Origin of the sequence: Bacillus sp. FSL K6-0268 (assembly GCF_038005425.1) — a bacterium.
GTDB classification, from domain to species: domain Bacteria; phylum Bacillota; class Bacilli; order Bacillales; family Bacillaceae_G; genus Bacillus_A; species Bacillus_A thuringiensis_S.
Genome location: NZ_JBBOTF010000001.1, coordinates 5,812,508 through 5,924,337 on the forward strand (window position 1 = coordinate 5,812,508; position 111,830 = coordinate 5,924,337).

Sequence of the window (111,830 nt, forward strand, 5' to 3'; positions counted from 1 at the left end):
TAATCCCAGAAGAGATGAATGCTAATCCAACTAGTTTTTTCTTTTCAAACTTTGCAACTTTCATTCCTAATAAGCCGAAATGATCAATAACGATGGAAGCAATAGATTGACCGAGTAAACTTAATGCGATCGTAATAGAGGCACCGAGGACGGAGAAACTTATATTATTAAAAAGAACAGTGAATACTCCAATCGCTCCAGCGCTATATAAAAAAATCGGAATACCTTTATCGAAATGAATTTTATGTTTGTTTAAGATTAAAATGAAGATAACTGCAATTAAACCGACGAGGTGAATGACAACGCTTGCTGTATACTTCCCAATTAACTCGGATAAAATTCCATTCAATGGGAGCATAACGGCGATGAGCACACCAATAAAGACAGAAAGAAAGTTATACAATGTAATATCCCCTTTATATTTCATATTTGTAATGACTGTATCATGCTGAAATTGTGTATTGTTATGACATATGTCATAGTGGAAGAAGAAAATTTTAATTACAATGGGGATGAGTTGTAAAGGTGGGGGACTATGAAGAAAGTATGTAATTCTATTAAACTAGCAGAGTATATGAAGAAAAATAATATTGATTCATTTTTTAGTCATGATATGAAGCCATATATGGAACTTATATTTTTTAAAAAGAATGAGTTTATTTGTAGAGAAAATGAAGAAATAGAGTATTTATTTTTCTTCGTTGAAGGAAAAGCGAAAGCGTTTAATACATTAAGTAACGGGAAATCTGTATTGCTATGTTTCTATGATAGTTTGCAGCTGTTAGGAGATGTTGAGTTAATTCATTCTCAAAAGACTGCTTCAAACGTACAAGTAATGGCAGATTCATATTGTGTTGCTTTACCTTTAGGAAAAGTGAGAAATCAGCTATTTCATGATGCGAAATTTTTAAGATGTATTTGTGGATCGTTAGCACATAAGTTAAATCGACTTTCAAAAAATAGTACAATTAATTTACTATATCCACTTGAAAATAGACTTGCAAGTTACATGTTAGCAGCAGGGGAACGAGCGGTGCAGCACGGAAATCGAATTGTGTTTAGTGGGAATTTAACGGAAACAGCTGAATTGTTAGGAACGAGTTATCGGCACCTATTACGTACATTAAATATTTTTTGTGATAAAGAGATTATAAAGAAAAACAATGGTTGCTTTGAAGTAGTGAATGTGGATGTTTTGAGGGAATTGGCTGCGGATGTTTATAAATAGGAGATGAAGTTATAAATGATTACACCTATATTTAGAATTTTTGATATTGAAAAAGCAAAACTATTTTACATAGGTTTTTTAGGATTTAAACTGGATTGGGAACATCGGTATGAGGAAAATATGCCATTATATATACAAATTTCGTTAGATGATACTGTGATACATTTATCAGAACATCATGGTGATGCCTCACCAGGTGGTACGATTCGGATCAAAATAGATCATGTAAAGGATTATCATTCTGTATTATTAAGTAAAGAATATGCTTATTCGAAGCCGAATATAGAAAAAACACCTTGGGGTACAATTGAATTAACTGTGATTGATCCGTTTTTAAATAGAATTATATTTTATGAGGAAAAATTGTCGGAGTAGAAAGGATTCATATACAAATATTCATGGGTTAAGTAGTGTAGTTACGTGGTAAATGTAATGAAGAGTAGTTCATAAAGTAGTGAACTGCTCTTTTTCATGTTGTTAAACAGATTGAATTATTGAAAAATAAATCGTATGATAAAATACATGAACAAATGAGCATATATTCATTTGTTGTAAGGAGGAGGGAAAAGATGTTAGATGCAATCATTGTTGGAGCTGGTCAAGCGGGATTGACAATAGGATACTACTTGAAGCAGGCAGGATATAATTTTTTATTACTCGAGGCAGGAAACCGAATTGGTGATTCATGGAGAAATAGATATGATTCTTTGCGGCTCTTTACACCGAGTGAATATAGTAGTTTACCAGGTAGGATATTAAAAGGAGCAAGGAATGAATTTCCACATAAAGATGAAATTGCAACTTATTTAGAAGAATATGCAAGACATTTTCAATTACCGGTACAATTACAAACGGAAGTTCTAAAAATAAAGAAAGAAAAAGAAATATTTGAATTACATACTCCTACAGAAATTTTACAAACGAAAAAAGTTATTATTGCATCAGGTGGTTTTCAGCAACCATTTATTCCCTCAGTTTCAGAAAATCTTTCACCACATATTTTTCAAATACATTCATCACAATATAGATCATCATCGCAAATTCCACAGGGGAAGGTACTTGTAGTAGGTGGCGGAAATTCAGGAATGCAAATCGCAGTAGAACTTGCAAAAACGCATGAAGTTACGGTGTCTATTAGTCATCCCTTAACGTTTTTACCGTTACAACTTTTTGGAAAAAGTATTTTTAATCTGCTAGAAAAAGTGGGTTTATTGTACGCTGAAATAAATACAAAGAGGGGAAGATGGTTTCAGAAGAGAAAGGACCCTATTTTCGGTTTTGAAGGTAAGAAACTTATTCGTAATGGAGCAATCAAACTACAAGAAAAAGTAGTAAGTGCATCAGGAAATAACATTATGTTTCAGAATGGTGATATTTATAGTGCAGAAAGCGTTATATGGTCAACTGGTTTTGTTCAAAATTATAATTGGATTGAAATTGAACAGGCAGTGAATGAGAAAGGGTTTCCTAATCATATAAAGGGAGTTAGTCCAGTAAGAGGATTGTATTATATCGGATTGCCGTGGCAATCTCAAAGAGGCTCTGCGCTTATTTGTGGTGTAGGAAAGGATGCAGTATATTTGCTTTCTGAAATCAAAAAAATAGATCAGTAGCAATAACTACTGATCATCCATATGTACATGAATTAGGAGAGGTCAAACATTTATTAACTTTATTATAATAGATTTTCATAGAATTAAAAACTGAAAATTCAAATTTCATGTTGAGAAAGTTTTTTGTATCGAAATATATGAAAAAATAGGGATTTTCATCCCACATTAACGGACAGTAAGGCCTCCACTGATTAAAGTTTCACTTTATTAAAAGGAAAAATGATATTTATATTTTAGTAAATTATGATATAGTCTAAATAAGTGTGTTTTTCCATAAATGTAATTATTTTCATTGTAGTTTCGTTTATATAAGGGAAGGAGAAGTAATTATGAAGTTTGATGATCAACGCTTACTAGGAGTCCGATTAGGTTCTGTACTTGTGACAGAGGAAAATCAATATTTAGTAATTAAGAAAAAAGATCATTATGCACTATTAAATATACATAATTTAGAATGCACTCATGTTGAAGTGCAGTTAGAACATTTGGAAGAAATGTTACATGAAGATTTCCAGGAAAGTATAACGGAGATTATCGCACCAGAACATATAAAAATTGTTGCGAAAAATGTTATATAGATAAAGAAGCTGGAAGGAACAGCTTCTTTATTTTCATTATAAGGATAACGTTTTTACAACCTCACCAATGATCCCTTCCATTTGATGAACACCTAAATCGGAATTGGTCATAATAACAGCGCCATTCCCGCAGTATGGATAACAAACCATCATACATTGAAATCCGACGCCCCATCCGAGTGAATAAATCTGTAATTCTTCATTAGAATCATCTAGAAAAACACCTAATCCAGTCCATTTTGAGCAACCTTGAGGAGAAATCATGTCTAGTACTAATTTTTGAGAAAGTTTTAGTTTGCCCTTTCCTTGTAAGGAATGAATGATTTCAATGACTAAAGCTGATAAGTCAGTTGGTGTTGTCCAAATGCCTGAAGCAGCTGCGAATGGATAAAATGGAAATCTCTCATTTGTTACAGTTCTATCTTTATTATGGCCGCAAGCAAAAACATCGGTTTTATCTATGTCTTTTGGAGAGAAGAGTGTACTATTTTTCATTTGTAGTGGCTGAAAGATATATTCTTCAAGTAAAAGGTTAAATGGTTTTCCAGTTATATCTTCAAGTAGTAGTTCGATAATACAAAAGTTTGCATCAGAGTAGTGAAATTCACTTTCTGGTTTATAAGTTATTTCTATTGGTACTGAACAATATGATGTTTTACCAGCAAGGAGTTCAGATAAGTTTGGTCGCCCTTGTGCAAATGTAAAATGTTCAAAACTATTAGGAGGATCAATAATTCCAGATTGGTGACTTAATAAATTTCGCAGGGTGACTTTTTTCTGTGAGGTAAATAGATTGGTAGGTATGTTCCAAGATGTAAGTCTATCATTTACGTCTTCATCTAAATATACGATACCTTGCTCTGATAATGTTAGTACGAGCATTGTAGTGATGAATTTGCTGATAGAGCAAGAATTAAAGAGAGAATTTGTAGTAACAGCTCTAGTTGTTCCATCTTCAAGTGTTCCAAAGGCAGTCGCTTCATCTAGTTTGCCATTACGTATAACAGCGAGGCTTAAACCTGCAACGGAATATTGATTCATTTTTTCGTATATATTGCTACTTTTTAAGTTCATGGTGACTCCTTTCTTTAAAGACAGAATATTATTTTTATTATACAGTAGTAAAAAAAAGAAAACACTTCGTCATTCACCAATGAAGTGTTTTCTTTTTTAGTTAGTTTGAAGTGAACTTTTGAAAAAATTTGTCTCGGTACATGTACATAACCCATGAGGTTGTTATTAAAGAAATGATGATTTGTTTGTTTTTAATTGGTGCATTGAAAACAAGCCAACCCACTATATCAAATAATAAATGTAGCATGATTGAAAGAACTACAAATTGAAGTAACGTATTTAAAAATCTTTTCATAAAGTGTCCCCCTAAAATAATAGGTTTTATTAACAGTTTGATATAGTGGTATTATACAGTAAATGTTTCTTGTGGTAAAATTTACATAAGTTAGTGAAATAAAACAAATGAAAGTTAGTAAGGGGGAACATTCATGGAATTCTGGATGGTTATACTGATAGTAGCCTTTGGATTCATTTATATCGCTGAAAAATTAACTACAATTGAAAAGAAAAATGATGCGCGTTTAAAGAGAATTGAAGATAGATTACAATTAATTACGAAAGAATTGGGAATTGTAGAAAGAGAACCTGAAATTAATAAAGAACTACGCCAGCTTGTAGAAGAAGGCAAAAAAATTACAGCAGTTAAGAGAGTAAGAGAAGCTTTTGGTTTTTCCTTACTAGAAGCGAAGCAATATGTTGATAAATTATAAAAAAGATCACCCATTTGGGTGATCTTTTTCACTGCACCATGCGTGTATTTACATAAGCCGCGATTATAACGTGTCCAATTATAATGATAGGAAATAAGATTTTGGCATTAGGAGTAGTGAAGACACTACCGATTGTCGCAATGACACCAGCAATTAAATTATAAAGACCTACTATTTTTGATAGTGTCACTTTATCAAGCACGCGGCGTTCGTTGAATCCTGATAAGAGGCAAGTGTATTGTTTTACTCCGATGAAATAAGCTAGTGCAAATGAAATGATTGCTACTATGAATAATGATGGTGAAGCGAAGAGAGTCATTGCAAACACCTCCGTTAATGGGCTATAAATAAATTATAGTCTGAATGTTATAATTTAACAAAATACAATTTTGATTTTAAATGTAATAGAAAAATGGAGTATTTGTAATGAGGGGAGATTAAGTATGAATATTGTGGAGTTTCAGATTGGGATGACAAATTAACGAAGGAACTAATAGAAATGGTAGAAAAGAAATTTCAGAAGCGCGTAACGGATTTCATTATTACACATGCGCACGCTGATCGAATTGGCGGAATAAAAACGTTGAAAGAAAGAGGTATTAAAGCGCATAGTACAGCATTAACTGCAGAATTAGCAAAGAAAAATGGATATGAAGAGCCGCTTGGAGATTTACAAACAATTACGAGTTTGAAGTTTGGCAATACAAAAGTAGAAACGTTCCATCCAGGGAAAGGACGTACAGAAGATAATATTGTTGTTTGGTTGCCACAATATAAAATTTTAGCTGGAGGCTGTTTAGTGAAATCTGCGGAAGCAAAAGATTTAGGGAATGTTGCAGATGCATACGTAAATGAATGGTCTACATCGATTGAGAATGTGCTGAAGCGATATGGAAATATAGATTCGGTAGTACCTGGTCATGGAGAAGTAGGAGACAGAGGATTACTTTTAGATACATTGGATTTATTAAAATAAGAAATTGTAGAAATACAAAAGAGAGGAGAAATAATTTTCTCCTCTCTTTCTTCTAACTATATTTAAATGCTGAATCTGTCGATTACGCCAGCATGTATTACTGAGATTTTAATTCCAAGTATACAAATACTAGAACTGTCATAATTGCTATAACAACGTAAGTAGCATCAAGCATTATAAGTGTTTTTAAAGTTTCAGTCATTCTAATTCACCCCTGTTATAAAAATATAACATGATCTTTTTATTGATTAGATAAGAGATCATAAAGATAAAATGTATATGAAATTTCTTAAGTAGTTTCTATATAAATATATCATATAAATAATGTAAGTAATGTTAAGATAGTGTAAATGTATTGTAAATAAAAAGCTTTACAATAAAGGCTTTAATAAAAAATGATAGTTCCTTAAAATAAAAAATACGCTATTCTTTCTATTGAATGATAGAAAAGGATGGCGTTTTTGTATGTCTATTTTCATATGTGATGAATTGCAACTATTTGTATAAGGGTTCAAAAAATTTTCGTTGTATATATTTCTCCAAATTAATTATTTAGCTATTTAAAAGTATCGAAAGATGTGTGCACACTAATGTACATTTTTTAGTGTCAATAAAAATATTATGTCAACAATATGAACTGTCACAAATCTTTATATATTATTGTGATTGATATCACATCACTTTTTTTCAATGGGTATTATGCTTAAGGTGTAATAAATGATTGGGAGAGGGTGGGATGATATGTTTTGTTATCAATGTGAACAAACGCCAACAGGCGGATGTAAAGTGATGGGTGTTTGTGGTAAGAATGAAACGATTGCGAGTTTACAAGATACGATTGTGTTTGGGCTAAAAGGAATTGCAGCTTATCGCACACATGCTGCTCAGCTAGGGTATACGGATGCATTTGTAGATGCTACAACACAAGAAGCTTTATATATGACATTAACAAATTCTAATTTTAACGAACAAGAGCATATTGATATGGCTATGAAAGTTGGGAAATCAGCTTTACGGGTGATGGAGTTATTGGATGAGGCACATACGAATCATTTTGGTGTGCCAGAACCTGTACAAATTACACAAAATCGTGTAGAAGGTAAAGCAATTGTAGTTACGGGCCATAATTTATTTGCATTAGAAGAACTATTAAAGCAAACAGAAGGAAAAGACATTAATATTTATACGCATTCTGAAATGCTACCAGCACACGGATACCCGCAGCTGAAAAAATATAAACATTTAAAAGGAAACATCGGTAAGGCATGGTATGATCAAAGACGCCTTTTTGAAAAATTTACTGGTGCCATATTAGCTACAACGAACTGTGTTATGCCAATTAAAGGCTCGTACTCTGATCGATTCTTTTCATATGACATTGCAGGTTTAGAAGGTGTACAAAAAATTGAAAATGATGATTTTACAACGTTAATTCAAAAAACGCTAGAACTTCCAGAAGTACATATGGAGTCGGATGAACAGTTAGTGACAGGGTTTCATCATAATACAGTATTATGATTATTTGTATCTAAATCCCTGTGTTTCAAGCTGTTTGGCCGTTTTACTAACACCGCTTGCCCACAATTTGCCCACGTGATTTCAAAAATTCATCGTATTGATTTACTGAGGTTTCTTCCATAGATTTTGTTACATGTAGATAAACATCTGCTGTCATGTTAATAGTGGAATGTCCTAGACGTTCAGAAACATATTTTATGTTTGCTCCACTTTGTAGCAGATGCACAGCATGTGTATGCCTGAATCCATGTAATGTTATATATTCGAATCCGCCTTTTTTGCATGCTTCTTTTAAAAATACTAACGTTGAAGCTCGTAATATGCAAGAGTTATCTTCATTGGTAAATACAAAATTATAATTCTGATAATATTTACCGTTTCTTAAGATGTTTTTAGCTTGCTCTATTTTCACTTGCTTTAAAAGCGATAATGTAGAATCATCTAGAGTAAGTATTCTGATACTACTTTTATTTTTAGGTGGGCCGAATTTTATAAGGTCATTTCTTTGAGTAGTTATTAATGTTTTGTTGATATAGATTTGTTTTTTATTAAATTCAATATCATCCCATTGTAAAGCTAAACACTCTCCAATTCGTAAGCCGGTCCGCGATAAAAACATAAACAGGGAATAGTATTTAAAAGTAGCTTGTTCATTCAAAACATAATCTAAGAATGACTTTAATTCATCTATGTCAAAACATTTAATTTCTGATCGTTTGTCGATTATATTATGTTCTTTGATACAAATTTTGTTTGTCGGATTTTTAGTGAGAATTTCAAGTTCATTAACTGCTATTTCTAATGCATTGTGCATTGTAGCGTTGATCAGTGATACAGTTTGCTTACTACGTGTTTTTAGAAGGGAATTTATGAATTTTTGATATTTCACACGAGTTAAATCTTTTAATTTTAGGTTACCAAATGTAGGTAATATGAACAATCGAATGTTTTTTCTGTAAATGATATACGTTCGTTCAGAAACCGTTCCTTTTTTATAAGTATCTAACCATTCATACATATAATCATTAAATGTTATATTATGGTTATTTACGTCGACGCCATTAGCAAATTTCTCTTCAATCTTAGCAGCAGCTAATTGAGCTTCCTTTTTTGTTTTAAAACCACCTTTGGATGTTTCTTTGTATTTCCCCATTTCTTTATACCTAATCCGATATTCCCATTTATCGTTACGTTTTCTAAAACTAGCCAATTTAATCTCTCCATTCTAGTTTGAGATAGAAAAAACATTCGTTTGCTCCGCTCCCATTGTTTTTTGATATTTGAGTAGTAATAAATCTTTTGGTATGCCGGTGTAACTGGAAATTTCGTCTAAGGTTTGAAAATCCTTTGTATACGCATACCAATCTTCATCTGGCATTAACAGTTCAATAGCAAATAAATTCGCTTGTCTTTCTAATTTATCAACAGTTAGAAAGGTATTAACACGTAAAAAAGGGGTATTGATATGCTTATGTATTTTACAATGCCCTAATTCGTGTGAACAAGTTGCGGTTTGATCATTCGTGTCTAAGTTTTTGTTAATGCAAATATATTGGTTTTTTCTATCGTATTTATAAAAACCCATGATGTGAGGATGTAGGTTGTTATAAAATACGTGTATCTGTAATCGTTCAGCTATTTCAAAAGGATCTGTTGTCTGGAACCTTTTTACTAGTTTTAGCGCTTCCTTTTTTTCGTAATACCCCAAAGAGACTCTCTCCTTTTGTTTATTTACTGGCTGTCTTTTCGATATTTTTTAGGGATGTACTTTTTATTCATTTTTTTTGTATGTTTTACAATGTATTCCATAGCATCCATCAAGGAATCAAGAGCTTCTTCGGAAAGTGGTTCGCCAGAAAACATTAATCCGTCGGTGCTTGTTAAATCGTTGCGTATGTCTTCCATTCTTTTGCCAATGTCTTTACGATCCTTTTCTGTAAAATCTTCTGTGTTCTTCGTGTTATCTGTCATCACTTGATTGGTGTGTCCGATTAGGTAATCGATTGATACACCGAAATAGTTGGCTACTTTTTGGACTTTATCTATGCCTGGTGTTTGGTTCGACCATTTTCTAATCTGCCCATTAGATAATTGAATGCGACGTTCTAATTCAGCGATGGTTATTTTTTGATTGCTGCATAATTTTTTTATTCTCTCCACAATATTCATAACATTCATCCTTACACGAATGAACAAAAAATATCCAATATAATATTTTTGTTGACTGATATCTTTTTGGATAATATAATATTGTTCATAAGCTTCGTATTTAGCTAGGAAAGCACGACAAAGAAGGCCAATAAACACACGTTTTGCAACGTATAAAGGCTATATATGTAGGGCTAGTTAGCTATGACTTTATAATAGCTTATTAGATATTGTGAAGTCAATATAAAACGTAAAAATTAGCTTATTATCCAAAATAGAAAGAGGAGTGAATGAAATGGATACATCTTTTGGTAAAAAAATTAAAATGTGGTTGATTCTCAATGAGATGAAACAAAAAGACTTAGCGGATATGCTACATATCTCAAGCGCTTATTTATCCGATATTCTTTTAGGAAAACGAGAAGGAAAGAAAGTAAGAGAGAAAATCATCAAATTATTAGAAAACAAGGAGGCTTCTTAATGGCAGCGACAGTCCAGGTCATCATTGATGATCAGTATTTACAAAAAGAAGTTGCTCGTCAAGTAAATGAACGTTTGGTAGAAATGGGGATTGGAACTTGGTGGGATATGAAAAGACTTCAATACGAGACAAGTAGAAGTTATGACTGGTTAATGGAATATGTAGTTGCTGATTCGCGTGTCCAAGTATTTGCAAAACAAAAAAATAACCGTTGGTTATTTAAAGCGAAGGAAATGAAAGTATTTCTTAATCAGTATTTTGATGAATTATAGGGGGGGCACGTTACTAAACAACGGTAAAAAGCAAAACAAATGTGAAACAATTCATATGCACTCACACAGTTAAAATCCAGAAGATTGGCTGATTTATAAGAAAGTAAATGAGGGGATATCAAATGGTCGAAAATGCAATGGCAATCGGGAACTGTCAGGATTCCTCGTTCAATAACGTGATGGATTATTGTCAAAGTTGTAGTAAAGAGATCTACTTTGGTGAAGAGTACCGAGATATGGATGGTGATTTCATACACGATGCTACAGATTGTATCAAACAATATGTAGCGTCACATTTTACAAAAAAGATTGCAGGCGTTGATAGAAGCAAATGAAATGAGTAAACAAAAAGAGGTGCTGCCGTTTTGAATGGTGGAATTGAAGAACTAGAAAAGTCACTAAGTGTGGAAAAACGAAGGTTAAGTGAACACAAAAGAGAGTTAGAAAGGCTAATAGAAAAGAAACCGATTGTAGAACAAAATATTTGGAACACAGAAAGTAAAATTTTTGATTTGGAAGCTTCTATTTTTGTTTTGAAAAGCATGGCGAAGGAGTGAATCAATTGGAAATCACAAACGGTGCTGCCATTACTAAAAGTAAAAAAGCAAAAATCATTATCTATTCAAAGCCAGGTAACGGTAAAACAACGGTTGCTGGATTGTTACCAGGTAAAACATTAGTCTTGGATATTGATGGGACAAGCCAAGTTTTAGAAGGATATGAAAATGTAGATGTAGCTAAAATTGCTGGTGAAAATCCACATGATAGCATCCTACAATTTTATGCATTAGCAAAAGCAAATATCGCTAAATACGATAACATCTTTGTTGATAATTTAACGCATTACCAAAAGTTATGGTTACTTAAAAAAGGTGAAAATACGAAGAGCGGTATGCCTGAATTAAAGGATTATGCTTTACTAGATAACCATCTTCTAAAATTAGTAGAAACATTTAATTCATTAGATGCAAATGTTATTTTCACAGCTTGGGAGACAACAAGAAATATCACCCATGATGATGGACAGCAATACACACAGATGATTCCAGATATAAGAGACAAAATAGTGAATCATATAATGGGAATTGTGCATGTAGTCGGTAGGTTGGTAATAAAAGCAGATGGTACACGGGGGGTTATGTTTGAAGGAAATGAATCCATATTCGCTAAAAACCACTTAAGTCAATCAAAAGGATGCTTACAGGAAGAATTACTTTCTTCATTAAAAGGTGATAAAGGTGCCTAAATATCATGATTTAAGCGGAAGAACATGTAGTAGATGGACTGTTTTATCTATAACTGGAGATAGAGCTAAAAACGGAGGGGTTTATTGGTTATGTAAATGTGAATGTGGAAAAATAAAAAAAGTAGTATCAGAAACACTAAAAAGAGGAACTTCGAAAAGTTGTGGTTGTTATAAAAATGAAGTAGCAAAAAAAGAAGTGATAGAAAGAAATTATAAACACGGATTCACAAACAAAGAAAGATTATACACGATATTGGCAGGAATGAAGCAAAGATGTTATTACAAAAATAGCATTAGTTATAAATATTACGGAGCTAGAGGGATACGGATATGTGAAGAATGGAAAACGGATTATTTATCTTTTAGAAAATGGGCCTTATCTAATGGATACGAAGACAACTTGACTATCGATCGCATAAATGTAAATGGTGATTATTCTCCAGAAAATTGCAGATGGGTAACTCCATTGGAACAAGCAAACAACAAAAGAAACACACTAAAAAACAAAAAATAAATAATGAAAGAGGTTGAATGAATATGACAGCATTCTTTAAATTCGATGAAACAAATGTAAATACAGGGTATGAATTAGTAGCGGAGGGTAAGTATGAAGCAGTCATTGTAAATGCGGAAGCTGGCAAAACACAAGCTGGTAAAGATAAATTATCAGTAGATTTCGAAATTCGTAGTGATGTATCACAAAATCATCAAGGAGCAAAAGTACTTTATAACATGTTTACATTCGAACATGAGGTTTCAGTAAGAATCGTTAACTCATTATTAAAAGCATGTGGATTTGGGAATAATCATGTTTTCACTTCGGCAGACGATATGGCAAGACAACTTATCAATAAAAATTTAAAAATCACTGTAAAACATGAAGGATATGAAAAGGTTGTTGATGGTCAAAAACAAAAACGTACGGCTGCTAAAGCTAAATACTATGATTTATCAGAAGTAAGTCCAGTAACAATTGGTCCTGCAGTCACAATTGGAGACGATTTACCATTCTAAATAAAACTTAATAGAGAGGTTGGTTTTAACCGACTTCTCTTTTTTATACCCTAAAACAGCGAAATGAGGTAGAAAAGTGGTTCAGGAAATATCTTTACAAAACGGAATGGTTGCACTTGTTGATGATGAAGATTTTAAAGGTCTGAATGAATTCGTTTGGAATGCATGCCGAAATGGAGTTCACGTAATCGATGTGCATAGACGTATTTCAAAAAAAAGAACAATTACATTAGGAAGACAAATCCTAAATTGTAAAAGTGATGAAGTGGTAGTGCGTATTAATTCGGATGAATTAGATTTTCGTAAATGTAATTTGAAAGTAGTTACAAAGAAAGTTGCAGTAAATTTAACTAAAAGAAGCAGAAGGAATTCATCATCAAAATATCGGGGTGTTTGTTGGAATAAACAAAATGAAAAATGGGTAGCTCGTTTAAGTAATAAGCATTTAGGTTTATTTGTTAACGAGGACGAAGCGGCGATAGTTTGGAATAAAGCTGCATTAAAATTGTGGGGAGAAGGTTGTTACCAAAATGTTATCGGAATTGATACACGAGATAAAAGTTTGGAATTAGAAAAAAACTTAGTAACACAACCAAGATCCTCTAAAAATAAAAAAGTGAATTTTAGGGGTGTTTCAGAGAACAAGAATGGATATTCCGCCAGGATAAAAAAGAATAAAAAACAGTATTATCTAGGAACGTTTAATACCGAGCAAGAAGCAGCTTTAGCGTATGATAAAAAATCTTATGAACTTTATGGTGAAAAAGCACTTCTTAATTTTTCGAAATCAAAAGATAAGTACAAGGAGAGTAATTGTGAAAAATGAAAATTATAACTTCAATGAAATACCTACGGAACTAAAAAAATTACCTCAGTGGGTGCTTTGGCGCAAAGAGAAGAGGAATGGAAAACCGACAAAGATTCCGTATCAAGTCAACGGCGAAATGGCACAGGCGAATAATCGCAGGACATGGAGCACTTTTGCAACTGCAGTCAAATTTTATATAGAAGGTGACTACGACGGTATCGGGTTTGTTTTTAGCAGACAGGATAATTACGTGGGAATTGACTTGGATAAATGTGTTGTGGACGGAAAAACAAATGCATTCTCAACAGAAATTATCGATACATTAGATAGCTACACAGAATTTTCTCCATCAATGAAAGGCATCCACATCATCATCAAAGGTAGCCTTCCACAATCTGTTTTAAGTACTGGTCGAAAAAATACAAAACACGGTTTAGAAATTTACTCATACGGACGATTCTTCACATTCACTGGAAATCGAGAAAATTCTAATAATGTGTATGATCGTACGGATGAATTAGCAGAAGTGTTTGAACAGTATTTCGATGATAGTGACATACAAGGTCGCGTGAATTTAGCAGAATTTGAAAAAGATGAAATCAAAATTTCAAATGATGCTTTATGGGAGAAAATGTTCCGTAGTAAAAATGGCGATGAAATTCGCTCATTATACAATGGAAGCCTAATTAATAAAGATCATTCGGCAAGTGACCTTTCTCTATGTAACCATTTAGCATTTTGGACAGGGAAATCAGCAACACGAATGGATTCCATGTTTCGTGAGACGAGCTTAATACGTGATAAATGGGACGTTATCCATTTCAGAGATACAAACGAAACATATGGGGAAAGAACGATAGCAACGGCTATTTCATCTACTTCTTCCACAATTCTAGATTATAAGCAACCATTCGATGAATTTTCATTTGATTTTATAAGTGAAGATGTAGCTGAAGTTGTGGAAGACAAACCAAAAAGGAAATTTAAACTAACGGAACTTGGAAATGCGGAACGTATTGCTTATGAATACGGCCACGTAATTAAATTCGTTCATGATATCGGTTGGTATATATGGGATGGAAAACGATGGAGAGTGGATACGAAGAAAGAAATTGAAAGAATTACAGCAAAAGTTCTCCGTAGTCTTTCTAAATCAGAAGATGAATCAGAAATAAAATGGGCACGTATGTGTGAGCGTAGAAATGTAAGAATGAATAGTATCAAAGATCTTATGCCATTGGTCCCAGGAGCGCGTGAAGATTTTGATAGCCATAAATATTTATTCAATGTTGCAAATGGAATGGTAGACTTACAGACGGGTCAGCTTCGTCCACATAATCGGGAGGTATATCTATCAAAAATCACCAATGTTACATTTGATGAGCAAGCAAAATGCCCAGAGTGGCAGAAGTTTTTAGAACAAATTTTCCAAGGAAATCAAGAGTTGACGGATTATATGCAACGACTAATTGGTTATTCTCTTACTGGAGAAATTACAGAGCAAATCATGGTCTTCTTAATCGGTGGAGGTTCCAACGGAAAATCAACTTTTATCAATATCATTAAGGACCTTATGGGTGATTATGGAAGACAAGCGAAGTCCGATACTTTTATCAAGAAGAAAGAAACAGGAGCGAATAATGATATTGCTAGGTTGGCTGGGGCCCGGTTTGTATCCGCCATCGAAAGTGAAGATGGGGAGCAACTCTCAGAGACCTTTGTCAAGCAAATAACAGGTGGTGAGCCTGTATTAGCAAGGTTCTTAAGACAAGAGTTTTTCGAGTTCATACCTGAATTTAAAGTTTTCTTCACTACAAATCATAAGCCGGTTATAAAAGGTGTGGATGAAGGGATTTGGAGACGTATTCGTTTGATTCCATTCAATCTACAGCTACCTAAAGAAAAACGTGATAAGAAATTGCCAGAGAAAACTTAGCTTGGAAATGCCGGGTATTCTGAACTGGGCGATTGAAGGTTGTCTGAAGTGGCAGCAGTCAGGATTAAGCGATCCAGCGATTGTTAGGAAAGCAACAGGTGATTATAAAGAGGAAATGGATATTCTTGGTACGTTCATGTTCGAATGTTGTTTCAAAAGAGAAGATTATCAGATTGAAGCAAAAGAATTGTACGAAGTTTACGCTAATTGGTGTTTCAGAAATGGTGAGCATCAATTGAAAAACAGGGCGTTTTATCGAATTTTAGAAACGCAAGGTTTCAAGAGAGAACGTGGCAACCGAAATAAGTATTACATCAAAGGTGTTACTTTAGCAGACCGAAAAAATACTTTTAAGCAGTCAGAGTTACTGAAAAACGATGAAAATAGCGAAAGTGTTACTAAAAGTAACACATTTAAAATCTCTTAAAACCCTTATGTACCAATGGTTCAAGGTGCTTTTTATACTCTTTTTGTTACTTTTGTTACTAAGTACAACCATAAACAAAAAATAAATATATATATATTCTTTATTAGGAGCGCTAAAGGTCTCATACGGTAACATGGGTAACAAAATTCTCGAATCCCTTGGGGCTGTAAGGCTCGTGTTGATTTCAAAAAGTAACACATCGCTTATTTTAGGTGTTTTTCAGTAACACTTTAAAATAACTTTTGATAACAAGAATGGATGAATGAAAATGTTTGAAAAATTTATTGAGGAAAATATTGAACGAGATAGTAAGAGTTTTGAGCTATTAGAAAACTTATATAAGCGTTATTTAATATATTGCAAAGCTCATAATTTGAAACCTATTGGTAGGAATGGATTTACTTATAGATTTACTAAAAATCGAATTGGAGTATTGCATAAATCAAAAGGTAAATCAGCTAGGTGGGGAGTGAGATTACTTCCATGCAAGTATTAGAAATTATAAGTTTAATTTGGAAATCGGGTGCAAATATCTATCTTGATCCAAGTGATGGACGAATCGGAATAAAACGACAGAACTTAATTCCTGTGGAAGTAATGCAAGCTGCGGAGAAAAATTTCAATGGTATTGATACTTGGTTTAAGTCCTGGAAGGATGCAAACAACGAAAAGATTACAATCTTGAAGATTTTTTATGAATTTTCTGGTTGGAAACATACCCGAAAGTTACATGATTGGTTGCTTGCTGATACAGATTCATTACAAATGTTCTATGACTGGACGATTGTGCTTGCGAAGAATGGATGGACAGACGTGTATGAAGATTATCGACCATTTGAAAATGATGAATCGAATGCGATGGCAAGGAAGATATATGAACGTGCAGTTATGCATGCGAAGAAAGGAGTAGGAGCATGATCAGTTATCGTTATACCGATACGGAAATAAATAACATTCTTAAAACACTCACCATCGTGATGGATACGAGAGAGAAAGATAATACTCATATTCGAGATTATTTACATCAAAAGGGAATATCGATAAAAAATCAAAAATTAGATACTGGCGATTACGGCTGTATGATACCGAAAAATGAAGAGCTGGGCATATTTCGTGATATCTATTTAGATAGCCGAGTAGAACGGAAAGCCCATATGGATGAAATCACAGGAAATTTACAAAAAAATACGCAAACAGCATTTGAGAATGAATTAATTCGATCAAAAGAGATTCCCTTCACCTTAATTGTGGAGGACCTACATGGATATGAGAAGATGTTGCAAGGGAAGTATCATTCCAAATACAATCCACTAGCGTTACTGGGAAGGCTAAATACATTTAAAGCAAAATACGGTTTTGAAATCGTGTATTTGGATAAGAAATTCAGTGGGAATTGGATTTATCATCATTTTTATTATCAAGCGAAACATTACTTTAAATTGGGGGCTTTTTAGGAGATAAAAAAGAGGACTCTTATATGAGAGCCCTGAGAGGAAATTAGGTGAATCGCAAATTCAAAAAATTGGCGTATGAATAGTATATCCAAAGTATAAAAATATATACAACAAAGCAGCTAGCAAATGCTAACTGCCCAGTTGATAAGAGAAATTTCGTTAAATCAGGTCTCAGTTTTCAATAGATTCAGCTATTCACCAGCTTATGGATAGTATGAGCAGAAATTAGAATTTTATGCAGGAAGGAAAACATGAAAGCATATAGCAGGCTAGGTACATCATGTATACGAGTATAAAGTGAAACAAAAGTATGTTTTGAAGAAAAAAGACTGACAGAAACCTAGGAAATCGGGGGTTGAATTCTTTCTGAATACCATAGGTATCTAGAAGGGTAAAGTATCTGTAAATGGATGCTAAGTATGTTTAATGAGTTTTGAGAATGCAAGGTGTGTTTTTGAAGGGCTTATCTGTAACCTACCTTGTCATCATGAAAAATAGAGAAATTTGAGGAGTCCACACCATGAATGCAAAAGAAATAAGAATGTATATATTAGATTTGCAAGACAAGCATTGCGCAACGTGTGAATATCGGGCAAATCAGTCTCCGAAGTATTGTTTGAAGAATTGTAAGGTTGGAGAAGAATTGTATAGATTAGGAAAAAAATTAGCTCCTTGTGTAGGACAAGTCAGAGAAAATCCGAAACGGAAAAATTGGGAAGAATTGATGCCGAAAATTTTAGAAATGTTACAAAGAGAACTACCGATGTATGTAATTGCTATAGAAGTAAACTGTGAAGTGAACACGTTGCAGAAGCAACTCAAAAAAATGGGATTATGGCAGTCAACAAGCAGAAAACAAATACAAGAAAATGCTCATAAAAGATGGGATGAACGATGTAAACAAGCTGTCATGTTCGTGAAAAAGGACTTACTTATCAAGCAATCTGTCAGCAATTAGGGTGTAGTCGGAACAGTTTGTATCATCACCTTAAAAAAAGAGGGCTAAAGTAAACATGAAACCGATGTGTGTATAGAATTACAAAATTATAAAAGTGTAGATGTGGTGAGGTAGAAATAACAGGAACGAGAGTAGGTGTATCGTCATTGTTCAATTGGCTGAAAGAATATCAAAGGTTAGAAGAGGAGATTGCCTATTTAGAATATAATCTAGATAAAACAAAAACAGAATTAAAACGCTGGATTCATGGTGATTTACAAGACGTCCGTTTAACTGCTGAATCGGAAGGTGCAAAGGTAGAAGAACGTATTGAAGCAATTGAATATGAGTTAGCACATAAGATGAATGATATGTACAAACTGAAAAAATTAATTAGTAGGTTTAGCGGGTTGGATAATAAAATACTTAAAATGAAATATGTGGATGGTATGACGTTGGAACAAATAGCTGAAGAAATTAGTTATAGCTCTAGCCATATTAAAAAGAAACATGCTGAAATAGTTCGTTTGATTAAATTCGTAGAGCGCGAAGGTATCATTTAGATTCACTCCTAAAGTGAATCGAAACTCTTGAAAATATCGATTATAGTAATAACATAAGAAATTGACGAAAGGGTAACTGGTGCACGGTTGCTCTTTTATTATACAAAAATTATATAGGTGTTGTAGAGATGCCTTTAACGTTGCATAGTGGAGATTTGAATAAGTTGGCAAGAGATACTTCACAGGACAGTATCAATTTCATGGTGGGTGACAAAAGATTATATCTTTGAAAAGGAGAGTGCAAGTAAATGATTATTGAAAATAGAAAAACAATATCGGGTATAGAGTATTGGGATAACAAAGAAAAACGAAGTCTATTTGTACCAACTGGTGAAGAACAAGGATTCGAAGTAACTGTTAATCCAGAGAGTATGATCATTAAGCATGCTGATAATAAAGTAATTGGTGTGGAAGTAATTGATGCCAATACTGAAATTAACTTGAATGATATGAATGCTGAACAGTTACTATCCTTTGCTAAAGATAATGGCATCGATGTACCAGGCAAGTTAAAGAAAGAAGAAACAATTCGTAACTATGTCGTTGAGCAATTAACGAATGATACTGAATGAAATATTGTGACTTCAATGGCTGCCATAACAAGATAAGCAAAGGGCGTTACTGCGAAGAACATAAGCGTAACAAGCCGAGGAAGAAGAAGGATAAGAAGAACATCTACCATCATGAGAACAAACCATTCTATCGTACGGATGCATGGAAGCTTGTCAGGTCTCAAGTTTACGAAAGAGAGAATGGTTGCTGTCAACGATGTGGAAGGTTCGTCTTTGGTCGAAGTGCTCATGTTCACCACGTAATACCAATCAAAAAAGATCCAACTCTTAAATTAGAAGAGGATAACCTCAGATTACTTTGTCCAGTTTGTCATACAATCGAAGAAAATGAAGATAAACCGAAAAAAGTTTTTCCGAGTTATTTTGGAAGCCCCCCTATCAAAAATTAAAATTTCCTCTTTGGGGAGGATAGGTAGCTTGGGGGGCATATTAATAGTTGCGCCATTTTTTTAAAATGAAGGGGGGTGTGAAAATGGCTCGCATGTCAAAGAAGAAAAAGTTGGAAATGCTAGATGTTGCAAGGGATGAAGAACGAAATAGAATCATAAAATTATTGACTGAAGATGACAATTTCACACCTTCCTTAGAACCATTAATTGATAATTATTTAGATGCTTTTATCATTTATAAAACGATGTTTGAAGAATGGAAAGCTGATGGTTTTGCTCCTACAAAAACGCATAAAAACAAGGCTGGAGCAGTAAATGAAATGAAACATCCGCTCGCTCAACAAGTTGAAACTTGGAATGATAAGAAGAATAAAATGTTAGAAGCTCTCGGAATGACGAATAAGGGGAAAAGTTTACAAAAAACACCAAGAAACAATGAAAATATGCAATCTAATGAACCAAAAGATGAATTAGCAGTTCATCGAGCCAAATGGCGGAAATCTACATGATGATTAAACTAGGCGTGAACTATGCGGATCAGTATGCAAGTCACGTCATGGAGCATAAAAAGAAATACCCGAAATCGATCATTCTTGCGGTAGAGCGATATAAGAAGTGGAAAAAAAGAAAAGATATTTGGTTTGAAGTAGATCGAGCAAATGAAATGTTAGATTTCGTTCAATCTTTCATCCGCCATGTGAAAGGACCACTGGCCGGTCAATTGATGGAATTAGAATTGTGGGAAATGTTTGTCTTTGCTAATATGTATGGTTGGTATCGTAAAAATGAAAAAGGGAAAGATGTCCGTGTTGTTCGAGAGGCCTATGTGCAAGTGCCAAAAAAGAATGGGAAAACAATTATTGCCGCAGGTGCACTGCTCTATGCGATGTATGGAGAACTGGAACTGGGAGCGGATTGTTATTGTGCAGCATCTGATTATGAACAAGCACAAAATGCAGCGGAACCTATTGCGCAAGCAATAGAAAACTCGGAACCGTTGGCACGACATACACAGGTGTATAAAGGAATCAATGGTACAGTGAGTGGTGCCATGTACCGATATCATAAAAATGGTATTGCTTATCAGAATAAATTTAAGGTATTAACGAAAAACACGAAGGGTCTTGAGGGAAAGAACCCTTATTTTGTATTGAACGATGAATTACATGCACAAGAAAACATGGACATGTACGATAATTTAAAATCTGCCCAGGTATCTCGTGAACAGCCCATGATGCTGAATATTTCAACGGCAGGTAAAGGCTCATCGAGCGTCGGAATGCGTGTATATAAACTTGCAAAAGAAGCGTTGGAAAAAGATAATGATGATCCTTTATTTGTTGCAATTTGGGAGCCAAACAAAGGGTATGACTGGACGGATAGAACAGTATGGAAGATGGTGAATCCGAATATTGGTGTTTCTGTTACGATGGAGCAACTCGAGAATGAGTATAAAAAAGCGCAACAATCCGCACATTCAAAAGCGGAATTTCTTTCCAAGCATCTAAATGTCTTTGTAAATAGTGCAGACAATTATTTTGAACATGATCAAGTTCAACATGTGCTTGTGGAAGATTTGGATGATCTCACAGGAGAAATATGTTATGTAGGATTGGATTTATCGAAAACAACGGATTTAACTTGTGTAAGTTTGAATTTTCCTACTCATGATAAGGAAGGCAATTCAATTTTAAAAGTGAAACAAATGTACTTTATTCCCACTGATAATATTGAATTTAGAGAAAAAGAAGATAATGTTCCCTATACCGATATGGTTGAACGTGGTTTCGTTACATTTTGTGATGGCAAGATGATAAACCAAGACCAGGTTATGGACTACATTGTGGAATGTATGAATGTATATGACGTACGACAAATAAACTATGATCCAGCAATGTCACAAAAATTAATTGAAAAACTTGAGAACATGGGTCTTGAATGTATTGCTGTAAATCAATTCCCTAATGTTATGAATGCGATGATTGATGATTCAGAAATACTAATTTATGAAAAGCGTTTAATTACAGACAATCCTTTATTTGTTTATTGCGCCCTTAATGTTGTAGTAGTAACGAATATTAACGGAATGAAAGCCCCAAGTAAGCGACAGTCCAAAAAGAAGATTGATGGATTTGTGGCTTTTTTAGTTGCTCATAAAGAAACAATGATGGTTATGGATAGCATAACTGAAGAAGGTATGGATGAATTGATTGGTGATATTTATCGATAGAGAGGCGGTGAAAAATTGGGTTTAAGGGATAGATTTTCAAATTACTTATTTAAAAAGGCTGAAAAGCGTGGTTATCTTGATGATGTTTTAGGAAAGAGTATTCGTTATGGTGGTGTGTATGTTACAGATTCAAACATCTTACAATCTAGCGATGTTTACGAGTTGTTACAAGATATCAGTAATCAAATGGTATTGGCTGATATCGTTGTGGAAGATGAATTCGGGAATGAAACTAAAGATGATATTGCACTTCGTATTTTAAAGAATCCGAATGATTATCTTACACAATCTGAATTCATTAAATTAATGACGAATACTTATTTACTCGAGGGAGAAACGTTCCCTGTATTAAATGGTGCTCAAATACATGTAGCTTCAAATGTATTTACAGAGTTAGATGATAATTTAGTAGAGCATTTTAATATTGGTGGTCACGAAATTCCTCCGTTTATGATTCGTCATGTGAAAAATATTGGCGCAGATCATTTAAGAGGAAAAGGCCTTCTTGATTTGGGAAGAGATACACTTGAGGGTGTTATGTCAGCCGAGAAAACTTTAACTGACAAATATAAAAAGGGTGGACTATTAGCATTCTTGTTACATTTAGATGCCCATATCAATCCACAGAATGGAGCGCAGTCAAAATTAATCAATGCCATTTTAGATCAACTGGAATCAATCGATGAAGCAAGGTCTGTAAAAATGATTCCTCTTGGAAAAGGGTATTAATAGACACACTTAAAAGCCCGTTAGACGACGAAAAGACCCTAGCATACCTAAATGTATATAAAAAAGATTTAGGTAAGTATTTAGGCATAAATGTGGATACATACACAGAGCTAATCAAAGAAGATATTGAGAAAGCAATGATGTATATCCACAACAAGGCAGTTAGACCAATAATGAAAAATTTTGAAGACCATTTGAGTCTTCTTTTTTATGGTCAAAATTCGGGGAAACGAATTAAATTCAAGATTAATATTCTTGATTTTGTTACGTATAGCAACAAAACGAATATTGGTTACAACCTTGTGCGTACAGCTATTACTTCACCTGATAATGTCGCTGATATGCTTGGATTCCCTAAACAAAATACAAAGGAATCACAAGCTATTTATATTTCAAATGATGTAACTGAAATCGGTAAGAAAGAAGCGAACGATGGTTCATTGGGAGGAGGTGAAGAGAATGAAAATTGAGGTCCGAGGGAATCAAGTCATACTTGATGGTTATGTGAATGTTGTGGACAGAGAAAGTCGCATGTTGCCTTCTCCAAGGGGATATTTCAAAGAGAGAATTGTTCCTAAAACATTTGAAAGGGCATTAAAGAAAGCAAAGAATGTGGATTTACTTTTTAACCACGATAAAAATAGAAAGCTTGGCTCTATTGAAAACGGAAATCTGGAATTATATGAAGACAATATTGGTTTAAGAGCCATTGCTACGGTTACAGATGAACAAGTGATTAAGAAGGCAAGGAATAAAGAATTACGTGGTTGGTCATTTGGTTTTGTTTCTGAAAAAGATTCATGGGAAGAAGGTGAATCTGGTGTTCAAAAACGATCTATTGAAGAATTAGAGCTTTTAGAAGTTTCTATTTTGGACATGACGCCAGCTTATGTTGCAACTTCTATTGAAACTAGGGGCGAAAATACTGCCGTGATTGAAATGAGAAGTGAAGAAGCAGCTATAAAAACAGTTGTGGAAGATGATACAGAGGAAAGAAACAACATTATTAAACAAATAAAAAAAGTCCTGGAGGAAAATTAAAATGAACTTAAAAGAAATCTTAAAAGCATCTCAAGCACGAAATAAAGCTCGATTAGCAGAATTACAAGGAAAAGTAGAAAAAAATGAAGTTCGTTCGGAAGAATTAGCAGCAGTTAAGGCTGAAGTGGAAGCATTAACAGAAGAAGCGAAAACTCTTGCTGATGAATTAGCAAAATTAGAAGCAGACGAAAAGGAAGAAGATCCAGACAAAAAGAAAGATGACGATCCAGATAAAAAAGAAGATCCAGAAGTAAAAGAAGATCCAAATCAAACAAATGAAATTCCAAAAGAAGAACGTTCTGAAATCATGGCAGCTATTGCAACAGGTCTTTCTACTAAAGGTCATAAATCTACTAAAAACAAAGAAAAGGAAACTCGTTCAGCCTTTGCTAATTATATTGTGGGTAATATTGATGAAAGAGAAGCTCGTGCATTAGGATTAGTTACTGGAAATGGTTCTGTTACGATTCCAGATTTCTTAAGTAAAGAAATTATTACGTATGCTCAAGAAGAAAACTTCTTACGCCGATTAGGGACAGGGGTAAAAACAAAAGAGAACATTAAGTACCCTGTTTTAGTTAAAAAGGCAGAAGCTCAGGGTCATAAAAACGAGCGAACAAATAACGAAATTCCGGAAACGGATATTGAATTTGATGAAATCGAATTATCACCAACGGAGTTCGATGCACTTGCAACTGTAACGAAAAAATTATTAGCGCGTACAGGTTTACCAATTGAACAAATTGTTATGGACGAGTTGAAAAAAGCTTATGTTCGTAAGGAAACGCAATATATGGTGAATGGTGATGAAGCGAATAACATCAATGATGGTGCATTAGCAAAGAAAGCTGTCGAGTTTAAAACTGATGAAAAGAATCTTTATGATGCATTAGTGAAAATGAAAAATACACCTGTTAAAGAAGTACGTAAAAAAGCACGATGGGTATTAAATACAGCAGCACTAACAAAAATTGAAACAATGAAAACTGATGATGGTTTCCCATTACTTCGTCCATTTAATCAAGCAGAGGGCGGCATTGGTTATACATTGTTAGGCTTCCCTGTTGAGGAAGAAGATGCAATTGATATTCCTGATTCACCAGATACACCAGTACTCTATTTCGGTGACTTCTCTAAGTTCTATATTCAAGATGTCATTGGATCATTAGAAGTACAAAAATTAGTTGAGTTATTCTCGCGTACAAACCGAGTAGGTTTCCGCATCTGGAACTTACTAGATGCTCAATTAATTTATTCTCCATTTGAAGTACCAGTTTATAAGTACGTCTTGCAGGATGGTACGCCGACGAAACCCTGATGAACCGCTTCCGATTGGAGAAGCGGTAATTGAGAAGAGTTTGATACTTTCATAGGGGGGATGACAAAATGGGAAAAACAAAAGAAGAATTAAAAATGTTATTTGTGACGGGATATAAGCCGACGCAACAAGATTTTACAGATTTAATTGATGTAGCAGGAGTCCAAGGGCCTAAAGGAGATAAAGGCGAAACGGGAAGCCCAGGTCTGAAAGGAGACAAAGGTGATACTGGTGCGAAAGGCGCTGATGGAAAAAATGGAACGAACGGTGCCAATGGTGTTGGTGTGAAATCTATTTCTTTAACTGTTGATGGTGCTGGAAAATTAACAGGTGGAACATGGATTGGAACGGATGATAAATCGAATGCTATTGCTATAAATAACTAGTGTGGGCGCTTAATATGGGTGATTTAACTGAGAAATTAAAATCGCATATTCATTGGGAAGAGGGCATGGATGATTCTATGCTCTCTTTTTATATCAATCAAGCAAAGACTTATGTAAGAAATGCGACAGGCAAGCAGACCGAGTATTTAATTATTATGGTCGCCGGTATTTACTATGATTACAGGATTGCTGAAAAAGAATTAGAACAAGCTCTTGATGCTTTAACGCCGATGTTTGTCCAGGAGGTTTATGCTGATGAAGAGAAAGACGAATAAACTCAAATGGATGGGTGAGCTACTTAAATTAGGAGAAACCATTGATTCGGAAAATGACCGTGTTGTGATGGGATATCCGTTAGAACGTAACATTCGTTATAATAATATTGGGGTTACAGCCACTGATAAATTTACAACGAAAGATACGAATGAAATTGTAAAGAAAATTGAAGTCCGTATCGATCGTGACATTGAAAATAATCAAAAGGATTATCGTGTAAAAGTTGGTGGCCGTATCTATAATATTGAGCGTATTTATGTACGTGAAGAAGATCGATTAATGGAGGTGTCATTGTCCTATGCAAATTAGCTTTCAAGAGTTACGAGATATCATGAGGAAATCTGGTATACCAGTTTATCGTGATAGTGCACCTACAACAGCAAAATATCCTTACATTGTGTATGAATTTGTGAATGAACAGCATAAACGGGCTTCAAATAAGGTTCTAAAAGATATGCCACTTTATCAAATTTCTGTTATTACAAATGGAACTGAAAAAGATTATGAGCCGTTAAAGGCTGTTTTTAATGCAGTAGGCGTGTCTTATTCTCAGTTTGATGGAATGGGTTATGACGAGAATGACGACACTATCACGCAGTTTATCACGTATGTGAGGTGTATCCAGTAATGGCTTCCAATAACAATGGCTTTTCTGAAGCTTTAGAAGATATTAATACGCTATTACGTGTGAATAAAAAGGTCGAACTGGATGTATTGGACGAAGCAGCCAAGTATTTTGCGAGTAAATTAAAACCAAAAATCAAAGCATCCAATAAAAACAAGCGGACACATTTAAGTGATAGCCTAAAGGTTGTTGTGAAAGATGATCGTGTATCTGTGGAATTTAAAGAGGAAGCTTGGTATTGGTATTTAGTTGAACATGGTCATAAAAAAGCAAAAGGTAAGGGGCGTGTGAAAGGAAAACACTTTGTCCAGAATACCTTTGATGCAGAAGGTGACAAAATTGCTGATATGATGGCACAAAAAATAATTGATAGAATGTGAGGATGATAGACATGCCAATTGAAAATAAAGAAATTCAATACACGGTAGGTATCGAAGATTTATATCTATGTATGATGAAAGGTAATGAATCGACAAATGCCTTACCAACCTATGAGGACATAACTTATAAGCAAACAAACATTACAGATTTAACAATTTCGACGACATCTACCAACTTTACAAAATGGGCGTCTAATAAAAAAATCATAAATATTGTCAAAAATACAGCATTTGGATTAGCTTTTAATCTTGCTGGTCTAAATCGTGAAGTGAAAGATAAAATCTTTGCTAAAACACGTAAAAAAGGTGTGTCTTTTGAAACAGCGAAGGCGAAGGCGTATCCAAAGTTCGCAGTAGGTGTTGTATTCCCTTTAAATGATGGAACAAAAATAGTACGTTGGTATCCAAAATGTACGGTTGCTCCAGTAGAAGAATCTTGGAAAACACAAGGTGATGAAATGACTGTGGATGACATTGCTTACACAATTACAGCAGATCCATTGTTATGTAACGATGTAACACAAGCTGAATTGGATACTGGCGATCCAGAGGCAAAAGGAATGAAAGCTGAAGATTTCCTAAAACAAGTCATTTGTGATGAATCTCAATTAACGCAACTTGGTGGAACATCGACACCAGGGAAATAAGGAGTGATAGTATGTCACGTTTAAGTGATTTAGTTAACGTTAATATAACTAGAAACAGCATTAAAATACAGGGTGTTACAATCCCTGTTGTTTTTACTTTTGAATCTTTTCCTTATGTGGAAGAGGCGTATGGAACACCCTATCATGAATTTGAACAAGAAATGAATGATATGTTAGGAAAAGGTCAATTTAGCCTGGGAGAAAATGAAGCGAAATTGATGCGTGCATTAATTTATGCGATGGTACGTAGCGGCGGTACAGAATGTACATTAGATGAAATGAAAGGTGCCATTCCTATGAATGATTTACCTGATATCTTCATCGTTGTATACGAAATTTTCAGTGGACAAACTTTCCAAACTTCTGATATGGAGAAGCTGAAGCAAGAAAAAAAGTAAAAAACATACTGACTAAAAATGAGGAATCTCAGTCGGAACTCGACTGGGATTTTTATTTTTATGTCGGTAATACATTGCTTGGTTTAAGTATGGATGACTTTTGGAAAATCACACCTGCACATTTTCTAAAACAGTTCATTATGCATCTCAGATACAACAATCCGGATGCATTACATGAGCAGAAACCAAAACAAATCTACACGCTAGATCAAACGCCATTCCTATAAGAAATGAGATACAACAATCCGGATGCATTACATGAGCAGAAACCAAAACAAATCTACACGCTAGATCAAACGCCATTCCTATAAGAAATGAGATACAACAATCCGGATGCATTACATGAGCAGAAACCAAAACAAATCTACACGCTAGATCAAACGCCATTCCTATAAGAAATGAGATACAACAATCCGGATGCATTACATGAGCAGAAACCAAAACAAATCTACACGCTAGATCAAACGCCATTCCTATAAGAAATGAGATAATATGAAGTGACCTCCTAGATTATCAAGTCAGGGATTTTAACCCATAATAATGAATGAAAACATTATGAATGGGGTTATACCCTATGATAATAGGAGGCCACTATGGAAAATATAATATATATTGGGATGGATGTCCACAAGGAAAGTTTTAGCTTATGTGCACTACACGGAACAACTGGGGAAATTGTAAGAGAAGCACGATGTGCTTCAAATGTATCTCTCGTAAAAAAATTCGTTGAGAAACTGAAAACAAAATATGGTGAAGATATAAAAATTAAAGCTGGATATGAGGCTGGTTGTTTAGGGTATTCACTTCATAATCTTCTTGAACAAAATGGAATTGATTGTGATATTTTAGCTCCCACAACAATGTACAGTTCATCAAAAAACAAAATGGTGAAAAATGATAAATTCGATGCCAAAATGATTGCTCTTAATTTAGCAAATGGCACCTATAAAGAAGTATATGTTCCAGAAGAAGAGGATGTTGCCGTGAAAGAGTATATCCGCATGTTAGGTGATTTTAAAACATCTTTGAAAAAAATAAAACAACAGATAAAAGCATTCCTTTTAAGACATGGCTATGTGTATGAAGGGAAATCAAGCTGGACAATCGCTTATATGAAATGGTTAAAGAATCTTGATCTACAAGGATTATTCAAAGAAACGTTAGGCGAATACCTATTACAGTATGATGTTCTAGTCGATAAAATTGAGCGGTTCAGTTTGAGATTAGAAGAATTATCTCATCGTGAAAGGTACGAAGAACCAATCGCAAAGTTAAGATGCTTAAAAGGTATAGATACAACATCGGCAATGACTGTTCATGTGGAAATTGCAGACTTCACTCGTTTTCCCACGGCTAAAGCATTTATGGCTTATGTAGGATTGACGCCAAGCGAAAGCTCAAGTGGAGAGAAAATCAGTCGACGTTCGATTACAAAACAAGGAAATTCGACCGTTAGGTCTACTCTTGTAGAATGTGCAAATGCGTTGGTAAAAGGAGCAATCGGATTAAAATCGAAGCGAGTGAAAGCAAGACAAAAAGGGCAACGAAGCGAAGTGATTGCTTATGCGGATCAGGCTGTAGAAAGGTTACAAAGAAAATATTATCGCATGATATATCAAGGGAAGCCTAGAAATGTTGCCGTTACAGCTATCGCAAGAGAACTGGGGTGTTTTATATGGGGATTAGAAACAGGTAAAATTCACCGAAAATAAAGAGGGAAGGATATGAAGTTGATTGATTCATTCATTCATTCATAGTTAGAAATCAAAGGTATCAATTGATGGCATAGATGAGCTTCAGAGATAGTGAATTACAGGTCTGGCTATCTATGACTCACCTCTTCTGGCATGGCTGAAATTCTGATAAACAAGCTATTTATTAGAATTTGAAAAGGTGTGATCCACGCAGTGAGATTATAAGAGCCTAACGACGAACCATTAACCTGAGGTAACCAATCCACGAATAACAGAGTGGTTAACTGTCGATAGATCTTATTTCTGAAGCTTTTGTATGCCATCAAGAAAAATATTATGGGTGAAAAACTATTGACAAAGGTCACTTCATAACAGGTGAGAAAATGCCAGGGAATAGTAAAGAAAGAAACGTCGTCCTTAATTTTAAAATGGATGGCCAGGTTCAGTATGCCAATACATTGAAACAAATCAATATGGTGATGAATAATGCAGCGAAAGAATATAAAAATCATATTGCAGCAATGGGCCAAGATGTGACGATGACTGATAAACTTCTTGCTGAAAAGAAGAAGCTTGAAATTCAAATGGAAGCAGCCAAGAAACGTACAGCTATGTTACGTGCTGAATATCAAGCTATGTCTAAGGACACAAGTACAACCGCCGAACAACTCAATAAGATGTACGGGAAGTTGCTTGATGCAGAACGTGCTGAAACTTCTCTTGATCATGCAATGAAAAGAGTGAATGAAGGTCTTTCCGAGCAAGCAATTGAAGCCAGGGAAGCACGTGGAACTTTACTGGATTTACAAGAGAATTCTAAGAAACTTGAAGCAGAACAAAAGAAACTAACAAGCTCATTCAAACTTCAAAATGCTGAATTAGGTCAAAATGCTAGTGAAGCGGATAAGTTAGAATTAGCGCAGAAACAACTACGTCAGCAAATGGAAATGACTGATAGGGTCGTCCACAACTTAGAACAACAATTAAGTGCAGCAAAGCGTGTGTATGGTGAGAATTCTACCGAAGTGCAGCAACTTGAGGCTAAATTAAACCAAGCAAAAACGACATTAAAGCAATTTGAAAACTCATTACAGAGTGTTGGGCGGAGTGGTTCACAAGCGGCGGATGGTATGGCGGAAATCAATAAGAAACTTGATATGAACAATTTAATGGAAGCCGCTGAAGTTCTACAAGGAATATCCGAAAAATTGATTGAAATGGGAAAATCAATTGTAAATACAGCAATAGAGTTTGACGGATCACAGAGGAAAATTCAAGCTTCATTAGGATTGACTGGGAAAGGTGCCGAAAATCTTCAAAAGATTGCTGTTGATACTTGGAAAAAAGGTTTTGGGGAAAATCTTGAAGAGGTAGACAATGCGCTTATAAAGGTCTATCAAAATATGCGCGATGTTCCACATGAAGAATTACAAGGTGCATCAGAAAACGTTTTAACGCTAGCTAAAGTTTACGATGTTGATTTAAACGAAGCGACTCGTGGTGCAGGACAATTAATGAGTCAGTTTGGTTTATCGACACAAGAAACATTTGATTTACTTGCTGCCGGTGCTCAAGAAGGTCTAAATTATTCAGATGAGTTATTTGATAACCTCTCTGAATATGCGCCTTTATTTAAACAAGGTGGTTTTAGTGCGCAAGAAATGTTTACGATTTTAGCAAATGGAACAAAAAGTGGTTCGTATAACTTAGACTATATCAATGACCTAGTGAAAGAATTTGGTATCCGTGTACAAGATGGTTCGAAAGGTGTATCAGAAGGATTCGGCGATTTATCTGAAGAGACACAAAAAGTATGGAAGTCATTCAATGAAGGTAAGGGAACTGCAGCCGATGTTTTTAATGTTGTGTTAGGTGATCTTCAAAAGATGGATGACAAAGTAAAAGCAAACCAGATTGGTGTTGCTTTATTTGGCGTGAAATGGGAAGATATGGGCGCTGAAGCTGTACTTAGTCTAAATAATGTACATGGTGGTCTTGGTGATGTAACTGGACGTATGGGTGAAATGAAGAAACTTCAGGAAGAATCTTTGGGACAGCAATTTCAAAAAGCACTAAGAGAAACACAGGCGGCGTTAGAACCACTTGGAAAGAAATTTGCAGAATTAGCGAAAGATATTCTACCTCCAATTGTTGATGGAGTTAAAGCTGTAATGGATTGGTTTAGTAAGTTGTCTGAAGCTGATCAAACACTTTTAATGGTGATGAGTGCATTAAGTACAGCGTTTATTATTCTACCTCCAATTGTAGCAGCTCTCGCAGTTTCATTTGGTGCGTTGAATTTGGCGTTTTTACCTGTGATAGCTACCATTGCAGCAGTTTCCTTAGCGATAACGGGTATCATCATGTTGATAAGAAACTGGGGTGAAATAACGGATTGGCTATTTGAAAAGTGGTCACAATTTAAGGATTGGTTTGGTGGATTATGGTCCGGAATCGTTCAGGCTTGTAGTGATGGATGGTCTTCCACAGTTACGTACTTCTCAGGTGCCTGGGCTTCATTTACAGAAATGATGCATAGTTTCTTTGAACCAATCGGTCAATTTTTTAGTGATTTATGGTCTGGGATTGTTGAAACAGCATCTGCTTGGTGGTCAAATCTTGTCACGAAAGCATCTGAATTGTGGGGACAACTGAAACAAAGTTGGGAAGAAACTTGGAACTCCATACGTACATTCTTAGACCCGGTTATTTCGTTAATTTTTACGGTTTTAGAAGCGGGATGGCTGTTAATACAGGCAGGTGCGCAAATTGCTTGGGCTGCCATTAGTAAATATATTATTAATCCGATGGTGGAAGCGTATAATTGGTGTAAAAATCAGCTCGGTGAGCTAGTTTCTTGGCTTGGTTCACAGTGGGAAACAGCCAAATCTTATACACTGGCAGCATGGAATTTGGTAAAACAGTATGTGATGCAACCGGTTCAAGAATTGTGGGATGCTACGAAAGAAAAACTGAATGATTTAGCAAATTGGATATTACAAAACTGGGGAAAAATTAAATCCTATACACTTACAGCGTGGCAAGTGGTTTATAAATATATCATCGATCCGGTTATTTCAGCTTATAATGCTGCAAAAGAGAAATTCAATGATATGTACAACACAGCACGGGAGAAATTTGATTCTGTAAAAAATGCAGCGCAAGAAAAATTTGACGCAGCAAAGAGATTTATCGTTGACCCGATAAAAGATGCGGTAGATAAAGTAAAGGGATTCATTGATAAAATCAAAGGGTTTTTCAGTGATTTGAAATTAAAGATTCCGAAACCGGAAATGCCTAAAATGCCGCATTTTAGTTTAGAAACTAGCACGAAAAACATTTTAGGGAAAGACATTACGTATCCATCTGGCATTGGTGTACAATGGCGTGCAAAAGGCGGTATTTTTACTAGACCTACAATTTTCGGTATGAGTAATGGTCAGTTACAAGGTGCAGGAGAAGCTGGAAATGAAGCGGTTTTACCGTTGAATAAAAAAACATTAGGCGCGATTGGTGAAGGGATTGCAGCAACGATGTCTACTGAACCAACTGTAATTCATATTTATAATCCTTCAGTGAGGGATGATCGTGATGTTGACCGCATGGTCGGAAAAATAGATGATGCACTTGCTCAAAAAGGGCGTAATTCAAAAATAGGAATAGGGAGGACGACTTAATTGTTGGATATAGGAATCGATAATGAATTAGCAAGCAGTTACGGATTAGGTGTAGTAGGTCGTCCTGTGATTTCTACCGCAAAACAAAAGGTAGAACATATAGAAATACCAGGACGACATGGTTCACTTACAAAGAAAGGGACATATGAAAATGTTTCTTTTAAGGTGAAATTTAATATGTTGGAAAGAGAAAATATTAAACCTTTCATAAGACGTGCAAAACCTTGGTTATTACAAGGGAAAACACTCTTTTTCACAGATGAAGATGTGTATCGGAAGATTAAGCATGTTGAAATGGGAGACATCATAACTGAGATTGAGGAGCATGGTGAATTCGAGGTAGATTTTACGCTAGGCCCCTTTGAATATACAGAAGATGTAAACCTAAAGCTCACCGAACCTGGTGTCATTTATAATCCAGGTACAATTGAATCTGATCCTAAGTTTTGGATTGTGGGAAATGGTACTTTCCGTATAACAATCAATGACGTCTCTTTCCAAATAAAAGATGTGAATGGTTCTGTTGTTATAGACTCAGAAGTACTTGAAGCATATACCGATACCATATCAATGAATCATAAAATGGTTGGGCAGTTCCCTATATTGGGCGTGGGGGAAAATACAATAGAGTGGTCAGGAGCAATTCAATTTATGGAAATTAGGCCTAGGTGGAGATATGCATGATTACTTTATATAAACCAAATGAGACTGATTTTACACACAATGGTATAGGAGCTTTAGATAAAAATATGTATAACGCGACTGTTGAGGAAGAACTTAATGGTTTATTTTTATTTTCATTTCGTTATCCATTGTTTGCGCCGCACGGTCTGGAAATAGAGGGAATGAGCATCATTAAAGTTCCAACTCCTGATGGTGAACAACTATTTCGAGTAGCAGCTCCTAAAGTCAGCATGGGTGAGATTACAGCGCAATGTTATCACATCTTTTATGATTTAACAGAAAATCTGATTGAAGATATTTTTGCTGAAACAACAAATGGCAATGGAGCTATGAATCGTATGTCAGCAGGATGCCAATACAAGCATCCTTTTCAGTTTTATTCAGATGTACCAAAGATAGCCAGTGCACGTATTGTCCGTAAAAATCCTGTGGAAGCATTATTGGATTCTAGTCAAGACAATTCATTTGTTAATCGTTGGGGCGGCGAATTAAAACGAGATAATTTTGATGTGAAGATGCTACTAAATCGCGGTATGGATCGTGGAGTAGTGATTCGGCATAAAAAAGATTTGCTTGGATACGAGGGAAATGTTGATTGGAAAAGTCCCATAACTAGAATCATGCCACAAGGTTTTGAGGAATTATTTCTTCCTGAAAAGTATGTGGATAGCCCACTTATAAATAAGTATCCTCATCCGAAAATTAGAGTGATTGAGTTTAAACATATTAAAGCAGCTATTGGTGAAAATGCTGACGATGAAGATGCAGTTCCGTTAGAAGAAGCGTATAAATTATTACGTCAGGCCGCAAAAGATATGTTTACGATTCAAAAAATTGACCAGCCTAAAGCAACTTATAACGTTAAGTTTCAGGAGTTATCACAAACGGAAGAGTATAAGGATTATAAGCATTTACAAAGTGTTTATATGGCGGATACGGTTACGGTCGAACATCAAGAAGATGGTATTGATATAAAGGCGAAGGTAATTGCATATAAATATGATCCAATAAAAAAAGAGTATCTGGATATAACCATTGGTAACTTCAAAGAATCCTTTACAGACGTTTCCGGTAAGGTTGATTTGGTACAAGAAGAGTTGTCCAATATGCCAGGCTCTATTTTGGATGCAGCAAAAACAAATGCTACAAGCCTTATTAATTCTGGGTTCGGAGGGCATGTCCGTGTTTATCCAGATCGTATTTTAATTATGGATACGAAAGATGAAAAGAGTGCGAAAAAGGTTTGGCAATGGAACTTGAATGGATTAGGGTATTCTTCCACAGGTGTGAATGGCCCATATGGAACTGCCATTACAAGTGACGGAAGAATTGTTGCTGATTTTATTACTGCAGGTACGTTGAGTGGAAATCTTGTGCAAGGTGGAGAAATAACAGGTGCAACATTACGAACTTCAGATAGTGTCAACTATGTAAATATTTCAAAGCAATTCATACGCTTGTATGAGTCATCTAAAACAAGGGTGTTTGTAGGGTATTACAAAAATAGTAGAAATGAAATACAACCAACTCTTATTTTAGGCGGAGATTCAGATTCCACAGGGGCAAATGGTGCTATTATGGTGTACCAATTCTCAGATACGAGCGTTAAGTCTGGTGGAATCGGAATTACAAAAGGACTCGAGGGCAATGGATACTTGAATGCAGCATCTTTATACTTTTCACAAACAGGTAACGCAATGCTTGACGCTGATAAAATGATTGTCCTAGATGCCCAAAGTGAGATGAGATTTAAGGTTAAAGATCAATTCCGCTTTTATCGTAATGACAATTGGATTGCAAGTATCGGGGTTGCATCTGGAGGGGATACAGATATCATGCTCCCAAATGCGATAATACGAAATTCGAGTTGGGACAATGGGTATATCCAAGTGAAAACCGCTCTTGGGACATATTATCAAGGAGTAATTGCTTCAGACTTCAAAGTTTCTTCAAAAGAAACCTATAAAACCAATATCCGTCCTGTTGCATTCAGCGCACTGGAAAAGGTAATGGAATGGGAAATTAAACAATACAATTTGAAAACCGACATTCCAAAACTGTATGAAATGCGTATGAATCGTAAGGAAGGAGAGCCAACAATTACTACAGATGCAATTCCTACACATTATGGTTTAGTTATTCCAAAAGAATCAGAGGAAAATGGTGTAGGCTTATACGGAATGCTTTCACAATTAACAAGTGCATTTCAAGAGTATGTAACTAAAACTAGGGCTAAATTCGAGGAAATAGAGCCGATAAAGCCTAAAGGGAATATAAAACATAGGAACAAAGTAAAACGTCAAAGAAGACCGCCTAGACGTGTGAAAAGGAATAGTTAGAGAGAGGTGTAGTCATGCGAAATGAGGAAATTATTATAGATTTAGCAGATCCTGTGTTTACAAAAACAATTCGTTCTCGGCAGAATGACAAAAATGGGTTGAAGCTTACGGTGTACGTAAGAGAAAAAGGGGAGAAGGTGGATTTAACAGGATATGTGGTTAAATATGAGGCGACAAATCACACAGGAGTATTCATTCGAGATGATGCTCAAATAGTTGATGCAAAGAATGGTGTGTTTTCCTATACGTTTACATCTCAAGCTGTTTCCACATCGGATGATTGGACAGCTTATTTTGTGATGGAAAAAAGTACAGAACGAATGAGTACACCAGATATTCGTATTACATTAAGACGTGATGTGAAAGAAGGAAATATTAAAATCGAAAACTATATTTCTGAGTTTGAGATTATTAAGAAAACGTTAGACGAGCTGCAGAAGAAATTAAATGCTATGGATGTTGTTAAGAAAAGCGGAGACACCATGACAGGTGACCTAGGGATGGACCCAGGTAAATCAGTTCAGTTTAAATCAAGTGGAAGTACTAATAATAATTATGTTCTTAGAGGTCAAGCGGGACAGAATAAGCTAGTACTCTCAGATATCACGTCAAATAAGTTTATTTGGGATTACTTCAGTGACACGGATACTTTCACAGTTATATCTAACACGAACCTCTTAAAGAAAACAGGAGATATTATAACAGGGCTTTTAAAGTTCCATGCTCTGGGTCAAATGTTGATGACTCAACCTGATTCAGCGACAGGTCCTTCTGCTCGTGGGTTACACTACGCGGATAAAGACACAGACGGAAGCGTTAATCGTGGCGGAATGGGACGTTTCAAAGGGGCTAACAACGGTGAAGAATATCTGTACATGGGATTCGGTGCTACTCCCTGGGATTCTCAAAGTGGGTTAATAGTTCGACCTGATGGATCAGCAACCTTGAAAGGTAAAAAGATAGCAACCGCTGAAAATGATACAGGATGGATTAAGCTTGCTACAACTGGGGTGGAAAATGTTGCTAACAGAGATATGAAATACAAGAGAAGTGGTGAAAACATGAGTGTAATTGGTTCAGTTCGAAATCCTCAAAATGAGGCAGTATTCGCTACATTACCAGTTGGATTTAGACCGGTACAACACATTGCTTTTCCAGCGCTGGCATATGGATATACACCCGCAGCGTGTGAAGTGACAATAAAACCTGATGGGGGGATTTTCGTGAATGGTGTTCCGAGCGGGAGTACGGTTCATATTGCAATGAACTTTTTAATTTAAATCGTACAAGTTAAGCGTGCATAAGCAGGCTTATTTATTTTGCTCAAGGGGATGAGAACAGTGGAGGAACAAATCTTCAATTCAATGATTCAACAAGGAGCATTCGCAGCGTTATTTGTGTGGATGCTTTTTACTACGCAAAAAAAGAATGAACAGCGTGAAGAACAGTATCAAAAAGTAATCGAAAAAAACCAAGCAGTCATCGAAGAACAGGCAAAAGCATTTGGTTCACTTTCAAAGGATGTATCAGATATTAAACAAAAAATTATGGGGAATGGTGACGACAAATGAAAAAATCTATTAAATTATTAGCCTCAATTTCTACTGCAGCTATCATTGCATTTACTTCAATAGGTAGTGTCTTTGCTGATCGAGAAATGATTATTCCTGGGTTACCTAAAGTCGAATATCGCAATGGATATGGAGCATATGAAGGTGTAATAGCACATTCTACAGCAACTCCTGAAGCGCCTGCTATTAATATTCGAAACTATGAAGCAAGAACATGGCGTTCGGCATTTGTACATTATGTAACAGACTGGGATGAAACAGTTCAAATTGCTTCCACAAAATATCAAGCATGGGGAGCGGGCTTAGCAGCCAATAAACGATTTGTTCATGTAGAGCTCTCTGAAACGAGTGACTCTATTAAATTTAAAAAATCCTATGAGAGATATGTGAAGCTACTCGCTAAGATTTTACGTGATAGAAACATTGATCCATCCATTGGATTGTGGACGCATAAAGACATTACGTATAAGCTTGGTGGCACAGATCACGAAGATCCGATTGATTATCTTCTCAGTCATGGTGTATCAGAATCAAAGTTTCGTACTGATGTATTAAAAGCATATAATGGAAATTCTATTTCAGTTGAAGCGAAACCAAAGCAACCAAGTGAAGTACCTGGTGTTATGAATGAAGTGGGAGTAGCGTATATTGATGGATACAATATAAACCTTCGTTCTGGTCCATCCACAATAAATAGTGTTATTCGTAAATTACAAAAAGGTGAAGCATATAAAGTCTGCGGTAAAGTAGGCAACTGGTTGAATCTTGGAGGAAATCAGTGGATTTATAACGATTCCTCATACATTCGCTATAAAGAAGAATCGTCATCTGTGGAAGGTAAACGTGTAGTTTCTAAAGTGAATGACTTACGATTCTATTCAAAGCCTTCCTGGTTAGATAGAGATGTTGCGGGAACTGTGGATGAGGGGTTAGGATTTACAATTGAGGCGAAAGTAAATGTAAATAGTTCACCACAATATAAAGTACACAATAGCAAAGGAAAAACATACTATGTAACAGCAAGTGAAGCCTACGTGTATGTGAGGTAAGCAAAAGCAGAGCATTCCTCTGGCGAGTGTGAGGAACGCTCTTTTTTGACATTATAAAGATATATTATCTCCCATTGTTGGTTTACCAATAGTATTATATGTAACAGTAGAAATGAATATGAACGATAAAAATAAAAAAAGAGCATTCTTGACTGGAGTACGCTGTTTTGTGATAGAACCATCTATGTGAAGCGATGCTGAATCACTTTTCTTATATGTGACCAAATTGCAGATATGACACTTCCTTACAAATAAGAATAAGTGTACATGCTTACTTATATCTGGGCTCTCATCACCATAAAGATAAAACGGGAAGAAACAAGCCAGGATAGTGGTCTGGCTTGCTTTTTTTGTAAGGCATATCATAAACTGGGAGTGCTCTAAGATATGTAAGGTAGAAGCAACATGTGTTATTACATAAAAAATTTCCACAGTGGCCGTTATCACTGTTAGGAAATCTTGCAAGATAGGAAACTAGGATGGGTAGATGGAACGGAAAAGAAGAGATTCCTTTTGTAGGAAATGATGTGAAAACCATGGCGCAGTGGAGAGAACATGCGGCAATTTTTATTGTATGACAAGAAATAGGTCGGGAGGAAAACGTAGGTGGGGCAAGCATTGGCCGATGTAGAGGAATGCGTGAGAGGGGGAGTGGCTATGTACGGGGGGAAGGGGCAGGGTGTGTCTGTTTTGGTGGGTGAAGGAACTGAAAAATGGGAGAGTAGCAGAAGGGGAGTTTGTATGGTTTGAAAGCTAGGAAAGTAGGAATCTATCATGCGTTTTCTGGGTATATGTATCATGTATTTCTGCTGATATGAGGTGTAAAGTTCCCAATAGGGTGTACCCTAATGAATAAACTGTAAAACGTTAAGAATAGGGATATATTAGAATTATATAGAATATATTGGATATCTCTCTTGTTCGTTGCTCACACAACGCGTGATAAAACGAAATACCTATCTTGTTCCAAGAAAAGTAAAACCTCTCTATCTCGTTGCTTACTGTATTCTATACAACCCCCAAGCACTTCGTGCTAGTTTTTTTGATTATTTCACCAAAAAAATGTGGTAATATCCAGAGAATATAAGAAAAATCCCCGAATATATGGTGAATTAAGCCAATCGCTCTATTCCCCAGTCAATGGAAAAGGGACTACTTTATATTTACAAACAAAAATATTATGTATAATAAACATTATGATTATGTATCTCCCGTTTCGTTTTACGAGATGCACACGAATATACCGATACAAACCATTTTTTATGCTTCTCATTGAGGTACACCCTATTGGGAACTTTTTCGTAGAAATCCTTGTGTGTACTGGATTCTTTTTTGTTCGTTTGTTTCTATTTTGTAAAAAAGGAGGTTGGATCATGACGAAAAAGGTGATTGTGAAACAAATGGTGACAGATTTGGAATTGTTGGGGGTTATTCAGCAGTTTGGATGGACGACGACAGGACAACTCGTTGCTTATTTGGGATCGTATAGTAGGCGCAGTATTCTGCGTAAGCTGGAGCACCTGCGTCCGTATCTTCACAGTATTGTCGAACCGTCTCGTCATATTTTTGGAATCAATAGCAAAGGCGGGGCGTTACTTGGCACACCTCATGTCACGATGCTCAGTGATTTACATGACATCTACGATGTCCTCTACCGCAATGACATTTGGGAATGGTGCGGGTATCCGGAGTGGCGGTGGCACGAGGAATTATTACCTGCTGGTAAACAGGAAGCGCTTGTGCCGGCAGCCTATTGGTATAATCGGGAGCGACTACATGTCATGGAAATGGATACGGGGGAGAATTTGTATGAAACAATGTGCCACATGCGCCGCTATGAGGGGTTGGTTAAACAGGCGGAAAAACGCGGAACGCCCGTTCCGCAGATTTATTATTTCACACCTGACCGCCAGCGCCTAGCGTGGCTCGAGGAAGCACTGGGCGGGCATAAGTTGTGGCTGCGGTGTGTGCACGCACTTAAAAAAGGAGGACGTGTATGATGAATAACTTACGAGTTTCCTATCAGATGTATGGTACGTTACAACAAGGAGGATCATTTATATGAGTAAGAACGAAAATGTATTTAATAATCTCATCACCCCACAGCTAGTACCTACGGTTCCTATTACTCCAGTGCAACAAGCACAACTTTTAGCCTTAATCCAACAATTACAAATTGCTATTAATACGTATTTTAATAACCCAAATTTAGTAAATCGTATAGCTTTACAAAATAGTTTAATAAATCTATATGACTTTTTACTCAACGAATTTCCTACTGTAACTGAGAGGAACGCTACACGAAATAGTTTATATCTTCTCTTAGCTGTTAACAATCGTTTAGCCTCAGCTACTTCAGCAGAAGTTGGTCAAATTGCTACCATGTTACAATCTCTGTATACTACTTTATCATTTTTAATGGCAGAATTTATTATGGACGTTGCCACACGTAACCAAATCCTCAATATTTTATCTACTTTAGTGACAAGAACAGCCGCTGTTTCTAGTGGCGGTGCGGGAGCAACTGGACCGACGGGGCCAGCAGGGCCTCAGGGAGCGACAGGCGCCACGGGGCCAAGTACGGGTGTAACAGGACCAACGGGACCGCAAGGAATTCAAGGACCAGCAGGACCTCAAGGGCCCCAGGGTCTTCAAGGCGTACAAGGTCCAGAAGGGCCAGAAGGCGAGCAAGGCCCACAAGGGATTCAAGGATTGCAAGGGCCGCAGGGACCCCAAGGGATTCAAGGTGTGGAAGGGGATAATGGTGCTACGGGGCCGGCAGGGCCGACTGGAGTGACTGGTGCTACGGGACCAGCAGGGTCTTCAGCATCATCACCCGGAATTAATTCAGCTAATTTTGCTATAACAGCAGGACAATCACCAGGTGGAGGGGGACGATTTCTATTTAATGCATCAACGATCTATCCAACTCCGGGCACTTCCGAAATCTCGTATATTAATGGTTCTGGAGATGTTGAATTAGCTAGAGATTTTATCTATTTGGTTAGTTATACGGTATCAGCTCAGAAAGCATCTAATAATTACGCTCTTACATTAACTAATTCTGGAACTACCGTTGAAATTCCTGGGAGCCGAATAGGGTTTGCAGCTGGCCCTGGTAATGCTCAGACTGGTTCTCTCACTCTTGTGATTAATACTGTAATTGGTGATTCAGTGTTGCGATTAATCAGTCTTGATGCAGGTCTTACTACTAGTGCCACTATGTGTGTAGTAACACTAGGAGCATTTTCCGGCTAATTAATGACGAACTTATAAATGTGAACAATCTGCCTATGGCGTTAGTTGTACTCATTAAGTTTATAACGTTTTTCATCACTTGTAAATTTTTTGCAAGTGATGTTACATATTTTGGGGTCCAATCTAATATACAAACTCTGCACAAAGTATTTCAGAAAAATAAAGTCTAATTATTCTTATATTTTTATTAATAAATTACAAAGAGAATTAGAGCCACCACTCACTATTTTAGAAACAGATAAAAGATTCTATTTTCATTGCTCATCTATCCATCACGTAAAAAACAAAGATATACAGTAGAAAACGCCTGTGGCCACAATTGCACTTTCAGTGCTTTCGAAAGGCCAACTATGAAAAGTCAAGGATAAAATGCAGAAAAAATAATGAAAGTGTTCGTTGAAAAAAGGGCACACCAAATAAACCTTGAGAAAAGGTTAAAAAAATTAAGGGATGAACTTGATTTTTAGGCAATAGGTAAGGTATAGGGACTTTATAAGGTTTATTGTTTTTTTAGATAGCGTAAATGATATGACATAATTTTCTGGCTACTGCACAGGTATAGGCGTAATAATGCTTTCCTTGCTGTTTTTTCTTTTTATAAAAGACTTTTAAGGTCGGATCATATCTATAGCCAGTAACAGCAGCTTGAAATAATGCTCTACGTAGATGAGAAGAGCCACACTTTGATATTGACATGCTAGCTGAGTTATATTGGCCTGATTGGGATACAGAGGCATCAATGCTTGCATAAGCGACGAGCTTTGAAGGCGTATCAAATCGTTTTATATCTTCAATTTCACCTGGTATAATGGAATCAAAAATAGGTCCAATGCCAGGTACTGTAGTTATTGGTGTATCCAACTCAATAAGGAGTCAATCTATTTGTTCTTCACATTGTTTGAGTTGAATCTCAATAAAGTGGATTTGCGTCATTAACATTTTTAGCTGAAATGAGAAAGCTTCTTTACCGAAAGTAATATCAAATGAATGAGAGGCAGATTTAATGATTTGATGCGCTTTTTCTTTCCCAGTTGTTACGATTTGATTATTCGATTATTTAAGTTAAATCGTCAATCGATACTTGTTCATAGTCATTGGGAGAAGCGTACTCTAGTAAAAGTTGTGTGGAAGGACTGCTAGTTACTAACAATCAGGGGGAGAAACAAATGAGAAAAATGGGATATGTACGCGTGAGCAGTGCGGATCAAAATTTAGCGAGACAAATCGAGCAGTTACAGCAAATTGGAGTTGATATCCTGTATCAAGAAAAGGCGTCCGGGGCGGATCGCAATCGCCCCATATTGCAGCAGCTATTACAACATATACAGAAAGAAGATACGATCTGGGTAACAGACTTAACTCGCATTACAAGAAGTACGGCGGAATTGTTTGAGTTAGTCGCTTATATCCAAAAGAAGGGCGCCAACCTATAATCCGTAAAAGATACATGGTTGGATTTAACATCTTAAAATCCGTATAGTCAATTTTTGCTGGCCGTGATGGGCGGAGTCAATCAGTTAGAACGAGATCTCATTCGCATGCGCCAGCGGGAAGGCATTGAGCTGGCGAAACAAAACAGGAAATACAAGGGACGAGTAGAAAGGTACCATAAAAAGAATCCCAATTTGGAGCAAGCCATTGCTCTCTATGCACAGAAAAAGATGATGATTCATCAAATTTGTGAACAGACACAAATATCGAAATCCACATTGTATCGGAAGTTACAAATGTTGTCTGTAAAAAAAGAAACAGAAACAACATCCAACAAGTGGGCGATCCCATGTAGAGTGAATACGCACAGTGTGAGTTGTTTGACAAGCAGCACAATACAATTCATGGATAGTTTCAACATCGAAATGCCTAGTTCATGTAGCCAGGTGTTTTTTTATATGGCCATAAATTCTGTATCGAAGTAGAACTTATCCATTAAGTTGTTTACAATCCCGTTGAAATAAGCGAATTTACCCTTTTTCATTTTTATTCCAGATTTAATTTTCATTACAAACTCCTTGATAGCTCGTAAGCCAATAGTAAGTGCCTGGTCGTTAGTAAATGCTTTATCACCTGGTTGTATAGTTTACAACTCTGTTACACTGTCTTACGACCTTCCACAGTTCTTCAACGGTTTTGGATTCATGATAAAAAGAGCGAGTGAAAGAAATAAAACGTTCTGGTACCCAGTGCGCAACAAAATCAGCTTGGTCCATATTCTCTTTTGGAGTATTGCGATTCTCATTACTATTACGTTTGTTTATATCTTTTATATTTTGTTTTAAGGAAACAGGAGTTGTTTTAATGGTAGGACACTTTGTGGGACTTTCACCTTGTGTCTTGTTGGACACTTCTTCCACAATCGGTTGAATGATAATCGCATTCGAAGTTTGAAGCATATCCTTTTTACGTTTCATTGCTACTTGTTTAATCATCTCTAGATCCACAAGTTTCTTCATTAAACGTTGTACAGTTTTATAGGAAACTTCCATCATCTGAGCAATTGAATTTTTGTATAGGAAACTAACGCCTACATATTTGCAGCTGTGGCGTTTTAAAATTTCAAGTAACATAATAAGTTTAGATTGTACGTCAGTACGCTTAATAGACATACGGATAATATCTCTGTATGTACGTACAGTTTTATTTAGTTCTTCCACATCTTTGAATGATGATAAGTTGTGGAAGGATTCTTTCGTTGCGATAACATTGATTTTCTTTTTCATAGACTAAGAGCTCCTTTGTATAAACAAAAAGCAACAGAATGCCAAGTGTAAGCAAACTGTTGCGGAGGAACCCTTATGTACGGTAAAATGAGGTACATAAAGAGTTACAGCAAGTGTTTGCCTAGTTAGAGTAGGTGGACGGTATAAAGGGTGTTGGATGCACCTTTTATACGCGCTGTGCTCTTTTGTTGTAATTATTATTTTCGCCCACATTTCGCCCACAAATTGTCCTTTTTATAACGGTTGTTATCTATAAAGAAAAATTGTAGTTGGAGTGCAGGGCTTGGTGTATAAACATTTTTAACTTTTTATCGTATAGTATTTAATATCGAATTAAAATACAGTATTATCATTAGCTCCAGAAATTATTGACGCAGTAAAAAAAGGGAAAATAAAGCGTTTCTTTGTTATCGCCGGTTGTGATGCACCGGGAAAAGGCGGAGAATATTATCGTGAATTAGCAACGTCACTTCCGCCAGAAACGGTTATTTTAACAACTTCTTGCGGGAAATTCCGCTTTAATGATGTGGATTACGGTGTTGTACCTGGTACGGAAATTCCGCGTTACATTGATTTAGGACAGTGCAATAATTCAATTTCTACAGTGAAAATAGCGGCTGCTTTAGCTGATGCTTTTCAATGTGAAGTGAATGAATTGCCAGTAAGTATTGTCCTATCATGGTTTGAACAAAAAGCGGTTGCCATTTTACTAGGGCTATTTAGTCTTGGGATTCAAGATATTCGCATCGGTCCAAAGGCTCCTGAATTTATTTCAGCTGGCGTGCTTGATGTATTACAAGAAACATTTGGTTTAAAACTAATTACAAATGCAGCAGAAGATATGGCTATGATGTTATCGTAACGGAAAAGATGTTTTCACTTAATTGTGGCTTTATAAATCATTTGTATGTGTGTGAGTAAACGTACATACACACATACATACAAATGATTATTAATAAAGAAAATTTGCTATATCTATAAATTTTATAATTTTATAAAGCTTTTAAAGTGTAACACCACATGCCCATCACCTTAAGATTTTAAGTATCCCCAAAACGAAATTTTTACATGAATATCTATAATTTCACCTCTTTTTCATTTGATTTGAAAATAAGCTTTCTATTTTTAAAAACCAACGATACCACCTCAAATTATATGAATAAAATCCATTCATTTATTAGGAAAATGGATTAAAAATAATAAGGTAGACTAAAAAGTAAAATATTATTTATGATAATCATTCTTTTATAAAATTCAAATTGGAAATAGCCCTACTCATTTTCAAAATGGAGGGGCTTTTTTTACTGTAAAATCAATATCTGCAGCTTATTTTTGTTGAAAAAATTCTCATTCTTATTTTGATAGTGATATGGGTACATATACATGCACATCAATCTTTTATTATGAAGTAGCCCTTGAATATATTGTTTTTTATTGACAGACATAAAAATGATTTATTTGCTGTATTGATAATTTATAGACGTTATAATAAAATGTTTATGTATATGTAAACTTAATTTATTTTTGTTTGGTTTCATTGGGAGGTTAGGCAGTGTTAATAACAATAAAATAATGGATATATCACCTGCAAAAAGAATGAAACCAATACGGAGAAGATGATTTCGTTAAAAATTCGAAAAATAAGCGTTATTAGCTCTTGAAGAAAAATGACTAGAAAAATTACAAGCATATGGAAAATAGGGTTATACAAAAAGTCCTAAAGGGGGACGGAATTATGGAGAAAAGAAAGTATTCAGTAACACCACAAGATCGAATGAATTATGTATTAGGTCTTTATTCTGCAGATCAACAAATTAATGCAGTTCTTTATTTTCCTGTAGGTATATCCAAGGAAATACTTGAAGAATCAGTAAGGATAACGTTGCAATTGCAACCAGTTTTGAACAGCCGGTTTGTAGAAAATGATATTCCTTACTGGGAGGAACATTCATCTGACACTAACTCATCTATTTGCTTTTTTGCAGAAGGAAATAATCAAGAACTTGAAATAATGGCAATAGATTTTATTAAAGAACCTGGTGATCGTATACAGGGGCCTATGGTTCAAACGAAATTATTACGGGGCACTACAACAGATATGTTAGTTGTGAAATTATCTCATCTATGTTCAGATGGTGCAGGAGTCAAGGAATATATTAAATTGCTTGGAACAATATATACGCACCTTTCATTGGGACGGTCTAAGAAGCAAATTATAAAGGAATTTGATGAGGGAAATGAGAGTTGTCGAGATCAATCACATGTATTCAAATACGCTGGAATATCGGACATAAAAAGTGCGTATCGTCCTAACCAAGAACAACAGGCATCGTTATGGTCTTTTCCATCTCAACCTAACAAAAATAAATTTCCCCAAATGTCCGTACGGCGATTGAGCCATGAGCAAACTCTACGTTTAACCCAATGGACAAAAGCACAACAGGCTACCTTGAATGATGTAATCATGACTGCATACTTCCGAGCTTTATCACATTTCACTGTGTATGCAGAACCTCGCACTGCAGAAAAAATGATTGGCTTGACAATTGATTTACGTCGATATCTGCCTAATAATACAACTGGTGCTATTTGCAACTTATCCGGTATGGAAATGCCAGTGATTAAAATGGAAGACGATGAAACATTTAAGCAGACTCTTGTTCGAGTTAAACAATCAATGGATAAAATAAAGTCTCAAAATCCAGGTCTTTCTTCAGCAGCAGGAATGGAGCTACTGGCAGAAATGAAGCTATCTACAGTGAAGGAAATGTATAATCAGCAATATGAAGAGGCTGTACAGATGGGGATGGCGTTGCCATTACTGACAAATTTGGGAGTGATCGCTGAGGAACCTATTCAGTTTGGTCAAATTCAAGCTGAGGACGGGTATATGGCATCGCCTATTATGTATGCACCATTCTTTTCAATGGGAGTAAGCTCTTATAATGGAAGACTTACATTTACGATTGGTTATCATGCGCCGGATACATCAAAAGAAAAGGTAGAAAAATTTTTAGATAGTGTTGTGAATCAACTATCAGAAATAAAATAAAAGAGAATATAGAGAACAAATTTCTAACAGAATTGTATTTTAGGGGCTCGTATCATGTACGGATAATCTCTGGGAATTTTCTCTGACCGCACTTGCCTTTATGCTTTATATGCAATGGGAATGGTAGTGAGAAACAATTTGTATCGTGAAAAAACATGATATATCGGTATGAAAACAATAAAGCAGAGCTGATTTAAATTACACTTTGAATCAGCGCTGTTTTACTAGTTTGACGGCCCTTACAACAAAAAAAGGAGACTGTATCCGGTTAGGGTAAAGCGGATTTTTAATTTTTTTGAAAATAAAGTTGACATCCACAACTACTTAGTCATACAATGTAGTTGTAATAAGTAATACTGAATAGTGTAGTTTTACTCAAAAGCTATTCAGTAAAAATTCGCCTTAGTACTCTGTAGTACTGAATATAAGCCAGACAGAATAGGGGGTAAAGGAGGATCAGGACATGGAAAATTTAACTGAAATGCTGAAAGGTTCACTGGAAGGGTGTGTACTGGAAATCATTAGTCGCCGTGAAACGTATGGCTATGAGATTACCCGCCACCTGAATGATCTTGGGTTTACCGAAGTTGTAGAAGGTACGGTGTATACTATCCTCGTACGATTAGAGAAGAAAAAGCTTGTGAATATTGAAAAGAAACCATCAGATATGGGGCCTCCTCGTAAGTTTTATTCATTAAATGAAGAAGGCCGCCAGGAGCTTGAATTGTTTTGGGAAAAATGGGATTTTGTATCGTCAAAAATTAACGTCTTGAAGTCAAAATAGGTTCATAAGATAAAATGTTCTGGCCGATACTTTGAGAATTTCTTGTTCGGCTTTATAAAAAAGGAGGAAAATAAGATGTTAGAAATGTTCAAAAAGTTAATTGGTGATAAAAAAGAGTACAAAATGATGATGGCACGAGTTGAGGCTCTGCCAGAGGACTACCAATTTGTATTTAAGAAAATTCAAAACTACATGTGGAATTTCTCAGCGGGTAACGGGATGGATATGTTACACATACAGTATGAATTAATCGATTTGTTCGAAGCGGGTGCAGCGGAAGGAAGACAAGTGCTTGACATTACTGGGGATGACGTGGCTTCCTTTGCTGACGAACTAGTGGCAAACGCTAAAACGTATGTCTCCAAGTATCGTGAAGATTTGAATGAAAGTATTATGAAGAAATTGAGAAAAAAATAAATGCAATTAGTAATACCGACTGATTAGCTGGTTACAAATGTGAATTGCCGCCATCGCTATTCAGTTATATTTTTAAACCAGTACTAAGTAATACAGATTATCAGTGATACTAAATAGAGGGTGTATGTAATCTAATTTTATAAGGGGGAAAAAGTATGAGCAATGCAGCAATTTCTATAAAAGGGTTAAAAAAATCTTTTAAAGATAAAGAAGTCTTAGAGGGAGTGGATTTTGAGGTGCAGCGTGGCGAAATTTTTGCGCTGCTAGGCTCAAATGGAGCGGGAAAGACGACAACGGTCAATATCCTTTCGACGTTAATGAAACAAGATGATGGTGAAGTGAGTATTTGCGGTTTTGACGTCCAGCGACAACCAGATCATGTTCGTCAAAGCATCAGTTTGACAGGACAGTTCGCAGCTTTAGACGGCATGCTTACTGGAAGGGAAAACTTGATAATGATCGCTAAGTTACGTGGTGTTTCCAATCCCGCACAAGTTGCTGATAATCTACTTGCAAGATTTAGCCTGACTGATGCGGCCAACCAGAGGGCAGACCAGTATTCAGGCGGGATGAAGCGCCGACTTGATATCGCGATGAGTTTGATTGGGGCGCCAGCAGTTATTTTTCTTGACGAACCAACGACTGGACTTGATCCGGAAGCGCGGATCGAAGTGTGGGATACCGTCAAGGAACTTGCCGGCAGCGGCACAACGATCTTGCTCACTACTCAGTACTTGGAGGAAGCGGAACAACTGGCGGACCGTATCGCTATTTTGCATGGCGGAAAAATTATTACGACAGGTACTCTTACTGAACTGAAAGAGATGTTCCCGCCAGCAAAAGTAGAGTATATCGAGAAGCAGCCGACGTTGGAAGAAATTTTCCTTGCGATTATCGGTAAAAAGGAGGAGATGTAAATGAAAAGCAAAACAGGGGTATTACTAGGGCGCTTAATGCGCAATATTATGCGTAGTCCGGATACAATTATTACGGTAGCAATTACACCGATTATGATGATGCTATTATTTGTTTACGTATTTGGCGGGGCTATAAAGACAGGAACGGATAACTACGTTAATTATTTATTGCCGGGAATTTTGCTAATGGCTATCGCATCCGGTGTAGCTTACACTTCCGTGCGACTATTTACGGATGTAAAGAGTGGGCTGATGGCACGTTTCATTACGATGCCTATTAAGCGCTCATCGATATTGTGGGCTCACGTTTTAACCTCTTTTGTTGCTAATGTACTTACTATCGTGGTGGTTATTCTTGTTGCATTATTAATGGGTTTCCGTTCCAGTGCTAATATTCTAGAGTGGCTCGCGGTAGCTGGAATACTTGGGATGTTTACGCTGGCGCTAACATGGCTAGCTATCATTCCAGGATTGAAAGCGAAGTCTATGGAAGGGGCGACTGCTTACTCGTACCCGCTAGTTTTTCTTCCATTTATTAGTTCGGCCTTTGTGCCTACCGAAACGATGCCAAAAATTGTTCGTGCGTTTGCAGAGAATCAGCCTGTAACTTCAATCGTGAATGCGATTCGTGCTCTTTTATATGAAGGAACTGTGGGTAACGATATTTGGATTGCACTCGCTTGGTGCGTAGGTATAATGGTCATCTCTTACTTTTTCGCCAGTAAAGCATTTAAACGTCAGTTAGGGTAAGAAACGAGATAAACGAAACCTTCAGGAATAATATATATTTAGAAAAGCACGGGAGATTTTCCGTGCTTTTATTATTTATCATGCTCTCATTGTAGTAAATGAAATGGTATTTAAAAATAGGATAATTATCCAGTGATAAAGCTTAATATTTGAGGCTCACTGCTTATGGAATGTATAAGCACACTCGTTTTTGTAAATCTGCTAATACTTCATCGGGTATTTCTTTGATTTTAATATCCTTCCCTAGAAAAAGCAGCCAATTTATTATTTCCATCACTTCATCGGGATTGTTAACATTGATAAAAGTTTTTAAAATGGCTGTGGATTGGTAAGGATTAGTATAAGATATTGAAATTTTTAAAGGATGGTATTTTTTGAACTGGGCAATTGCTGTCGGACCAAGTTCAAATACAAGGTTAATTGCTTCGTCCTTCTTACTTAGTTTTTCTAAAATCTTTTTCTTATTTAGCCTTTTGTTCGTCGTGTATGGTTCGATATTAATGAGATCATCGACAGGAAACATCATCTTCTTTTCTTCTTTTAAGTCAAACCCTTCAATGATCCAATGGCTTTTTTCTTGATAAAGGTGCAATAGATAAATTGGATAAGACTTGATTTCTTCATCTTCTTTGATAGTAATCAATAAATGGTTATCTAAAAGAAGGATTTGAATGAGTTTTTCTAACATAGGATGGGGGAGATCAGAAAGCTCAAGTAGATCGGGATTATAAGGATTAGTCCCTTGGAAAAGCAAGAGTTGATTTAAAAGAACGAGATCATCTTGCTGGGTTTCTGAGATGAGTCCTAGTAGTTTTTCGGCTAAAGATTGACGACTCTTTAGGTAGGGAAGTTGTTGATTCCTCGTAGCCATAAAGGCAATAAAAAGAGCTTTCACTTCATTATCAGTAAAGCGAACAACGGGCAGGATAGAGTTGTGCATAACAAAATATCCCCCGGTCCTCCCAACTTCAGCGACAAGTGGCATTCCCATAGCTTCAATTTCTCTAATGTCTCTAATAGCTGTCGACCGTGATATGTTAAATTCTTGTATAATTTCAGATATTGTAAAGTGGGAGCGGTTGTTGATATACCGCATAATTGTATTAATCCGTTCAACTTTTTTCATTTTGGTCTCCTAAACAGTATCATTTTTTGACATGGTTTAAAGGTATTATAAACGTATCAGATGAAAAGATAAATCATTTGAATCATTTTAAAAGAAGGAAGGTTTTGAATATGAAAAATTATACGATTGAAGAAAAAGATAGCTTTATTGTGTTAGGTATTGGAACTGAAATTAAGAGTGACTATACAGACTTTGCTGGGATAAATAAAGAAAAGGAAGACTTTTGGTCGGCTGTTAAAGAAGATGGAAGGCTGGACACTTTAAAAGCTTTAGCTACAAATGAATACATTTTTTCCGTGAGCGAAGCGGTGAATAACAAAATGATGTATTATGCGGGTGTCATGACAGAAGCACAAATAGAAGAAGAATCTAGAGTGATTCAGTTTCCGAGGGGAGAATACTTAGTAGTGAAAGGGGAAGACAAAACGGCTAAAGAGCTAAGTAATAAGCTTACTGGCATCGCCTTCGGTCAAGCTTTACCAGAAGCAAAGGATTTTGCCTATGTTGGTGGACCGAATACAACGGTTGAGATGGGACAGAGAAATGGCCTAGTATTTGGTGAAATGTGGATTCCGGTTGTTAGGAAGTAAAGTGATAAAAGGTGCGAATATGGAAAGTAGAGGCTAATGATCTTGTATTGTTGGCCTTTTTGAAATGAATATAATATTCATATACTGCTACACAGTATGTTCTGATAAAATGGAATAAAAGGGAATTACTGTAAGGTGGTGGTGGGGAGAATAAAAAAGGCTATTTGAGCTATTCATAGTAACGTTTGTTTTTCTATTCCTTCATGTAAGTACATTTACTAATGAAAGATTTAACGATAAATTGGGATCCTTTACTTTCATTGTGCTACTTCTTATGCTTTCTATTTACACTGCATTTATAGAAAAGTATTTTGATGATATACAAAAGTGGATTCGAAATATTACATGTTGCTTTGCTTTATTCGTAGTGGTTTTAGTAGCTCTATGGATAGGTTATTTTTAGTCCTTACTTAAGAGAATGAGAAATATGTGATTACACTACATTCGATTCGATAATATGACTTAGCTGCATCGGTTTATATTAATCTTTTCTCTCCTCAATCATGATAAAATGTACAAAATGAGAATCCAATTTAATAGATATTATAAGAAAACCATCAATTTGATTATCCTTTTTCAAATTGATGGTTTTTATTTTTGAAATAAATATGTATTTTTTAAAAAAATATTTTTTGACCCCCATAAAACTATGTATTCCTCCGAATATGTATAGTGAAGAAAATAAATAGAAGAAAAATGACTATGAAAGAATATAGAAGCATTAATAAATTTACTAGATTAAGTGGGCATCCGAAATAAAAGGATGAAATTACCAATGATATAGAGAAGAGTTATTCAAGGATTGCAGATAAAATAGAAAAAGAATAAGCAAAACGAACGGTAGAAAATAAGAAAGTAGATAAAAATTAAAACTTAACTTTTGTGCCGAGAGAAAAGGAAAATCATTAAGAAAACGTTAGGAAAAGTTAGAATCGAAAAATATAACTAACAGCAAGAAGACAAGACCGAAGAAAAGTACCAAGAAAATCTGGTTAAATGGTCACTTGTGTAGTGGCCATTTTGCTATTTGAAGGAGGCTGGGAGATTACAAGTGTTGAGTTTAGTAATGAAGATCTTAAGAAAACCGAAAATAGAAGATATCGTATGTAACATACAAAACAACGAAGAAGACAAAGAAGCGTTTATCGTACAGTATCAGCCTTTTATTAGAAAATCAATCTCATCTGTCTGCCGCCGATATATTACAGAACAGGATGATGAATATAGCATTGGATTGTTTGCGTTTAACGAAGCAATTGAACAGTATTCATATACAAAAGGAAAATCCTTTTTAGCGTTTGCTGATCTTCTTATAAAAAGAGATGTAATTGACTATATACGTAAGGAGTCTAAACATAACTTTGTCTTTTTAAAAGAAGATGAGCAAGAGGAAATGTTAGAAATGCAAGTATCGCTTACGGAGTATATGAAAGAGATGGAAAATAGTAACCGTAAGGAGGAAATTCTTCATTTTCAAAGTGTGCTAGCTGAGTTTAAAATCACATTCTCAGAGCTTGCTAAAGAATCTCCTAAGCATCGTGATACACGTGAGCACTTAATAGAAATTGTAAAAATTATTATAAAAGAAGAGGAAATGATGGAAGAGCTGTTCCGAAAGAAAAAGTTACCGCTTAAACATATAGAACCACGTGTTAGGGTAAGTCGTAAAACGTTGGAACGACATAGAAAATACATTATTGCAATGTGTATTATTTTTGCAAACAACTATACATATATTCTGGATTACATAAGAGGGGAAAAGCATGATGAATAAAGGAATTGTGATGGATATAAAAAAGCATAGCGTAGTTGTTTTAACACCAAATGGAGAGTTTATTACGTGTAAAAGAAAAGGGGATTCTTGCATAATCGGGGAGGAAATCTTATTTGATGAGCAAGAACAAAAAGCATCGCATTTTTCGATCCCTTCCTTTTTAAAACCTGCATCAATACTTGTTGCTTGTTTTCTATTTGCAGTGCTGTTTTTCTACAACCAACCAGAAGAAAAAGTATTTGCTTACGTCTCAGTTGATATAAATCCAAGTTTAGAGGTGAGCGTAACAAAGGATTTTCGTGTTATAGATTTGCAGGCTTGTAATGATGATGGAAGGCGTATTTTAAAAGAATTGAAGCAATGGGAAAATAAACAATTGCAAGAAGTAATACGTAGGATTATAAAGCAAAGTCAAGAGGATAAGTATTTAACGAATGATAAGCAAGTTATGCTAACAGCTGTTGCAAAGGACAAGGCACTAGAACCACAGTTGGAAAAGGCGATGAAAGAATTAAAGAAAGAATATGAGCTAAAACATATTACAGTTGAATATCAAAGTAGCACAATGCAAGTACGAGAGAATGCTAGAAAAGCTGGAATTGGCACAGGTGTCTATATAAAGCAAGAGAGTGAGAAGAACAAATCGCTTACGCCTCCTGCCACGCCGTCTAATCCGGTGGAAAACGAAGAAGAGATACAATTGCAGCCGGAGTCATCTCCTGATGCATCACCGGATTTGTCTCCCGTACAAGAAAAAAAATATGAGAAGCCAGAGCATAAAGAACAAAAGAAAACAGAAGAACAGCCATCGAAGCAAATAAAAGAAAACAATGGAAGAGGATCCCAGCAAGAAAATAGAGGGAATCAACAGGAGAATAACAGTAGAGAATCTCAACAGGGAAATAATGGGGACCGACAAGGGAACAATGGAAGAGGATCTCAACAAGGAAATAATGGGAATCAGCAAGGGAACAACGGAAGAGGATCTCAACAAGGAAATAATGGGAATCAGCAAGGGAACAACGGAAGAGGATCCCAACAAGGAAATAATGGGAATCAGCAAGGGAACAACGGAAGAGGATCTCAACAAGGGGATAATGGAAATCAGCAAGGGAACAACGGAAGAGGATCTCAACAAGGAAATAATGGGAATCAGCAAGGAAACAATGGAAGAGGACCCCAGAAAGAAAATGATGGAAACGAGCAAGGGAACAATGGTAGGGGGTCTCAACAAGAAAATAGGGGCCACCAGCAAGGGAATGAAAAGAAGAATCAATAGAATATGGAAGTGAGAGATTCATTTCAAAGCTAAAAGGATTTCTCTCGCTATTGTGGGCAGTAAAACTCCCATCTCAAAATTTGGCTTGGGCAAAGAAGTTAGGTGGGGGTTGGGCTGCTTGTAAATGCCCAATTGGTGAGGGCTGATTAAAGTTGCACTTTATTATTCTATAGTTCTATTAAGAAGGAGTATGTGAAAAATATAATGGAGAAAAACATTCAACAAGAGAAAGATAAAGAAAAACCTGTTTTTTATGATCCGAAAGGAAGGAGAAACATAGCCTTTATTTGGTTTCTATGTATCTCAATAGTTAGTGTAGGTGTTGTATTTTATTTTTTCTTTCAAAGTATTTTTTCAACACCAGAAATTCCAAACATGAATCCTACTGTAAAACAAGATACGAAACTTGTACCAATTAATCAAAAACTTAGTGAGGAGCAGTTAAAGAACGAAGAATTCAAGCCAAATACCGAAATGAAGGATAATAAAAATTTGGTGAATTCGACAAACGATAGTAAACAACCTAAAGAAGTGTATGGTTTTTATGTAAACTGGGATGAAAATAGTACCGCTTCTTTAAAAGAAAATATCGATTCATTAACCACGTTAGTACCAGAATGGTATCATTTAAAAGAAGATTTAACGATTAGAAGTGAGATAAAACCTGAGATTGTAAAACTAGCAAAAAAAAATCATGTGAAAATTATGCCGTTACTTACTAACTATACAGAAAAAGCTTCTGGCCCTGATAGTGAGCTTATCCATAAGTTACTGAATTCGCCGAATGATGTGAAGACGAAATTTATTAATGATTTAGTAAGCCAAGTTAAAAAGAATCAGTTTTCAGGTATTAATATTGACTTTGAGGCCGTACCTGAAAGTGATAGAGAAAACTTAACAAATTTTATGAAAGAACTTACTACGGAATTTCATGAACATGATTTGCTCGTTACACAAGATGTTCCAGCTAATGATAAGGCTTTTGATTATAGTGCGTTAGCAAAAATAATAGATCGAATGATTGTAATGATGTACGATGAGCACTATGGAGCCGGGGAACCAGGACCAATTGCTTCAAATAAATGGTTCCAACATACATTAAAAGAACTGAATATTCCGTCTAATAAGCTTATAGTTGCTTTCGGTAACTATGGATATGATTGGGAAGTGAATAGTAAAGAAGCTGCGAAGTCTTTAACTTTCTCAGAAGTTATGGCAATGGCTCATGATTCAAATATGAAAATTCAATGGGATAACATGAGTGGAAATCCTTATTTTAGATATAAAACAGGAGAGAAAGAACATACTGCATGGTTCTTAGACGGTGTTACTCTCTATAATCAAGTGAAAATCGCAATGGACAACAATGCAAAGGGGGTTGCGTTATGGAGATTGGGAGCAGAAGATCCTACAATATGGAAAGTTTTAAAAAATCCTATTGAGGCACAAAAAAATCCTAATGTATTACATAAAATCAATAGTTTAGATGAAGTAAATTATTCTGGACAAGGTGAAATTTTACAGATTGAGAATGAAAGAAAAAATGGATTGAGAGATTTTAAAGTAGGCAAAGATGGTTATCTTACAGATGAAGTATATCAATCCTTACCATCTGCATACGAAGTGCAACGATATGGAAAACCGAAAGGGAAACAAGTAGTATTAACATTTGATGATGGACCAGACCCGAAATATACGCCAGAAATTTTAAATATATTAAAAGAGAATAAAATAAAAGCTGCTTTTTTTGTCCTTGGTGAAAACGCACAACTAAATCCTAGTATTGTAAAAAGAATATACGATGAAGGGCATGAAATTGGCAATCATACTTTCAAGCATCCTAACGTAGCTGATACGTCTTTACTACGAACAAAAGTAGAACTTAATACGACGCAACGTCTGATCCAGGAAATAACTGGGCATTCTACAGTTTTGTTTAGGCCACCATACGAAGCGGATGCTAACCCGGATTCCTCAAATGAAATAGTGCCTATTTTACGGGCACAAAATATGAACTATACAATGGTAGCAGAAAAAGTGGATCCCGAAGACTGGGCAACACCATCAACAAATGAATTAGTAAAGCGTGCTCTTAATCCCGTTTATAAGGGAGAGGGAAATATTATTCTTCTTCATGATGCGGGAGGGAATCGTACCCATACAGTAGAGGCGCTCCCAATCATTATTAAAGACCTAAGAAAGCATGGATATAGTTTTGTAACAATCTCGGATTTAATGAATAAAGAACGAGAGGAAATTATGCCTCCTGTTTCTTCAGAGGGGAAGCAATATTTACTTTACAATAAAGCTGTCTTTTCAGGGGCAGGATACTTTAAACATATATTAACAACTATTTTTTATGTTGCTATTGGATTAGGGATTTTTCGATTCTTATTCTTAATTTATTTTGCATGGAAGCAGAAAAGAAAAACGCTATCTCGCTATATTAATTCGTCATATCAACCTTTTGTTAGTGTTGTCATAGCGGCATATAATGAAGAAAAGGTGATAGCTAAGACGATTCGCTCAATTTTGGATAGTAATTATAGAGAATTTGAAGTTATTGTTGTGGATGACGGATCGACAGATGATACGTCAAAAGTAATGAAAGAAACATTTTATAAACACTCTAAAGTTCGTTTCATTCAGAAAGAAAACGGCGGGAAATCATCGGCAATGAACCTAGCGTTTCAACAATCGCGAGGAGAAATCATTGTTACTTTAGATGCGGACACTATTATTGCGCAAGACGCCATTTCTCTAATGATTAGACACTTTGAAGATCAGAATGTAGCAGCAGTTTCAGGTAATGTTAAAGTGGGGAATAGACGAAATTTGTTAACTACTTGGCAACATGTTGAGTATATTACAGGGTTTAATTTAGAACGTAGAGCTTTTGATGAGTTAAATTGTATTACAGTTGTTCCAGGAGCTATTGGGGCGTGGCGCAAGAAGAATGTAGTTGAATCTGGATATTTAAGCGAAGATACATTAGCAGAAGATACGGATCTTACTATTACATTTTTACGTCAAGGGCATAGAATTGTATATGAAGAAAAAGCGTATGCTTTTACGGAATCACCTGAAGATGTGAAAAGTCTTATTAAACAGCGGTATCGTTGGTCATATGGTACGCTCCAATGTCTTTGGAAACATCGAAAAGCTTTGTGTAATTCAAAACATAAAACATTAGGGTTTATTGCATTGCCTAACATGTGGTTATTCCAATATGTTCTGCAATTCATTGCTCCTTTAGCGGATATATTAATGATCATGGGGCTATTTGGTAGCGATCCGCTAAAAGTTTTAGGATTTTATTTTGTATTCTTTTTATTAGATCTGCTCGCATCTCTGTTTGCATTTAAATTAGAGGAAGAGAACCCTAAACCGTTAGTGTGGTTAATTTTACAACGCTTTATTTATCGTCAATTTATGACTTATGTTGTCATTAAATCTATATGTTCATCGCTTCGAGGAGTAGCGGTAGGATGGAATAAACTAAAGAGAATGGGGAGTGTTAAACATTCCACGGAACATAAGGAGGCATCATAAGAGAGCAGACTATCTGCTCTTTTTTTATTGATTTTAGTAAGTTGAATATAGAGTAGTGGTGAGACATTATGTTAAGATTCTCCTTTAGTTTCGGATTAAAGTTTTTTTATATTTTTTTAAAATGACGGACATAAAAACGCATATACCTTCGAATTATATATATGGATAACATAAATATGTATATAAAAGGGGAGAAATAAGATGAGAGAAAAAAAAGAAATGTTTCAAGAAATTGCTGAGGTGTTAAAGGTATTGGCGCATCCCGTTCGTCTATCTTTAGTAAAAATAATGCTTGCAAAAGGCCCTACTAATGTAACAACAATGTATGGGGATTTACAAATGCCTCAAAGTACAATTAGTCAACATTTATCTAAACTAAAAGCTGCTAAAATGGTTACAGGTACTCGGAAAGGATTAGAAATTTATTATGAGGTAACGGACAATCGCACAAAATCAATATTAGCATGTTTAGTTTAAATACTGATTGTCTAGACATTAAGAAGAGGATGCAAAAGTAATTCTTTGACTACATTAAGATTTTATACAAAAGTAATATGTATAAGTGCATGTGATTTTCTTACTAACATAAGTTGTATGTAGGGTGGTTATTAATTTGTTATACTTCTTAATTAGCTTATTTTATTAAAAATTAGTAAGGTGAAGGATTATTTATGTACACATGAAATATTTTATAAAGAGTACGACTTTACTCCAAAGTTACATTTTTAGTTTTTTATCTATAGATCTAATACTAAAGGGAAAATAACTGAAATATAAATGTAATTGAAAGGAGTGGAGTAACAATGGAGGTAAGCCTTTTTTTAGGATTTTTTTGGGGGTGGATAACGGTTATCATCTCAGGAATACTTTTTGTACGACCATCTATACTACGTGAACTGAAAAAATTAGTGGTAGAAGACAGAGGATTTGGAATTATGTATGGCTTTCTATCAATTTTCCTCGGGTTAGGTACTGTTATCTTACATAATGTTTGGACACTTAATTGGCAGGGACTCATTACACTTATTGCATGGCTCGCACTATTAAAAGGGATTTATGTAATTGCATATCCTGAACCATCCAAGAAAACCGATTTTGAAGTAAGAGTACTATCTACTCGTATAGTGCTTGCTATCCTTGGTGCTTTATCTTTATGGATGCTTTTCATACTTTATATGAAATAGAGACAAATATTTTTGATCATGGGAGTATATAGGTGAGGAGTTTTGGGTAGTCCTTTGGAACGGGATTTTATAGTTAACTGTAAATATAGTGTTTCTTCCCTTGTAGATATGTTTTTATAAATAGTGAGATGGGCAAAACGAAAAGAGTCCTAAATAAATAGGATTCTTTTCGTTTTATAAAAGTGAACTTATTTTGTATCACTAATACAATGGATGATTATTTTTTCGGACTATTCGCAGTTATCTATCTTGGTATACTCAATGGTGGCTATGTGACCATCCGGTCGAATCAAAACGGTATCTATATTTTTTAACTTGGAATCTTGTATTTCTCCTATTATCACCTTTATGTGTGAATCAATATTTATTTTATTTATCTTATCTATATAAGTAGGGTGTATTAATAAAATAAATTTACCATCCTGCATTAATTCAAAGAGTTTATAACTTTTCTTATTTAGAGAAGAAATAGTGAGGTTTGTACATCTTTTTCCTATCAATGGATGCCTTTCTATATCGTGCATCGACGAATACATTATCCCTAAGCCACTTACTCTTTCAGATAAATCTTGATTTATCTCGGGGTATGTAAGTAGGTACGAAAATAAATCCCTCAATTCCATTCCTGCGTTTGAAAAGTTTATCATTAATTGTTCTTGCGCTTGTACTTCCTTGAAAAATTGTTTTCCCACAGCATGTCTTTCAATATGATAACTTTCTAATAGGCTTTCATATTTTTTTTGTTTTATTGCGAGTCCTAATTTCCATCCTATATTAAAAGCATCTTGTAGACCTACATTCAAACCTTGTCCTCCAGCAGGGAAATGAATATGTGCTGCATCCCCAGCTAAGAATACACGCTTATGTTGATAAGTATTTGCTAGTTTGGTTGCATTGCCAAAACGAGAAAGCCATATTGTGCTCTTAATTTGAAGATGTTTACCTGTAATACTATAAATACTATCTATAAACTCTTTTTCTGTAACAGCAACATGAACAGGTATTGTCTGATTCTTAGGGTCAATAATTGCAAAACGAAATACATCAGGTGTAATAGGTACCATCATTAATATCCCATTTATATTAGAAGTAGATAAAAATGGATTATCTGGTATACCTTCTAAAATAACATCACCTAATATAGCGGTAGTTGTTGTGTTTGTTCCATTAAACGGTATATTTGATAATTCACGAACTATACTTCTTGCTCCATCAGCTCCTATTACATATGGAACTTCTATTTTATATATTGTTTCTCTTTGTTCTATTTCTAGTTGTACGAATGTTTCATATTGTTTTAAGTCTTTCAGAGTATGCCCGCGTTTAATGACTACGCCTAATTCTAATGCATGTTCTTCTAATATTTCTTCTGTAATAGATTGGGGAATAAAAAGTGTATACGGAAAATCAGTATTTAAATTTTTAAAGTTTAATCTTGTATCTAAGGCAGCAAAATGACTTGTATTTAATTTCTGTCCTCTAGCTAAAAATCTATCTGCAATACCTCTCATAGCCATCAATTCTAAGGAACGAGGGTGTAGTGTGAGTGCTCTAGAATTTCGTACCCGGTCTAATCTTCTCTCTAAAACAACAACTTTTACGCCTTGGATAGCTAATTCACATGCTGCCATAAGTCCAACTGGACCACCACCAACTACCGCTACATCATAATAATTGTCCATATCATGCCCTCCATTTATTTAATTGTTTAAGAGCTAATGTGAAAAATTGTAAATAGATTAATGATATCTATTGTACATATATAATTATACTTCATTTTAGTTTCTTCGGAAACTAAAATGAAGTTCCTAGGAGAAGTCTACATAGTAAGTGTGTAGTTAAAGCTATATATCGTTTCTGCAGCTTCTTCTGCTTGTGCTATTTTTGCTAAAAATGCTACTGCTGTAGTTCCATATGGGAGTTGTAAAGGTCTTTCCGCTATTCGTAGTTTTAATGAAGTAGTAGTGGTTTTAACTCGACTTCAAATAATTCGCTTTCAATTTCATTAAGTGCATACATTGATACAGGGTGTGGAGAGGTATTAGATAAGACTTGTGATGAAAGAAGTGCTCCTGATGAGGAGTAAAATGTAACAAACACTTGTGAAAATGGAGGGACCATAATGATTACACGGTCAGTTTTTTGTAACGTATTAACCAACTCCAAAATAATATAGTTTTATAAAAATCAAAAAAAAAAAATAGATAAATATAAAGATATTATTATGGGTACTTTTCCGATAGTGAATTAAGAAAATTAATAAACTCTTTATTTTATTGTAAATAATTTAAGAGCACACAAATATGCGCGCTCTTAGAATAGAAAGGTAGTTTTCTATGAGTAGGGAGTCCTCATATAATAAAATATGCTTGTCCAATTTAAATGTGAGAAGTTTTTTATAAAAATGCTATTTGGTAAGTCTATGTGAAAAATCACCTTGTACAGGAACTCTTTGCAAAGTATTTTGTCTGCAGTCATGATTATTAAAGTTGATGAGAGCTGTTATTCGACTAATAAAACCACATCTCAAATTGTTGACTATATGTCTAACAACTAGGATGCGGTTCAATTAATAAAAATTGTCCGAGCAAAATATAAGGTGAAAAGTATAAGATACTTTTGTTATAAAGAGTATTTATAGATGAATGTTATTGTTTTTTATTTCTGAAAGATTTGGGGTTCTAAATTACGAGTTGTTGGAGTCCCTCTAATATAAAATTTCAGTAGAAATATTGAACTACTAATATGAATGTAGAAGATTTAATAAAGACGGTAATGTTTTTTTAGTCATGTAATCTTTTCAATTGATGATCTTTTCCCCATTCACATAGTTCATCCATAATTTGCATTAAAGATTTCCCATATTCGCTTATTGTGTACTCAACCTTTGGTGGAACTTCTTGATATACAGTACGATGGATAATTCCATCAGCTTCAAGTTGCCGAAGTTGTTGAGTCAGAACTTTTTGCGTAATGTTTGGAATTTCTCGTCGGATTTCATTTGTTCGCATTTTTCCATCTATTAAGACACATAAAATATGAACTTTCCATTTTCCGCCGATTACATCGAGTGTCGTTGCAATTGGGCAGTCATCATTTTGATTCATATAACACCTCCACAGGTACTTTAAGGTTCCTATAGCACTTTAAAGTACGTACTTTTCAATTATATGTGACTCATTCATACTAATACGTAAAGGGTTGAATAATTTATAAAGGGGATGAAAAATGATGAAAACACTTGTAATTGTAGCACATCCTGATATTGAAAAATCAAAAATTAATAAAAGATGGATTGAAGAACTTGAGAAATATTCGGATGAAATTACGGTGCATGAATTGTATAAAGTGGCACCGAATTGGGAGTTTAATGTGGAAGAGGAACAAAAGCTGTTAGTAGAACATGACCGATATATATTTCAATTTCCTCTCTACTGGTACAGCTCACCACCTTTATTGAAAAAATGGTTCGATGATGTATTAACATATGGGTTTGCATACGGATCACAAGGAGATAAAGTGAAGGGAAAAGAATTTGGTGTAGCTATTTCTATAGGTGGATTAGAAAAAGACTATGAAAATAGTGGGATTACAATGGATGAGTTGACGAAACCATTCCAAGCTACATGCTTATATACAGGTATGGAATTTATACCTTCCTTTTATTTATATGGTGCAGAATATAAACTAAGTGATGAAGAGATTGATAAAAGTGCACCTGAATATGTGCAATATGTGATGAACAAGAAGTATTCTAATATATAATGAAAAATAGCCATTTACTTGTGAAGTAAATGGCTATTTTATATTCTTCTTATATTCACTAAGTGTAATCTTTAGTAAATTAATAGTTAATCTGGTAAAATAAAAAACCTAACATATATAAAGGGGAGTTTTACTTGAGAACGATGCAAAAATTATTACAAAAAAGAGCAATGCAATCACCAAATTTGGAAGCGCTTGTAGGCGGAGAGAAAAGGTATTCGTTTCAGCAGTATAATGAACGAGTAAATCAGCTTGCACATTATTTGTTACATAATGGTGTGCAAAGAGGAGACCGTATAGGAATACTATGCAAAAATAATCACCCGTTTCCAAGCGTTATGATGGCAAGTTTAAAAATTGGAGCGGTATGTATTCCGCTAAATCATCAGCTTACTGCTTATGAATTAGAAACGATTGTAAAAGAAGCGAAATTAAAAGTATTAGTTATTGATGAAGAATTTAGTGAAGTATTATTAAAGATTGATGCTGTTAAAGAAATCCCTTATGTAATTCAAACGACAAAAGAAGGCTTTGGTTCATTTGAATTAGAGTTGCAAAAACAGCCAACGTCAGAACCGAACGTAGAAGTTCATGAAGAAGACGATGCCATTTACTTATTTACTTCAGGAACGACTGGACAGGCGAAAGCATGTGTAATTGGACATAAAAACTTGCATCATTATTTTGCTGAAATTGCGGGCCAAAGAGAAATCCCAGCAGGTGAACGTTTTTTATCCGTGCATCCATTGTTCCATATGAGTGGCGTGCTTTCTATTTTAAATTGTATTTATCATGGCGTTACGATGATTTTCTTAGCTGATTCGAATCCTGCTATTATTTGGGATAAGATTGAAGAAGAGAAAATTACTACGATGCTTGCGTTCCCAGCTGTTTATAGTTACATGCTTGATGAATTAAATAAAAAAGAACGTAATATTTCAACCTTTAAAGTAGCACAAAGCGGTGGTACAAAAGTGCCAGAAACACTCATTCAAAAATATATGGAAAAAGGAATATATATGGTGCAAGGCTATGGTAGTACAGAAGGTTGGGTTGTAACCTCATGGCATCCAATGATGGGAAAAGAAAAGATGTCTTCAGTAGGAAAAACCTTGAAAAATGTAGAGGTGAAAATTGTTCATCCGGAAACAGGACATGAACTAACAACAAATGAAGTTGGAGAGATTCATGTGAAAAGTCCATACATGTTTAAAGGGTATTGGAATAATGAAAAGGCGACAAAGAAGGTAGTAAAAGATAACTGGTTTAACATGGGTGATGCTGGCATGATAGATGACGATGGATTCCTGCATATTATGGGAAGATATAAAGACGTTATTATACGCGGTGGTGACAATGTATATCCAGATCAAGTAGAAGATGTTATTCATGAAATACATGGTGTTTTAGAAGTTGCAGTAGTTGGAGTTCCAGATGACTTTTGGGGAGAAGTTCCAAGAGCTTACATTGTGAAGGATGGCGAAACAACATTAACAGAAGAAAGTATTACTCAGTATTGTAAGGAGAAATTAGCCAGTTACAAAATACCAGAAGTGGTATTCATAGAAGAATTACCGAAAAATGCTTTAGGAAAAGTGTTGAAGAGGGAATTACGAGATGTAGTTCTTATGAAATAGAAAATTATGAAACGATGGAGAACCCAGTTATGTATAAAGCATGACTGGGTTTTTATGTATCAAAAACATAATAATTTACTAGATTTTGTATTTCGTGTAAGATAATAAAGAATATTCAATTAATAATTCGAGGGATGAAATTAAATGAAGCTACCGTTATTAGAAGTAGAGACGGATAGACTCATTATCCGTCCATTTCAAAAAGATGATTACGAAAGTTGGTTAGATGGATTTAATAAGAGACTGCCATCGCAGTATAAATATGACGATGGCTATCAAGTTCTGGTATCATCAACAAAAGCATGGTTCACGGAATGGATAAGAGGTTTTGATGAAGCAGCACATAGAGATGAGATGTATGTATTAGGCATTTTTCGTAAAGAAGACGGAGCTAATATTGGAAAGTTAGAGCTGATAAAAATTTTACGAATGGATTACCAATGGGCGATGATGGGGTATTCCATACATAATCAATACTGGAAAAATGGATATGGCATAGAAAGCGTGAAAGCTGCGTTATCGTTATTTTATAATAGTCTTCATTTTCATAGAATTGAATTACATATACATGTTGATAATGAGCCATCTGTTCGTCTTGCGGAACGATCAGGTTTTTCTTTTGAATGCGAGAGAGAGGCGTTTTCTTTAGAGAATGGTAAGTGGATGGATTTTCTTATTTATTATAAAAATAAAGAAATGAACAAATAAGGAGAAAAGAAAATGAAGACTATAAACGTATTTCATTACGACGCATTTACGAATAAACCAAATAAGGGAAATCCAGCAGGTATTGTATTAGAAGCAGATGGATTAACGGAAGAGAAAATGCAAATTATTGCTGAAAAAGTTGGATATAACGAAACAACTTTTGTTCTTTCTTCAGAAGTAGGAGATATAAGAATGCGTTATTTTACACCTGGTTTTGAAATGGATTTATGTGGTCATGGGACAGTAGGGACGATATATGCTTTGCGCGAAAAAGGTTTATTAGAAGAGAAAAGTAACCTTACGATTGAAACGAAGGCTGGGATTTTACCGATACAAATAGGTGTAAATAAAAATGGAGAAACCTTTATTAAAATGAGACAGGCAGCACCTCAGTTTAAAGAATTTACAGGTTCAAAAGAAAAATTAGCTCATAGTATTGGTTTAGAAATAAATGATTTAGATGTAAGTTTACCGATTGTATATGGAAGTACTGGTAATTGGACTGTAATTGTACCGATTAAAAATCTTAATGCATGCGAGAGAATGAAACCTAATAATGCTGCATTTCCATCAGTATTAAAAGAAATACCTAATGCTTCTATTCACCCAATTTGTCTAGAAACTTATGATGAACTAGCACAAATGCACGGCCGTCATTTTTCATCAGCTTACGCTGGGACGATTGAAGATCCAGTGACAGGAACAGCTTCAGGTGTAATGGGAGCGTATTATGCGGAGTATTTAGAGAAAGATTTTGAACATGAAATGGATTTAATCGTTGAGCAAGGACAGGAAATAAATAAAGATGGTCGTGTAACTGTTTATGTAACGAAAGAGATAGAAAACGAGAAGTTACAAATAGATATTGCTGGAACAGCGGTGTATGTGAAAGAGTTTGAAGTTTCAATATAAAGTGAAACTTTAATCAGTGGGGGTTTTACTGCCCGGTGAATAGCAAGATAAAAAAGAAAGCCCGGAATACATCCGGACTTTCATTATCTGTTCAATACTTCAATGTACGAAGCATTTCCGGTTGTTCTTAAAGCGGAGCGGAAATTATTATTTTCTAACGCCACAGCAACTTGTTGTAACTGCTGTGCATCATCATGATGGATAAGTAAGCTGTCAGCACCGCTTTCTTCTATATGAATGTGTTCGACATTTCCGATAGCATCATGTACAGCTTTTAAAAATTCAGGTTTCATGGTGTCCTCCTATATGTATGTAACGTTGTTATTTAGTATTTCCTTATTTTTGAAATATAAAAGTAAATGAAAGGAGAAATAAAATGAATATAACGCAGTTTAACGAACAGATAACATCATTATTTGAAGAGCATCTTCACAAATATGGCGATGATGAATATGGTTTTACTCATATAAGTAAAGATGAATTTCACAAAATCGGTTACACAACAAATCTGACATTAGAGACAATTGAAGAAGCGTATAAAAATGGAGTCGATATGATAGTTACACATCATGCGCCGTGGAGTTTTTTATTTGGTATGGAAAAGGCTTGTATTGAGAAATTGAAGCAATATAAAATGAATCATTTTTGGATTCATTTGCCGTTAGATTTTGTAAAGTTTGGCACGTGTACGTCGTTATTTAACGGAATTGGGATAGATACAATACTAGAATATTCCACGTATGAGGAAGAAGAACTACCGGGAATAGGAGAATATAAAGAAGCGATTCCTTTTTCAAACTTAGTTGGAAAACTGGAAGAAAAAATGGAAGAGAAAGTGAAGAGCTGGAGAAATCATGATAAACCAGTAAAACGGATTGCGATTTTAACCGGTGCAGGAAACAATACAAATTTAATTGAACGTGCATTAGAAAAAGGATGTGACACGTACATAACAGGTGAAAAAACATTATATACAGTGCAACATGCGAAATTTAAAGGGATTAATTTAATTGTAGGCAGTCATACTTTTACAGAAGTGTTTGGTGTAGAAAGTTTGGCTCATAAATTACAAGACAGAGACCCGGCAATAGAAATTATTAGAGTATATGAAGAGCATTTAGAGTGATGAAATCACATCACATTACCATAAATGGAATGAACTATATGATGGAATATTGAAGAAAGCCATTGTAATAAAATAAAATTGTTGTTTGCTATATTAGGATGGTTGGCAGGATTCCCCTCACGTTTGTCAAATAATAGTAAAGTTGTCTTTTAAATTAAGGGAATATTCCGAATTAAAGGGTGAGAGAATGGAAATTTCAATAATCACTGCACAACTAATTAAGGAAAAAGTTATTTCACATTATCCAAATAGCGTAAAAGCATTAAACGGGGGAACGACAAGTACTGTATATTTGTTGGATGAACAATACGTTGTAAAGTTGAATGAATCGGATGTCATACGTGAAGAAGCTTATTTTCTTCAGTTTTATAAAAAGGACGAATTATTTCCAAAGCTTTTATATAAGGAACCTTTAAATCGCTATATTGTTTACTCATTCCTTGAGGGCACAACGTCTTGCAAACTAGGCCATAAACGGAGTGTTCTTTGTAAACTTGTAAAGGAAGTTATCAATAAGTATGAAGTGGTTACAGAGGTTGATGGCTGGGGATGGAAAGAAAATCTGCTTCAATCTTGGAGTGAATTTTTAACAACAAATGTGATAGAAGCTCATGAAAATGTAAGACGTTACATAAGTGAAGAAGAGTATAGAACGGTTCTTAATTTAGCAAATAGGGATGCTGGAATAAATCAGCCATTTTTATTGCATGGTGATCTTGGATTTCATAACTTTATATTTAAAGAGAATAAACTGCACGGTGTAATTGATCCTTTACCAGTGTTAGGAGATCCTATATACGATTTAATTTACGCGTTTTGTTCAACTCCGGAAAATTTAACAAAAGAAACAATTAATTATGCGATGAAACAGTGTGTATTTCATAAAAAAGACTGTGATTTATATGAAGAAATAGTCATAGGATTATATTTACGTATAGACACATGTTTAAGACACCACCCGAAAGATTTAGAAGATTATTTAATAGCTTGGCGTTATTGGATGGGTGAAATTAAGCCGGCTTTATAGCACAAATATTTTTGGGGGAGATAGTGAAATGAATGTTGCAGAAGCGAAAAAGGATTTAGCAATAAAAACGAAGAGAGGCTTACCGATTATATTAGCCGGCGTTTTATTTTGGATAGTTATGAGTATAACGGGATTTGTTCTTTCTGAAAAACAAGTGGTGTGGGTATATTTAATCGGTATGGGCTGTGTGTTTCCTTTTGGCTTAATGATAGCTGCTATATTGAAAATTGATATGTTTGCGAAAGGAAATCCGTTAGGGGTTTTGGCAGGCTTAATTGGTGGGATAAATGTATTGAATATTCCACTTGTATTACTTGCCTATTTTCAATTTCCAGAATGGTTACCTTTTGTAGTAGCGATGTTAATAGGTGTTCATTTTATTCCGTACGTATGGATTTATGAAAGTAAAAGTTATGGTTTATTGTCAGTAGGGACTGTATTTGTAACGTCAGTTTGTGGGATTCTTTTTGCAGAAAAAGGATTTATTGTAATTCCATTATCGGTTACAGTTATCTATTTACTTACTTTTATAAGTTTGTTAATTGAAAATAAAAAAGCAGATCATTATCAACAAAAGTCAGCTTAATAAAGAAATAGGGATAGGGGGAATTATTATGGAAAATTTCGTTTGTACAACGTGTGGTGTGCAGTATGCAGCGAGTGTAGAAGAACCGGTGAGTTGTCATATTTGTGATGAAGAGAGGCAATATGTTAACCAAAAAGGACAATCTTGGACGACACTAGAAAGCTTACAAACAGGTGATACATATAAAAATGAAATAATCGAAGAGGAAAATGGACTTTATAGTATTACGACAAAACCAGGATTTGCGATCGGTCAAACTGCATTTCTAGTGAAAACAGAGTCATATCGTTTACTATGGGACTGTATTACGTATTTAGATGAAACGACAATTGAGAAGATAAAAGAGCTTGGTGGATTAGATGCAATTGCATTGTCTCATCCGCATTATTATTCAACGCAGGTAGAATGGGCGGAGACATTTGATGTACCAATTTATATACATGAAGATGATAAAGAGTGGGTAATGCGCCCGAGTAGTCGTATTATTTACTGGTCTGGAGAGTCATTACAATTAGCTGATGGATTAGTCATTCATCGTTTAGGGGGACATTTTAAAGGTGGATCTGTCTTACATTGGGAAGAAGGTAATGATGGAAAAGGGATTTTGTTAACAGGTGATATTATTCAAGTTGTAGCGGATGAAAGGTGGGTAAGCTTCATGTACAGCTATCCAAACTTAATTCCACTACCAGCGAGAAAAGTGGAAGAAATGGTGAATCGAGTGAAGCCGTTACAGTTTAATCGTTTATACAACGCTTTTCATCGAGTAGTAAAAGAAAATGCAAATGAGGCAGTTGAACGTTCTGCTGAAAGATATATAAAAGCAATAGAAGGAAAGTTGTTTCATACGTAAAAGACCTGCGGTAGTATGTCAACTGAAAAATAATATATTTTGAAGTTATCAAAGGACAAATTGCTTAAAAAAGACATCACGAAACTAGACCAGCACCGCATGTAAAATACTGGAATTGATTGAAAGGTAGCGATGACAAGTTTTATGTCACACTTTCACACACCTTTCAGGCGTAAAGAGTTGGTGATTACGTAGTAGCGCATCCACCAATCGCACAAATTTTCTTGCGGTTAGAACGAGTGCACGTTTGTGTTGATGTTTTGGTACTTCATTATACTTTTTTGCGTAATATTCTTGGTATTCCAATACATGCTTTCTTACAGAGTTGGCGGCTTCAACTAAGTAATACCGCAAGTAATGATTCCCATTACGAGATAATGAAGTATTTTCAGCGGTGAACCGGCCAGACTGGTATGTACGCCAATATAACCCGGCATATTTTGCGATTTTGGTTTCATCGTCAAATCTTTCGATTTGGCCAATTTCAGCGATAATACCAGCGGCATATATAGGCCCGATTCCAGGAATGGATTCTAATGTTTGCGTTAATCCAGCCATGATCCGCTTAATAGATTTTTCTAGTTCTTTAATTTGTCTTTGATAGGTACGAATGATTTCGATTGATGTTCCTAAAAGAATATCGATTGAGTCTTCTACCACCTTATCTAAACGGTACGACGTGCGAACAGCCTTTTGAATGGTTGATGCGACACATTTCGGGTCACCAAATCGATTTTTACTCTTTTCCTGTAGGAACTCAGCGAGTTCCTCTAAAGGCATGTCAGCTAGCTCTTCTAGACTGAATTTTTCAAGGAACAATTCCATCATGGCGTTACCAAATATAGAAGAATCGACTTCTTGTGAGAACGTATTACATTTATAACTTAGGTGTTGTAGAAAATGTTGTTTCTCCTTTGTCAACATTCTAACGAGTTGATAACGAGCTCTTGTTAATTGCTGTAATGCCACGTATTGACTTTCTTTCACGATGGACATTTGATTTCGCCCAAATCGTAAATAATCAGCGATGACAAAGGCATCAATTTCGTCAGTCTTATTCATGTCTGAATAACTTTTCTTGAAGTTTGCGACTTGTTTTGGATTTAGAAGAAATACCTTTGTGCCAAATCTTTTTAAGTCTTCGTCATGATGGAGAAACATGGATGGGTGAAAACTGTAAACAGATGTAGATTCTAAGCCGATTTTTAAAGTTTCAACCTCTTGATTGGTTGTGCACTGTAATAATCGTTCTTTAAGTACCTGTGCACCTGGTAAGTCATTACTGACTGAAAAAGAATCTAGCTTTTCTCCTTCACCATTTAAAAAGCAAACTTTCATATCAAACGAACTTACATCTAGACCAACAAATAATCTCACGTAAGAGACCTCCTTTCGATTTAGAATCATTGCTTGGACGTCTCGAGATATCTCTAGTGTGTACGCCGACCAACAACCTCGTGTATAAGAGCTAGTCCTGAATCGAAAGCCGCCCTAGAGCTACTAACATCTAGGTTCGAGGATCAGGCTGCTCAGCCTGCGAGTAGGGAGCCCCGCGCGTTCACTGAGAAACACTCTTTTCGTGTGGTAAATCCACAGGGGAATACAGAATTGTCCCAAATGATCCTAAGACCATTATCTAGAAATATCTTGAGACGTCCAAGTATTTTCTTTATTACTGGACTCTTATTAGAGAGAAAAACTAAGCCTGAGATAGGGCTTAAATATTAATATACGAGGAGAATAGCTTAATGAAAACGTTAGTATGCTTTGGAGATAGTATTACAGCTGATGAAACATTTTTTAATGGAATGCCGAGATTAACACCACGTTTGCAAGAGGTGTTTCCGAACTGGAAAATAGTGAATGCAGGTATTCCAGGTGATAATACATTTGATGCGTTAAATAGAATTGAAGAAGATGTAATATCATATAAACCAGATTTCGTAACAGTTTTTCTTGGTACGAATGATGCAGTCCCTTTTTCTCAAGTGTCATTACAAGCATATAAAGAAAACTTAGAGAAGATTGTGAACCAAATTTCATCAAATAAAGTACTACTGATTAGTCCTGCACCAGTTGATGAAGAAAGACAGCATAACAGAACAAATAGAGTACTTGGTCAGTATGCAGACGTGGTGGAGGAAGTGGCGAGGGAAACAGGAAGTTATTTTCTAAACGTATTCGCTGAAATGATTCAAGAACGGGATTATAAAAGATTTGTAGAAAATGATGAAAAAGATGGATTACACTTTGGACCAGAAGGTTATGAGTATGTAGCGAAGTTAATTGGTGAAAAGTTAAAAGGGATTTTATAAGGAGCAAAGCACTTAGTGTTTTGCTTTTTCTTAAAAGATAAGAAAGTATAAGTTTTTAAGCACGAATTGCTTCCTTGGAAAGCTTGTTATGTAAGGGATTTTGAACAATATTTGGAATTTCCATAATGCGCTAGATTGTGATATTTTTTAGTTATGGAAGCAAATATATTAAAACGTATTTTCTTTGATGAACATAATCATTGGGAACGATTTAAAGATAAATATGGAGCGAGGATCCGTCCAGTTGTTTTGAAAGAAATTGAAAAATTTAGAGGGTGTGGAGACCCTGAAAATGGATTTAAATTGTTTGTATGTGAAGGGTGTCATCATGTTCGAAAAGTTCCTTATCGTTGTAAAGGACGATTTTGTACAACTTGTTCTGTAGGAGAAAGTGAAGAATGGAGTAGACTTCTTTCAGAAGACGTACTTCAGGTGAATCATCGTCATGTTATTTTTACCGTAGATGAAGGACTTCGAGATATTTTTCTTTTGCACCGCCATTTATTAAAGATTTTTATGGATGAGGCCGCCAGGCTGTTGGTGGATTATTTTCAAAAGAAAATTAAGGTAACACCCGGTATTATCGTAGGTCTTCACACCTTCGGCACTAGAATTAATTTTAATCCGCATGTTCATATACTTGTTACAATGGGTGGGATGACAAAGATTGGAGAGTGGAAAGGGTATGATTTTCTTCCGTTTGAGATGCTTCGGAAACAGTGGCAAACCATCGTGTTAAAACTGATTCGAAAAGAGCTCACGGTGGCAGAAAAAAAGCCAATTCAATCGAAACTTCAAAAAGCATTTTCTGATAATGGGAAAGGCTTCTATGTACATGCTCCGAAACAGAAAGGAAACGTAAAAAAACAACTTCGGTATATTGGCCGCTATATTCGTCGACCTGCTATTGGGTTGAACCGGATCGAGGAATATGATGGGCAATCTGTTTCTTTTACATATACGGACAAATTAGATGGGAGGAAAAAAGTAGAAACGATATCTGTAGAAGAGTTTATTTCTCGATTAATTCGTCATATTCCAGATGAGCAATTCAAAATGATTCGTCATTATGGCATGTATGCACGTCGAATTAAAACATTATGTAAAAAACTATTAAATGAATGGCAAAAGAAAGCCAGACGTTGGATAATAAAAGTGAAAAAAACACTACGTCGTCAGACGTGGAGGGAACGAGTTATCGCGAGTGGAAAAAAAGATCCTCTTCTTTGTCCAAAATGTGAATCATTTTATGAATACAAGGGGGAAGTCTGCCTAGAAAGCAGAGAATGGAAAATAAAAGTAGCTTTATGCCAAAATACGCGAAATTATTTAAAGAGGGTGATTGATTATTTCGCCAGTAAGCAAACATCGAAAAAAGAAAAAGAAGAAAAACACAGTTGGACATAAGCGAATTAGCTATGTACAGTATGTTTGTGTAGGCTGTGCTCAAACAGAAAATATTCCCGATTCTGTGGTAAGAAGATTTGATATCATGGATGTAGGAGATTCGATTGTTCCGCCTAGGTTTTCCTGTGAACGATGTGGTGAAGATATGTATCCGCAGGATTACACAGGGATTGATGGGATTATGTACAATTTATCGGATTTTCGCTAGACGAAAAAGGACCGGGTGGTTTTCCCGGTTTTTCTTATTTCTTTCGCAGTCCATAAACTTATTGATTGCTGTAATTTGGACAAACGTTTTGCATTTGTATGTGCGTAAAAGGCTAGTACTGTTTTAAAGTAATATAAATTTATTTTTTAAAATTTATATTTCGTAGTTGAAAATCAATAAAGGTGTAACTATAATAGTTACAATAAGTTCGTTGTTTTGAAATGTACACATTGAATTACAAGAATGAAGGGAGTTTTTATGTAAATCAAAAAGTTATAAAAATCTATTAATTTTTATAATGAGATAAAATGTTTTTTGTTCGTACAAATTATTAAATATGTTATTTCTAATAGAAAACTAGAGGTGGAAAAATGAAAAATTTTAAGGGTATGTTGATATCATCACTTGCAATTACAACTTTTGCTGGGGTAGGTACGACATTTGTAACAAATACAGTACATGCTGCTAATAACGATTCTAGTAAAATACAAGTTCGTTCTAATAAGAGTATAAACACAACAACTGGCTCGAGAGGGCCTGTATTATCAGTCAATCCTTATGATGAACCTAGATTTTCGAGACAGGGATATCTTGAAGAGGCACCTTTAGGAATTAATGCTCCTTATGCTTGGGGAATTAAAGGAGGAAATGGTCAGGGAGCAACTTTTGTAGATTTGGAAGAAGGCTGGTTATTAAATCATGAAGATTTAGTCGGTCAAAATATTGAATTTATGTCTGGAAAAATGAGTAATGATCTTTCTCACGGTACTTCAGTTCTAGGTGTTGTTTCTGCAGCTGACAATGGAATTGGGAACATTGGGATTGCACCAAAAGCAAAGGCAAAAGTAATTTCAGTGATCCGAGATAATGGGAGAATCGATGTAAGAGATGCTATTTTAAGTGCCGTAGATTCTTTACAGGCTGGAGATGTTTTATTAATTGAAGAATCCTTTAAATATGATGGATATGGAGATGACCCTTTACCAGTCGAAGTGTATCCTAGTATATTTAACGCAATTCGCAAAGGGACAGATAAAGGCATTATTATTGTAGAAGCAGCTGGTAATGGTGGGATTGATTTAGATGAATTTAAAGACCGTAATGGTAAACAGATTTTAAATCGAAATAGTCCAGACTTTAAAGATTCAGGATCTATTATAGTTGGAGCATCTACTGCAAGAGTTCCTCATAAACGTTTAGCTTTCTCTAACTATGGTAGTAGAATTGATGTATATGGTTGGGGAGAATATGTTGATACATTAGATACATATCAAAATCAAAATAGTAAAGGACAAAAAATTACAGATCAGAACATAATTAATCGTTATACTCCTAATTTCCGTGGTACTTCTAGCGCTTCGCCTATAATTGCTGGGGCTGCTGTATCGATTCAAGGGATTGCTAAAGAACATTTAGGTAAGGCATATTCACCAAAAGAATTGAGAGCAATTTTAAGTAATCCAAATACAGGCACAAAGTCTAATAACCCATCATCTGATAAAATAGGGGTTTTACCAGATTTAAGGGCGATTTTGTCTAACCTTGGATATAATAGTGATTTGACTACCAATGATCCTATGGTATTTCCAGATAACATAGAAAAAAATGAAGGAAAAGAAAATTCAACTTTCGTATTTCCAGGTGAAGAAACAAAAAGAACAGGTGATAAAAATTCAACTGTAACCTTCCCAGAAGAAGATTTAAAACAAGAGGAAAAAGAAGAGGGATTAATTGTTTTTCCTGATTAATAAAAAAATACTACCTTCCATTTGGAGGTAGTATTTTTTATTTCTTGTCATTAACAAGCAGGCATGAAAGTTGTATTTGTTTATCTTTCATAATGAATTTAACCACAAAGTCGAATATTTGACTGTTAATTAACTTTTTCTTCTCAATCAATTATATTAATTAATCTAGAAATGCTTGCTGCAATACTTTGAGCCCATCGCTGTATATACCATGGAACAGATTAATTGCCTCTTCATCACTAACTTCAACAGGAGTGAACGTACCAGACCACTCTACTAATGATGTGTTACTTTCAGCACCTTTTTTCACCCGGATTGTAGATAAATAATTAGTGACCGGGAACGGTGCATTCATGATTGAATACGTGTAGTAGCGTTCCTTATCATTGAATACTTCTAAGCGTTCTATAATTGTATCACCATCTGGATTAGCTAGATGACGTACACGACCGCCTTCAGTTAATTTACTACTAGGTATATAAGGTAACCAGTCTGGAAGGGAGTTGAAACCTCCGATTAATTGCCATACTTGTTCAGGTGATCCGAAAATTTCCATAGATATAGTAGTATATGCCATGTTCATTACGCTCCTTTTCATCCCGGTATTTACGGGTAAATAATCAGTAGGGGATAAACCGCCCCACTGATTAAAGTTTCACTTTATAGGTCCATAACTTATAGTGAGAATGAATTTTATCGTGGATTTTTTATTTGATATATAATTATAAAGTTAAAACTATATACTTTTAATGATTAAATTATATAATAAATATAGAAACGAAAATTTATGAGCAAGGAAGTTGAAAAATATGACATTAACAATGGGCTTTATTGGATTTGGAAAGTCAGCTAACCGCTATCACTTACCTTATGTAAACACACGTAATAATATAAAAATAAAAACGATTTTTGTACGTCAAATAAATGAAAAATTAGCGGCTCCATATAAGGAAAAAGGTGTTTACTTCACTACTGATTTGGATGAATTGTTGAATGACAAAGAAATTCAAGTGGTGACGGTCTGTACGCCAGCACATACGCATTACGAATTAGCGAAAAAAGTTATACTTGCTGGAAAGTCAGTTATCGTTGAAAAACCATTTTGCGATACAGTGGAACATGCGAAAGAATTATTAGCTTTAGGACGAGAAAAAGGTGTAGTAGTTATGCCTTATCAAAACCGCCGTTTTGATGGTGATTTTTTAGCTGTGAAGCAAGTAGTTGAACAAGGATTCCTTGGTGATATTATTGAGATTGAATCACATATTGATTATTTCCGTCCTGGTTCAATCACTCATGAAGCTCCAAAAGAAGAAGGTTCATTTTATAGTTTAGGTATTCATACGATGGACCGCATGATTTCACTATTCGGCCGTCCAGATACGGTGACATACGATATTCGTAATAATGAAATGGAAGGTGCGGTTGATAATTATTTCGATGTTGGTTTACATTACGGAAATCAGTTGAAGATTAAGCTGAAAACGAACCATGTCGTAGCAAAAGATTATCCACGCTTTATCGTCCATGGAACAAATGGATCATTTATTAAATATGGTGAAGATCAGCAGGAAAATGATTTGAAAGCGGGGATTATGCCTGAGAGTGCAGGGTTTGGTGAAGATTCACCGATGTACTATGGAGTTGCTAAATATCGTAATGCAAATGGTGACTGGATTGAAAAACAAATTAAAACGCCGCTTGGTGATTACGGTCGTTTCTATGATTCCGCGTATGAAACAATTATAAATGGTGCACCAAAACTTGTGAAAGACGAAGAAGCGGTAACGAATATTGAAATCTTAGAAAATGGATTTGCTGCCCCATCACCTTCAGTTTACAAACTTGAGGCTTTACATTTGAATGAATAGAAGAGAGTTTGCAGTATAAAGGAGGTATGAAAATGGCAAGCGGATCAACACAAGTAAAATACCTCGGCATTTATCAAAAGATTAAACAGCAAATTTTAGACGGTGAATATAAAATCAACGAAAAAATTCCGAGTAGCCCCGTCCTTGCTGAAGAATTTGGTGTTTCAGCCCTTACTATTAAGAAAGCGCTGGATCTATTAGTTAGAGATGGCTACATCATCCGCCGGCGCGGAAGCGGAACAGTGGTGCAAGATTGGCGTCAACAGGAAAAGGCACGAATGATTCAAACTTTAACGGGTACGAAAGCTGTATACGGCAGTGAGGTAGAAAGTAAAATTATCGAGTTTGCGATTGTTGGGGCTGATGAAGTAGTTGCTGAGAAATTGGGAGTTTCAATCGGTGATTTCGTCTATAAAATCATTCGCCTCCGCATCATTCACAGCATTCCGACGATTATGGAGCATACATGGATGCCAATTTCGGTTATCCCAGGTGTTGAGGCTTCTGTTTTAGAGGAGTCGATATACTCACATATTCAAAATAAACTTGGCCTTGAAGTAGGGACATCTGTTGTCAGGGTTAAAGGAATTCGCCCAGATGATAGGGAAAAGCAGTTTATGAACTTAACAAATCAGGATTTCCTAATGCGAGTTGAACAAGTAGCTTACTTAACGGATGGACGAACTTTTGAATATTCTTATGCAGATCATCTACCAGAAACCTTTGAGTTTGAAACAGTCATTACGGCAAAAAATTATAAAGAGACATAAAAAACGGTTGAGGCAAGTATTGTCTCAACCGTTTTTTTATCTTGGATAGAATTTACACATATAGTAGGAGCAGTTATTATTCATCGGCTGTAATCAGCATGGATGTGTTCCCGGTTTTTTCAAGATGAACTTCTCCCCAGGAACAGAGGGAATCGAGTATAGCTCCTAAAGACGAACCGTAATCGGTTAAAGAGTACTCTACTTTCGGTGGTACTTGGTCATATATTTTCCTTTGGATTACACCATCTTCTTCTAGTTCCCGTAATTGTTGCGTTAACATTTTTTGCGTAATACCAGGCATTAATCGTTTTAATTCACTCGTTCTTTTTGTCCCTTTTTTTAAATGACAAAGGATAACAACTTTCCACTTTCCGCCAATAACTTCTAAAGTCGCCTCTACAGGAATATTGTATGTTTTCATAAAAAAACTCCTTTGATGAATTTAGATTATAGTTTTGAGCCTAAATACGTTGTAATACTAAAATTATTTCTTTTTAGTGCCGATAACACTTTAAAGTACGTACTATTTATTGTGCGAAATGTCGTTCATAATAACTGATGTAAGAGAGAAGTAAGCAGAACTGCACTTTAAAGTGTATATATTACTTTTTAGTACCTATAACACTTTAAAGTACGTACTTTTTATTATGTTAAATATATTCCATAATAGCACTTGTAAGCAAGAAATGAATAAAATGTGCTTTGAAGTGCATTTGAGATTGGTTAGCTGTAATACTATGGGGACATTCATACAAAAGAAAACGATTTGTTGCGTTACAATAATTAATCCAAGACTTAACAGTTGATTAATCGAACTGTAAAGTTTAAAATTACAGTAAGATTTTTAGAAGTGAGTTGTCATCGTCTGTAAAATGTAGTTTCAACAATGTTATAGAAGAAGCATTTTGAAAAGAAATGAATAGTAGAGATAAACGAAACATTACGTGAATTTGATTCTAAACTGTAATTTTTTTTAATACATTTCAATAACCGATATGTAAAATGTACGTTTGATAAAAAACATTAAAGGAGTGAGTTAAATATGGTAATTCTGTATACAACAGCAAGCTGTGCTTCATGCCGAAAAGCGAAAGCATGGCTTGAAGAGCATCAAATTGATTATATTGAAAAAAACATCGTATCAAATTCTATGACAGTTGATGAGCTTAAAGCAATTCTTCGTTTAACTGAAGAGGGGGCTAATGAAATTATTTCAACTAGATCCAAAACTTTTCAGGACTTAAATATAAATATTGAGGAGCTTTCGCTTAATGAATTTTATAAATTAATAATCGAGTATCCACTAATGTTGCGTCGCCCAATTATGCTGGATGAGAAAAGATTACAGATTGGTTTTAATGATGAAGAAATTCGCAAGTTTTTACCACGTAGCGTTCGAACATTTTTAAACATTGAACTGCAAAAATTGGCCAATTAATAAGTAATATTTTTTAGAAAAAGTTTTTTGAAAGGAGGAAGCAGAAGATGATTGAAGTATGTGTTACAGTTAATTATAATGATAGAAATTATCAAACAAATGTTATTGTGAGTAAAGATACGATTTGGACAAAAATTAAACAACTGGCAGAAGAACAAGTGAAGAAACAGTGGAGTGTTTAATTTTATTTTCAACTTAAAAAGCTAAATGAAGTTATCGGATATAGGCCAGACCGGATAGAATATAAAGGAATTAATTTTTTATGGTAAGAAGTATTCTATATGTTTTAACGTTCTAACCTATCTGTAATATTTATGGCTACAGTATGTTAATATATGAGAAACAATATTTTTAATCGTAGGAGGAAAACAATGAACAGCGACTTTACCTTGGCCATTCACAGTTTAACTTATTTAGCTTTACAGCCAGACCGGATGTCAACAAGTAATGCTATTTCAGAAAGTGCAGGTGTACATCCAGTACGTATTCGTAAAGTACTAAGTTTGTTAAAAAAACATAAGTTTATACAATCAAAAGAGGGAACTGGTGGAGGCTTTATTTTCGCTCGCGATTTAGGTGAAGTTAATCTTTGGCATATTTATCAGATAACCTCTGAAGGTGCTTTGCAGCCGAAGTGTCCGGAATCAAACGATCAGTGTGTTGTAGGTTCGAACATGCGAAAAGTTCTTTTTGCTATTTTCTTAGGTGCTGAAGAACATCTAGGTGAATACTTAAAGAATTATACAATGAAAGAAGTTGTTGACCTTATTAATCAAGAGCGTTAAGCGGCTTAATTATTATATAGCCGTGAGTTCTTAACACATAAATGTAATGAAAAATATTACAGTTAAATTTATTTTTTTATGTTGTTTATCGTCACTAAAAATAATTTGTAGGAAGGTGAAAGAGTATGATGTCAAAGCATAATCCTGTTTTAAAAGTAGGCGATTGGGTTCGAGGAATATCAGTAGAGGGTGAATTAATACTTGGTTATATTGAATCATTTGATAATGTAGGGGAAGTAGTTAAGGTTAATGTTGTGAAATGTGACAACAGAGATACAATAAATAAAACAATGTCCTTTTTAAGTAAACATGTAAAAAAACTCCCTGAATCAAAGGCAATAAATAAGGAACAAATTCTTTACCTTATAGACCTTGCATTATTAACAGGAGACGAAGAATGGTTTATCGGACTTTCTTCAAAATTAAACTCGATAAACGAGCTAGTTAATGGGGGAGTTTAATTTTTTAGCTTATACCCTAATCAATAATATCCTTTCTTTTGTTGCATCTTAATAAAAGAGGGGATGGATGTTATGAAAATAAGATTAACAATGGTTAGCATCATATGTCTGTTTATTTTTTTATTACCCTGCATTTCTGCTCAAGCAATTGTAAAAAAGGAAAATGATATAAACAGAAATTTTGGCATAGATTTAACTGGTTATAAACTTTATTCGTTTGGTGAATTTAACCAATTAGATTATAAGATAACACCACTTACTCAGTTGTTTTTAGGAATAGTCCAAACAGAAGGTGAGTGGATTAATGAACCACGATTATATATTAAGGGAAATAAAGGTTATTTTCATCTTTTGAAAGCGGACGGTACGAATGTTCTTTATACCGTTGAAAAGAGCGGGGATTTTTGGAGAATTATAGATGTAAAAAGAAAGAAAATCAGCAGAATAACTGTATCAAAACAGCTTTTAAAAGAAGTAGTAATTGAGCTCTTATTGGAGCCAATAAGTAAAGAGGTTGAAAACTATTATAAGGAACCAAAACTTTGGTATCGAGGTTCTGAAAAAATACTTGAAATAAAAAAAGATACAACAAACTATACTTTTTATGTAACTGTTCAAATTCAAACTTTTGAGGGTGCACACAACCCGCCTTATGGAGAGGACACAATTACTTTTCGCATAAAAGGAAATGATCTAAAAACGATTCATTATAAACATAGAGATATTCCTGAAGAAGAGTCGAACAAACTACAATTAAGATAACATTGAAGTGATTTGTTTGTGCATCCTTGATAATGATAATTATGTAAATGAGCTGTCCATATGGGGCAGCTTTTTTGTTTTTTTACTCAGTGTATCTTTTTAAAATGTATATGAATTCAATATTAATAATATATATCCTAAAATTTGGTTTTTTTATTTTGGAATTTTTTCTTTTTACCTACATTAATTATTTATTAGAATATCTTTTATGTTTAAAATGAAATTTTTTGATAAAGGGGATATAAGTATCTTTATAATGAGTAACCTAGAAAAACAATGTATTATTGTATTTTTTTACTAACTAATTCAGCTTTAAGCGATAAAAACAATGGCTACATGCTAACTGTAAAATATTATCCATATAAAATTATTCCACTTTAATATTTCTGAAAATATAAAAATATTAATTTTATAAATATACACGTTATAATGAGGGCGTCGAGAGAAATTTTATTATCTCTGGAGAAAATATAAAAAATGCGATTACTAGTAAGAAAGGTGTGTGATTAGAGGCGAAATGTATGTAAAGTGCTTCAGTGGCTTGTGTAAGCAATATCATCAGTGCTGCCGAAGTTATTAAAGTAATGTATAGAATTGAGAAAGAAATGCCTCGCAAATTAAGAGAGGCCGGTTTAGCTAAAATTACTGTTAAAAGTAAAAAAAGAGAAACCATTAAAGTAATACACTGTTATTAGAAATGTTGCAACGTATTTATGAAGTCTATTCTATATTGTTCTCTTAAGGGGTCTTTATATAAAGAGCGGATATTATGAGTAAACTTTTTTGTGAACGCTAACAATTATATTAGGACGCTAACTAGCGAATGTTTCAATTTGGTTTCATTATGATGAAGGACATACAATGTGGGGCAACTTGTAAGGAATTCATTTTCCGAAAGGGAATATTTGTTAGCAGCAAAGAGAGATGTAGAAATAGATACAAGGGGGAGTTATTATATGAACGGGAATACTGCAAAGAAAATAGAAGTTCAAGCTGAAAATACCGCACTAAAAAATGAGCAATATGCAGATCCGAAAAAGTGGCATAAGCAGGATACTACATGGGCACTCAGTCTATTTGGAACTGCAATTGGAGCAGGGGTGCTCTTTTTACCGATTAATGCAGGTTCAGGTGGTTTATTATCTTTACTACTAATTACATTACTTGCATATCCAGTTATGTACTACTCACATAGGGCGCTTGCTAAAATGATATACGCTTCTAATTCTGCTGATGAGGGGATCACAGGTACAATTAGAGAGTATTTCGGAAATAAAGCGAGTATCATTTTTAACATCGTATATTTCAGTTCAATTTATACAATCGTACTAATGTATTCGGTTGCGCTTACAAATACTGCAAGTAGTTTTATCGTGCATCAATTGCACATGCCAGAGCCTCCAAGGGCTATTTTATCACTTGTATTAGTTCTTGGTCTTATCGCTATACTGAATTTTGGTCAAGATATCACTGTAAAGATCATGAGTATGCTAGTGTATCCTTTCATAGCTTCTCTACTGTTTATCGCAATATCTTTAATTCCACAGTGGAATACGTCAATGCTTAGCTTTTCAGCTGTTTCTACTGCTTCAACAGGAACAGGATATTTGGGAACGATACTGTTGATTCTACCAATCATCGTATTCTCATTTAATCATTCACCTATGATTTCATCATTTGTTGTGAAACAGAGAGCTACGTATGGAATCGAAGCCACTGATGCTAAATGTGCGCAAATACAAAAGGTTTGTTATATCATGACATTCGTTGTAGTTATGTTCTTCGTTTGGAGTAGTGCACTGAGCTTAACTCCAGAGGATTTAAAAATGGCAAAAGAGCAAAACTTATCAATCCTTTCATATCTTGCGAATGAACTTAATTCACCTGTAATCACGATTGCAGCTCCAATTATTGCTTTTGTGGCTATTACAAAGTCTTTCCTTGGCCATTATATCGGAGCATTTGAAGTAATGCGTGACATGATTATTAAGTTCGGTAAATCACGTGGAAAAGATATTGAAGAAAAAACAATTAAGACAATCGTCCTTACTTTTGTTGTATTATCATGTTGGTTTGTTGCTTATACAAATCCAAGTATTCTTGGACTTATTGATTCTCTAAGCGGTCCTTTAGTTGCTGCTATCTTATGTCTATTACCGATGTATGCGATTCAAAAAGTGCCAGTACTAGCTAAATACAAAGGGAAAATGAGCAACGTATTTGTTATTATTGTAGGTGTACTTACTGTCTTAGCAAGTATTAAGTCATTATTCTAATTCACTATTATTGGTATTAGTGTAAAAATAGTTAACATGAAAAACTTTTTGGACAAACTTCTCACATTGGAGAGTTTGTCCTTTTTTAGTCATTCTATCAACTTGCCGACAAACAAGCCACCTTCCAGGCAGAAGGTGGCTTGTTTCGGTATTAATTTATTTTAACTATTCATGTCTGAATGGCCCTTTTGGAGCAATTAGCTCTAAATTAGTACCATCTGGATCGGGGAAGTAGGCAACTCCTGTACCAAATCCAGATTTCTAGCCGTCTTCTTGAAAGATAATTGGTTCGTCATATGGTGCTATCCTATGCCCATCAAGCTAACAAAATGGATTGCCTCTGAAACAAAAAATGATTTTTATTACTATAAAAAACGTAAAGTATCTGTTTTTAGAAAAAAATAATTTTTATAAATTGATGGAGATATAACTCAATTCTTTTATATATTTAGTTAAATATGATTGTCAGAATGAACTTAAAGTAATTATGATTTCTAGAAATACGAACTGATGTTTTGAATTGGTTTAAAGTTGCTGGAACAAAATAAAACCAATTGAGCAAAAAAACTTGCAAAAATAAAAAGAGAGATGTATATTAATTGATGTATCAATAATTGATACATCAATTAATATTTTGACAAGAAAGAAAAGGAACATTTTATGAAGGAAATGTTCGTAAATATCAGTGGAGAAGAACGCAAAATACTTATTCATGTTCTATTACAGATACAAAAAAATGTAGAGAATATTAAAGAATAGAGAGTGTAGGGGGCAGAATAGTGTGGAAATAATCGCAGCTATTTTAGTCGGGATCGTAGCATTAGAACATTTGTTTATCATGATCCTTGAAATGTTTTTTATTGATTCAAAAGTAGCGAAACGTGCTTTCAAATTACCGAAGCATTTAGAAGGAGATCGAAACGTAGCCATTATGTTTGCAAACCAAGGTTTATATAATGGATTTTTAGCGGCTGGTCTCATTTGGGGACTTGTACTTGGGCTCAATCCAATTGGTTATATGGTCCAATTATTTTTCGTGATTTGTGTGGTGATAGCAGCTATTTTCGGAGGTTTCACATCTAATAAATCAATTATTGTGAAACAAGGACTTCCAGCTGTTTTAGCACTAGTTGCTCTTTTATGTATGATATAGAATCAAAGTTTCTCAATAAAAGAACTCATTTTTGAAAAAATACGCTATTCTTTCTTTAGAATTATAGGAAAGGATAGCGTTTTTGTATGTCTATTTCTATATGTAGTGAATTACAACTATTCCTTCAAGGGATTCAACTGCTTTTCAGCTTTTGGATATATTTTCATCCATCTTTGTTTCCTCCTATTGTTGGATAGTGTAATAATTGATAAAAATTTTGATGAAATTGGATTATAATGATTGATCAAAAAAGCTAGTGATTAAAAATATTATTCTTTAGTACATACATTTTTAAGATGTTAAATATATTTCATAATAGTCTCTGTAAGATAAGGGTAACTAGAATAGTACTTTTTATAACTTTGAATATCATTCATAATAGCACCAGTAAGAAGAAAACAAGCTTTACGGTACTAGTCACCAAAGATGTTACAGTAGTTTATTTAGAATCAGATTGATTGAAAGGTTGTACTATATGGCCTAATAATTTCGAAAAAATGTCGGTGTGGCATAAAACAATTATGGAGGTTAAAGATATGAGTACTTCAAATTTGAATGAAATAAGTAAACGAATTTTAATAGAGGAGGAAACACTTCAATTTTCCTCTTTTACAAATGAAGATGCACTGCAACTAGGTTTATTTATCGTTGAAACAGCGAAGAAAGAGGGGAAATTGATTGCTGTTGATATAACGAAAAACAGTGTGCAATTGTTTCATTTCAAAATGACAGGGACAAATGAGGAAAATACGAAATGGATTGAGCGTAAAAAACGAGTCGTTTCTCTGCATGATCATAGCTCGTATTATATGCAGATACAAAGTGAAATAACTGGAATCTCATATAATGAAAAATATCTTTTAGATACTTCGGAATATGCTGCGTTTGGTGGCTGCTTTCCTATCAGAATAAAAGACGTAGGGGTTATTGGAATGATAACAGTTTCGGGATTACCACCAGAAGAAGATCACGAATTGGTTATAAGAGCAGTTAAGAATCATCTGAAGCAATAATAAAAAGGCCAAAACGAACAAGAATATGTTCATTTTGGCCTTTTTATTATTCATTTCATGTAATGAACATAGATCTAATCTTTTTCTAATAAATACATGAGTACTAAAAGATATTAGGGAATGAAGAATCTTTAATCCGAGACACTTTTCTTGACTATGATAATTTATGTAGTTAATATGATAGATATAAAATAACTTAATTACTTTTAATAATTAAATTATTTTATATAAGTTATAGTAATTAAGTAGTATGTGGTAAAAATGCTTTGAATTGCCACTATTAATATTGGGGACAATGAGAAAGCGACAAATATAAAAAATTTGAAGTTAAGAAGCAAGAGTGAATCAACAATGATAGTAGCTTCTGTACAATGCATTTTTACTATAGTGACAATGACTATACATCACGAGGGGGACTGAACTTGGAATCAATGACCTTTGTTTTATTTGGAGCGACAGGGGACTTAGCAAAACGCAAAATTTACCCCGCGCTATATAACTTATATAGAGATCAAAAGCTTCCAAAGCAAATATCTGTTATCGGGCTTGGAAGACGTGAAGTGTCTCATATAGATTTTCAAAAAAGAATAAAAGAATCAATAGAGACGTTTTCTCGTCAGAGGGAAGAAGGTACTCCGGAACTCGAAGGTTTTTTAGATAATTTTCGCTATTGTCCATTAGATGTGAGTAAACCGGAAGACTATGAGAGGTTATTACAAGTCGTTCGTGAAAGGGAAGAGGAACTACATATAAAAGGTAATAGAATGTTCTATCTTTCAGTTGCTCCTGAATTTTTCGAGACCATTGCTTTAAATATTAAGGAAAGCGGACTTGATAAAACAGATGGATGGAAACGCCTGATGATTGAGAAACCGTTTGGGCACGACCTTACATCTGCTCGTGAGCTTAATGATAAGCTTAGTCGCACGTTTGAAGAAGACGAGATATACCGTATTGATCACTATTTAGGTAAACCGATGATTCAAAACCTTGAAGCACTAGAATTTGCAAATCCTGTTCTCCAATCGATTTGGAACAAAGAACATATAGCAAATGTACAAATTACAGCTAGTGAAACAGTTGGGGTTGAAGAAAGAGCCGGATATTATGATCATGCAGGAGCCATTCGAGATATGGTTCAAAATCATATGTTACAAATATTAATGATGACTGCTATGAATCTGCCGGAAAAGGTTAATGCGTGTGAAATTCGAGAGGAAAAACGAAAAGTAATGGAGACGCTTCGTAAAGTGAAAAAAGAAGACGTTCAAAGCCATATCATTCGCGGTCAATACTCTTCAGGAGAGATAAAAGGCGGGCAAGTTGTAGCGTATAAAGAGGAGCCAGGAGTAAATCCTTCTTCTAACATAGACACATTTGTTGCTGCTCGTTTGTGGATCGATAATCCATTTTGGACTGGCGTTCCCTTCTATATACGAACAGGAAAACGAATGAAAGAAAAGTCTACTCGTATTGTAATTGAATTTAAAAATACGTTAAAACAGCAATATCAAGATAATAATCCAAATGCAGCACCTAACTTATTAATAATTGAAATTAGCCCAGGTGAGAATGTTTCATTACAGTTAAATAGTAAAAATCCATTGAAAAATGGAGAGATTGAACCGATGCGTATTAACTTTACTTGCGAGCAAGTGGATGTGGGAGTACCTGAAGCGTATGAAAGACTCATTCATGATGCGGTGAGTGGAGACGCTACATTCTTTGCACATTGGAGAGAAGTTGAATTGTCATGGGAATGGGTACAACCAATTCTTGAAGCGTTCGAGGAAAACTTATTACCGCTTCATGAATATGAGTCTGGTTCATATGGTCCAGAAGCGTCTAATGAACTGTTGCAAGAAAGTGGATTTAAATGGTGGTTAGATCAAGAGACGGAAAAATAAGTACTTTCTTTCATGAAAGCATTTAGGGGGACGATTACTATGGCACAAAACATAAATCAATTAGCAGTGAATACACTTCGTACGTTATCGATTGATGCTATTAATGCGGCAAACTCAGGTCATCCAGGTCTTCCGATGGGAGCAGCACCAATGGCTTATGCATTATGGGCGAATCATTTAAATTACAATCCTAATCACCCAGAATGGCTTAACCGTGATCGTTTCGTTTTATCGGCAGGACATGGATCTAGTCTGTTATATAGCCTACTTCATTTAGCTGGATATGACGTTTCAATTGATGACTTGAAAAACTTCAGAAAGTTAAATAGTAAAACACCAGGACATCCTGAGTTTGGGCATACTCCTGGAGTTGAAGCGACTACAGGCCCGTTAGGACAAGGGATTGCTAATGCTGTCGGAATGGCAATGGCAGAAGCTCATTTAGCAGCGAAGTTTAATAAGGATGGTCACTCTATTATAGATCACAATACGTATGCTTTAGTCGGAGATGGTGACTTAATGGAGGGTGTCGCTTATGAAGCGATGTCAATGGCAGGACATATGAAACTTGGCAAGTTAATTGTACTGTATGATTCAAATGAAATTTCACTTGATGGTGAATTAGGCATTGCTTTCTCTGAAGATATTCAGAAAAGGGCAGAATCTGTACATTGGCAATATGTAAGAGTTGAAGATGGAACCGATGTCGATGCTATTACAAAAGCCATTACATTAGCGAAAGAAAATACGGATCAACCTACTCTTATAGAAATTAGAACCATTATAGGTTATGGAAGTCCAAAAGTTGCTGGAACGAATAAAGCACATGGTAATCCGCTTGGAGTAGAAGAAGCGACAGCGACAAAACAAGTGTATGGTTGGCACTATGAGGAAGACTTCTTTGTGCCTGAAGAAGTAACAGCTCATTTTAATGAACTGAAACAAAAAGGTATTGAAAAAGAGAACGAATGGAATGAGCAATTTAACGTATACAGAGAGTCAAACCCTGCACTAGCAGATGAATTAGAAAAAGCGATTACAGGTGAGGTTTTAATTGAAGCGAAAGACATTCTATCTTTTGATACTGAAAAAACAATTTCCACTCGTGTTGCAAGTGGGGAAGCTATTAATCATTATGTGAAATCGATTCCTTCTATTTTCGGTGGAAGTGCGGATCTTTCTCATTCTACGATGACAGATATAAAAGGTGAAGCAGTATATGCAGTAGAATCATATGCTGGACGAAATATATACTTCGGTGTACGTGAACATGCAATGGGCGCGGCAGCGAATGGACTGGCTCTCCATGGAGGAGTAAAACCTTTCGTAAGTACATTCTTTGTATTTAATGATTACCTTCGTCCATCGATTCGACTGGCTGCACTGCAAAAGTTACCTGTTACTTACGTATTTACACATGATTCGATTGCTGTAGGAGAAGATGGTCCAACGCATGAACCAATTGAACAATTGGCAGCGCTTCGAGCAATTCCTGGTCTAACAGTTATCCGTCCGTCAGATGCAAATGAAACAGCAAGTGCTTGGGCGTATGCTTTACAGCAAACGGATGGTCCAGTCGTTTTAGTACTGAGCCGTCAAAATTTACCGGTGTTTAATGAAACGAAAGCGAACATAGAGAATCTCTCTAAAGGAGCTTACGTATTAACACAAACAAATGAAAATCCGGATGTAATTTTAATTGCGACAGGTTCTGAAGTATCCTTAGCTGCTAGTGCGAAAGCAAAATTAGAAGAAGAACAAGTTTCTGTTCGCATCGTTGCAATGCCGAGCTGGGAGTTATTCGATCGCCAATCGAACGAATATAAAGAATCCGTTCTTCCGTCTTCTGTAACGAAACGAGTATCTCTTGAGATGGGTGTATCTCTAGGTTGGGAACGTTATGTAGGACAAGAAGGAAAAGTACTATCAATTGAAACATTTGGAGCTTCAGGAACTGGAGCTGAAGTCATGAATCTATTTGGATTTACGACAGAAAATGTTGTTCAAATTACAAAAAATGTGTTGAATTCTTAAGCTATGACTGTGAATACCTTTCTGTACATACTAACATTTCAGTGCTGAAAGGTATTCCAGATTGTAGTGATATGGATTTTTAATAAAAGATGATTTGAGGAGGAATTATATTATGCAAGTAGGATTAATTGGGTTAGGTAAAATGGGATTAAATTTAGGGAAAAATTTAATGGATCATAAACATGAAGTAGTAGCATTTGATTTAAATACGAGCGCAGTAGAAGAAATGAAAGAGTACGGGGCAACGGGTACATCTAGTTTAAGTGAACTTGTTCAGTCATTACAATCACCAAGAATTCTTTGGGTAATGGTACCACACGCTGTTGTTGATTCTGTTATTGATGAGGTTACACCACTTTTATCAAAAGGAGATATTTTAATTGAAGCTGGTAATTCACATTATAAAGAGTCTATCCGCCGATATGAGCAATTAAAGAAAGATGGCATTCACTTTATGGATGCAGGAACTTCTGGCGGAATGGAAGGCGCTCGTAATGGTGCTTGTTACATGATCGGAGGAGATCAAGAAGCTTGGGACATCGTTGAACCTATCTTCCGCGATACTGCTGTAGAAAATGGATTCTTATATGCTGGAAAAGCTGGTAGTGGTCACTTCTTAAAAATGGTTCATAACGGAATTGAATACGGTATGATGGCTGCTATTGGTGAAGGATTTGAGATTCTAGAGAAAAGTGAATTTGACTACGATTATGAAAAAGTATCAAGAGTATGGAACAACGGTTCAGTCATTCGTTCTTGGTTAATGGAATTAACAGAAAATGCATTTTCTAAAGATGCAAAATTGGATGAGATTAAGGGTGTTATGCATTCTTCTGGTGAAGGAAAATGGACAGTAGAAACAGCATTAGACCTTCAAACAGCAACTCCTGTTATCGCAATGTCTCTATTAATGCGCTACCGCTCATTAGACAATGATACATTTACAGGAAAAGTTGTAGCAGCTCTGCGCAATGAATTTGGCGGACATGCAGTAGAAAAGAAATAAAGTGAAACTTTAATAAGTAGGGGCTTCATTCCACACCAATCGGGCTTTTACGGGATAAGCATATTAAACATGTAACTCATCAACGTTTAAAAACTGGAGGGAATTAATCATGAAATTTTTTATTGATACTGCAAATCTTGAGGATATAAAAAAAGCATATAAACTTGGAGTTTTAGCTGGTGTTACAACGAATCCTTCTTTAGTAGCAAAAGAGGGCATTAAATTTGAAGACCGTATTGCAGAAATTTGTCAGGCAGTTCCTAAAGTTGAATCTGTTTCGGCAGAAGTAACGCCAGATGCTGTTACAGCTGAAGAGATGATCGCCCAAGCAGAAGAACTGATTAAAATTAACGGTGGCGATGAAAAAGTTACAATTAAACTTCCGATGACGTTAGCTGGATTAGAAGCTTGTCGCTACCTTACTGAAAAAGGTGTGAAAACGAATGTTACACTTATTTTCACGGTGAACCAAGCACTTTTAGCTGCTCGAGCAGGTGCAACGTACGTTTCTCCATTTTTAGGACGCTTAGATGATATTTCTGAAGATGGCGTATTATTAGTTGCTAAAATTGCTGAATTATTCGATGTTCATCAACTAGATACACAAATTATTGCGGCTTCTGTTAGACATCCAGATCATGTAACTCGTGTAGCGATGGCAGGTGCTCACATTGCAACAATTCCTTATAAAGTAATTGAACAACTTGCTATGCACCCATTAACAGACCAAGGTATTGAGAAATTTGCTGCTGATTGGGCGAAAGCGCCTAAATTATAATGAAGTGAAATGTTCACTAATTGCTTTTTTACGAGAGGGTCAATCTCTATGTGACTTCATCCTATAAACTTAATCTTGATTTTGACATCTTATTACGTGAAAACAGCAATATCATATAGAAACGATTCATTTTCAAATTAGTACAATAGATATGAAAAGGCCCCCTTATGAGAGTAAAGTTAGTTAGCACGTAATTCTCATAAGGGAGAGTCTTTTTTCGTATAAACCATGGTGCTCCCAAGTATGTATGCATAATTAGTAAAGAATTGAGAGTGTTCTTTTTTAATGGTATATTCTGAAAGGGGTTACATAGTGAGATCGAAATATATGATCGGTGTAGATATTGGGACAACTAGTACAAAATCGGTTTTGTTTTCAATTGATGGATCTGTTATTGCAAGTCATGGAATTGAATATCCTTTATATTCTCCTACGCCTGAAATAGCAGAACAAGATCCAGAAGAAATCTTTCAAGCGGTGATACATACGATTAAAGAAGTTGTGCAATCAAGTAATATACAAGCGGTTGATATTCTCTGTGTTTCTTTCAGTTCGGCAATGCATAGCGTTATCGCTGTAGACGAAGATGGAAATCCGTTAACGAAATGTATCACGTGGGCAGATAATAGAAGTGCAAGCTGGGCGGAGAAAATAAAGAATGATATGAATGGTCATGAAATTTATTTACGTACTGGGACACCTATTCATCCGATGTCACCACTTTCGAAATTAGTTTGGTTACAGAATGAGCGGGTAGAATTGTTCGCAAGAAGTTATAAATTCATTTCTATTAAAGAATATGTTTTCTACAAGTTATATAAAGAATATGTAATTGATTATTCTATAGCATCAGCGACAGGGATGTTTAATTTGAAATCTTTAAAATGGGATGAAGAGGCTTTACATGTTGCGGGAATTACAGATGACAAGCTTTCTAAACTTGTTCCAACAACGCACAGTTTAACAGGATTAGATGAAGAGCTTGCCAAAGAGATGAATGTACTTGTTTCTACGCCTTTTGTAGTAGGAGCGAGTGATGGAGTACTATCTAATTTAGGTGTAAATGCAATAGACCCTGGCGTTGTGGCTGTTACAATTGGTACAAGCGGTGCGATACGTGCTGTAACAAATCGTCCTGTAACAGATCCAAAAGGTAGAATTTTTTGTTATGCGTTAACTGAAGACCATTGGGTAATCGGTGGTCCAGTTAATAACGGTGGTATGATTTTCAGATGGGCTCGTGACCAATTGGGCACTTCAGAGATTGAACTTGCGAAGCGTTTAGGAAAAGATCCATATGAAGTACTTACTGAAATAGCAGCAAATGTGAATCCTGGATCTGACGGTTTATTGTTTCATCCGTATTTAGCAGGGGAAAGAGCTCCTTTATGGAATGCAAATGCACGGGGATCTTTCTTTGGACTCGGATTGCATCATAAGAAAGAACATCTTATCCGTGCTGTTTTAGAAGGAGTAATTTATAATTTATATACCGTTCTTCTCGCTTTAAAAGAGCTAATTGGCGAACCAAAAAAAATTCAAGCGACAGGCGGTTTTGCAAGATCGGAACTTTGGAGACAGATGATGGCAGATATTTTCCATCAAGACGTATATGTTCCTGAAAGTTTCGAAAGCTCTTGCTTAGGTGCTGCAATCCTCGGTTTATATAGTTTAGGTGAAATAGATACATTATGCGTAGTTTCTGAAATGGTAGGGGCAGATTTTCATCATGGGCCAAACATGGAAAGTGTGGAAAAATATAAAGATTTAACACCAATCTATATTCGTCTGTCTCGTCAATTGGAAGAAGAATATGAAAGTATAGCAGCGTACCAAAAAAAGTGGGTTTAAAAGCTATTTATCAAGAAAATATGGTAACGTATAAAGAGGTACTCCGATTTTTTAGGATACTCTTTCAACATAAAATATTTTAAGAAGTATGATGAACGAAAAATATAGGGAGAGAGGGTTATAAAAATGAAGGATAACAAAGAGTTTATTGGATATGTTGGAACTTACACAAAAGAAAATAGTGAAGGAATATATAAGATTACTTTAGACACAGAAGCAAAAAAAATTAGTAATGTAACACTTGCCGCTAAGCTGGATAACCCTACATATGTAACGATTAACCGAAATAATGAGTATCTCTATTCCGTTGTTAAGGAAGGAGAATCTGGTGGTGTAGCTGCCTATTCAATTGATAGTAAAACTGGAGAGTTAAAGGCAGAAAACAGACAAGTAGTAGAAGGGGCTTCTCCTTGTCATGTGAGCGTTGATAGTGGGAATCATACGGTAGTTACAGCAAATTACCATAAAGGAACGATTGAGTCTTTTGAAATAAATGAAGAAAATGGAACTGTAAATCCTGCTTCATCTATTATGGCGCATGAAGGTTCAGGTCCAAATAAAGAAAGACAAGAAAAACCACATGCACATTACGCGGGATATACTCCTGATGAAAAATATGTGATAGGTGTTGATTTAGGAATTGATAAGTTAATTACGTATGAAATAAAAGATAGTACATTAACAGAAGTGAATAGTTTATCTGTAAATCCAGGGAGTGGTCCAAGACACATTACTTTTCATCCAAATGGAAAATACGCTTATGTAATGACGGAGCTTAGTTCAGAGGTTATTGCGCTAACATATAACTCGGAAGAAGGATCCTTTACAGAAGTACAGTATATTTCTACTCTTCCAGAACACTTTGATGAAAATAGTCAAGGAAGTGCTATCCATATTTCTTCTGACGGCCGTTTTGTATATGCAGGTAATCGTGGTCATAATAGTATCGCTATTTATAGCGTAGATCAAAATTCAGGTCAGCTTACATTTGTTGAACATACATCTACAGAAGGAAATTGGCCGAGGGACTTTGTATTAGATCCCACTGAAAAGTTTCTTGTTGCTACAAATGAAAAGTCACATAATCTTGTGCTATTTTCAAGAGATGAATCTACAGGAAAGTTAACACTTTTACAATCTGATGTTGCTGTGCCAGAGCCTGTTTGTGTGAAGTTTTTAAATGTTTAAGTTGTGTTCGATATAATTTCATATACTCAGAAAACAATAAAAAGCAAAGCGATATCGCTTTGCTTTTTATTGTTTCTTTTTCGGTCTACGTACTAATTCGCCGCCGCAGTTTGGACAAACGTTGTGTCTTTCTTCTGTACATGGTGCGCAAAATGTACATTCATATACACAAATGTATGCTTCAGAATCTTGTTCGAGCGATTGATCGCAAATTTGACAGTTTGTTTTCATTTGTAGTGCCATAATAAGTCTCCTTTTAGTTAGAAAATTTATAATTTAATTATAATTCATTAAATAAAAATAGTCCTTTTCAATTGAAAGGAAATCGAATGATAAAGTTATGAATTGAAACGAAAGATGCCGGTTTATTTTAAAATTGATTATTTATTACAGTTGGAATATTATGAAATAGTCAAAAGACAACAGGGGGTATAGATTTTGACTAATCATAATGATCATTTAAAAGCAAACTGCGAAAAATGCTTCGGTCTATGTTGCGTTGCATTACCGTTCGCAGCATCGGTAGATTTTGCAGTGAATAAAGATGGTGGTAAACCATGTTCCAACTTACAATCAGATTTTAAATGTAATATACATAAAAATCTTAGAGGAAAAGGTTATAAAGGTTGTACAGTATTTGAATGTTTCGGCGCTGGGCAGAAGATTTCTCAAGTTACATTTAACGGGGTTGATTGGCGGAAAGATGCTAAGCATGCGAGAAAAATGTATGATGCTTTTCCAGTTATGCATCAACTTCATGAAATGCTTTGGTATTTGAATGAAGCGATTCTTTTAAAGGCAACACAGCCAATTCATAAAGAGCTGAAGACCGCAATTGAGGAGACAGAGCGACTTTCGAATTTAAATCCAGATAAGTTAATGAAAATAAATGTTCCAGTGCATAGGGCAGAGGTAAACATTCTTCTTTTAGAAACGAGCGAATTAGTATGGAAGGAAATGAATACTGCGCGTAAGAAACGAATCATACACCGCGGTGCAGACCTTATGGGAGCAAATCTGAAAAAGAAAGATTTACAAGGTGCAAATTTAAGAGGAGCATATTTAATTGCGGCAAACTTAAATGGAGCAGACTTACGAGGGGCAGATCTCATCGGAGCAGATTTACGAGATGCAGATATTCGCGGGACTGATTTTACAAATAGTATTTTCCTGACGCAAGTTCAAGTTAATGCGGCTAGAGGGGACAAACATACGAAATTACCGAAATTATTGTCTCGTCCATCGCATTGGAGTGCGTAAAGAGTGAGGAGTATTTAGTGTGGATATATTTCAGTATTTAGAAGAGGTGCAAGAGGATGCCTTTTCGTTAGCAGTAGAGCAAATAGAAGCGAAGTATTATGATATTTGTTGCATGTTGGCGTCTACAGAATATGCAGAACGAATTAAAGCAATTGATTTAGAGTCATATAAGGAAAGTATTAGAGTAGGTTTGGATGCAGCTGTAGAAATGGCTACTAATGAAGAAGCAAAGGCGATTTATTTAGAGTATGATCTTGATAACGAGTGGAATAGTCAGTTTTATCCCGCATTAACGGGCAGTAAGACCCCCACCTCAAAATTCAGCGAAAGCAAAGAAGTTACGTGGGAAGTCAACTGCCCGTAAAAGCCCGATTGGTTCAACTAATAATCAGTGGGGATGAAGAACGCCCCCACTGATTAAAGTTTCACTTTATATTTGTGAGGAATATGTTTCAATGGAAGAAGAGGACGATAATTGGGCTTCAGAATGGACATATAATATTGAGGGGGCGGGGTCTGTAGAATTAGCGGATATGTATAATGAAAATGGCTTTGATACAAGTGAAAAAGCAATCAGTATAACTTTATATTTAATTGCTAAAACGCTGTGTAGTTTTATAAGTGTACGTAGTGAAGTGCAAAGTAATATACCGATTTGTATTGGTTTTCACGACCAAGATCCAATTATGCGAACAGGCAGAGACTAAGAATCTCTGCCTGTTTTGTTATTTCTTTTCAAAAGTAGTAATGAAAACGCTACATATAATGAGCATACCACCAATGAAAAAGTTACTATTTAATGTCTCATTTAATAAGAGCCAACCAAGTAATGATCCAACGATAGGTTGGAAGAAGAAAAATAAGGAACCAATGCTTGCATCCATTAAGTCTAATCCTTTATTCCAAAGGAAAAAGGCACCTGCTGTTGAGACGATTCCTAAGTATAATACGCCTAATATTACGTACGTATTTACTGTTCCGATAGAGGATGTTTGTAGTTCCCATATCATAAAAGGTGTAATAAAAAAGAGTGAAAAGAATATGGCATACGTTGTAATAACTAAGGATGAAAATTGGATTGAAGCGATTTTTACATAAATAGATAGTAAAGCCCACGTAATAGCGGCTCCAACTAAAATGATTGTTCCGATAAAATAGGAGCCGATTTCAATATCCCATCCGATTACGATAATGACACCGATTGTCGCTATTATAGTAGATAAAAGTCTACGAGCAGTTAGTTTTTCTTTCAAAATGAGCGCTGCAAATATAACCATAAATGCAGGTGTAGCTGATGTAACTAACGAGCCTGTATGAGCGTCGGATAATTTTGTTCCGATAAATTGGCATGTGATTGAAATGAAATAGCCGATAAATCCAATCCAAGCGAATAATAGCCAATCTTTTTTGCGAATGGTTGCTTTTTTCTTTTGCTTTTTCTCAGCTATTTTCAAAATGAAATACAAAACAACAAAAGCGATAATAAAGCGTAACCAAACGAGTGTCAGTGGTGGGATAAAATCGAGTATGTATTTGCTAACAACATACATACCACCCCATATACTTGCTGTTAGTGATAAATATATAGCTCCTAAAATTGTTTGTTTCATGTAAAGTACCTCCGTCTATTTTTAGGGTAATATGAGTTCCCTAAGACGAGGCGTAGTGTATGTGCTAAATGAATGCCCGTCTTAGTTTATAGACGGCCTACAGGCTGATCGTTTTCGAATGAAGTGTTGTAGTACATGAGTGCATTCCTCCTTCATATTTTATAATGATATTATAACTTAATTTTCAGTTTATTGTATTGGGTTATTTTTTTAGAAATAGAACGGTATGTTCTAAAATAAGAAAATTTGAAAAGAACAGGTGATTTCATAAATATATTTGGCTAGCACGTAATTAATGAAATTTAATAATTTAATTATATAAGTAGAATCATATTCTATAAGTTTAAGAAAATATATGAAGTTGTGTATAAATTGTGAATAATAAACCGTCACGTTTGACTGTACAGTTTATGTGTTGTATGATGTAAGTAATATAAACAAGGGGGGAAGATCGTTGGGAAGGTGTATCGAATCGGACAGTTGGCTCTCATGGCTCACGTGTCGAAACGAACGATTGATTATTATACGAATCTAGGTATCTTAAAAGCGGAGCGATCTCAATCTAATTATCGCTATTACGACGAAACAGCATTTGAGACATTACAATTTATTGAGAAGTGCAAAGAAATGCATATGCCGCTTTGTGAGATTAAAGAGAAAATCGAGGAGAAGAAGAAGCTGCTCGGTATCAATGAACACGTTTCGAAACAAGTGAATGAAGTGACAGACCATATTCACCGATTAGAAGTGGAGCTTACTGAGTTAAAACCGCTTTTAGATGAATTGACTGATTCACAACGTGAAAAAATATCGAAATCTTTATCAGGTCAAACGACAGCTTTAATACAGACACTTGCTCTATTATTATAGAATAAGTGAAATCCGACCTCTTTAATTTTTGTATCGGGCTATGTTTTCTAACAAATAAATAAGAAAACATTATAGTATACAGGAGGTGGACACCTTAGTTTTTTAACTAAGGGGATTCATTGGAAATATTTAATTTAGTCATGGTTGCGATTTTAATCGCATTTACTGGATTTTTCGTAGCAGCAGAGTTTGCGATTGTAAAGATACGTTCAAGCCGTATCGATCAGCTTGTTGCGGAAGGAAAACGCGGTGCTTTAGCAGCGAAAAAGGTAACAACAAATTTAGATGAATATTTATCTGCTTGTCAATTAGGTATTACAGTTACAGCTATGGGATTAGGTTGGTTAGGTGAACCGACAATCGAAAAGTTATTACACCCGTTATTTGAGAAATGGAACTTAAATCCTTCTATTTCATCAGTATTAACATTTGGTCTTGCTTTTATGATTATGACGTATTTACACGTTGTAGTAGGGGAATTAGCTCCGAAAACGATGGCAATTCAAAAGGCTGAAAGGGTAACGTTATTATTGGCAGGTCCATTAATGATGTTCTATAAAGTAATGTATCCATTTATTTGGGTATTGAACGGTTCAGCTCGTGTGATAACTGGTTTATTCGGTTTAAAGCCAGCTTCAGAACATGAAGTAGCTCATACAGAAGAAGAATTACGTCTTATCCTTTCAGATAGCTATGAAAGCGGCGAAATTAATCAAGCTGAATACAAGTATGTAAATAACATTTTTGAATTTGATAATCGTATTGCGAAAGAGATTATGGTACCGCGAACAGAAATCATTGGTTTCTACCTGGAAGATTCAGTAGAAGAACACATGAAAGTAATCCAAAATGAGCGATACACACGTTATCCGATTTTTGGGGAAGATAAAGATGATATTATCGGTATGGTCAACGTAAAAGATTTCTTTATTCGATATATGACCGAGGATCAAAAAGATTTATCATTTATTCGCTCGTATATGCGTCCGATTATTGAAGTGATGGAAACGACTCCAATTCACGATTTATTACTTCAAATGCAGAAAAAGCGAATTCCGATGGCTGTTTTATATGATGAGTACGGAGGAACAGCCGGAATTGTAACGCTTGAAGATATCTTGGAGGAAATCGTCGGCGAAATTCGTGACGAATATGATGAAGATGAAGCACCACCAATTCAACATGTGAACGAGCAACATATCATTGTTGATGGAAAAGTGCTTATCTCAGAAGTGAAAGATTTATTTGGATTACACATCGAAGAAGATGATGTGGATACAATCGGTGGATGGATTATGATGCAAAATCATGAAATCGAAGAAGGACAACACGTTGAGGCGGAAGGTTATGAATTTAAAGTGTTAGAAAAAGACGCTTACCAAATTAAACGTGTTGAAATTCGTAAGATGGAACAAGAACAAGAAGAAGAGAAAGCAGCAACTGTGTAAGTTGCTGCTTTTCTTCTAAAGTACAAAAAATGAGAACTTAGGAGCGGATATTTTGATTCAAGAAGCCTTACGTGTATATCGATTACAATTGTATGTGATCTTTAGTGGTTTACTACTTATGTGGACGATTACTCCGTTTGGAAAACAAGTGACAGGGTTTGGTATTGGATTAGCAGTAAGCGCCTATTGTCTTTGGTTATTAGCTCGCAGGGTGGAGAAACTCGGAAAAAGTATCGTAATGAAGGAAAAGGCTCCTGGGTTAGGAGTTCTAAACCGATTTGCAGCTGCCATTTTAGGAGCAATCATCATGTATGAAATTGAGCATGAAATGGAAATGTGGGCATTTGGTACAGGCATTTTAGGTGGTCACTTTTTAATGATTGCAAATTTAGCTTATGCGAATATGCAGTTAGTGAAAGAGGAAGAGGAAGAGAAGCAAAGGGAACATGCTTCGAAAAACATAGAGCTATGATGAAAGGGGCCTAATGGGGTTCCTTTTTTGTGTTTAAGTGAGCTAATGAAAGGAATCAATTTTACGACAAATATAATACGCTTCTTTTTTTCGTTTTTCAATAGTATGAAAAATAATGTAAAAAAATTTAAAAACCCATCGATTTCTAAAGGTTATGTATGTTATTATGACAAAAGACTTTTTGAAAGAGGTGGATACCAATGTTACAAGCGTTACTTATTTTTGTGCTTCAAATTATTTATGTTCCAATTTTAACAATCCGTACGATTTTGCTTGTAAAGAATCAAACAAGATCCGCTACTGGTGTTGGATTGTTAGAAGGAGCTATTTACATTGTCAGTTTAGGTATTGTGTTTCAAGATTTATCAAATTGGATGAACATCGTTGCCTATGTCATTGGCTTTAGTACAGGACTTTTATTAGGCGGTTATATAGAGAATAAATTAGCAATTGGTTATATTACGTATCAAGTTAGTTTACTAGACCGTTGTAATGAATTAGTAGATGAACTACGTCACTCTGGATTTGGTGTTACGGTATTTGAAGGCGAAGGAATTAATTCTATACGTTATCGCTTAGATATCGTTGCAAAGCGCTCTAGAGAGAAAGAACTGTTAGAAATCATTAATAAAATTGCACCGAAAGCGTTTATGTCTTCTTATGAAATCCGTTCATTTAAAGGCGGATATTTAACGAAGGCGATGAAGAAGAGAGCGTTAATGAAGAAGAAAGATGAACATGCATCGTAAAGAAAAGGGGGTAGTGCAGCTTTAAAAGCATGGCATAATCCCAAAATAAAAAAGAGAGGAATCAAGTTTGAAAAAGATTCCTCTCTTTTTTATGTATTATTTTTTTCTACTCTTTCTTAAATTAACAAGTAACCATACAACTTGAATAATTATTGGTAATATAAATGCAATTAATAAAACGATAAAGGCTATTAATTTCAGCTCAGGTGTTTGAGTAACACCGGTCCCATCAACCTCTCTTAGCAAAATGATAGCTGTCAATATCCCGAAAGCTATAATCCAAAATATGTTACCAATCCACCAATAAATCCATCTTCTTTTCATGCTAGCACCCCTTATATTTACCCACTGTTAAAAGTAAATTTTCGTTCGTTACATTTATAATGAAATGCCTATAAAATTAATTTTTTTTAACTGTATACCTAACTTGTTTAAAGGTTACCATTTCTCCATCTTTATCATCATCTTTTGTTTGCAAAAGTTGAACTTTTGGCTTGTAGTCCGTCCTATGAGCGTGTTCGATATCTTTAATGTTAAGCTTGTAGGATTCACCATTATTAATTTTTTGTTCCAATACTTTTTTATTAGCAACATAAATAAAGGTCACTTTATTTTCATCAATGCCCTCGGTCTTAATTTCTAATTCATTATCTTTTGTTGTAATGGTTGGTGTTAATAATTCCATACTGCCGTTTCCAGTTTCTAAAGAATTTCCTGCAATAGCTGAACATCCGGATAATATGATTCCGGTGAATAGAAGAACAGCTAATTTCTGTTTCATAACATCCCTCAATTCCATGTGAATTTTGATTTTGGTATTGCTAGATTACTAGTGTGGAGCGTAAATGTTTAGTTAGTACCCTTTTAATTGTACCATAATATGTAAATTAAAACAGGATGTATATCCAATTTAAGGGAGATTAAAAAATTTACTGATTGTTGTAAATTCGTGTGTTTTAGCTTCTATTTCAATCGAAATGTAGACGAGAGAAAGAAATTTTTTTATAGAAATTATAATTTTTACATTTTACAATAATGATAGGGAATAGATGAATTCATTTACTTCGGAGGTAGTTATTTGAACATTAATGAGAAGGCAATTGAAATGTTTGAACAAAATAAATATGAGGAAGCAATGGAACTGTTTCAACAAGCAGTACATGAATCTAGAGACGTACAATCTCTCAATAATCTGGCTTGGATGTACTTTTATGAGGAAGAGAATGATGATAAAGCTCTTGAATTAATAAGAGAAGTTGTTAAGTTGAATCCTTCTTCATACTTTCCTTATAACATCTTAGGGGAAATTTACACGAAACAAGAAAAATGGGAAGAAGCGAAAGAAGTATTGCAAAAATCTATTTCGATGCAACCATCGGATGAAGCATTTCACAATGTAGCTGTAGCGCATTATAACCTTGGAGAGTTAGAAAAAGCTTCGGAATTTTTTTTGCGAGTTGCAGGGGATTCGGACTATATAATGTATAGCTATGTAAAATGCTTAATTGATTTAGGGCGAACGACAGAAGCGAAAGAGAAGTTAGATGCTTTTAACAGGAAATCTGATAATTTTTTAGGAGAAATTCATGTAGCAGATTTATATGTTGAGTTGAATTGCTATAACGAAGCAATTGAATGGTTCGAAAAGGGATACAAAGAAGTTTGGAAAAGTCCTAACTGGATTGGTAGGTTTGTATATGCTCTATATAAAGCTAATAATTTCTCCCGTATAAATGAAGTTATACAGGAATCTATCGAAGCGAAAACATCAGAAATAGAAGATGTTCAGAATGAAGAAGTAGAAGAAAACTGGACAGAAAAAGATAAGAAAGAGTTAATTGAGGAATATACAGAAGAGAATAATTGTTATAAAACAATGATAGAACGTATCAAATCTGGATATGTTCCAGGGTTAGAATTTGAAACTTATCATTTAGGGGGGTGCTATTTATTTGGTTGTAAAAGACATAATCATCTTGAATATGAAAAATAAAAAGATTCGACTGTCAAGTATGATGGTCGAATTTTTTTATTATAGGTTGCTTGTCTAAAGGTACCATTTCAATTGTAATGTGTTAAAGAGGTTTCGTCTCATTACATAGGTATATATCCTCTTTAGAGCTCCCTTTTTTAATATTTAAAATATGGAGTGAAATAAAACCAATAACTCCTATTCCGCCGAAAATAAGCCATGGTGTATACATTCCGTTTAAATTGGATGTAAACGATGTCCCGGTATAGTTACCGATGATAAAACCAAATGCGAGTGATAGTTGATAAAATCCGAAGAAAGTGGCTGTATATGATTCATTACTGTAATTTGCAATAGCGATATCAGCGTTAGGTAATACGAGTGTTTCACCGATTGTAAATAAAATTACACAAATAAAGAGCCAATATGGGTGTTGAAATAAAGGAATGAGTAAAAAGGAAATACTCATTAATAAAACACCGTATTTAATAATCGAAAGTGTGTTGTATTTGTGGAATAATTTTCGGAATAATACCATAAATATGACGCCTGTTATCGCATTTATCGTAATAACGAGTGTAGCAAGTTGATTGCTATTACTAATGTTTTTCATATGAAGTGGAAGTGCGACAGTAAGCTGAGTAAACATAATATAGAAGAAAATCATGATAAAGGAAAACAGAAGGAAAGACTTGTTTTGTAAGATGGCCTGTATTCCTAATGTAATAGACGTGTTTTCAGTAGTGACTTGGAAGTGATTTTTAAGTAAGTAAAAGATAAAAGCAAATAACAGCATAAGAGATCCTGTTAGAGAGAAAGCGTAGAGTGGATCGAGTAAGAGTAAGAACCCTCCTGCAATTGGTCCGATTATTGCACCGCAATTAAAGCTAAGGTTTAAATATGTAAATAAATTTTTTCTCAAATGAGCTGGCTGTGAGCCAAATATAGCGCGAGCGGCAGGTTCGTAAAATGCAGTTCCGAAGCCAATAAGTGCAGAAGAAATAGAAATTGTATAGAAATCAGAGCATATTCCTAAAGCGATAAATCCGATTCCTCTCAAAAATAAACCAGCTATCATCATAATGATATAGCCTATTTTGTCAGCAATTAACCCTGAGAATAATGGGATAACTCGTGATGTAATTGTCATAACCGTCAACACTGTTCCTACTTGGACAGCAGAAAAATGAAGAAAGGTTAATAGATAAATAGCTAAAAATGCGTATACTGCAAAATACCCAAAAGACATAAAAAATGAAGAAATAAGCATGAAACGTATCGGTGTTGAGAAACTTTTCATAGAAATCCCCCTAATTATGTAACCAGTAAAATTATTTGATGGTTAACTATTTTATACTATAATTATACATAAAGTCAGAAAAAAGTAAATTTTAAGAAGAAGGTGGATCGAATTGAATCAAAACGCTCCAAATGAACTAGAATATATTCGGGAATTTTTAAATACATGGAGAATACCAAACGATACGAGAGAGCCAATTGATTTGCTGCAAACAAAAGAAGATATAAAGCTCTTTATGAAAGAATATTTTGATGAAGAGTTTCCATTTCATACGATAGAGGAATTAAGAGGTTTTCGAGAAGATATTCGGATGACAATTGAAGGCGAAGAATCATTGCAAAAATGGTTAGAGAAATACCCATTTCATGTACATATAAAGGAAGATATGAAAGGTATTACATATGAACCAGTATATGAAGAGAATGTGTATACAAAAGTGCTAAGCATTGTGTTAATGTCAATTCAAGAAAATGTGTGGGGAAGGTTAAAAGCATGTCCAGATTGTCGCTGGGTATTTTATGATCATTCGCGAAATGGAAGTAAAAGATGGTGCGGTATGTATGCTGGAGAAGAAGGAGGAAGAGCATGCGGGACGATTGCAAAAGTGAAAAACTACCGGGCGAAGAGAAAAGGGCGATCTGGTTATGATATGTAAGTAATATTAGAGAAAGAAAAATGGATGGGGGGAATGCTATGGAAGGCACACAAATGTTAGCTTTAAACAAAAAGTGTTGGGATACAGTTGCACCATATTTCTTTCAAGTGGATTGTTTACCGAAATATGGTCCGTATACGGCGTCTGAAGATGAGATTCATTTGTTCGAGTCAATTAGAAATAAAAAAGTTCTTGATATTGGGTGTGGAAGTGGAAGTGGAAGTGGACATTCGTTGCAATATATGGCAGAGCATAGGGCAGAGGAAGTATGGGGTCTTGATCTTTCAAGTGAACAAATTAAAACAGCGAATAAAACGTAAAAGCGTTGGAATCCAAAGTTAATATGCGGAGCAATGGAAGAAGAAGGAGATATTCAGAAAGGGTATTTTGATATTATATATTCCATTTATGCATTAGGTTGGACTTCAAATTTAGGAAAAACAGTAGAGTTTATATATTCCTATTTAAAGCCAGGAGAAAGTTTTATTTTTAGTTGGGAGCACCCAGTATATTCAAACTTACAGTATGGTACAGAAGAAGTTGCTATAAAGTCTTCTTATCATGAGGAAACGTCCATTACGTTTGAAACATTTAAAGGAGAAAATGTACAAGCGATATTATATAAGAGAAAAATAAGTACATATATAAATGAGTTAAATAGAGCAGGCTTTATAATTGAGAGAATAGAAGAGCCTGAACCATCGAGCTCGTTTGATGGAGAACTAGCTGAGCCGTCTACGAAATATTATTCTTTATATAAAGCTAGGATGGTACCAACTACTTTTATTATTAAGGCGAGGAAATAAATTGTTTTATAAAAAGAAGCCTATCGTTTCAAATAGTTGAAATGATAGGCTTCTTTATTTTTAAAAAAATAAGGTCAGAGGTGTACTTTTTAAAAAAAAATGCATTTCATATAAAAGGTGTAATGATTTTAGGGAAGGGGGATTGTTGTGCGTCATCATAAAAATTGCAAAAAATTCGGAGTGGCACTGCCTCTTCCGCTTATAGGTGCAACTGGTCCAACAGGTAATAGTGGCCCTGTAGGTCCAACTGGAGGGCATGAAGGTCCTGTTGGTCCAACAGGGATGACTGGACCGACGGGAGCAACTGGTCCCCAAGGTCCTCAAGGTATCAGGGGAATACAAGGTTCGCGAGGGACAACAGGAGCGCAGGGAATACAAGGAGCTGTTGGTGATACCGGAGAGCAAGGTATAACTGGTTCAACTGGCCTCCAAGGTGCTCAAGGATTAATCGGAAACCAAGGTCCAATTGGTGATATTGGAGTACAAGGATTAGAAGGAACACAGGGAGCTACGGGTCCTGCTGGTAGTCAAGGAATACAGGGCATACAAGGAATACAAGGGGAAGTAGGTGAGCGAGGACAAACGGGGGCACAAGGAATACAAGGAGAGAGAGGGGGAACTGGAGTTCCAGGGGTAACTGGTTCCCAAGGTCCTCAAGGTGTTCAAGGGATACAAGGAGAGCAAGGGGCTACTGGTATACAAGGAGAAGACGGCGCTCAAGGAATACAAGGAATTACTGGAGAACAAGGACACCAAGGTGATCAAGGGGCACAAGGTGTAGTAGGAACAACTGGTTCTACTGGAATACAAGGTCCTCAAGGTATAAGCGGAATAAAGGGAATAACCGGTGTAACAGGCCCTCAAGGTCCACAAGGAGTTCAAGGAATACAAGGAGTAAGTGGATCCACAGGTTTTCAAGGAGCAAAAGGAGTACGAGGGATAACAGGAGCAACTGGTCCTACTGGTACACAAGGCTCAGAAGGACCACCGGGTGGTCCGACGGGTGCGACTGGTTCAACAGGTGTAAGCGGAGGGATAGGACCAATTGGAGCGCAAGGAGTGCAAGGTATAACAGGTCCAACAGGTCCTCAAGGTGTAAGGGGAGCCCAAGGTTCCCAAGGTGTAGTTGGAGCAGTTGGAGTCCAAGGGGCACAAGGTCCTCAAGGTAACCCAGGTATAACGGGTCCAACGGGTGCAGAAGGTTCTCAAGGAATACAAGGTACGCGTGGAGTAACTGGTCCGACAGGTGCAGAAGGCCCTAAAGGTATTCAAGGTATTCAAGGTGTAATAGGCCCAACAGGTGCACAAGGAATGGTGGGAATACAAGGGATAGCCGGTCCAGCTGGTGTTACAGGAGCGGAAGGAGTTCAAGGTGAACAAGGAATCCGAGGAGCAACTGGTCCAGCTGGAGCGCAAGGTATACAAGGAGTACAAGGAATTCAAGGGGAAACAGGAGCAGCTGGAGCACAAGGTCCTCAAGGAGTGCAAGGAATAATCGGTCCGACTGGAGCTATTGGTTTGCAAGGTCCTCAAGGATTACAAGGAATAACGGGTCCAACAGGAGTTCAAGGAGTGCAAGGAATACAAGGAGTGCAAGGAATAATCGGTCCAACAGGAGCACAAGGAATTAGAGGTCCCCAAGGAAATACAGGGGAGGTCGGTATAACTGGCCCTCAAGGAGTCCAAGGGGCACAAGGTAGTCAGGGACCCCAAGGCCCACAAGGGAATATTGGAATTACTGGTGCAACGGGTGAAACTGGAGCTACTGGAGCAACCGGGTCAACTGGACCACAAGGTGTGCAAGGTGTTCAAGGGATTACGGGAATACAAGGAATAACAGGAATGACAGGCGATATAGGTGCAACGGGTCCGCAAGGAATACAAGGTATACAAGGAATTCAAGGTTTGCAAGGCCCAATTGGAGCAAGTGGGGTGACAGGTGCTAGTGGTAGTATAGGCCCAGTTGGAGCGCAAGGTAGTCAGGGGCAAAACGGAGCGGTTGGACCAACAGGCGCAACTGGTAATGTAGGATCAATAGGTTTCTCGGGGATAGCAGGAGCGACTGGTTTACCTAGTGGGGGCGGTTATTTCTTTTCCACTGCAACGAGTACAATTGCAGCGAATGCGCTAATACCAATTAATTCTGGTTCTACAATTTTTGGAGCAGGAGTTAGTTTAACAAATGCGACAACTATAACGTTAAGTACGCCAGGGATATATTTAATAAGTTATTATTTTCAAGGGGATGCAATTTTGGGGAATGAAACGATTTCGGTAAGGCTTGTTTTAAACGGAACGCAAGTCGCAGGGAGTTTTATTCTTTATGTTACAAAAGGTAATTTTATATTAGAACCAGCGATTTCAAATACGATGGTAATTGAAGTTACTTCTCCAAATTCCACTTTGTCATTACAAAATGGTCCATTAGCTATTGGGCATGTAACGACATTAGCGGGAGTAATAACAGCTAGCTTAAACATATTACAAATAGTTTGATGCGTTACAAACGGGAGGAGATGCTTGTGAAGAATCAAGATAAGTGTAGTAAGTTTCAAGCACCTATTCCTTTTCCGCCGCCAGGTATTACGGGGCCCACTGGACCAACCGGTCCAACAGGTGCTTTAGGTGGACCAACTGGACCGCAGGGAATACAAGGCGTACAAGGTCCAATCGGTCCAACAGGTCCGACAGGAATACAAGGGGTGCAAGGGGTACAGGGAGAAAATGGTCCAACAGGTCCAACAGGTTTAACTGGACCACAAGGCTCTCAAGGTAGTCAAGGACCTATGGGAGAACAAGGCCCACAGGGAATACAAGGTGTTCAAGGAATTCAAGGCGAAAGAGGTCCGACAGGTCCAACTGGTATTCAGGGAATACAAGGAATTCCTGGTCCAATCGGTCCAACAGGTTCAACAGGAATACAAGGCATACAAGGAATGCAAGGGGAAGTCGGTCCGACAGGTCCAACAGGAATACAAGGAATACAAGGAGTGCAAGGGGACAATGGTCCAACAGGTCCGACTGGAAATACTGGTATACAAGGTGTTCAAGGTAATTTAGGAAGTAGTGGTTTACAAGGTATAACAGGAATACAAGGAATACAGGGTCTAATTGGTCCAACAGGCCCAACAGGTTCTCAAGGAATCCAAGGGGAACAGGGGCCAATGGGGCCACAAGGGGAAACTGGTGTTCAAGGTTTACAAGGTCCCCAGGGAGAAATGGGGCAGGTAGGTCCAACCGGTTCTCAAGGAATCCAAGGAGTGCAAGGTGTAATCGGTCCGACTGGGGCAACTGGTTTACAAGGGGATACAGGTCCAACTGGATCAACCGGATCAACTGGGATAACCGGTCCGACTGGTTCTGCAACGGGTCCAACAGGAGCAACAGGTCCAACCGGTCCTCCGGGAGGCCCAACCGGTCCAACCGGTCCAGCAGGATCACCAGGGGGTCCAACCGGTCCGACTGGAGCAACAGGGGCAACAGGGGCGACAGGAGCAACAGGAGCAACAGGAATCCAAGGAGTGCAAGGAATACAGGGTCCAACAGGAGCAACCGGTTTAACAGGTTTGCAAGGGGTACAGGGGCCGATGGGGGCAACAGGTCCAACGGGTGACCAAGGCATTCAAGGTCCACAAGGGATACAAGGAGTAACCGGCCCGACAGGTCCGCAAGGTCTACAAGGATTACAAGGCTCAATCGGCCCAACCGGTCCGACAGGTCCCCAAGGAGTGCAAGGGGCACAGGGTCCAATCGGTCCAACCGGCCCACAAGGGGTTCAAGGTATACAAGGTGAGCAAGGAGTAAGGGGAGCGACAGGTCCAACTGGTTTACAAGGTCTACAAGGCGTACAAGGTCCGAGTGGCCCAACTGGCTCACAAGGAGTGCAAGGCGTACAAGGTCCGAGTGGCATAACAGGCCCAACCGGTCCTCAAGGAATACAAGGTATCCAGGGACCGCAAGGAAGTATAGGCCCAACCGGTCCTCAAGGAATACAAGGAGTGCAAGGTCCCCAAGGTCCAACAGGTCCGACAGGGGCAACGGGTCCTCAAGGAATTCAGGGAATCCAAGGTCCGATTGGTCCAACTGGTCCCCAAGGAATTCAGGGGATACAAGGAGTGCAAGGTCCAATCGGCCCAACTGGTCCAACCGGCCCTCAAGGTCTACAAGGAATAACCGGCCAGGCGGGCCCAACCGGTCCAACAGGAGCAACCGGTCCGACTGGAGAAACTGGTCCCCAAGGTCCTCAAGGAATTCAAGGATCACAAGGAGAAATGGGTCCAACGGGAGCAACCGGCCCGACTGGAGAAACGGGTCCCCAAGGTCTTCAAGGAATCCAAGGTCCCCAAGGGATAACGGGTCCAACGGGAGCAACCGGCCCGACTGGAGAAACGGGTCCCCAAGGTCTTCAAGGAATCCAAGGTCTCCAAGGGATAACAGGTTCGACGGGAGCAACCGGCCAGACGGGAGTGACTGGTGCCACTGGCCCGACTGGAATACAAGGCATACAAGGAATAACTGGAGCAACAGGGGGAACGGGAGTAACAGGCCCAACCGGCGCCACTGGTCCAACCGGCTTAACTGGAGCAACAGGATCATCTGCTATATCGACAGGTGGTGGCTATTTCTTTTCTACATCAACAAGCACAATTGCAGCAAGTGCCAATATTCCAATTAACTCGGGATCCACTGTATATGGAACTGGTGTATCTTTAACT

General features: G+C 35.8%; 108 protein-coding genes and 11 pseudogenes (1 of these 119 cut by a window edge). 97 read left to right on the forward strand and 22 right to left on the reverse strand.

From position 1 onward, the window contains the following. Nucleotides 1-427, reverse strand: the 5' portion of a protein-coding gene (locus MHI28_RS30170; protein ID WP_002082423.1) for a DMT family transporter. Its footprint begins 20 nt before the window's first position; only the first 427 of its 447 coding nucleotides appear in the window; the start codon lies at nucleotides 425-427; its stop codon lies beyond the left edge, outside the window. A gap of 108 nt (nucleotides 428-535) precedes the next feature. Here MHI28_RS30170 and yeiL point away from each other — a divergent pair, with 108 nt between their 5' ends. From yeiL to MHI28_RS30190, 4 genes are all read left to right on the forward strand, one after another. Then, entirely contained in the window at nucleotides 536-1,228 is a 693-nt protein-coding gene (gene yeiL / locus MHI28_RS30175) for a transcriptional regulator YeiL (protein WP_000754833.1), read from the forward strand. Between the two features lie 15 nt (nucleotides 1,229-1,243). Beyond that, entirely contained in the window at nucleotides 1,244-1,603 is a 360-nt protein-coding gene (locus MHI28_RS30180; protein ID WP_340828419.1) for a glyoxalase superfamily protein, read from the forward strand. Between the two features lie 194 nt (nucleotides 1,604-1,797). Continuing rightward, a complete protein-coding gene (locus MHI28_RS30185) occupies nucleotides 1,798-2,841 on the forward strand; it encodes a flavin-containing monooxygenase (RefSeq protein ID WP_000882899.1) in 1,044 nt (347 codons plus the stop codon). Nucleotides 2,842-3,170: 329 nt separating this feature from the next. Continuing rightward, a complete protein-coding gene (locus MHI28_RS30190; protein ID WP_000666947.1) occupies nucleotides 3,171-3,419 on the forward strand; it encodes a hypothetical protein in 249 nt (82 codons plus the stop codon). A gap of 36 nt (nucleotides 3,420-3,455) precedes the next feature. Here the strand turns inward: MHI28_RS30190 and MHI28_RS30195 are convergent, their stop codons facing one another. Both MHI28_RS30195 and MHI28_RS30200 read right to left on the reverse strand, forming a co-directional pair. Further along, entirely contained in the window at nucleotides 3,456-4,493 is a 1,038-nt protein-coding gene (locus tag MHI28_RS30195) for a serine hydrolase domain-containing protein (protein ID WP_001050192.1), read from the reverse strand. Between the two features lie 100 nt (nucleotides 4,494-4,593). Further along, the gene (locus MHI28_RS30200; RefSeq protein ID WP_000819656.1) at nucleotides 4,594-4,788 is read right to left on the reverse strand and encodes a hypothetical protein; all 195 of its coding nucleotides are present in this window, start codon (nucleotides 4,786-4,788) and stop codon (nucleotides 4,594-4,596) included. Between the two features lie 133 nt (nucleotides 4,789-4,921). Between MHI28_RS30200 and MHI28_RS30205 the strand changes: the two genes are divergently transcribed. Beyond that, nucleotides 4,922-5,203 (forward strand): hypothetical protein, encoded by a 282-nt coding sequence (locus tag MHI28_RS30205; RefSeq protein ID WP_340828421.1) that lies wholly within the window; start codon nucleotides 4,922-4,924, stop codon nucleotides 5,201-5,203. A 28-nt stretch (nucleotides 5,204-5,231) separates the two neighbouring features. Here MHI28_RS30205 and MHI28_RS30210 read toward each other — a convergent pair whose 3' ends face one another. After that, nucleotides 5,232-5,522 carry a DUF3784 domain-containing protein gene (locus MHI28_RS30210; protein WP_000171767.1) on the reverse strand — a complete coding sequence of 97 codons (291 nt, stop codon included), beginning with the start codon at nucleotides 5,520-5,522 and terminating at the stop codon, nucleotides 5,232-5,234. Between the two features lie 141 nt (nucleotides 5,523-5,663). Between MHI28_RS30210 and bla the strand changes: the two are divergent. Continuing rightward, a pseudogene (gene bla, locus MHI28_RS30215) lies at nucleotides 5,664-6,179 on the forward strand (subclass B1 metallo-beta-lactamase); the annotation flags it as partial. 741 nt (nucleotides 6,180-6,920) lie between these two features. Next, nucleotides 6,921-7,694, forward strand: a pseudogene (locus MHI28_RS30220) (hydroxylamine reductase); the annotation flags it as partial. A 49-nt stretch (nucleotides 7,695-7,743) separates the two neighbouring features. On the opposite strand, the gene MHI28_RS30225 reads toward MHI28_RS30220, so the two are convergent. From MHI28_RS30225 to MHI28_RS30235, 3 genes are read right to left on the reverse strand one after another with little or no spacing between them, the layout of a single operon-like run. Then, nucleotides 7,744-8,907 (reverse strand): site-specific integrase, encoded by a 1,164-nt coding sequence (locus tag MHI28_RS30225; protein ID WP_340828422.1) that lies wholly within the window; start codon nucleotides 8,905-8,907, stop codon nucleotides 7,744-7,746. Between the two features lie 15 nt (nucleotides 8,908-8,922). Continuing rightward, nucleotides 8,923-9,405: an ImmA/IrrE family metallo-endopeptidase gene (locus tag MHI28_RS30230; RefSeq protein WP_340828423.1), complete on the reverse strand. Its 483-nt coding sequence runs from the start codon at nucleotides 9,403-9,405 to the stop codon at nucleotides 8,923-8,925. Nucleotides 9,406-9,428: 23 nt separating this feature from the next. Beyond that, on the reverse strand, nucleotides 9,429-9,866 hold the full coding sequence (locus MHI28_RS30235) for a helix-turn-helix domain-containing protein (protein ID WP_197234285.1): 438 nt from the start codon (nucleotides 9,864-9,866) through the stop codon (nucleotides 9,429-9,431). A 274-nt stretch (nucleotides 9,867-10,140) separates the two neighbouring features. Between MHI28_RS30235 and MHI28_RS30240 the strand changes: the two genes are divergently transcribed. From MHI28_RS30240 to MHI28_RS30425, 38 genes and pseudogenes are all read left to right on the forward strand, one after another. Then, entirely contained in the window at nucleotides 10,141-10,326 is a 186-nt protein-coding gene (locus tag MHI28_RS30240) for a helix-turn-helix transcriptional regulator (RefSeq protein WP_340828424.1), read from the forward strand. Next, the gene (locus MHI28_RS30245; protein WP_197234289.1) at nucleotides 10,326-10,598 is read left to right on the forward strand and encodes a DUF771 domain-containing protein; all 273 of its coding nucleotides are present in this window, start codon (nucleotides 10,326-10,328) and stop codon (nucleotides 10,596-10,598) included. The genes MHI28_RS30240 and MHI28_RS30245 overlap by 1 nt, the downstream gene beginning before the upstream one ends. A 122-nt stretch (nucleotides 10,599-10,720) precedes the next feature. Beyond that, entirely contained in the window at nucleotides 10,721-10,933 is a 213-nt protein-coding gene (locus MHI28_RS30250) for a hypothetical protein (protein WP_340828425.1), read from the forward strand. 30 nt (nucleotides 10,934-10,963) lie between these two features. After that, nucleotides 10,964-11,155 (forward strand): hypothetical protein, encoded by a 192-nt coding sequence (locus MHI28_RS30255; protein ID WP_065485851.1) that lies wholly within the window; start codon nucleotides 10,964-10,966, stop codon nucleotides 11,153-11,155. A gap of 5 nt (nucleotides 11,156-11,160) precedes the next feature. Further along, nucleotides 11,161-11,844, forward strand: a complete 684-nt coding sequence (locus tag MHI28_RS30260; protein ID WP_340828426.1) for an AAA family ATPase — start codon at nucleotides 11,161-11,163, stop codon at nucleotides 11,842-11,844. Next, a complete protein-coding gene (locus MHI28_RS30265) occupies nucleotides 11,837-12,358 on the forward strand; it encodes a hypothetical protein (RefSeq protein WP_340828427.1) in 522 nt (173 codons plus the stop codon). Before MHI28_RS30260 ends, MHI28_RS30265 begins: the two co-directional genes overlap by 8 nt. Before the next feature lie 17 nt (nucleotides 12,359-12,375). After that, nucleotides 12,376-12,858, forward strand: a complete 483-nt coding sequence (locus MHI28_RS30270; protein WP_340828428.1) for a DUF669 domain-containing protein — start codon at nucleotides 12,376-12,378, stop codon at nucleotides 12,856-12,858. A gap of 76 nt (nucleotides 12,859-12,934) precedes the next feature. After that, nucleotides 12,935-13,684 carry an AP2/ERF family transcription factor gene (locus MHI28_RS30275; protein ID WP_340828429.1) on the forward strand — a complete coding sequence of 250 codons (750 nt, stop codon included), beginning with the start codon at nucleotides 12,935-12,937 and terminating at the stop codon, nucleotides 13,682-13,684. After that, a pseudogene (locus MHI28_RS30280) lies at nucleotides 13,674-16,029 on the forward strand (phage/plasmid primase, P4 family). The gene MHI28_RS30275 and the pseudogene MHI28_RS30280 overlap by 11 nt, the downstream one beginning before the upstream one ends. Nucleotides 16,030-16,297: 268 nt before the next feature. After that, nucleotides 16,298-16,525, forward strand: a complete 228-nt coding sequence (locus MHI28_RS30285) for a hypothetical protein (protein WP_033692981.1) — start codon at nucleotides 16,298-16,300, stop codon at nucleotides 16,523-16,525. After that, nucleotides 16,513-16,947, forward strand: a complete 435-nt coding sequence (locus MHI28_RS30290) for a hypothetical protein (protein ID WP_340828043.1) — start codon at nucleotides 16,513-16,515, stop codon at nucleotides 16,945-16,947. The genes MHI28_RS30285 and MHI28_RS30290 overlap by 13 nt, the downstream gene beginning before the upstream one ends. Then, nucleotides 16,944-17,483, forward strand: coding sequence for an ERCC4 domain-containing protein (locus MHI28_RS30295; protein WP_340828042.1), 540 nt, complete (start codon nucleotides 16,944-16,946; stop codon nucleotides 17,481-17,483). Before MHI28_RS30290 ends, MHI28_RS30295 begins: the two co-directional genes overlap by 4 nt. A 520-nt stretch (nucleotides 17,484-18,003) precedes the next feature. After that, complete coding sequence (locus MHI28_RS30300) at nucleotides 18,004-18,441, forward strand: zinc-finger domain-containing protein (protein ID WP_340828005.1); 438 nt, start codon at nucleotides 18,004-18,006, stop codon at nucleotides 18,439-18,441. Continuing rightward, on the forward strand, nucleotides 18,426-18,494 hold the full coding sequence (locus tag MHI28_RS30305) for a hypothetical protein (protein WP_254849831.1): 69 nt from the start codon (nucleotides 18,426-18,428) through the stop codon (nucleotides 18,492-18,494). The genes MHI28_RS30300 and MHI28_RS30305 overlap by 16 nt, the downstream gene beginning before the upstream one ends. A gap of 93 nt (nucleotides 18,495-18,587) precedes the next feature. Further along, a complete protein-coding gene (locus tag MHI28_RS30310; RefSeq protein WP_078188183.1) occupies nucleotides 18,588-18,983 on the forward strand; it encodes a hypothetical protein in 396 nt (131 codons plus the stop codon). A 248-nt stretch (nucleotides 18,984-19,231) separates the two neighbouring features. Next, nucleotides 19,232-19,555: a hypothetical protein gene (locus tag MHI28_RS30315; protein ID WP_078188182.1), complete on the forward strand. Its 324-nt coding sequence runs from the start codon at nucleotides 19,232-19,234 to the stop codon at nucleotides 19,553-19,555. After that, the gene (locus tag MHI28_RS30320) at nucleotides 19,552-19,944 is read left to right on the forward strand and encodes an HNH endonuclease (RefSeq protein WP_078188181.1); all 393 of its coding nucleotides are present in this window, start codon (nucleotides 19,552-19,554) and stop codon (nucleotides 19,942-19,944) included. Before MHI28_RS30315 ends, MHI28_RS30320 begins: the two co-directional genes overlap by 4 nt. 83 nt (nucleotides 19,945-20,027) lie before the next feature. Further along, nucleotides 20,028-20,453, forward strand: coding sequence for a P27 family phage terminase small subunit (locus MHI28_RS30325; protein ID WP_340828041.1), 426 nt, complete (start codon nucleotides 20,028-20,030; stop codon nucleotides 20,451-20,453). Continuing rightward, nucleotides 20,450-22,174 carry a terminase large subunit gene (locus MHI28_RS30330; RefSeq protein ID WP_340828040.1) on the forward strand — a complete coding sequence of 575 codons (1,725 nt, stop codon included), beginning with the start codon at nucleotides 20,450-20,452 and terminating at the stop codon, nucleotides 22,172-22,174. Before MHI28_RS30325 ends, MHI28_RS30330 begins: the two co-directional genes overlap by 4 nt. Before the next feature lie 15 nt (nucleotides 22,175-22,189). Beyond that, nucleotides 22,190-23,373 (forward strand): annotated as a pseudogene (locus MHI28_RS30335) (phage portal protein). Then, a complete protein-coding gene (locus tag MHI28_RS30340) occupies nucleotides 23,363-23,944 on the forward strand; it encodes an HK97 family phage prohead protease (protein WP_139362598.1) in 582 nt (193 codons plus the stop codon). The pseudogene MHI28_RS30335 and the gene MHI28_RS30340 overlap by 11 nt, the downstream one beginning before the upstream one ends. Nucleotide 23,945: 1 nt before the next feature. Further along, the gene (locus tag MHI28_RS30345) at nucleotides 23,946-25,262 is read left to right on the forward strand and encodes a phage major capsid protein (RefSeq protein ID WP_340828430.1); all 1,317 of its coding nucleotides are present in this window, start codon (nucleotides 23,946-23,948) and stop codon (nucleotides 25,260-25,262) included. Nucleotides 25,263-25,330: 68 nt separating this feature from the next. Then, entirely contained in the window at nucleotides 25,331-25,648 is a 318-nt protein-coding gene (locus MHI28_RS30350; protein WP_340828038.1) for a collagen-like triple helix repeat-containing protein, read from the forward strand. Between the two features lie 14 nt (nucleotides 25,649-25,662). Beyond that, nucleotides 25,663-25,923, forward strand: a complete 261-nt coding sequence (locus MHI28_RS30355) for a head-tail connector protein (protein ID WP_078188244.1) — start codon at nucleotides 25,663-25,665, stop codon at nucleotides 25,921-25,923. After that, entirely contained in the window at nucleotides 25,904-26,233 is a 330-nt protein-coding gene (locus MHI28_RS30360) for a hypothetical protein (RefSeq protein WP_340828037.1), read from the forward strand. The genes MHI28_RS30355 and MHI28_RS30360 overlap by 20 nt, the downstream gene beginning before the upstream one ends. Next, a complete protein-coding gene (locus tag MHI28_RS30365) occupies nucleotides 26,223-26,552 on the forward strand; it encodes a hypothetical protein (RefSeq protein ID WP_340828036.1) in 330 nt (109 codons plus the stop codon). The genes MHI28_RS30360 and MHI28_RS30365 overlap by 11 nt, the downstream gene beginning before the upstream one ends. Then, a complete protein-coding gene (locus MHI28_RS30370; protein ID WP_340828035.1) occupies nucleotides 26,552-26,929 on the forward strand; it encodes an HK97-gp10 family putative phage morphogenesis protein in 378 nt (125 codons plus the stop codon). Before MHI28_RS30365 ends, MHI28_RS30370 begins: the two co-directional genes overlap by 1 nt. 11 nt (nucleotides 26,930-26,940) lie before the next feature. Next, nucleotides 26,941-27,576, forward strand: a complete 636-nt coding sequence (locus MHI28_RS30375) for a major tail protein (protein WP_340828034.1) — start codon at nucleotides 26,941-26,943, stop codon at nucleotides 27,574-27,576. 11 nt (nucleotides 27,577-27,587) lie between these two features. Continuing rightward, on the forward strand, nucleotides 27,588-27,974 hold the full coding sequence (locus MHI28_RS30380) for a hypothetical protein (RefSeq protein ID WP_327940314.1): 387 nt from the start codon (nucleotides 27,588-27,590) through the stop codon (nucleotides 27,972-27,974). Nucleotides 27,975-28,567: 593 nt separating this feature from the next. Next, nucleotides 28,568-29,686, forward strand: coding sequence for an IS110 family transposase (locus MHI28_RS30385; RefSeq protein ID WP_277548338.1), 1,119 nt, complete (start codon nucleotides 28,568-28,570; stop codon nucleotides 29,684-29,686). A 365-nt stretch (nucleotides 29,687-30,051) separates the two neighbouring features. Further along, on the forward strand, nucleotides 30,052-33,345 hold the full coding sequence (locus MHI28_RS30390) for a phage tail tape measure protein (RefSeq protein ID WP_340828432.1): 3,294 nt from the start codon (nucleotides 30,052-30,054) through the stop codon (nucleotides 33,343-33,345). Then, nucleotides 33,346-34,029, forward strand: a complete 684-nt coding sequence (locus MHI28_RS30395) for a phage tail protein (RefSeq protein ID WP_340828032.1) — start codon at nucleotides 33,346-33,348, stop codon at nucleotides 34,027-34,029. Next, complete coding sequence (locus MHI28_RS30400; protein WP_340828031.1) at nucleotides 34,026-36,368, forward strand: phage tail spike protein; 2,343 nt, start codon at nucleotides 34,026-34,028, stop codon at nucleotides 36,366-36,368. Before MHI28_RS30395 ends, MHI28_RS30400 begins: the two co-directional genes overlap by 4 nt. A gap of 14 nt (nucleotides 36,369-36,382) precedes the next feature. Beyond that, nucleotides 36,383-37,648 (forward strand): BppU family phage baseplate upper protein, encoded by a 1,266-nt coding sequence (locus MHI28_RS30405; RefSeq protein WP_340828030.1) that lies wholly within the window; start codon nucleotides 36,383-36,385, stop codon nucleotides 37,646-37,648. 60 nt (nucleotides 37,649-37,708) lie between these two features. Further along, nucleotides 37,709-37,939, forward strand: coding sequence for a BhlA/UviB family holin-like peptide (locus MHI28_RS30410; protein ID WP_000392440.1), 231 nt, complete (start codon nucleotides 37,709-37,711; stop codon nucleotides 37,937-37,939). Then, complete coding sequence (locus MHI28_RS30415; RefSeq protein ID WP_078187359.1) at nucleotides 37,936-38,988, forward strand: N-acetylmuramoyl-L-alanine amidase; 1,053 nt, start codon at nucleotides 37,936-37,938, stop codon at nucleotides 38,986-38,988. Before MHI28_RS30410 ends, MHI28_RS30415 begins: the two co-directional genes overlap by 4 nt. Before the next feature lie 1,373 nt (nucleotides 38,989-40,361). Then, nucleotides 40,362-40,988 (forward strand): hypothetical protein, encoded by a 627-nt coding sequence (locus MHI28_RS30420; protein WP_340828433.1) that lies wholly within the window; start codon nucleotides 40,362-40,364, stop codon nucleotides 40,986-40,988. Between the two features lie 61 nt (nucleotides 40,989-41,049). Continuing rightward, nucleotides 41,050-42,246: a collagen-like repeat preface domain-containing protein gene (locus MHI28_RS30425; RefSeq protein WP_340828434.1), complete on the forward strand. Its 1,197-nt coding sequence runs from the start codon at nucleotides 41,050-41,052 to the stop codon at nucleotides 42,244-42,246. A gap of 510 nt (nucleotides 42,247-42,756) precedes the next feature. On the opposite strand, the pseudogene MHI28_RS30430 reads toward MHI28_RS30425, so the two are convergent. Next, nucleotides 42,757-43,390 (reverse strand): annotated as a pseudogene (locus MHI28_RS30430) (transposase); the annotation flags it as partial. A gap of 22 nt (nucleotides 43,391-43,412) precedes the next feature. On the opposite strand from MHI28_RS30430, the pseudogene MHI28_RS30435 reads away from it, so the two are divergent. Next, nucleotides 43,413-43,970, forward strand: a pseudogene (locus tag MHI28_RS30435) (recombinase family protein); the annotation flags it as partial. Nucleotides 43,971-44,131: 161 nt separating this feature from the next. Here the strand turns inward: MHI28_RS30435 and MHI28_RS30440 are convergent. Next, a pseudogene (locus tag MHI28_RS30440) lies at nucleotides 44,132-44,963 on the reverse strand (helix-turn-helix domain-containing protein). Nucleotides 44,964-45,300: 337 nt separating this feature from the next. On the opposite strand from MHI28_RS30440, the pseudogene MHI28_RS30445 reads away from it, so the two are divergent. From MHI28_RS30445 to MHI28_RS30470, 6 genes and pseudogenes are all read left to right on the forward strand, one after another. After that, nucleotides 45,301-45,825, forward strand: a pseudogene (locus MHI28_RS30445) (hydroxylamine reductase); the annotation flags it as partial. Between the two features lie 873 nt (nucleotides 45,826-46,698). Beyond that, a complete protein-coding gene (locus MHI28_RS30450; protein ID WP_000415486.1) occupies nucleotides 46,699-48,015 on the forward strand; it encodes a condensation domain-containing protein in 1,317 nt (438 codons plus the stop codon). Between the two features lie 463 nt (nucleotides 48,016-48,478). Then, a complete protein-coding gene (locus MHI28_RS30455; RefSeq protein ID WP_000429487.1) occupies nucleotides 48,479-48,799 on the forward strand; it encodes a PadR family transcriptional regulator in 321 nt (106 codons plus the stop codon). Between the two features lie 75 nt (nucleotides 48,800-48,874). Then, nucleotides 48,875-49,216 carry a DUF1048 domain-containing protein gene (locus MHI28_RS30460; protein WP_000891986.1) on the forward strand — a complete coding sequence of 114 codons (342 nt, stop codon included), beginning with the start codon at nucleotides 48,875-48,877 and terminating at the stop codon, nucleotides 49,214-49,216. A gap of 155 nt (nucleotides 49,217-49,371) precedes the next feature. Continuing rightward, entirely contained in the window at nucleotides 49,372-50,133 is a 762-nt protein-coding gene (locus MHI28_RS30465; protein ID WP_000063306.1) for an ABC transporter ATP-binding protein, read from the forward strand. Beyond that, complete coding sequence (locus MHI28_RS30470; protein ID WP_000837798.1) at nucleotides 50,134-50,883, forward strand: ABC transporter permease; 750 nt, start codon at nucleotides 50,134-50,136, stop codon at nucleotides 50,881-50,883. Between the two features lie 163 nt (nucleotides 50,884-51,046). Here the strand turns inward: MHI28_RS30470 and MHI28_RS30475 are convergent, their stop codons facing one another. After that, nucleotides 51,047-52,009, reverse strand: a complete 963-nt coding sequence (locus tag MHI28_RS30475; RefSeq protein WP_000755023.1) for a helix-turn-helix transcriptional regulator — start codon at nucleotides 52,007-52,009, stop codon at nucleotides 51,047-51,049. Between the two features lie 110 nt (nucleotides 52,010-52,119). Here MHI28_RS30475 and MHI28_RS30480 point away from each other — a divergent pair, with 110 nt between their 5' ends. The 7 genes from MHI28_RS30480 to MHI28_RS30510 all read left to right on the forward strand — a co-directional run bounded on the left by MHI28_RS30480 (nucleotide 52,120) and on the right by MHI28_RS30510 (nucleotide 60,388). Next, complete coding sequence (locus MHI28_RS30480) at nucleotides 52,120-52,599, forward strand: GyrI-like domain-containing protein (RefSeq protein WP_000801030.1); 480 nt, start codon at nucleotides 52,120-52,122, stop codon at nucleotides 52,597-52,599. A 175-nt stretch (nucleotides 52,600-52,774) separates the two neighbouring features. Continuing rightward, nucleotides 52,775-53,002 carry a DUF3963 domain-containing protein gene (locus MHI28_RS30485; RefSeq protein ID WP_082180115.1) on the forward strand — a complete coding sequence of 76 codons (228 nt, stop codon included), beginning with the start codon at nucleotides 52,775-52,777 and terminating at the stop codon, nucleotides 53,000-53,002. A gap of 648 nt (nucleotides 53,003-53,650) precedes the next feature. Next, entirely contained in the window at nucleotides 53,651-54,373 is a 723-nt protein-coding gene (gene sigI / locus MHI28_RS30490; RefSeq protein ID WP_002082432.1) for an RNA polymerase sigma factor SigI, read from the forward strand. Then, entirely contained in the window at nucleotides 54,363-55,652 is a 1,290-nt protein-coding gene (locus MHI28_RS30495; protein WP_000981215.1) for an anti-sigma-I factor RsgI family protein, read from the forward strand. Before sigI ends, MHI28_RS30495 begins: the two co-directional genes overlap by 11 nt. A gap of 204 nt (nucleotides 55,653-55,856) precedes the next feature. Continuing rightward, nucleotides 55,857-59,204 carry a glycosyltransferase gene (locus MHI28_RS30500; protein ID WP_000414294.1) on the forward strand — a complete coding sequence of 1,116 codons (3,348 nt, stop codon included), beginning with the start codon at nucleotides 55,857-55,859 and terminating at the stop codon, nucleotides 59,202-59,204. 201 nt (nucleotides 59,205-59,405) lie between these two features. Beyond that, nucleotides 59,406-59,681, forward strand: a complete 276-nt coding sequence (locus MHI28_RS30505) for an ArsR/SmtB family transcription factor (RefSeq protein ID WP_001208312.1) — start codon at nucleotides 59,406-59,408, stop codon at nucleotides 59,679-59,681. 326 nt (nucleotides 59,682-60,007) lie between these two features. After that, entirely contained in the window at nucleotides 60,008-60,388 is a 381-nt protein-coding gene (locus MHI28_RS30510; protein ID WP_000453955.1) for a hypothetical protein, read from the forward strand. A 230-nt stretch (nucleotides 60,389-60,618) separates the two neighbouring features. Here MHI28_RS30510 and MHI28_RS30515 read toward each other — a convergent pair whose 3' ends face one another. Next, the gene (locus tag MHI28_RS30515; RefSeq protein ID WP_000371167.1) at nucleotides 60,619-62,070 is read right to left on the reverse strand and encodes an FAD-dependent oxidoreductase; all 1,452 of its coding nucleotides are present in this window, start codon (nucleotides 62,068-62,070) and stop codon (nucleotides 60,619-60,621) included. Between the two features lie 1,101 nt (nucleotides 62,071-63,171). Continuing rightward, entirely contained in the window at nucleotides 63,172-63,495 is a 324-nt protein-coding gene (locus tag MHI28_RS30520) for a winged helix-turn-helix transcriptional regulator (RefSeq protein ID WP_001072962.1), read from the reverse strand. 124 nt (nucleotides 63,496-63,619) lie between these two features. On the opposite strand from MHI28_RS30520, the gene MHI28_RS30525 reads away from it, so the two are divergent. The 4 genes from MHI28_RS30525 (at nucleotide 63,620) to MHI28_RS30540 (ending at nucleotide 67,410) form a co-directional block, all read left to right on the forward strand. Continuing rightward, the gene (locus MHI28_RS30525) at nucleotides 63,620-64,153 is read left to right on the forward strand and encodes an NAD(P)H-dependent oxidoreductase (RefSeq protein ID WP_002082441.1); all 534 of its coding nucleotides are present in this window, start codon (nucleotides 63,620-63,622) and stop codon (nucleotides 64,151-64,153) included. A gap of 143 nt (nucleotides 64,154-64,296) precedes the next feature. After that, nucleotides 64,297-65,790, forward strand: a complete 1,494-nt coding sequence (locus tag MHI28_RS30530) for a class I adenylate-forming enzyme family protein (protein WP_079997362.1) — start codon at nucleotides 64,297-64,299, stop codon at nucleotides 65,788-65,790. A gap of 144 nt (nucleotides 65,791-65,934) precedes the next feature. Next, on the forward strand, nucleotides 65,935-66,498 hold the full coding sequence (locus tag MHI28_RS30535; RefSeq protein ID WP_000775342.1) for a GNAT family N-acetyltransferase: 564 nt from the start codon (nucleotides 65,935-65,937) through the stop codon (nucleotides 66,496-66,498). Nucleotides 66,499-66,510: 12 nt separating this feature from the next. Then, a complete protein-coding gene (locus MHI28_RS30540) occupies nucleotides 66,511-67,410 on the forward strand; it encodes a PhzF family phenazine biosynthesis isomerase (RefSeq protein ID WP_000849332.1) in 900 nt (299 codons plus the stop codon). Nucleotides 67,411-67,493: 83 nt separating this feature from the next. Here the strand turns inward: MHI28_RS30540 and MHI28_RS30545 are convergent, their stop codons facing one another. Next, complete coding sequence (locus MHI28_RS30545) at nucleotides 67,494-67,703, reverse strand: hypothetical protein (protein WP_000801655.1); 210 nt, start codon at nucleotides 67,701-67,703, stop codon at nucleotides 67,494-67,496. Nucleotides 67,704-67,786: 83 nt separating this feature from the next. Between MHI28_RS30545 and MHI28_RS30550 the strand changes: the two genes are divergently transcribed. From MHI28_RS30550 to MHI28_RS30565, 4 genes are all read left to right on the forward strand, one after another. Continuing rightward, a complete protein-coding gene (locus tag MHI28_RS30550; protein WP_001027991.1) occupies nucleotides 67,787-68,536 on the forward strand; it encodes a Nif3-like dinuclear metal center hexameric protein in 750 nt (249 codons plus the stop codon). A 187-nt stretch (nucleotides 68,537-68,723) separates the two neighbouring features. Then, on the forward strand, nucleotides 68,724-69,563 hold the full coding sequence (locus MHI28_RS30555) for an aminoglycoside phosphotransferase family protein (RefSeq protein WP_000406147.1): 840 nt from the start codon (nucleotides 68,724-68,726) through the stop codon (nucleotides 69,561-69,563). Between the two features lie 28 nt (nucleotides 69,564-69,591). Further along, complete coding sequence (locus MHI28_RS30560; RefSeq protein WP_001099746.1) at nucleotides 69,592-70,149, forward strand: DUF7010 family protein; 558 nt, start codon at nucleotides 69,592-69,594, stop codon at nucleotides 70,147-70,149. Nucleotides 70,150-70,177: 28 nt separating this feature from the next. Next, nucleotides 70,178-71,002 carry an MBL fold metallo-hydrolase gene (locus MHI28_RS30565; protein ID WP_000427247.1) on the forward strand — a complete coding sequence of 275 codons (825 nt, stop codon included), beginning with the start codon at nucleotides 70,178-70,180 and terminating at the stop codon, nucleotides 71,000-71,002. A gap of 147 nt (nucleotides 71,003-71,149) precedes the next feature. Here the strand turns inward: MHI28_RS30565 and MHI28_RS30570 are convergent, their stop codons facing one another. Beyond that, nucleotides 71,150-72,379: an IS110 family transposase gene (locus MHI28_RS30570; protein ID WP_100909797.1), complete on the reverse strand. Its 1,230-nt coding sequence runs from the start codon at nucleotides 72,377-72,379 to the stop codon at nucleotides 71,150-71,152. Between the two features lie 371 nt (nucleotides 72,380-72,750). Here MHI28_RS30570 and MHI28_RS30575 point away from each other — a divergent pair, with 371 nt between their 5' ends. From MHI28_RS30575 to MHI28_RS30585, 3 genes are all read left to right on the forward strand, one after another. After that, nucleotides 72,751-73,317: an SGNH/GDSL hydrolase family protein gene (locus tag MHI28_RS30575; RefSeq protein ID WP_000855216.1), complete on the forward strand. Its 567-nt coding sequence runs from the start codon at nucleotides 72,751-72,753 to the stop codon at nucleotides 73,315-73,317. Nucleotides 73,318-73,470: 153 nt separating this feature from the next. Continuing rightward, nucleotides 73,471-74,724, forward strand: a complete 1,254-nt coding sequence (locus tag MHI28_RS30580; protein ID WP_100910182.1) for an IS91 family transposase — start codon at nucleotides 73,471-73,473, stop codon at nucleotides 74,722-74,724. A gap of 579 nt (nucleotides 74,725-75,303) precedes the next feature. Continuing rightward, nucleotides 75,304-76,680, forward strand: a complete 1,377-nt coding sequence (locus MHI28_RS30585; protein ID WP_000787690.1) for a S8 family peptidase — start codon at nucleotides 75,304-75,306, stop codon at nucleotides 76,678-76,680. 160 nt (nucleotides 76,681-76,840) lie between these two features. Here MHI28_RS30585 and MHI28_RS30590 read toward each other — a convergent pair whose 3' ends face one another. Continuing rightward, nucleotides 76,841-77,257 carry an SRPBCC family protein gene (locus tag MHI28_RS30590; protein ID WP_340828435.1) on the reverse strand — a complete coding sequence of 139 codons (417 nt, stop codon included), beginning with the start codon at nucleotides 77,255-77,257 and terminating at the stop codon, nucleotides 76,841-76,843. A gap of 232 nt (nucleotides 77,258-77,489) precedes the next feature. On the opposite strand from MHI28_RS30590, the gene MHI28_RS30595 reads away from it, so the two are divergent. Together MHI28_RS30595 and MHI28_RS30600 are read left to right on the forward strand one after the other, a co-directional pair. Next, the gene (locus tag MHI28_RS30595; RefSeq protein ID WP_000176645.1) at nucleotides 77,490-78,551 is read left to right on the forward strand and encodes an oxidoreductase; all 1,062 of its coding nucleotides are present in this window, start codon (nucleotides 77,490-77,492) and stop codon (nucleotides 78,549-78,551) included. A gap of 32 nt (nucleotides 78,552-78,583) precedes the next feature. Beyond that, complete coding sequence (locus tag MHI28_RS30600) at nucleotides 78,584-79,321, forward strand: GntR family transcriptional regulator (RefSeq protein WP_000146279.1); 738 nt, start codon at nucleotides 78,584-78,586, stop codon at nucleotides 79,319-79,321. A 76-nt stretch (nucleotides 79,322-79,397) separates the two neighbouring features. Here the strand turns inward: MHI28_RS30600 and MHI28_RS30605 are convergent, their stop codons facing one another. Next, complete coding sequence (locus tag MHI28_RS30605) at nucleotides 79,398-79,742, reverse strand: winged helix-turn-helix transcriptional regulator (protein ID WP_000860826.1); 345 nt, start codon at nucleotides 79,740-79,742, stop codon at nucleotides 79,398-79,400. 621 nt (nucleotides 79,743-80,363) lie between these two features. Between MHI28_RS30605 and spxA the strand changes: the two genes are divergently transcribed. The 6 genes from spxA to MHI28_RS30635 all read left to right on the forward strand — a co-directional run bounded on the left by spxA (nucleotide 80,364) and on the right by MHI28_RS30635 (nucleotide 85,043). Then, nucleotides 80,364-80,759 carry a transcriptional regulator SpxA gene (gene spxA / locus MHI28_RS30610; RefSeq protein ID WP_000236187.1) on the forward strand — a complete coding sequence of 132 codons (396 nt, stop codon included), beginning with the start codon at nucleotides 80,364-80,366 and terminating at the stop codon, nucleotides 80,757-80,759. Between the two features lie 47 nt (nucleotides 80,760-80,806). Further along, a complete protein-coding gene (locus MHI28_RS30615; RefSeq protein WP_000573532.1) occupies nucleotides 80,807-80,941 on the forward strand; it encodes a BA3454 family stress response protein in 135 nt (44 codons plus the stop codon). A gap of 189 nt (nucleotides 80,942-81,130) precedes the next feature. Continuing rightward, nucleotides 81,131-81,544, forward strand: a complete 414-nt coding sequence (gene saiR, locus MHI28_RS30620; RefSeq protein ID WP_001083469.1) for an Rrf2-family transcriptional regulator SaiR — start codon at nucleotides 81,131-81,133, stop codon at nucleotides 81,542-81,544. A gap of 128 nt (nucleotides 81,545-81,672) precedes the next feature. After that, nucleotides 81,673-82,005 (forward strand): IDEAL domain-containing protein, encoded by a 333-nt coding sequence (locus MHI28_RS30625; RefSeq protein WP_033669682.1) that lies wholly within the window; start codon nucleotides 81,673-81,675, stop codon nucleotides 82,003-82,005. Between the two features lie 72 nt (nucleotides 82,006-82,077). After that, nucleotides 82,078-82,767 (forward strand): DUF3888 domain-containing protein, encoded by a 690-nt coding sequence (locus MHI28_RS30630; RefSeq protein ID WP_000702349.1) that lies wholly within the window; start codon nucleotides 82,078-82,080, stop codon nucleotides 82,765-82,767. A 956-nt stretch (nucleotides 82,768-83,723) separates the two neighbouring features. Beyond that, nucleotides 83,724-85,043 carry an aromatic amino acid transport family protein gene (locus tag MHI28_RS30635; RefSeq protein WP_001014174.1) on the forward strand — a complete coding sequence of 440 codons (1,320 nt, stop codon included), beginning with the start codon at nucleotides 83,724-83,726 and terminating at the stop codon, nucleotides 85,041-85,043. A 165-nt stretch (nucleotides 85,044-85,208) separates the two neighbouring features. Here MHI28_RS30635 and MHI28_RS30640 read toward each other — a convergent pair. After that, nucleotides 85,209-85,337 (reverse strand): annotated as a pseudogene (locus MHI28_RS30640) (VOC family protein); the annotation flags it as partial. A 487-nt stretch (nucleotides 85,338-85,824) separates the two neighbouring features. Between MHI28_RS30640 and MHI28_RS30645 the strand changes: the two are divergent. The 8 genes from MHI28_RS30645 (at nucleotide 85,825) to MHI28_RS30680 (ending at nucleotide 95,973) form a co-directional block, all read left to right on the forward strand. Then, the gene (locus MHI28_RS30645; RefSeq protein WP_000402472.1) at nucleotides 85,825-86,196 is read left to right on the forward strand and encodes a DUF1304 domain-containing protein; all 372 of its coding nucleotides are present in this window, start codon (nucleotides 85,825-85,827) and stop codon (nucleotides 86,194-86,196) included. 497 nt (nucleotides 86,197-86,693) lie between these two features. After that, nucleotides 86,694-87,209, forward strand: coding sequence for a heme-degrading domain-containing protein (locus tag MHI28_RS30650; RefSeq protein ID WP_118961664.1), 516 nt, complete (start codon nucleotides 86,694-86,696; stop codon nucleotides 87,207-87,209). Between the two features lie 422 nt (nucleotides 87,210-87,631). Beyond that, a complete protein-coding gene (gene zwf, locus MHI28_RS30655) occupies nucleotides 87,632-89,116 on the forward strand; it encodes a glucose-6-phosphate dehydrogenase (RefSeq protein WP_000445329.1) in 1,485 nt (494 codons plus the stop codon). 39 nt (nucleotides 89,117-89,155) lie between these two features. Continuing rightward, nucleotides 89,156-91,150 carry a transketolase gene (tkt, locus tag MHI28_RS30660; RefSeq protein ID WP_340828436.1) on the forward strand — a complete coding sequence of 665 codons (1,995 nt, stop codon included), beginning with the start codon at nucleotides 89,156-89,158 and terminating at the stop codon, nucleotides 91,148-91,150. 112 nt (nucleotides 91,151-91,262) lie between these two features. Continuing rightward, on the forward strand, nucleotides 91,263-92,156 hold the full coding sequence (gene gnd, locus MHI28_RS30665) for a phosphogluconate dehydrogenase (NAD(+)-dependent, decarboxylating) (RefSeq protein WP_001195925.1): 894 nt from the start codon (nucleotides 91,263-91,265) through the stop codon (nucleotides 92,154-92,156). A 109-nt stretch (nucleotides 92,157-92,265) separates the two neighbouring features. After that, entirely contained in the window at nucleotides 92,266-92,934 is a 669-nt protein-coding gene (gene fsa, locus MHI28_RS30670) for a fructose-6-phosphate aldolase (RefSeq protein ID WP_000667676.1), read from the forward strand. A 327-nt stretch (nucleotides 92,935-93,261) separates the two neighbouring features. Further along, complete coding sequence (gene gntK / locus MHI28_RS30675; RefSeq protein ID WP_003309728.1) at nucleotides 93,262-94,785, forward strand: gluconokinase; 1,524 nt, start codon at nucleotides 93,262-93,264, stop codon at nucleotides 94,783-94,785. A gap of 126 nt (nucleotides 94,786-94,911) precedes the next feature. Beyond that, complete coding sequence (locus tag MHI28_RS30680) at nucleotides 94,912-95,973, forward strand: lactonase family protein (RefSeq protein WP_000654322.1); 1,062 nt, start codon at nucleotides 94,912-94,914, stop codon at nucleotides 95,971-95,973. A gap of 66 nt (nucleotides 95,974-96,039) precedes the next feature. On the opposite strand, the gene MHI28_RS30685 is transcribed toward MHI28_RS30680, so the two are convergent. Then, the gene (locus MHI28_RS30685) at nucleotides 96,040-96,216 is read right to left on the reverse strand and encodes a DUF1272 domain-containing protein (protein WP_001207874.1); all 177 of its coding nucleotides are present in this window, start codon (nucleotides 96,214-96,216) and stop codon (nucleotides 96,040-96,042) included. A gap of 195 nt (nucleotides 96,217-96,411) precedes the next feature. Between MHI28_RS30685 and MHI28_RS30690 the strand changes: the two genes are divergently transcribed. Next, entirely contained in the window at nucleotides 96,412-97,233 is an 822-nt protein-coding gene (locus MHI28_RS30690; protein ID WP_000181420.1) for a pentapeptide repeat-containing protein, read from the forward strand. 19 nt (nucleotides 97,234-97,252) lie between these two features. After that, a pseudogene (locus tag MHI28_RS36215) lies at nucleotides 97,253-97,940 on the forward strand (hypothetical protein). A gap of 18 nt (nucleotides 97,941-97,958) precedes the next feature. Here the strand turns inward: MHI28_RS36215 and MHI28_RS30705 are convergent. Further along, a complete protein-coding gene (locus MHI28_RS30705; RefSeq protein ID WP_000814768.1) occupies nucleotides 97,959-98,843 on the reverse strand; it encodes a DMT family transporter in 885 nt (294 codons plus the stop codon). Nucleotides 98,844-99,305: 462 nt separating this feature from the next. Between MHI28_RS30705 and MHI28_RS30710 the strand changes: the two genes are divergently transcribed. From MHI28_RS30710 to MHI28_RS30725, 4 genes are all read left to right on the forward strand, one after another. Then, nucleotides 99,306-99,713 carry a MerR family transcriptional regulator gene (locus MHI28_RS30710; RefSeq protein WP_000285639.1) on the forward strand — a complete coding sequence of 136 codons (408 nt, stop codon included), beginning with the start codon at nucleotides 99,306-99,308 and terminating at the stop codon, nucleotides 99,711-99,713. A gap of 119 nt (nucleotides 99,714-99,832) precedes the next feature. Beyond that, the gene (locus MHI28_RS30715; protein WP_000402254.1) at nucleotides 99,833-101,161 is read left to right on the forward strand and encodes a hemolysin family protein; all 1,329 of its coding nucleotides are present in this window, start codon (nucleotides 99,833-99,835) and stop codon (nucleotides 101,159-101,161) included. 52 nt (nucleotides 101,162-101,213) lie between these two features. Beyond that, nucleotides 101,214-101,633: an ATP synthase subunit I gene (locus MHI28_RS30720; protein ID WP_000613871.1), complete on the forward strand. Its 420-nt coding sequence runs from the start codon at nucleotides 101,214-101,216 to the stop codon at nucleotides 101,631-101,633. Between the two features lie 200 nt (nucleotides 101,634-101,833). Then, on the forward strand, nucleotides 101,834-102,382 hold the full coding sequence (locus MHI28_RS30725; protein ID WP_340828437.1) for a DUF2179 domain-containing protein: 549 nt from the start codon (nucleotides 101,834-101,836) through the stop codon (nucleotides 102,380-102,382). Between the two features lie 96 nt (nucleotides 102,383-102,478). Here MHI28_RS30725 and MHI28_RS30730 read toward each other — a convergent pair whose 3' ends face one another. Both MHI28_RS30730 and MHI28_RS30735 read right to left on the reverse strand, forming a co-directional pair. Further along, nucleotides 102,479-102,706 carry a DUF3923 family protein gene (locus MHI28_RS30730; RefSeq protein WP_000830329.1) on the reverse strand — a complete coding sequence of 76 codons (228 nt, stop codon included), beginning with the start codon at nucleotides 102,704-102,706 and terminating at the stop codon, nucleotides 102,479-102,481. Between the two features lie 76 nt (nucleotides 102,707-102,782). After that, nucleotides 102,783-103,163, reverse strand: coding sequence for a hypothetical protein (locus MHI28_RS30735; protein ID WP_000810640.1), 381 nt, complete (start codon nucleotides 103,161-103,163; stop codon nucleotides 102,783-102,785). A gap of 297 nt (nucleotides 103,164-103,460) precedes the next feature. Here MHI28_RS30735 and MHI28_RS30740 point away from each other — a divergent pair, with 297 nt between their 5' ends. Further along, nucleotides 103,461-104,375 (forward strand): tetratricopeptide repeat protein, encoded by a 915-nt coding sequence (locus tag MHI28_RS30740; protein WP_001024467.1) that lies wholly within the window; start codon nucleotides 103,461-103,463, stop codon nucleotides 104,373-104,375. An 82-nt stretch (nucleotides 104,376-104,457) separates the two neighbouring features. Here MHI28_RS30740 and MHI28_RS30745 read toward each other — a convergent pair whose 3' ends face one another. Beyond that, nucleotides 104,458-105,654: an MDR family MFS transporter gene (locus MHI28_RS30745; protein WP_000834869.1), complete on the reverse strand. Its 1,197-nt coding sequence runs from the start codon at nucleotides 105,652-105,654 to the stop codon at nucleotides 104,458-104,460. 112 nt (nucleotides 105,655-105,766) lie between these two features. On the opposite strand from MHI28_RS30745, the gene MHI28_RS30750 reads away from it, so the two are divergent. From MHI28_RS30750 to MHI28_RS30765, 4 genes and pseudogenes are all read left to right on the forward strand, one after another. Next, the gene (locus MHI28_RS30750; protein ID WP_001072943.1) at nucleotides 105,767-106,309 is read left to right on the forward strand and encodes a CGNR zinc finger domain-containing protein; all 543 of its coding nucleotides are present in this window, start codon (nucleotides 105,767-105,769) and stop codon (nucleotides 106,307-106,309) included. Nucleotides 106,310-106,347: 38 nt separating this feature from the next. Next, nucleotides 106,348-107,115: pseudogene (locus MHI28_RS30755) on the forward strand (class I SAM-dependent methyltransferase). Between the two features lie 147 nt (nucleotides 107,116-107,262). After that, entirely contained in the window at nucleotides 107,263-109,611 is a 2,349-nt protein-coding gene (locus MHI28_RS30760; RefSeq protein WP_340828438.1) for a collagen-like protein, read from the forward strand. 20 nt (nucleotides 109,612-109,631) lie between these two features. Next, nucleotides 109,632-111,830 (forward strand): BC_3345 family exosporium-associated protein (locus MHI28_RS30765; RefSeq protein ID WP_340828439.1); only part of this gene is annotated, 2,199 nt, incomplete at its 3' end.

Excerpts from the sequence above, each read along its gene's own strand:
- MHI28_RS30355 (WP_078188244.1), top strand. The coding sequence starts at position 25,663 with ATGGGTGATTTAACTGAGAAATTAAAATCGCATATTCATTGGGAAGAG.
- MHI28_RS30505 (WP_001208312.1), top strand. The coding sequence starts at position 59,406 with ATGAGAGAAAAAAAAGAAATGTTTCAAGAAATTGCTGAGGTGTTAAAG.
- MHI28_RS30530 (WP_079997362.1), top strand. The coding sequence starts at position 64,297 with ATGCAAAAATTATTACAAAAAAGAGCAATGCAATCACCAAATTTGGAA.
- MHI28_RS30580 (WP_100910182.1), top strand. The coding sequence starts at position 73,471 with ATGGAAGCAAATATATTAAAACGTATTTTCTTTGATGAACATAATCAT.
- MHI28_RS30285 (WP_033692981.1), top strand. The coding sequence starts at position 16,298 with ATGTTTGAAAAATTTATTGAGGAAAATATTGAACGAGATAGTAAGAGT.
- MHI28_RS30315 (WP_078188182.1), top strand. The coding sequence starts at position 19,232 with ATGATTATTGAAAATAGAAAAACAATATCGGGTATAGAGTATTGGGAT.
- MHI28_RS30450 (WP_000415486.1), top strand. The coding sequence starts at position 46,699 with ATGGAGAAAAGAAAGTATTCAGTAACACCACAAGATCGAATGAATTAT.
- gnd (WP_001195925.1), top strand. The coding sequence starts at position 91,263 with ATGCAAGTAGGATTAATTGGGTTAGGTAAAATGGGATTAAATTTAGGG.
- MHI28_RS30500 (WP_000414294.1), top strand. The coding sequence starts at position 55,857 with ATGGAGAAAAACATTCAACAAGAGAAAGATAAAGAAAAACCTGTTTTT.
- MHI28_RS30325 (WP_340828041.1), top strand. The coding sequence starts at position 20,028 with ATGGCTCGCATGTCAAAGAAGAAAAAGTTGGAAATGCTAGATGTTGCA.
- MHI28_RS30495 (WP_000981215.1), top strand. The coding sequence starts at position 54,363 with ATGATGAATAAAGGAATTGTGATGGATATAAAAAAGCATAGCGTAGTT.
- MHI28_RS30390 (WP_340828432.1), top strand. The coding sequence starts at position 30,052 with ATGCCAGGGAATAGTAAAGAAAGAAACGTCGTCCTTAATTTTAAAATG.
- spxA (WP_000236187.1), top strand. The coding sequence starts at position 80,364 with ATGGTAATTCTGTATACAACAGCAAGCTGTGCTTCATGCCGAAAAGCG.
- gntK (WP_003309728.1), top strand. The coding sequence starts at position 93,262 with ATGATCGGTGTAGATATTGGGACAACTAGTACAAAATCGGTTTTGTTT.
- MHI28_RS30705 (WP_000814768.1), bottom strand. The coding sequence starts at position 98,843 with ATGAAACAAACAATTTTAGGAGCTATATATTTATCACTAACAGCAAGT.
- MHI28_RS30200 (WP_000819656.1), bottom strand. The coding sequence starts at position 4,788 with ATGAAAAGATTTTTAAATACGTTACTTCAATTTGTAGTTCTTTCAATC.
- MHI28_RS30270 (WP_340828428.1), top strand. The coding sequence starts at position 12,376 with ATGAATATGACAGCATTCTTTAAATTCGATGAAACAAATGTAAATACA.
- MHI28_RS30475 (WP_000755023.1), bottom strand. The coding sequence starts at position 52,009 with ATGAAAAAAGTTGAACGGATTAATACAATTATGCGGTATATCAACAAC.
- MHI28_RS30330 (WP_340828040.1), top strand. The coding sequence starts at position 20,450 with ATGATGATTAAACTAGGCGTGAACTATGCGGATCAGTATGCAAGTCAC.
- MHI28_RS30480 (WP_000801030.1), top strand. The coding sequence starts at position 52,120 with ATGAAAAATTATACGATTGAAGAAAAAGATAGCTTTATTGTGTTAGGT.
- saiR (WP_001083469.1), top strand. The coding sequence starts at position 81,131 with ATGAACAGCGACTTTACCTTGGCCATTCACAGTTTAACTTATTTAGCT.
- MHI28_RS30625 (WP_033669682.1), top strand. The coding sequence starts at position 81,673 with ATGTCAAAGCATAATCCTGTTTTAAAAGTAGGCGATTGGGTTCGAGGA.
- MHI28_RS30190 (WP_000666947.1), top strand. The coding sequence starts at position 3,171 with ATGAAGTTTGATGATCAACGCTTACTAGGAGTCCGATTAGGTTCTGTA.
- MHI28_RS30595 (WP_000176645.1), top strand. The coding sequence starts at position 77,490 with ATGACATTAACAATGGGCTTTATTGGATTTGGAAAGTCAGCTAACCGC.
- MHI28_RS30550 (WP_001027991.1), top strand. The coding sequence starts at position 67,787 with ATGAATATAACGCAGTTTAACGAACAGATAACATCATTATTTGAAGAG.
- MHI28_RS30455 (WP_000429487.1), top strand. The coding sequence starts at position 48,479 with ATGGAAAATTTAACTGAAATGCTGAAAGGTTCACTGGAAGGGTGTGTA.
- MHI28_RS30460 (WP_000891986.1), top strand. The coding sequence starts at position 48,875 with ATGTTAGAAATGTTCAAAAAGTTAATTGGTGATAAAAAAGAGTACAAA.
- MHI28_RS30615 (WP_000573532.1), top strand. The coding sequence starts at position 80,807 with ATGATTGAAGTATGTGTTACAGTTAATTATAATGATAGAAATTATCAA.
- MHI28_RS30195 (WP_001050192.1), bottom strand. The coding sequence starts at position 4,493 with ATGAACTTAAAAAGTAGCAATATATACGAAAAAATGAATCAATATTCC.
- MHI28_RS30600 (WP_000146279.1), top strand. The coding sequence starts at position 78,584 with ATGGCAAGCGGATCAACACAAGTAAAATACCTCGGCATTTATCAAAAG.
- MHI28_RS30745 (WP_000834869.1), bottom strand. The coding sequence starts at position 105,654 with ATGAAAAGTTTCTCAACACCGATACGTTTCATGCTTATTTCTTCATTT.
- MHI28_RS30210 (WP_000171767.1), bottom strand. The coding sequence starts at position 5,522 with ATGACTCTCTTCGCTTCACCATCATTATTCATAGTAGCAATCATTTCA.
- MHI28_RS30360 (WP_340828037.1), top strand. The coding sequence starts at position 25,904 with ATGAAGAGAAAGACGAATAAACTCAAATGGATGGGTGAGCTACTTAAA.
- yeiL (WP_000754833.1), top strand. The coding sequence starts at position 536 with ATGAAGAAAGTATGTAATTCTATTAAACTAGCAGAGTATATGAAGAAA.
- MHI28_RS30510 (WP_000453955.1), top strand. The coding sequence starts at position 60,008 with ATGGAGGTAAGCCTTTTTTTAGGATTTTTTTGGGGGTGGATAACGGTT.
- MHI28_RS30240 (WP_340828424.1), top strand. The coding sequence starts at position 10,141 with ATGGATACATCTTTTGGTAAAAAAATTAAAATGTGGTTGATTCTCAAT.
- MHI28_RS30540 (WP_000849332.1), top strand. The coding sequence starts at position 66,511 with ATGAAGACTATAAACGTATTTCATTACGACGCATTTACGAATAAACCA.
- MHI28_RS30465 (WP_000063306.1), top strand. The coding sequence starts at position 49,372 with ATGAGCAATGCAGCAATTTCTATAAAAGGGTTAAAAAAATCTTTTAAA.
- MHI28_RS30520 (WP_001072962.1), bottom strand. The coding sequence starts at position 63,495 with ATGAATCAAAATGATGACTGCCCAATTGCAACGACACTCGATGTAATC.
- MHI28_RS30420 (WP_340828433.1), top strand. The coding sequence starts at position 40,362 with ATGACGAAAAAGGTGATTGTGAAACAAATGGTGACAGATTTGGAATTG.
- MHI28_RS30345 (WP_340828430.1), top strand. The coding sequence starts at position 23,946 with ATGAACTTAAAAGAAATCTTAAAAGCATCTCAAGCACGAAATAAAGCT.
- MHI28_RS30515 (WP_000371167.1), bottom strand. The coding sequence starts at position 62,070 with ATGGACAATTATTATGATGTAGCGGTAGTTGGTGGTGGTCCAGTTGGA.
- MHI28_RS30185 (WP_000882899.1), top strand. The coding sequence starts at position 1,798 with ATGTTAGATGCAATCATTGTTGGAGCTGGTCAAGCGGGATTGACAATA.
- MHI28_RS30320 (WP_078188181.1), top strand. The coding sequence starts at position 19,552 with ATGAAATATTGTGACTTCAATGGCTGCCATAACAAGATAAGCAAAGGG.
- MHI28_RS30575 (WP_000855216.1), top strand. The coding sequence starts at position 72,751 with ATGAAAACGTTAGTATGCTTTGGAGATAGTATTACAGCTGATGAAACA.
- MHI28_RS30590 (WP_340828435.1), bottom strand. The coding sequence starts at position 77,257 with ATGGCATATACTACTATATCTATGGAAATTTTCGGATCACCTGAACAA.
- MHI28_RS30525 (WP_002082441.1), top strand. The coding sequence starts at position 63,620 with ATGAAAACACTTGTAATTGTAGCACATCCTGATATTGAAAAATCAAAA.
- MHI28_RS30180 (WP_340828419.1), top strand. The coding sequence starts at position 1,244 with ATGATTACACCTATATTTAGAATTTTTGATATTGAAAAAGCAAAACTA.
- MHI28_RS30340 (WP_139362598.1), top strand. The coding sequence starts at position 23,363 with ATGAAAATTGAGGTCCGAGGGAATCAAGTCATACTTGATGGTTATGTG.
- MHI28_RS30350 (WP_340828038.1), top strand. The coding sequence starts at position 25,331 with ATGGGAAAAACAAAAGAAGAATTAAAAATGTTATTTGTGACGGGATAT.
- MHI28_RS30295 (WP_340828042.1), top strand. The coding sequence starts at position 16,944 with ATGATCAGTTATCGTTATACCGATACGGAAATAAATAACATTCTTAAA.
- MHI28_RS30425 (WP_340828434.1), top strand. The coding sequence starts at position 41,050 with ATGAGTAAGAACGAAAATGTATTTAATAATCTCATCACCCCACAGCTA.
- MHI28_RS30725 (WP_340828437.1), top strand. The coding sequence starts at position 101,834 with ATGTTACAAGCGTTACTTATTTTTGTGCTTCAAATTATTTATGTTCCA.
- MHI28_RS30680 (WP_000654322.1), top strand. The coding sequence starts at position 94,912 with ATGAAGGATAACAAAGAGTTTATTGGATATGTTGGAACTTACACAAAA.
- MHI28_RS30585 (WP_000787690.1), top strand. The coding sequence starts at position 75,304 with ATGAAAAATTTTAAGGGTATGTTGATATCATCACTTGCAATTACAACT.
- MHI28_RS30555 (WP_000406147.1), top strand. The coding sequence starts at position 68,724 with ATGGAAATTTCAATAATCACTGCACAACTAATTAAGGAAAAAGTTATT.
- MHI28_RS30205 (WP_340828421.1), top strand. The coding sequence starts at position 4,922 with ATGGAATTCTGGATGGTTATACTGATAGTAGCCTTTGGATTCATTTAT.
- MHI28_RS30385 (WP_277548338.1), top strand. The coding sequence starts at position 28,568 with ATGGAAAATATAATATATATTGGGATGGATGTCCACAAGGAAAGTTTT.
- tkt (WP_340828436.1), top strand. The coding sequence starts at position 89,156 with ATGGCACAAAACATAAATCAATTAGCAGTGAATACACTTCGTACGTTA.
- MHI28_RS30365 (WP_340828036.1), top strand. The coding sequence starts at position 26,223 with ATGCAAATTAGCTTTCAAGAGTTACGAGATATCATGAGGAAATCTGGT.
- MHI28_RS30535 (WP_000775342.1), top strand. The coding sequence starts at position 65,935 with ATGAAGCTACCGTTATTAGAAGTAGAGACGGATAGACTCATTATCCGT.
- MHI28_RS30290 (WP_340828043.1), top strand. The coding sequence starts at position 16,513 with ATGCAAGTATTAGAAATTATAAGTTTAATTTGGAAATCGGGTGCAAAT.
- fsa (WP_000667676.1), top strand. The coding sequence starts at position 92,266 with ATGAAATTTTTTATTGATACTGCAAATCTTGAGGATATAAAAAAAGCA.
- MHI28_RS30545 (WP_000801655.1), bottom strand. The coding sequence starts at position 67,703 with ATGAAACCTGAATTTTTAAAAGCTGTACATGATGCTATCGGAAATGTC.
- MHI28_RS30375 (WP_340828034.1), top strand. The coding sequence starts at position 26,941 with ATGCCAATTGAAAATAAAGAAATTCAATACACGGTAGGTATCGAAGAT.
- MHI28_RS30235 (WP_197234285.1), bottom strand. The coding sequence starts at position 9,866 with ATGAATATTGTGGAGAGAATAAAAAAATTATGCAGCAATCAAAAAATA.
- MHI28_RS30400 (WP_340828031.1), top strand. The coding sequence starts at position 34,026 with ATGATTACTTTATATAAACCAAATGAGACTGATTTTACACACAATGGT.
- MHI28_RS30300 (WP_340828005.1), top strand. The coding sequence starts at position 18,004 with ATGAATGCAAAAGAAATAAGAATGTATATATTAGATTTGCAAGACAAG.
- MHI28_RS30370 (WP_340828035.1), top strand. The coding sequence starts at position 26,552 with ATGGCTTCCAATAACAATGGCTTTTCTGAAGCTTTAGAAGATATTAAT.
- MHI28_RS30730 (WP_000830329.1), bottom strand. The coding sequence starts at position 102,706 with ATGAAAAGAAGATGGATTTATTGGTGGATTGGTAACATATTTTGGATT.
- MHI28_RS30735 (WP_000810640.1), bottom strand. The coding sequence starts at position 103,163 with ATGAAACAGAAATTAGCTGTTCTTCTATTCACCGGAATCATATTATCC.
- MHI28_RS30685 (WP_001207874.1), bottom strand. The coding sequence starts at position 96,216 with ATGGCACTACAAATGAAAACAAACTGTCAAATTTGCGATCAATCGCTC.
- MHI28_RS30470 (WP_000837798.1), top strand. The coding sequence starts at position 50,134 with ATGAAAAGCAAAACAGGGGTATTACTAGGGCGCTTAATGCGCAATATT.
- MHI28_RS30565 (WP_000427247.1), top strand. The coding sequence starts at position 70,178 with ATGGAAAATTTCGTTTGTACAACGTGTGGTGTGCAGTATGCAGCGAGT.
- MHI28_RS30405 (WP_340828030.1), top strand. The coding sequence starts at position 36,383 with ATGCGAAATGAGGAAATTATTATAGATTTAGCAGATCCTGTGTTTACA.
- MHI28_RS30560 (WP_001099746.1), top strand. The coding sequence starts at position 69,592 with ATGAATGTTGCAGAAGCGAAAAAGGATTTAGCAATAAAAACGAAGAGA.
- MHI28_RS30605 (WP_000860826.1), bottom strand. The coding sequence starts at position 79,742 with ATGAAAACATACAATATTCCTGTAGAGGCGACTTTAGAAGTTATTGGC.
- MHI28_RS30650 (WP_118961664.1), top strand. The coding sequence starts at position 86,694 with ATGTCGGTGTGGCATAAAACAATTATGGAGGTTAAAGATATGAGTACT.
- MHI28_RS30380 (WP_327940314.1), top strand. The coding sequence starts at position 27,588 with ATGTCACGTTTAAGTGATTTAGTTAACGTTAATATAACTAGAAACAGC.
- MHI28_RS30635 (WP_001014174.1), top strand. The coding sequence starts at position 83,724 with ATGAACGGGAATACTGCAAAGAAAATAGAAGTTCAAGCTGAAAATACC.
- MHI28_RS30630 (WP_000702349.1), top strand. The coding sequence starts at position 82,078 with ATGAAAATAAGATTAACAATGGTTAGCATCATATGTCTGTTTATTTTT.
- MHI28_RS30415 (WP_078187359.1), top strand. The coding sequence starts at position 37,936 with ATGAAAAAATCTATTAAATTATTAGCCTCAATTTCTACTGCAGCTATC.
- MHI28_RS30250 (WP_340828425.1), top strand. The coding sequence starts at position 10,721 with ATGGTCGAAAATGCAATGGCAATCGGGAACTGTCAGGATTCCTCGTTC.
- MHI28_RS30245 (WP_197234289.1), top strand. The coding sequence starts at position 10,326 with ATGGCAGCGACAGTCCAGGTCATCATTGATGATCAGTATTTACAAAAA.